We start from the raw sequence: 115,343 nt of genomic DNA on the forward strand, positions 1-115,343 counted from the left end.
GCTCGACTTGCATGTATTAGGCACGCCGCCAGCGTTCGTCCTGAGCCAGGATCAAACTCTCCAAAAAGATGTTTGATTGCTCATTTTGACAATTTACATTGTCTGTTTGTTACATTTAAACGTTGACGTTTATTTTGTTCAGTTTTCAAAGATCAATGTCAATAAATTAAATGGAGCGGGTGATGGGAATCGAACCCACGACATCAGCTTGGAAGGCTGAGGTTTTACCATTAAACTACACCCGCATATATTTTAGAAAGACTGGTCGGGAAGACAGGATTCGAACCTGCGACCCCTTGGTCCCAAACCAAGTGCTCTACCAAGCTGAGCTACTCCCCGAATCCAATATCTTAGCTAGATATGTATGGCGCGCCCGAGAGGAGTCGAACCCCTAACCTTTTGATCCGTAGTCAAACGCTCTATCCAATTGAGCTACGGGCGCAATATTAATATAAGTGATTAGCGATGCGGCCGAGAGGACTTGAACCTCCACGGGTTATTCACCCACTAGGCCCTCAACCTAGCGCGTCTGCCATTCCGCCACGACCGCATTATTACCAGCAGAATTATATTATAACTCTAACTTTGCGGTAAGTCAACACTATTTTGAAAAATAATTATGCGGGTGAAGGGAGTCGAACCCCCACGCCTTGCGGCGCCAGATCCTAAGTCTGGTGCGTCTGCCAATTCCGCCACACCCGCAAACAGTGAGCCATGAAGGACTCGAACCTTCGACCCTCTGATTAAAAGTCAGATGCTCTACCAACTGAGCTAATGGCTCTTACTTATGTTACAAAATAAAAATGGCTGGGCTAGAAGGATTCGAACCTTCGCATGACGGAATCAAAATCCGCTGCCTTACCGCTTGGCTATAGCCCATTATTAAGTGGCGGTCCGGACGGGACTCGAACCCGCGACCTCCTGCGTGACAGGCAGGCATTCTAACCAACTGAACTACCGGACCACTTTCAAACTCATTCACAACTAAAGCTATCTTCTTATAAAAATCCAAGGCCTGTTTGTTCAGCCGATCGTTTTTTAAAGATGACCCGTACGGGATTCGAACCCGTGTTACCGCCGTGAAAGGGCGGTGTCTTAACCGCTTGACCAACGGGCCAAAATAGAATATATTCTGGCGGAGAAGGAGGGATTTGAACCCTCGCGCCGGTTGCCCGACCTACACCCTTAGCAGGGGCGCCTCTTCAGCCACTTGAGTACTTCCCCGTAATGGCTCCGCAGGCAAGACTCGAACTTGCGACCGATCGGTTAACAGCCGATTGCTCTACCACTGAGCTACTGCGGAATAATAACGTCGTTTCATCGACAATTAATATTATATATCATTTCATTAATTTAAGTCAATAAAAATTTTTGTTTTTTTATTTTCTCTGCTTTCTTTCAAACCTGCTAGATTATACTACAAATATTCTTGAACAAAGTCAATATAATTAGGTAAGTGTTTTCTTAACTTCTTCTATAAATTTTAGTTTGCCTTTGCACTTTCCGCACACATACTTCTCTGTATTTACTTTTCTGCGGCGCGAATATACAGCTTCACAGTTTTTACAGCGGTAGATCAGCACTCGGATCTGTTTACTGCTTCGACTTTTTACCAGCGGAGTGCAATATCTTGGTGCATCTACTTTTTTCATCAGTTCTTTAAAATCCCGATCCCGATGTTTATATCCTTTGCCTTCAATATGTAAGTGGTAATGACATAATTCATGTTTAATAATACCCTTTAACTCTTCAAGACCATACTCATCATAGTATTTAATATTAATTTCTATATTATGCGACTCTAGCATATAGCGGCCGCCTGTAGTTTTAAGCCTGTTATTAAAAAAAGCTTGGTGAAGAAAGGGACGGCCGAACAAGTCGGCCGATAATTGTTCTGTCAGTTGCTGCAAACGCACATTATCCATTACAAACTTCCCCCTTTCTTCTCCTGCTTTATACTGGCGAGATCATTGTTAGAGATACCCGTCCTTTATTTTGATCTACCTGTTCTACCCAAACAGTCACTACATCCCCTACAGCTGTTACGTCTAAAGGGTGTTTGACAAATCCTTTTTTTAACTTAGAGATATGAACAAGCCCATCTTCCTTTACCCCGATATCCACGAATGCGCCAAAATCCACTACATTTCTTACGGTTCCCTGCAGTTCCATTCCAGCTTTAAGGTCTTCAATTTTTAATACATTGGTTTTAAGAAGAGGCTTTGTCATTTCATCCCGAGGATCTCTGCCCGGTTTTTGAAGCGCTTGGACGATATCTTTCATCGTTAACTCACCTAGGTCAAGCTCTCTAGAGTACTGCTCAATATCCAACTGCTTAAGAGCCTCGACCAGTTCTTTACTTCCCACTTGATTGGTGGAGAAACCTAGACTTTTCAGCAGTTTTTTCACCTCAGAATAATTTTCAGGGTGAATCGATGTACGGTCCAGCGGTTCTTTCCCTTCCATAATCCTTAAAAAGCCCACACACTGCTCAAATGTTTTCAAACCGAGCCTCGGCACTTTTTTAACTTCGGAACGCTGTGTGAATTTGCCATTCTCTTCTCGATATTTAATGACGTTATTGGCCACCGTTTTATTTAACCCAGCCACATATTGCAGCAGAGAAGAAGAAGCTGTATTTAAATTAACTCCCACTTGGTTAACAGCAGTCTCTACAACAAATGTCAGTGACTCATTCAATTTCTTTTGTGAAACGTCATGCTGGTATTGACCTACACCTACAGATTTTGGATCAATCTTCACCAGTTCAGCCAACGGATCCTGAAGCCTTCGCGCAATGGAAACAGCACTTCTTTCCTCTACTTGAAGGTCCGGAAACTCTTCTCTTGCGATGTCAGATGCAGAGTATACACTGGCTCCTGCTTCATTGACAATTAAATACGCAATCGGTTTATCCGTTGAACTGATCATGTCTGCTACAAATTGCTCGGTCTCTCTTGAAGCAGTACCGTTTCCTATCGCTACTAATTCGATATCGTATTTATTTAAAATATTGATAAACGTTTGCTCTGCCTCGGCTTTTTTTGATTTCGGCGGGTGGGGATAGATCACATCAATATGAAGAACCTTCCCTGTCTCATCAACGACCGAAAGTTTACAGCCTGTACGGTAGGCAGGGTCTACTCCTAATACTGTCTTACCTTTTAAAGGCGCTTGCAGAAGCAGCTTTCTTAAGTTTTCGGAGAATATATGTATAGCTCGATCCTCTGCTTTATCTGTCAATTCATTGCGGACTTCTCTTTCAATAGAAGGTTGAATCAATCGTTTATAGGCATCTTGAATAGCTTCCTTTACATGAGGAGCTGCTTCACTGTGCTCATTGGAAATATACTTCTTATTTAAATAGCGATAGATTTTTTCGGAGTCAGATTGAATAGCTACTCTTAATATCCCTTCTTTTTCCCCGCGGTTCATAGCTAACACTCGGTGAGGCACTACTTTAACTACAGGTTCTTCGTAATTATAGTACATTTCAAATACTTTCTTCTCATCCTTCTCTTCATCTTTCGCAGACGATTTCATCAGGCCTGAATGAAACGTTTCCTTTCTTATCCATTCCCTAATCGATGCCTCATCAGCTATTTTTTCTGCAATGATATCACATGCTCCCTGAATAGCTTCTTCTGCCGATGAAGCTCGATCTTCATCTTCACTAATATACTTCTCTACTTCTTGAGTCAGGGACTTCGGCATAGTCAGCATGTATTCTGCTAAAGGTTCCAATCCTTTTTCTTTCGCGACAGTCGCTTTGGTACGCCGCTTCTGTTTGTATGGACGGTACAGATCTTCTACCATCTGCAGTTTGTCCGCGCGGAGAATCTCTTTTTTCAATTCTGGTGTTAATTTCCCTTGCTCTTCAATCGCGTGAAGGACGTCACTTTTTCTTTGAGAAAGATTTTGCAGGTATGTCCAGCGAGTGATCACCGCTCGAATTTCTACTTCGTCTAACGCACCTGTCATTTCCTTACGATAACGGGCAATAAAAGGGACCGTATTGCCTTCTTCAATTAAAGAAATAACTGCCCGCACTTTTTTTAATTCCAATTTTTCAGATGCCGCTACTTTTTTCAAAAGGTTTTCTTGGTCATTCAATAGTTCAACTGCCACTTGATCCCCTCCAGTTCAGATATTCTCTATTTTATCACATAAAAAAAGCCTGCTTATATTTATAGCAAGCTTCCAATAATAAATGTCGCATCATCATTCGATTGGGTCGTTTGTTCTTCCAATTCATAAGCAATCGGTTTAATTGAACGATTCTTGAAAAGGGACTTCACGTTCATAATATTTAACCCATCGGAATGAAGAATAAATTTACAATCTAATTCATATACAAAGCGCTGGGTACGATATTTTTGAGGTCGGCCAGAGAGGTAGCCTGTTACAGGAAGGGGATACGTTAATTTACCTCCATCGGTATAAAGGTAAAATCGGATATTGCCCACACAGCTATACTCAAATTCCTGCTTGTCAAAAAAGACTTTAAAAATAGCTACGGCCGCTCCGCGTTTATGATGAAGCACTTCATTCGACAGCTGCATTAAAACATCGACGGATTCATGGTGATGTTCTTCTACCACTTTCGTGACAGCAGAAGATGAATTGTAGGCATATTCACCGCTTCCTAATCCATCTGCCAACACACAAATTAAATACTCGTCAGTGGCGTGAACATAATAACTATCACCGCAAAAAGGTTTTCCATCTTTAGATGCCTGGTTCGCATAGACCTCTAAGTGTTCTTTTTGCAAATAGGTCATTAAGTCAGTCTCTCCGTACTTAATGATTCCGATTCAATGGCTTCTTGCAGCTTCTTGATTGCTTTTCTCTGCAAACGAGAAACGTGCATTTGTGAAATACCTAGCTTGTCTCCTGCATCTTTTTGACTGAGGTTTTCAAGATACGTATATTGAATAATTTGACGTTCGCGTTCTGAAAGAACATGCCAAACTTTTTCAAGAACCATGCGCTGGTCTACTCTTTCATATCCCTCTTCATGATTCCCTACTATATCCAACAGAGTCACTGTGCTGCCATCGGAATCTGCTTCAATCGAATGGTCAACTGATAGCGCTTGATAACTCTTTCCCATCTCCATTGCTTCTAGTACTTCTTCTTCGGAAATCTCCAAATAACTGGCGATTTCATCAACTTTCGGCGATCGCTGCAGTTCTGTCGTTAATTCTTCCACGCTCGCCTTTATTTTTGGACCCAGCTCTTTAATTCTTCTCGGTACATGTACACTCCACGTTTTGTCGCGAAGAAATCTTTTAATTTCTCCCACGATGGTCGGAATCGCAAATGCTTCAAAGCTTTTCCCATATGAATCGTCATATCTTCTAATCGCTCCAAGAAGACCCATCATTCCCACTTGCACAATGTCTTCATGATACGATTTTCCTTTAGAATATTTACGGGCAATGGATTCCACTAGACCTTTATAATGCCTAACGAGATTCTCTTGGGCCTCGCTGTCATTATCATTTTGGAACGCTTTAATCCATTCTATGGCTTGTTGTTTCGCCGCTTGATTAGGTCGAGATGGTTTCTGCATCCCTCTCCACCTGCTCTCCCTTAAGGTACTTCGTCATAAACAAAGTGACCCCTTCGTTTTGGTGAACTTTCACCTCATCCATCAAGGTTTCGATAAGGTATAACCCCAAACCGCCTTCACGCAAAAATTCTAAAGAACTTTCACTATATGGACCTAATGCTTTTTTAGTTTCTGAAAAGTTAAAGCTTTTGCCGTTGTCGGATACCATAACTTCTAAGTGATTAGCATACAAAGCGAATCCAACGACTACTTCACCATCTTCATCCTCATGGTAAGCGTGTTGAACCGCATTGGTAATGGCTTCACTTGTCGCGATTTTTAAATCCTCGATTGCATCGTATGTAAAACCCATTCTGCTAGCAATTCCAGATAATGTAAGACGAATAACACCTACAAATTCAGGCTTCGCAGGAATTTTCATCTCGATGTAATCAAAAGCCTCCATAATCAAACGCCACCTTCTACTTCGGAATTAATATTCATAATGTCCGCAAGCCCAGTAATATCAAACAATCGTTTGAGGCGATCAGATAGGCCTACCAATTGAAGTGTGCTGTCATTCGCACTTAGATTCTTAAATAGACCAACAAATACACCTAATCCTGTACTATCCATATATGTTACATCTGATAAATCAATTACTAATTTCATGCCTTTTTGTTCTGTATAAGGGAATACGGATTCACGAAGCTTCGGTGCGGTAAACGCATCAATTTCCCCACTAAGCACCACTTTTGTATATTGTTCTAATTCTTGCACATCAACTGTAATATTCATAAGACCCACCTCTTCTTTGTTCTATACGATATCAATACTTATATACTTATAGTTAATACCCTTATTTTAAAATGTTAAACACGCTTAGCGTATTCGCTTTAAAATAATTAAAGTAAAGTCATCCCGAAGTTGAAAATCTTGAAGGAATTCCAGTTCTTTATATACTTTATTCGCAATTTCCTGAGCATCAAGGTGAATATACTTTTCGATATATTCGATCAGCGTTTCAACCTCAATAAACCCGTCTTTCGTTCGGCATTCAGTCACTCCGTCAGACATTAAAAGAATGATATCGCCTATCTCTACTTTTCGCTCGTATTGGCGGTACTTTGCTTTTTTATCAACACCCAGTAATAAACCTTTAGCATATAACTCTTCGAAACTTTTAGTCTCATGATTATAGAAAAAACCAGGCTCGTGGCCTGCAGAGGAATAATAAAAGGTATGATTGCGCGTATTATACATCCCATAGAACATTGTAATAAACATGGTTGGGTCAACGTTTTGTTCAACTACCCGGTTCAGGCTTTCCAGCACTTGGCTTGGCTCATGAGTATCCCCGGGAAGACTATCCATCGAATACTTAATCATGGACATGCATAGGGCAGCAGGAATCCCTTTTCCGATAATATCCGCTATTGCCACACTGACGGATTCGTTTTCATCTTTAACAAAGTGATAGTAATCTCCGCTCATTTGTTTAGCCGGCATGCTGATCGCACCTATATCCAATGACGGGATATCAGGGATCTGGGTTCCTAGCAGCGTCTGCTGCATATTAGCCGCAACTTCGATTTCACTCTTTAATTCCTGCTGGATTGTCCGTAAACTTTGGTGTTCACGATAAGCAAGTCCGTACCCCATCATGACTTCTAACAGGATATCTAAAGAAAGAATAAGGGATTCTGGCAGCTCAGGCTCAAGCTCTAGTAACGCAGTCTTATGGATACTGATGATTTCCTCTGGAGACACCTTGTACTCAATTGATTTCCTGCTAAACTTTTGACTGAGATACAGAGCCTGCTCATCTTGGTCTTTGATGTAGCTCTCCAAGATCTCTTTATATTTCTTACTCATTACTTCCCTAAAATCCATACTATTCCTCCTTAACGGAGCCACTTAATCGCTTTGATCGACGTTCCTTCGCCGGGAGTAGAATCAATTGAGAATTCATCCATTAAGCGTTTAACGCCGGGCAAGCCAGCTCCAAGTCCTCCCGAGGTGGAAAAACCATCTTCCATTACTTTTCTTATATCATTAATTCCAGGGCCTTGATCCTCTGAAGAAATGCATAATCCGGTTTTTCCGCCAGCCTCTGTTTTATCTATACATATTTGTCCTTGGCCAGCGTAAAGATAGATGTTACGCGCCAATTCGCTTATAGCGGTCGTTATTCGGGCTTGATCTACCGTACCGAAGCCAAGCTCTTTAGCAACATTTCTGCCAAGCTGCCTCGCCGCTACGATATCCCACTCATTAATAATCTTGACGCAAGAATCCATAGTGATTAGTCCCCCAGTTCCCGTTGAAGTTTCTCCAACCCTTTTTCTAAGTCTAATGCAGTCAAGACATCCTCAAGGCGGATACCTAATTCAATCAAGGTAATAGCAACGGCTGGCTGGATCCCTGTTATCACTACTTTTGCTCCCATTAATTTAGACATGCTGATCACATCTCCCAGCACCTTAGCTATGAAGGAGTCGATAAAATCAATGGAAGTAAAATCAATAACGACTCCACGGGCACTTGTTTCATGTATTTTATGAAGTAAATCTTCTTGAAATTGGAGTGCTGTCTGATCATCTAATTCCCATTGGATAGAAATCAGCAGACAGTCATGGAGTTTTAGAATAGGAATTCTCAATTTTCTCCCTCCGTTTCAACGATTTTTCTTTCTGTCATGGTTAATGCTTCTTCAATTCCTTTTTTAAGCGTGCTCGTAGTTAAGACTTGTTCTAAATTAATGCCAAGGCTGACAATTGTTTGAGCGATCTCTGGACGAATCCCAACAATCATGCATTTAGCTCCAACTAAACGAACCGCATCGGCCGCTTGAATAATATGATGGGCTACCATCGTATCCACTACCGGCACGCCTGTGATATCAATTAACACAACTTCTGAACGGTGATTAACCACTCCATCCAGCAGGTTCTCCATAATCAGCTTCGCTCTCTCTGTATCAATCGTGCCTACAAGCGGCATAACAGAAATTTTATCGAAAACTGGAATTAGAGGCGCAGACAGTTCTTGCAATGCGATTTTCTGCAAGGAAACTGTACGTTCCCAAGTAGTCGCATACGCATTGATAATTGTATTGTTAATCGGGAACATCCAGCGCTCGAACTCAGAAGTGAACTCAATGTGATCTTGCCGGCCGATTAACTTCTCATCCATCATGCCCTGAGAAACAATCTGGCTAAACAGCCTTACACCTAGTGTAACCACAGTCAGCGGCCACCCTAATCTGACAACTTTCTCTGCAAAATCTTGTACGCGTTCGTTAAATTCTTCTTCAGTTTCAACAAAGTTCGATATAAGCATCTCTACGAACTCATTGCTTGTTCTTGTAAACATTTGTGCAGACATCGTGTGAACAGCCCGCTCATCTGCTTCTTCTTTTATCTCTTTAACCCATTTTTCTAATATTTCGCCCTTATGGCTTTGGACATAATTAAAAATTCGTTTACGCATCAAGACAACTCCAATTTCGCATTTTTCAAGATCCTTACTTGTTATTTACACACCTTACTTGTTAGTGAGGCTGCTGCTTCATCATCATTTCTACGAGCTCAAAACAGAAATCTTGTCATAATCCATCGAACGCTAATAATATTCATATTAACCATTATAATGTTTATTAGTCTAATTAAAAAGCAAGACACATTGTTTCGCTCTGAAAATTTTTGGGTAATCCTCCAAAAAAAAATAAGACGCTCAGCTAGATAACTAGCAAGCGCCTGATTAAAATTGTATAAGACCTAAACTGATTTGCAAGGCTTCGTCCACTTTTTCCATCATTTCCTCATCAAGTTGAGTGATTTTATCCGTTAACCGCTGTTTGTCTATGGTGCGAACTTGCTCAAGTAAAATAACGGAATCACGTTCGAAGCCATAACGCTTGGCATCAATTTCAACATGTGTAGGCAATTTAGCTTTTTGAATTTGCGCTGTAATAGCGGCAACAATAATAGTGGGACTAAACCGGTTCCCAATGTCGTTTTGAACGACAAGCACAGGCCGCACGCCGCCTTGCTCTGAACCAACGACCGGGGATAGGTCTGCGAAATATACGTCGCCACGTTTAACTATCACACGGATTATCCTCCACTTACTAAACGTTCTACAGTATTTCCTGCCTCATATTCCGCTTGCATGGCTTCAGATGCGATAGCTAAATTGATCTTCGCCATTTCCATGTATCCGCGTCTCATTGATTCACGAATTTGGCGTTTCTTTCTTTCACGAAGATACATTTTAGTTGCTCTGTAGATAAATTCACTGCGGCTAATGTTTTCTTGTTCTGCAAAGCCGTCCAATTCCTTGATGAATTGTTGCGGCAAGCGAATTAACACCTCTGTTGTTGCGCTGGATTCAGACACGAACTACACCTCCACCAATCACTACACCCGTCTCTTTAACTGTCAGATCCATCATAACATTTTTTTACCTATGTGGAAAGGTCAAATCGATATTATAGGTGATATAGTTAGAAAATTTTTATAAATCTATAAAATAAGTTCATTTTTAGACAATTTTCCTCTTATATTATCGGATTATAAACAGAGACAACCCGACCATTTCTCTTATACACTCTTGGCACTCGCGCAGTAATGATACAAGGCACCTCATAATTAATCGTCTCTAGGGAATCAGCCACTTCATCCATCGTTATTTCTTCTTCACCTTGAACACCAATAAGCGTGACTTGTGTGCCCACCGGCATTTCTTTTGGAAGTCGAATCATACATTGATCCATACAGATGCGGCCTACGATCGGCGCACGCTTGCCATCTACGAGCACCTCTTGCTTTTGCAGCCGGCGAATCCAGCCATCAGCATATCCGATCGGCAAAGTGGCAATCCACTCCTCACCTTCTGCTTCATATGTGGCACCATAACTGATCTTTTCGCCTTTTTCCAGTTTTTTTACGTGTACTATTTTCGTTTGCAGAGAGAATGCCTGTCTTAAACCAAAGGGCAGCATAGGCTTCATTTCACTAGATGGAGACAAACCATACATTGAAATTCCCAGCCGCACAGCATTCAAGTGTGCTTCCTTAAAACGCAAGGCTGTCGCACTATTCGCGCAATGGATATAAGGAGGATGGCTCTCTAGCGAATCCACCAATTGATGAAAACGCTTTAATTGTTTTTCGAAATATAGGGTATTCACTTCATCTGCCGTCGCAAAATGAGTAAATAATCCTTCAAAGAATAACTTAGGGGACTGCTCGATAAAATCCGCCATACTTCTTAGTTCTTCTGGTGTTTTTATACCTAACCGCCCCATACCAGTATCGGCTTTGATATGAATATTTAATACCTGGTCCTGCCGTAAATTTTTCTCTGCTTCCATCAACCAGTCTAATCGGAAAGCCGTTAAGGAAATATTCTTGTCCGCTGCAGCACTCGCATCCTCTGGCCTGCTTGCCCCCAGCACTAATACGGGCACGTCCACTTTCAGCTTCCTCACTGAAATCGCTTCATCTAAAAAAGCTACAGCCAGTCCATGAGCTCCCGCTTGAACGGCAGCCTCAGCCACTTCCCGGTCGCCATGTCCATAAGCATTCGCCTTTACTACAGCAAACAGTTTTTCACCTGAAGGCAAAAGCTTTAATGTTTCCTGCACGTTAAACGTGATATGATCCAAGTTCACTTCAGCCCAGGTATCCCGGTAAAACTTCGTTTCAGCACTCACTAGATGTCCCTTCTTTCTTTCAATCAATTGCTCCCTTTCTAATTCTAAACTTTAATAAATGACTGTCAACATTGAAAAAAGGCTGGTTCAGATCACCAGCCTTATCTTTACACTCTTATTTCTCCATAGCCGCTGCGTTCATGGACTTCGCTACTTCCATCATTTCTGATTGACTTAAATCTTTAGAAGCGAGCATGTAATTAATCCCTTTGTAAGACCAAGATAAAGATTGCTTCGTCATCGTTCCAACAGCAAAGCCAAGATCAGCGATTTCTCCTTCAACTTCAGCTGTTTCCATTGCAGCGGCCGGAAGAACTTCCGCTTTTTCCTGAATAAGAGTAAATGATTTCGCGCCGCCATACGTTAATACTACGCGCTTGCCGCTTGCGGTAATCATCTCATTTTCTTCTAGCAGGCTTGTTCCTTTAATTTTCGCAGATGGATAAGAGACTGAAAGCTCTTTATCTTTTGTTTCTGTAGACACTGGAATTTCAAGCTGAGCGCCCGTCATATTCTTCTTCATATCAAACGAAGCTTTTTCAAAACTTGCATCGAAATTCATCTTAGTAAATTTCACATCAACCAATGACTTGCGATCCGCGTCCATTACCTTCACTGATACAGGTGAAAGATCTTTTTTATTGAACGTAATTTCTTGAAGAGGCAACATATGGCTGTTTGGATATCTTGTCTTTGTTTCAAATACATAATGTTTGTCCGTTTCTTTAAAGCTTGCTTCTTTATCTTCAGCGATGTCCTTCACTAGCGATTCATACAAGTAGGCCTGACTGCTGTTTTTCGGCCAGTCGCTTTGGAATTTGAAGCTTTTGTTCAGTGCCGGCGTCAGTACATAGACTCCTGAATCATTCTTTAAAATCATTTGGCTTTGGTCTTTTTTATCCGCCGTCAGTTCCACACGGTAAAATTGATGCTCCTTGTTCCAGATTTCCACATGATACTTTTGTTTCTCCTCACCTGCTTGCAAGGTCATTTCTGCCGTTGCTTTATACCCCTTTACCTCCTGAGCCTTTTCACTTAAATCAGCCGCTACGTCCTCCTTTGATTTTTCTCCACAAGCAGAAAGCATGAATAAAGCAAATAAACTAACAAGCCAGAGCGTCCATTTTTTCGTCATTACTTCACAACCCCTTTCGCATTAAAAATATATGAGACAACCTCTGAAAATATGATTGTCCATTCGGGGCAGTGAAAGTAATTATTCTTTTTCAATAACGACTTGAGCCGCGGCGTACTCCTTTGTATGAGTAATAGAAAGGTGAACATTTTCAGAAAAAGGTTTTTTTATAAATGGCTTTCCATTTTCATTCACATCAATTTCAATGTCTTGAAATGACAGCTTTCCTCCAATTCCTGTTCCCATCGCTTTAGCAAATGCTTCTTTCGCAGCAAATCGGCCAGCGGCATATTCATACCTTCTGACTTGGCCTCTGCTCTCATATATTTTCCGTTCGGCAGGCGTTAAAATCCGGTCGATGAATTTAGGCTTTTTATCAACGAGGGTTTTAATTCTTTGCAATTCCACAATATCCATTCCAATTCCTTTAATCATCTATATCTACCACCCGTTCTATCGTTTTACTTGTTTGGTACCAGTTATAAATATGCATGGCATCATCAGCTGCTGCGTCTATCACATGGACGTTCTTTCCGCCTGCACCGACTTTTATGACCGCTCCGATCGTCGCCAGGCTTTGCTGCTTTTGTCTCCATGTTTGCTTATGTTCAAAAGATTGAATCCGATGTTTCTTCATATAAACAGAGTAGCGTGAAAACGTTCGATAACGAATGCTCAGCTGATTGCCTTTTAACTCCCAGCCCGCTGACCGATAGCAGAACCAGCCAAGCCCCCACGCAGGGAGGATTAAAAGGATAGACCACATGCCTAAGGGCCAGAACAACCAGCTAACCACTGCGCAAGGCCCTACCAGCCACAACATCTTACGAAACATATACCTGTAAGAGGAACGTGCAGGAATCGGGTGGAAATCATTTGAGAAATGATGATCAGGAAACAATACACCTAACACCCGCAACGCTTCTCTTTTCTTAATCATCGGCATGATCTTCACACTGGAACTTCCTTGTTCATCTAACGATCCGCCAGCACTTTCAATTTGGACAGACGCATATCCAAATAGCTGCCGGATTGGATTTTCTGCGAGGGTTATCCCTTGAATTCGATGCATCGGGATCATCACTTGCCTCTTCTCTAATAAACCATGAGTAATGATTAGCTGTTCTTCACTTGTTTTTAATGTGAAATCCGAATACTTCAAAAGAGTCATTGCAATAGAAACAAGCCACGCTAGAAACAAGACCAAGAATGCAGCTGCCGCTAGAAATACTAAGCTGTCTTCTACAATATGTTCCGCTCTTTTAAATAGTTTTTCATATGGAATGATTTCTTGAAATTGTGATAAAAAGGCGATCACACCCGAAATGACTACTCCAGCGCCGCCTGATGTAATAGCAAGAAAGATCAAATCGAACAGCTTCGATTGATGGACAATTGTTGCTGACTGATCTGTACCGCTCTCCTCACCCTCCATGTCAACCGCATCCGCATCTCGGAGCTGATTTCTTTTCTCCTTGCGAATCAGGGCTTGCAGCTGTTCCGCTTCAAACTTCGAGATGGCAGTGAGGTCTGCTTCTGATTCTAAATGATCAGCGGAGCCGGCTGTTTCTATTTTTATTTTGACCAGACTAAATATCCTCTGCAGGACACCCTCTGATACATCTAAGCTTTGTATGCGTTCAAGCGGGATATACCGTTTCTTCTTCACAAACAAACCATGTTCAATCCGGAGTTCTCCGTCTTCCACCCTATATGTAAAGCGAATCCATTTGACGACTCCGCTGATGAGCACAAACATAATAACTGCCGCCATGCCGATATACGGCAAGTAATACCATATGTCTCCTTCTTTTTCTCCGTTATTAAGAAATAATAAGACTACTAAAGGAATAAAAAGTTCTTTGAGCTGTTTCAAAAAATTTAAGACTGCTGCTAAAGGATGGAGCCGTTTTGGTTTAGACATCTTCTTCCGCCACCCTTGCCAGCATTGAAATCTTTTGCCTCATTTCCTCCGCTTCCGCTAAATCAATAGCTGGGATTTCGTGAATGGTTGCAGCTGTTGAGATTTTAATAATAGCTAATGAATATTTCCTTAATATAGGACCTTGCTCTGTATCTACATGCTGAACACGAACCATAGGAATTAATGTCCGGCGTGTGATAAAAACCCCCTGCTGCAATTCAATCTCCTGCTCCCTTACTTCATAACGCCACCGCTTCCATCTAAGGCGAGGCATCCAAAAGACAAATATGATTAATTCACTCACTGCAGCAAATACTATGATTGCAATCCACCACGAAGGCCATTCCTTTATGTAAATGAGCACACCGGCTCCCGCTGCAAGCAGCCATACGACCAGGCTTGTGAGAAGCCCGTGAATCCTCCAAACCTTCAGTCCATTCGGAGAAATCCTGTTTTTCGGTTCTGTCATTTCCCCACTCCTTTTTCTATTATTTTGCTCCTTTATCTGGATTCCACTTATTTCATTAGTTTGAAAAGGTTGTTCTTATCATACCAGTTTTAATTATTCTTTCTCTACTCTTGAAGATGGACCGGAACACCGCTTCTATCTTAGCAGAACATTCAACAGCCTTGTTTAAACGCAAAAAAGCCCGGGAATCCGGGCTTTTACTTAGTTAGAAGAATATTTTCTTTTAGGGCTCTTGCTGCGATCTCTGTTGTATGAACGGTTTCCTTGGCGGCTTCCGTTCGACTTTCTTGAGTTAGAGTTTTTAGAGCGCTGATAATTTCCCTTTTTCTGAGGAAGAGAAGCTTCATTCGTAATACGAACCGGCGTGCGGTCAGGCTCTTTCGTAATTAATTTCAATGCTGCTGCAACTAACTGATCAGGAGTGTACTGATCAAGCAATTCTTTTGCTAAGTTATTGTATTCAGCTAAGTCGTTTTTAGCAATCGCTTCTTCGATTTCAGTCATTGCTGCTTTTTGCTGGCCGATTAAAGCGTCATCCCATGTAGGAGCAGTCATTGGCTTCATGTTCTTCTTCGTCGTTCTTTCTACTTCTTTTAAATAGCTCATTTCTCTTGGATCTACAAAAGTAACGGCCATACCCTCTTTACCTGCACGTCCCGTACGTCCGATACGGTGAACGTAGCTTTCAGGGTCTTGTGGAATGTCGTAGTTATATACATGCGTAACACCAGAAATATCTAGTCCACGAGCAGCAACGTCTGTCGCTACAAGTACATCGACTTTTCCTTCTTTAAAGCGTTTCAGCACAGTTAAACGTTTCGCTTGGCTAAGGTCTCCGTGAATGCCTTCTGCTTGATAGCCGCGAAGGCTTAAAGCGTTAGCCAATTCATCAACACGGCGTTTTGTTCTGCCGAAGATAATCGCTAATTCTGGAGAATGCACATCGATTAGACGAGATAATGTATCGAACTTATCACGCTGCTGTACTTTCACATAGTATTGATCGATGTTAGAAACGGTCATTTCTTTCGCTTTCACCTTGATTGCTTCCGGTTCAGTCATGAAGCGTTCCGCAATTGCACGAATTTGTTTCGGCATTGTCGCTGAGAACAGCAAAGTTTGACGTTCAGATGGCATGTGGGAAAGAATAGTTTCGATATCTTGAATGAATCCCATGTTCAGCATCTCATCTGCTTCGTCCAACACAAGCGTCTGCAGGTTATCAAGCTTAAGATTTTTTCTGTTAATGTGATCTAAAATCCGTCCAGGTGTACCAACAATGATGTGCGGGAACTTTTTCAATGCGCGAATTTGACGTTGAATATCTTGTCCGCCGTATACAGCCAAAATACGCACGCGTTTGCCGCCGCCAATTTTGTAAAGCTCTTCTGATACTTGAATCGCAAGTTCACGAGTAGGAGCAATAATTAATCCTTGAATTGCGTTGCTTTTCGTATCAATTTTCTCAACCATAGGAATACCAAACGCAGTCGTTTTACCAGTACCCGTTTGCGCTTGCCCAATAATATCTTTTCCTTCAAGTCCAACTGGAATCGTAGCGGCTTGAATTGGAGTTGCTTCTTCAAATCCCATTTTATCGATTGCTTTCAAAGTAGCTTCACTTAAATTTAAATCTTTAAATTTCGTCAATATTTTTCAATCTCCTTCTATTTCAACTGCCGTATCACATAAAAAATACTCTTCATGTGAAGAGCAAGAGTTATTGTTATCATAGCATCTCTGCCTGGTAATTTCAATGGATATTTAACTTACTCTACTACTAGCGGTTAAAAATGTAAAGACTTTTTCAAATAACCCTTTTTGATTTCCCGTATGGCAAATATGATGTTTGGCAGCTGGCGAATAATATATTTCTTTGTGCTCTGAACCAATTTGCTGATAGATATATTCTGCGCTTTTAGGCGGTACCATTCCATCGGAAAGCCCTTGGGCAATTAGCGTTGGCACGTTCACTTTTTTGAGGAGCGGCCGCGTAGAGATCACGACTTTTCTGAATTGCCAGGTCGCAGAAACTGGTGTTACGATTACTTTTTCCTTATAGCGCAGATATAATTCGTTATTTTGTAATTGTCCATTTTTGACATCCTTGAGACATTCCCAAATATCTGCAAGCATTTGAACGGGGTTAAGGTATTTGGCTGCCGCACTTAAGAGCACGAGCTTGTCTACCGGATACTTCTCCGACAAGTAGATGGCTATTAGTCCGCCCATCGAAAACCCGACCACATAGACCTGTTCACACTCCTCTAAGAGCAGCTTTAGTTCTTCTTCTGCATGGTCAAGCCATTGCTGGTGCCTAACACCCTTTAAGGCAAGCTTGTCCCCATGTCCAGGCAAAGTCGGAGCCACCACTTTCCAGTCCGTTTTATCCTTTAAATATGCGACAAGCGGTTCCACTTCATAAGGAGCGCCGGTAAACCCATGTATGCATAAACAACCGATCATTTTTCCCACCGAACCTTTTCCAAAAGTTAATGTTAGGATGCGACAAAACAACTAAAATTATTTATAAAAGTTATACGATTAGTATAAGAGAATGATCGCAACATCGAAAGCGATAACCCTTTAAACCACAAAAAAATCAGAACGCTACGACCGCGTTCTGATTTTTTCACTACTTAAGAGGTGCCGCCAATGCTTGAACGACTTCTTCAAGCTTCATTCCTCTTGAGGCTTTAACGACGACAAGCTCACCGCCCTGAATGACAGAGTCTAACTTATTAATCAGCTCATTTTTATCAGTAAAGGCAAATGTTCTGTCTTCACCTAGTGTGTTCTTGGCTCCTGCTGCAATAAATTGTCCGAGCCTTCCAAAGGTAAAGAGGTATTGAATCGATTCGCTGTCAATGGTTTGACCCACTTGATAATGAAACAGTTCCTCATCCATTCCGAGCTCGAGCATATCTCCTAAAACGAGAATTTTTCGGTCAAATCCAGGCATCTGAGAAGCTAACTCAATGGTAGCTTTTGTGGAAGTGGGGCTCGCATTGTAAGCATCATTAATGATCTTCACACCTTTAATACCGTCCACCCATTCCATTCTCATTTTCGTCAGTTCAACAGAAGTCAAAGCTGCTTTCATATCTGGATAAGCTATGCCTAGTTCATGAGCAGTCATCATTGCTGCCATGGCGTTCAGAACATTGTGGCGACCTAGCACTGACAAGAAATAATTCACTGACGGTGCCGTATTCACTGTAAAATGACTGCCCGTTTTTACCGGTTCTACCGATAAGGTATACAATTCATTGCTTTCGCTAAAGCCAAACGTCTTAACGTTTTGTCTTTCCATTTCAGCGACTCTTTCTTGCAATAACGGCTCTTCGCCATAATAGATAAATGTACCTTCTGGGTGCAGACCGCTAAGAATTTCAAGTTTCGCATCCGCAATCGCTTCTCTAGAACCGAGGTCCTGCAGATGGGACTCCCCGATATTTGTAATCACAGCAATGTCCGGTGAGGCAATGTTTGTAAGCAGTTCAATCTCACCTTTATTGCTCATGCCCATTTCTAATACCGCTACTTCAGTTTCTTCAGCAAGCGATAAAATAGTTAGCGGCAGACCAATATGATTATTGTAGTTTCCCTCTGTCTTTTGCACGCTGTATTTAATCGACAGAAGATTAGCCATTATATCCTTAGTGGTGGTCTTCCCATTGCTTCCTGTCACGCCAACCACCTTGATATTTAATTCATCACGGTAGGCTTTCGCCAGCTGCTGCAACGCAAGCAAGGTATCCTCAACAATGAGAACCGGGAGATCCTGTGGAGGGTTAGGCACATCCTTTTGCCAAAGGGCCGCTCCTGCTCCTTGTTCAATTGCCTGTCTGACGAATTGATGGCCATCTGTATTTTCACCTTTAAAAGGAACAAAAAGCTGCCCATCTGTCGCTTGACGCGAGTCGATGACTGCTCCTTGAATCACGCGATCCTTAAAAGCAGAAATATCGTTCTCAATTTTCATCATATCAGTTAGCTGTTCAATGGTCTTTCGAATCATGAATGTCCACCTTTAAAAAGTATATTTGATTTGCTGTTTTTCTTCATGGCGTTCTATAGCCAGTGAAATGAGCTTTTCAATGAGTTCAGAGTAGTCCACTCCAGTATGCTTCCATAAAAGCGGGAACATACTAAATGGTGTGAAGCCAGGCATGGTGTTCACTTCGTTAATAATCAATTGGCCATCTTCCGTCAAAAAGAAATCGGCACGGACTAAACCGGAACAATCAAGCGCCTGATATGCTTGAATCGCCATCTCACGCATCTGTTGCTGTGTTTCTTCTGCCATTTCAGCAGGAATAATTAAAGCTGTATTTCCATCTTCATATTTCGCTTTATAATCGTAGAAATCCTTTTTAGGAACGATTTCTCCAATGACAGAGCATTCGGGTTCATCATTGCCAAGAACGCCGACTTCGACTTCACGAGCCGTCACGCCTTCTTCAATAATAATTTTCCGGTCAAATTGGAAAGCTTCTGCAAATGCCGCCTCAAGCTCTGAGCGATTCGTACACTTGCTGATTCCAACGCTAGATCCTAGATTAGCCGGTTTAACGAAACAAGGATAGCCTAATGTTTTTTCTACTCGTTCATATGCTGCGCTTTCATCTGCTTGCCACTCCTTGCGAATGAGCCACACATAGCCTACTTGAGGAAGTCCAGCCTGAGCAAACACATTCTTCATGACCACTTTATCCATACCAGCAGAGGAAGCAAGCACGCCATTGCCCACGTACGGAAGGTTCATTACTTCAAGCATGCCTTGCACGGTGCCATCTTCTCCGTTTGGACCGTGAAGCAATGGGAAGATAACGTCGTATTTCCCGCCTGAAAGACTATTAAACACACTTTCTTCATTTTCAGAAGCAGTCAGCTGAAGTTCAGCCACATCTTCTACAGGAGAAGATAGTTGTTCGCCTTCTATCCATTGGCCTGCGATTGTTATGTAGACCGGATAGATCTCAAACTTGTTTAAGTCCAGAGCACCGATTACGGCCTTGGCTGTTTGTAAAGAGACTTGATGTTCTGCTGATTTCCCGCCATATAGTAAACATAATTTAGTTTTCATATTGACCCTCCCATACATAAAAGAAAGATTGCACTATCTTTTATTTTAACATGCTTTAGTTAAAGAAAAACAATATTTCCTTGCTACTATCCTACCTATTTCTACTGTATGCAAATTATCGCCTAATAAAACCAGGACAAATGAAGCTTATAAACAGACCCTTCAAACATTCACTCTTGGAGATTGCTTCTATATTATGTAAGCAACCCCCGGATCAGGTTGTTTATCCGGGGGATTTCATTCATTATTTATTGAAATAAACGCTCCACTCATGCGTTCTTTTATCAAACACTAAATGGCCATCCGGCATACTGCGGTAAGTCGTCATGTATTCTTCAAACATCTCATCCATGTTGCTAAAGTCACCAATTACCCATACCGGAATTTCTACGCTTGCTCTGTTTTGCGCCGCCTTCGAAAGGGAAAATACCATCCCCTCTTTCATTTTATCTGTAAAGGACGCCATAATCTCTTTAGGAATTGGCGGAAGCGGCAGGCCCTTCTTTAACCCAAAGAATGAGCGCTCACTTCTAAAATGACCAAGCTTTAACGAAATGGCACGGCCAAGCATATGATAGAAATCGGACGTATTCCGGTAATACGTTTTATTAAACCATTCATCATCTTGCGATAAATAAACAAAGCGATTATTTAACTTGCTGTAAAAAGGGCGCCGCAAATGATCTTTGGAATGACCAAGGTATAGCAATTCAGCAATTTCCTGCCCGTCAAGTTCATTAAGCCCGTCCGTGTCTTCAAAATCAATCCAGCAAAAACTGCCGTATTCAGCTATATCTTCTTTCAGAAGCTTGCTTATATCTTCCGAATCGACATACTCAAATCTTGTATGCATATTAAATTCACTCTCATTATAGCCGTGTTTTAGCAGCACAAGGTGATTTAATTCTCTGGGAAGACTCCTCACGAATTCATGAAATTCGACTCCATAAGAAACCGTATACTGATGGGCTGTATTTAAATGAACATAAATAAGCTCTTTCATATTTCCGTGACTTTTCAATGCTAAAACCTCCGAATCATCCCAACTTACATGGTCTTTTCCACGTCAATTTTTATATACTTCCTATTTTAGCAAAATAATTGAAAAACACGTATGTTAAAATACAAATAATTCATCAATCTTTTTCATTTTTTTTGTATTCGTTTTATAATAAATGAGAATTTATACTTCTAATGTAAGGGGGGAATGCAAATGATTAATAATTTAACAGAAGATCAAATGACACTGCTCGTCATCAAAGCGCTGAAAGAAGGGAAAAAAATTGAACTTCAAAAGCTGATTGATGAACTTCATCCGTATGATATGGCGGCCATTTATCAAAACTTGCCTGACAAGCATCAAACGAGATTCCTGCTTCACTTAAGCATTCCCATCCTGACAGACATGATTCAAGAGCTCGATAATGAGGATCAGCTGGCCGTCTTGAAGAAAGTCGGTAAAGAAAGAACTCGGAAAGTTCTCGATGATATGGATAACGATGATCTTGCCTCTCTATTAGATGATATGTCTCCTGAAAAGATTAAAGAATTCTTAGCAGGCATGAAGAAAGAAGAGTCTACCATTGTACAAAGCATGATGGCCTATCCGCCGGAGACAGCTGGACGGCTCATGACGAATCGGTTTGTCTGGATTAAGAGCACTTATACAGTTAGAGAAGCAGTCGAGAAGTTAAAGTCATTTGCCGAATTTGCGGAGACGATCAATTATCTCTATGTAATAGATGAACAAAAAAAACTTGTCGGCGTCGTTTCCTATCGCGATATGCTCATGGCAGATACCTATGAGAAAGTAGCGGATATCATGTATGGCCGCGTGATTTCAGTTTCTGTTTATACCGATCAAGAGGAAATCGCTCGTTTAATAGAACGATATGATTTCTTAGCTATTCCTGTTGTAGATGAAGATGAAATTCTTGTTGGAATTGTTACGTTCGATGACATTTTAGACGTTGTTATTCAAGAAGCCAACGAGGATATTGAGAAACTATCCGCTTCCGGTAAATCGATCGACTTCGACACGAAAGCATCTGTGGCAGCCTTTAGACGGCTCCCCTGGCTGATTTTATTATTGTTTATTGGACTCGTATCTGGAAGTATTATTTCCGGCTATGAAGACACGCTGCAAAAGGTGGTTGCCCTCACCTTCTTTATGCCGATGATCGCCGGGATGACTGGTAATACAGGTACACAGTCCCTTGCTGTTGTGGTACGGGGACTTGCTTCACGTGACATTGATATGAAAACGGTGATGTCTTTAGTAGCCCGTGAATTTGGGGTTGGCTTGATCATTGGAACGACTTGCGGATTGTTAATTTTCTTTATCGCTTTATTCTGGCAAGGCAGTTCAATCCTAGGAATTGTAGTAGGGGCTTCTCTCCTTCTCACCTTAATCATCGGTACACTTGCAGGTACAGTGATTCCGCTGATTTTGTACAAATTAAATATTGATCCTGCTGTTGCTTCAGGACCGCTTATTACCACGATTAACGATATTTTTTCTTTAATTACTTATTTCACTATCGCTTCTTGGTTCCTGCAGCAGCTCATGTAGGATCTGAAACTAGCCGGCATTCCTTTTAAATAAGCCTTGAGAAAATGTGCAGCAGGCTTGACAAAGGCAACCGGCTTTTTCACCGTAAACAGACTCTATTATTTCAACCAAATAAAAGCTGATTGCCAGAAAGAATTAATTGAATATTACACACGATCACCACATATTCTGATAGTAGCAATAATTTGACTGAATAATCTGTATTTAATATAATATCCTTAACATAGAAGTCTGCAAGGAGTGATGACATGGGGCAGTGAAGGTAACATATCCGTTCGCCGATACGCTTTACTTGTCGCATCATGACAAGGGGAAGCAAGAAGTAAATTCTGATTTACCAATCTGGTAAATTTCATTTTACAGGAGGTGACTCCTTTCCCGTTTGCTAACGGGTGGAGGAAACTATTTGGATATAATGAACCTGGTTCTTGTTGGCACTCTTATCGCTTTAACGGCTTTCTTTGTGGCATCAGAGTTTGCCATTGTTAAAGTCAGACGTTCACGTATTGATCAATTAATCGAAGAGGGCAATAAACGCGCCTTTTCTGCCAAACAAGTGATTACACAGCTTGATGAATACCTATCTGCTTGCCAGCTCGGTATTACAATTACCGCTTTAGCGTTGGGGTGGATTGGAGAACCCGCAGTTGCTAAGCTTTTCAGTCCGATATTTGCTTTATTAACTATCCCTGACTCACTATCTCAAGTGATTTCAATTGGCACAGCGTTCGGTGCCATCACTTTCTTGCATGTAGTGGTTGGAGAATTGGCTCCAAAGACACTGGCCATTCAAAAGGCTGAAACTTTGACACTTGTTCTAGCTAAGCCACTTATCCTCTTTTACCGCCTTATGTATCCATTTATTTGGACACTGAATGGGGCAGCGCGAATGGTCGTTGGTCTATTTGGATTAAAGCCTGCCTCTGAAAGCGAACTTGCTCATTCAGAGGAAGAGCTGCGAATTATTTTATCTGAGAGTTTAAAGAATGGGGAAATCAACCCCGCTGAATTTAAATATGTGAATAATATTTTTGAATTTGATGAACGGCTTGCTAAAGAAATCATGGTTCCACGGACTGAAATCTTTTCCTTACCAAAGGAAACAACGATCAGCCAATTTATTGATAAAGTAAGCGATGAGAAATTTACTCGCTATCCTATTATAGACGGGGATAAAGATCATATTATCGGTTTAGTCAACTACAAAGAAGTGCTGATTGATTACATTAAAAGCGGGCAAAAACCCGTTTCTCTTGAAACCTATGTACGTCCAATTATTCGGGTGATTGAATCGGTTCCCATTCATGAACTGCTTGTAAAAATGCAAAAAGAACGGATTCACATGGCGATCTTAATGGATGAGTATGGAGGAACTTCAGGTTTAGTAACTGTAGAAGATATCTTGGAAGAAATTGTGGGAGAAATACGGGATGAATTTGATTCAGATGAAGTTCCTGTCATTCAGGAATTAAACCCTTCTCACTATATTATCGATGGCAAAGTCCTAGTAGATGAAGTCAACAGCCTTCTTCAATTAGATTTAGAAGATGATGATATTGATACTATTGGCGGGTGGGTGCTCACTGAGAATTATGAAGCCGCCCAAGGGGATTCGATTGAACATAATGGCTATGTATTTACGGTAGTAGAAATGGAAGATCATCAGATTAAATATGTGGAAGCAAGGAAAAAGCCGCAAATCGAAGAAACGGTGATCAGCAAGCCTCCTCCTCTCCCTCTTGCAGAATCCAAAATCATACTATAAAATATTTTCTTGCATAACCTATGAAAAATGATCGAATCTTAAGATTCAGATCATTTTTTTATTTTTTCAACTTTTCCTCCGCTCAAGCGGCTCAGAAGGAATTAACTAACAGATAACGAATATAATGAATACAGCCTGAGCTGAACGTAAGATTGGAGCAGTGCTATGATCTGGATTTTGATCTTTATTTCTTTTATCCTTGGCTATATGATTTTACCTACCATTTTCATTCGCAAGTTAGCGATTGGGATTCATAAACGAGGACCTAAAACTCGCAAGATCGCCTTAACCTTTGATGATGGGCCCGATCCTGTTTATACACGATTACTATTAGATGTATTAAAGAAACACCAGGCAAAGGCCACCTTTTTTGTCGTAGGCGCAAAAGTTCAGGCACATCCTGACATTGTAAAGGAGATTCACAGCCAGGGGCATGTAATTGGTATTCATAACTATTATCATTATTCCAATTGGCTGCTTCCGCCCATCCTTTTAAGGAGACAGTTAAAACAAGCCGAATCGGTGATTGAAGAGGTGATTGGAGAGCGCCCCACATACTACCGTCCGCCTTGGGGTCATTTTAATTTATTTTCACTTCTTTCCTCGAGAGGTTACGAAACAATTATGTGGTCGGCGATACCGGGTGACTGGAAACAACACGTGAAGCCTGAAGAGCTCGCAACTCGTTTAAAAGACGCCCGAGAAGAAGGCGCCATTATCACTCTTCATGACAGCGGAGATACTTTGGGAGCCGATCTTCACGCTCCTCGAAATACGGTTCAAGCGTTGGATCTGTTCCTGTCAGATCCAGAGTCAAGGACTTATCAATTTGTTACAATACCAGCCTTGATCCATGCAAACCAAGAAAATGAGGGGTAATATGGAATCACAAATCCTAATTTATTTATCTCAATACGGGTACATTATTTTATTTTTAGTCGGTGTGTTTGGCATTGCAGGAATTCCTGTACCAGAAGAAAGTTTATTCGTTTATTTGGGCATACTAGCTAAAAACGATAAAATAGATTTTTCCACCGCTTGGCTTTCCCTTTCTCTTGGCGCTTTTACAGGCATGCTGATCAGCTATTTTCTAGGCAGGAAAATTGGCAAGCCGCTGCTTGAGCGTTATGGTAAATATGTCGGCATGAATAAAGGAAAGTGGAGCAAATTTGTCCTGCATTGGGATATGAAAAAATCTTTATTTGCAGGGTTCTTCATTCCAGGGATCCGGCAATTCAATCCATACTTCGCAGGAATGGCGAAATTCCCATTGATTGGTTTTATCATTATTTCTGTTTTGGGCTCATTATTATGGGTATGGGTTTATATATTTATTGGTTTTGTTATCAGTTCATATATTCGTATTGAACCGCTTTACTTAACCATAGGCGGAGCCTGTTTTTTCTTAATCTTCGTCATACACTTACTGATGAAATGGAAAAAGTCCCGGCGCTGAAAAGGAGAGTTGCCTATGAAGATCTTGCTATTGCCATTATTCCGAATGCCTTCTGGGCACCATAAAGCTGCTGAAGCCATCATTGGCCATTTACCTGTTGCTGAAGAGCAATTGGAAATAAAGACAATTGATGTTTTAAGTCATTTCCATGGAGGATTAGAGACCGCTATTTCTCGTGTTTATTTGCAATGGATCAATAGAAAACCTTCCTCTTACAGCAAATTTTATAAATCATTTATGTATACGGACCACCCTAACATTTGGTCTTCTCTATGCTTATGGAACAATTACTTTGAATGGAAAATGGAACAGCTGATTAACAAAGAACAGCCTGATTTAATCATATGTACTCACTGTTATCCATCGAAGCTTTTAAATAACTTAAAAAGAAAACACAAAGTGCACGCACCTGTGATTAATGTCTACACGGACTTTTTCATAAATTCAGTTTGGGGCAAGAGCGATATTGACTATCATTTTGTCCCCCACCGCGAAGCAAAAGAACAATTAATGAAACAGTTTGGTCTACAAGAAGACCGCGTCTATGTGACTGGCATCCCTGTCCACCCTTCCCTTTACCAAAAAGAAGAGATGCCGGCTGAAAAATATATTTTAATTGCGGGTGGAAACAGCGGACTCGGGAATTTGACGGCTATTCTTACTCACCTTTCTGAATCAGAGCTGTTTTATTCTTATAAGGTTCTTTGCGGAAACAACAAAAAATTGTATGAATGGGTATCCTCTCTCAATCATAAGAGCATAGAAGCCATTCCATATACAAGCTGCCGTCAGCAAATGAATCGGTATTATGAAGGGGCGGCTGCCATTATAACGAAACCAGGCGGCGTGACAATCAGTGAAGTGCTGAAGAAAGAACTTCCTATTTTTATTTTAGAATGTTTACCTGGTCAAGAAGAGCTGAACGTTGATTATTTAAATAAACATCATTTGATCTATCAATTGGATCTCAACCAGCCGATTGAAAAGCAATTAAAGAAGTATCTCCATAATGAAATGGAAAAGAATAAATGGCAGCGCAGATTGTCCACTTATCAGCTGGAGAAAGAAATGGATCTACAGAAAGTATTGCTTGCGGTTCTGCAAGAAGAAGAAAAAGAGCGCGAAAACTTCGCCCTTTATCCTGAATCAGCCCACTAACGATATGGCTGATTCTTTTTATTGTGTAATGCGAGGCTTTAAGTGGTTACTAACTTTTAATAATGTTATAATTTTGGTTGATCATTTAAATTAAAGGAGACTATTTTTATATGTCTGAATTGATTCATCAGTTTGAAGCATGGCTGTTGGAATATGGTGTATGGGGATTAGTGATTGTTGCTTTTACTGAGTCTTCATTCTTTCCAATTCCTCCTGATGTGATTTTATTGCCGCTGTCCCTCGCCGACCCAGATCGTGCATTAATGTTTGCCTTATACACTACACTGGCTTCTACATTCGGAGCACTTCTCGGCTGGTTAATCGGACATAAGCTCGGCAGACCTATTTTACTGAAATTTATTTCTGAGAAAAAGATTAATAAAGTGGAAGATTACTTTAGCAGATATGGGGCGCTGGCTATTCTGATTGCAGGTTTCACCCCGATTCCATATAAGATCTTTACTGTTTTTTCAGGAGTAGCAAAAATCCCAATAAAAGTTCTGTTGATTTGGTCATTTATCGGCCGGGGACTTCGCTTCTTTACAGAAGGCTTAATTATCTTCTGGCTTGGCGCACAAGCGAAGCCATTTATCGAGGAGAATTTCACGATGCTGACCATTGGCGGCGGAGTGATCATTTTAGCCGTCTACCTTGTCTATCTCTACTTCAAGAAAAGAAAGAAAATTATTTAATAACCAAAAAAAGAGGCTGATGCCCATAAAGAAGAACTTTCAGGATCCCATCATTCACTGGATCGGAAGCCATTCTTTATAGGCCAGGCTCTTTTACTTTTACAGGCGATTGTCCAGCCACTACTTGAATATGTTTAGGCAGTACCCGACACTGGCCAGGAGTCACCATATAGACTTCCCCATCCATGTCCATCTTCATTGGTGATGAGGTTTCAATCGTGAAGCTGCTCACTGAAAGATGCTCAAGTTCAATAAGGTGTTCACCTGTTTCTTTGACCTTTCGAAAATTTAAGTATTCTCTTATTAAGGCGAGTCCTCCCTCTTTTACAATGACCAATTCTAATTTCCCATCATCTAATTCCGCTTTAAAAGGCAACTCATTCGTCCCGATGAAATTCCCGTTCAATGCAACAATCATCACAGCCTCACCTGTATAGGTTTCATCACCTGATGTAATGGTATAGTGGAATGCGCGAGGTGCTCTAATTGTTTCTAACGCACTTAAATAATAACTGATTCTGCCGAGCATTTCTTTTTTGGTTCCGTCGATATTTTCAGATGTATCAACAATTAACCCAATGCCCCAAAAGTTTCCAAAGTAACGTTCATTTATAAAACCTACGTCTAATGATTGAATCGTGCCATGCCCAACAAAATGGCATGCTTCTTCAAACGGAATCGGTATATAAGCTGATCGTGCAAAGTCATTACAGGTTCCTCCCGGCAAGATCGCTACCGCAGGGCGAGTGTCTAAGCGGGCAATTCCATTGATGCATTCATGAACTGTTCCATCTCCGCCAAGAATAATGATGACATCATATTGGCTGCCTTCTTCATAACAAATGGTTTCCCCACCGCCTGCTTCTACAATCATCTTTTCAGATAAGTCCTCTATATAGTCTGATAAGATGGAAACGGCTATATTTACTTGTTCCGCCGTTCCTTTGCCACCTGCTTGCACATTATAGATTAACAGTCCTTTTTTAAATCGTTTCAACTGATTTTCCGCCTCTCAAATTGTCATTTCAATAAAAAAACATCTAACAAATAAGTCAGATGTCCTTTGGATGGACGCACGTGCAACGGGGTGCATAAATCATATATGTAAACAAAGCTGTCAAAATCCAATGGTTGTGGTTACGATTTAACATACTCCGTTATGCCTTGGTAGCCTTTTAAAGAGTTGAGCACTTCAATTCGAGATTTCGTTTTTGACACTTTGACTCCTAATTGAGCTATTCGATCAATAACTTTCATCACTCTTTCATGGTCTTTACCCACTTTAGACACCTCTTTAAAATTTATTCGATAACTTATATACGGTTTAGATGAGAATAAGTTTCAATAAATATTTATTTATTTTTATGTTTCCCTGCTTGTCCAGTATTTAATCCTCCATTTATAATTTTTTTCTTCCTACCATTCTATTCATTTATATAAAGTAATTATCCTGCTAATGAATAAAAATTTTTACCGATCAATTTTTAGGGAACTCTGATTATAACACCAAACAAATCCAATAGAAAGAAGACCGGCGAAGCCGGTCTTTCATTAAGCATTATAACTTAGTTCATCCTGCTCACCGTTATACATCTTGCCATCCATGTCTTTTGTCACACGGCTAGTGACCACTCCAGCAGTCATACTTCCACTTACATTTACCGCTGTACGTCCCATATCAATTAATGGCTCAACTGATATTAAAAGTCCGGCCAAAGCAACAGGCATGTCCATTGCTGACAATACTAAGATTGCTGCGAAAGTGGCTCCTCCGCCAACCCCTGCTACACCGAACGAACTGATGGCCACAACCGCTATTAATGTAAATATAAACGATGGTGACAACGGATCAATGCCTACAGTGGGAGCAATCATGACAGCAAGCATCGCCGGATAAACGCCTGCACACCCATTTTGCCCAATCGACAGACCGAACGATCCGGCAAAGTTCGCAATCCCTTCTGGCACTCCAAGCGCTTTCGTTTGAGCTTGAATGTTTAAAGGCAGCGTACCAGCACTCGAACGCGAAGTAAATGCGAATGTCATAACCGGCAGCACCTTCTTCACATAAGTAATCGGATTTAATCCCACTAATGTGATTAATAGTAAGTGAACAGCAAACATGATCGCTAATGCTACATAGGAAGCTAAAACAAATTCTCCAAGCTGCGCAATAGCCGTAAAGTTACTTGTTGCTACAGTCTTTGCCATAATCGCTAAAATTCCATATGGCGTTAACCGCAGAACGAGCGTCACAATTCTCATGACAATGCTATATAGTGTATCAATAATCTTTTTGAAGAATTCCGCGTGCTCCGGTTCCTTCCGTTTAATTCCTAGATAAGCAAATCCGATAAAAGCAGCAAAGATTACCACCCCAATCGTTGACGTGCTTCGCTGTCCAGTGAAATCAAGAAATGGATTTGCAGGCAAAAGCTCCACCATCTTTTGCGGAAAGCTTTGTCCTTCAATTTCCGAATATTTCTGTTCTAATTCTTGGCCGCGCGCCTGTTCGGATTCGCCGCCTTCTATTTGAACGGCTTCTAAATCAAAGCCAATCGTCGTTGCAATTCCCACAGCAGCGGCTACAGCCGTTGTGCCGACTAACAACCCAATAATCAAAGCGGCTACTTTGCCTAAATTATTTGTTAATGTCAGCTTTGTAAAAGCGGAAACAATCGATACGAATACAAGCGGCATCACGACCATTTGCAGTAATTTCACATATCCGCTGCCGATGATACTAAACCAATCCGCTGATTGTGACAATGTCTCAGATTCTAATCCATAAATAAGCTGAAGGATAAATCCAAACGCAACCCCTAAGCCCAAAGCCGTAAAGACTCTCTTAGAAAAAGAAATGTATTTCTTTTGCATAAAATATAGTACGCCCACTAAAATTAGCAGGACGGCTACGTTAAGTATAATTAAAAATATATCCATTAAATGTAACCTCCTTGTTGTATAAAAGATTTTAAACCTTTAATCCTTATAAGTCAAGTCGGTTTTATTTGTTTTTTTGATCATTTGCGCTCCTTTTCTCCTATGTAGCAAATAAAGATAAAAATTGGTACGATGAAACAAAGACATTTATATTAGTTAGGCATGGTGAAGAACGATGGATACTACAATTTGGGTTTACCTAGCATATGGCTTATTCTTTCTGAACCTCTCCTTTTCTGCTGTTGTTATTTTTTTAGAAAGAAGAGATGCAGCTGCTACATGGGCTTGGCTGATGGTATTATTCTTTATTCCGGTACTAGGATTTATCTTATATCTGATTTTTGGCCAGAATTTAAGCAGACGACGACTGTTCGACTGGGAAGAAAAAGTGAAAATCGGAATTGAATCGAGAATTTTAGAGCAAAAGCATGAGATAAAAAACGGCTTATATCCTTTTCAAAGCAAAGATACAGAACGTCATAAAGACACGGTTTACATGCTGCTCCGCCATAATGATGCGGTGCTCACGGAAGATAATGATCTGCAAATCTTTACCGACGGGGAAGAGAAATTCAAATCATTATTTCACGATATCAGCCAGGCGAAAGACCACATCCACCTGCAGACTTACATTTTCAGAGTAGACGATCTCGGTTCACGGCTTGTTCAATTGCTGGCGGAGAAAGCAAGGCAAGGCGTTGAAGTACGAGTTCTGTATGACGAAATGGGTTCAAGAGGCGTTACCAAAAAAGATTTTAAAGAGCTGATCCAGGCGGGAGGACTAGTGGAGATCTTTTTTCCATCAAAGATTCCTTTTATTAACTTACGGCTTAATTACCGCAACCATCGTAAGCTGGTCATTATTGACGGAGAAGCAGGTTATGTGGGCGGCTTCAATATTGGGGATGAGTATTTAGGGCTCAATGAAAGGTTCGGCTATTGGCGCGATACCCATTTACGCATTGAAGGAACTGCGGTCCATGCGATTCAGACCCGGTTTATATTAGATTGGAATCAGGCATCGCACCGCTATGACATCCATTACTCAGACAAGTATTTTCCCAACAAACCATCTGCTAACAATGCTGCCTTGCAAATTGTTACAAGCGGACCTGACTCCGAGTGGGAGCAGATCAAATACGGCTACATCAAAATGATTTCCTCTGCCACAGAGTCGGTTTACATTCAAACGCCTTACTTTATACCGGATGCCAGTCTTTTGGACACACTAAGAGTGGCCGCTTTAGCAGGGGTGGATGTACGGATTATGGTCCCAAATAAGCCTGACCATATGTTTGTTTATTGGGCTACTTATTCTTATGTGGGCGAATTGTTAAAAGCGGGCGCCCGAATCTATATTTATGACGCAGGCTTCATTCACGCCAAAACGATTGTCGTAGATAGAAAGATCAGCTCTGTTGGCACCGCTAATATTGATGTAAGAAGTTTTAAATTAAATTTTGAAGTGAATGCGTTCATCTATCATCTGGAAACTGGGAAGAACTTAGCTGATATCTTTGAGAAGGATATAGAGCTTTCCTATGAACTTACACCGGAGCTTTATATGAAACGCTCCAATGTTATTAAATTTAAAGAATCGATCTCTAGACTTCTTTCACCTATACTTTAAAGGCAAACGTCCAACAGCTTCTATTCGGCTGTTGGACTTTTTAATTGCAAAGAAAAATGTGACAATAAAGTGACAAATATTATTTGAATTTTCTGTGAACATATTGTATACTTACTTTACAAACTAATTAATGAGGTGATTGCTATGGATCAAGCTTTAATGAAAAAATTGAATAAACAAGGATTAATTTTCACAGCTGTTCACTCCATTTTCTTCTTAAACCTCGCTTTCGACTTTATCCAATTTTATTAATAAACAGCCAGGTCCCATCATCGGAACCTGGCTATTATTTTGTTTCATTTATTTTTTGTGAATGTCCGCCTTTTATCTTGCCCCGCTTTCAATGCGTTCTCCCATTCTTTTTCCAGCTTCTCGATAAGTTGAGCGACAGTCAGCCTGCGGCTTAAACGCGGACTTTGTCCCGACCACATAGATAGGAAATCACGATTATTTAACTCTCCTGCTTTTTTTCGAATCTCTGATGTGAATGAGTTTTGTATTGGGTAGGGCGGCAGCTCCTGTTCAGATTCAGCCATTTCATTCATGAACCGATTCACAATTCCTCTCGCACTCTTCCCTGAAAACACTTTTGTCACCCGAGTATCTTCTTCTGAAGCAGACAGTATCGCTTCTTTATGCAGCGGATGTGCTCCGCTTTCTTCTGCCGTTAAAAAAGCGGTGCCCATTTGTACCACATCTGCTCCGAGACATAGAGCAGCAGCTATCCCCTGGCCATTCATCAAACCTCCTGCGGCAATGACCGGAATCTGAACAGCTTGCACTACTTGCGGAAGCAATGAGATCAACCCAATTAAATGTTCTTCCTCTTGAAAGGTTCCCCGGTGTCCTCCCGCTTCACTTCCTTGCACCACCACTCCATCCATGCCGCATGCTTCTACTTCTTGCGCTTCCTTCACAGTCGTTGCTGTTCCAATCACCTTCGTGCCGTTTGCTTTCAGCTTCTGAATGACTTCCTGATCCGGCAGGCCAAATGTAAAAGAACACACAGCCACTTTCTCCTCAAGCACTACCTGCAGCTGTTCATGAAAAGTAGAAGAAACAGCCTCTTTAGCAAATAGCTTTTCATTTAATCCTAATTCTTTACGGTAAGGATTTAGTAATCTGCTAGCCGCTTCTAATTGCTCATTCGTCGGTACGGCCGGCTCTGGTACAAATAGATTAATGCCAAAAGGCTTTGAGGTGAGCGCTTTGACCTCTTGTATAAATGTTCGCGTTTGCTCTCCCGACAAGTAGCCTGCGCCAATATTTCCAAACACCCCTGCTTCAGAGGCTGCGGCTACTAACTCAGGAGTCGTCACACCTGCCATCGGTGATTGCCAAACGGGAATTCTTAAAGATATATTCAGCATCCAATCACTCCTTTTGCTTATCAATTTATCAACACCAGGAATATCCAATCACTTGCTAAATATCTTTCACTTCACATAAAATAAAGGTATTCATGCTTTGATGAAAGGAATGACCTATATGTCAAAATCAGAGATTCAGTCCAAAATTGCTGAACTGAAAATGGACTATGTCCGAATCCAGGGGGATATAGAAAAGCTGGAATCAACAGGGCACGGTGTAACGAAAGCGGAAGAACAACTGATTCGACTAGAACAAGAACTGCAGGAATTAAATGAGCTTTTGCTTCAGCACAATTAAGAAAAAAAGGCTGTCCAGTAAAATGGTTTCAATCATTTTATTACGGACAGCCTTCTTTCTATTAACCTCTGAACACCTGGTGAAGTAAAAACTCCGTCAGATCCTTGAGCGTAACAAATGCATACTCGGTATGAAGCCTCTCTGTCTGCTGATGAGCATCTCTTCCAACTGGCCCAAGATTCAATACAGGCACTTGAAGTCTTTTCATCGCTTCGATCGGCATATCATACGTCTTGCCCCAAACAGGTACATTGCTAATATATATATTTACTTTCTCGATATCTTCCTGCAACGACACATACGATAAATCACAAATCCCATTAAAATAAGGAGCTATTTGAAAATCGATCTGATGCTGGTCCCCTGCGTATTTCATTAAAAGCTCTGTCCATGTCTTCGCTTGTTCTCCTTGAGACTGAACCGCAGGATAAAACGGAGGCGCATAGAACAAAACAATCATTGGTGCCAGTTCTTTGCAAAGAAGCGCATACTGATCAACAAGCTCAATCGAAAGCTCCCGGTCATCCAAGTGATCCTGTCTCTTTAACACATCACTTTCCAAATTCTCTAGTATTTCCGGGGCAATATGTTCTTTCGCATAGGCTTTCAATTCGGCAAACGTCATGACCTTAATATCAAATGAATGGTCATTGTTTGTTTTTGCCAGCTGATCATACCGATTGTTTCTCGTTTGATAGAATTCATTTATGTTTACCGCTGCTCGATCTGCCGCTTCCCGCAGCATCTCTGTTGTTTTTTCTACTGACCGATCCATCGTCAATACGTTATACAAACTAGCTGCTCTGTTTGGAATTTGAGCGGAATAATCCTTTTTTAAATCCCGGTGAAACAATGCTGTAGGCGGCGGACTGATCTGAGTGCCTGACTGCTCACAGAAGTCTGTATTTAATTCGATCTCTTGTGTCACAAAGGAGTTCATTAAACTCGCATTTAAACCAAGGAACGGCTCACCCACATGCGTTTCTCTTCCATAACAATAAACTCCCGGCAGCAGCTTTCCGATGCTGCCTGTATAAATATAATGATTCGTATCGCCCGGATACAATGAAAACATCGGTTCTCCGTTTAATACCAATTCATACGTTAAATCATGTTCTTTTGCCAATTGCTCGAGTACTGGCACTGCTTCTCTCATCCCGACAGAACTCACTTCTTCATCAGGCACAGTTAGCAGCAGTAAATTACCCTCAAACTCTCCTGCACAGGCCTGTTCAATCATCGACATATGAAGAGCAAGGCCTGCCTTCATATCCATCGTGCCGCGTCCAAACAGCCATTCACCGCTTTGAAGATCTTCTTGCACATCTTCTGCATATTCTTCCATATTCTTTCGCATCAGTTCGGTTAACACCTTCGGCTGAAAGGCTTCTTCCTGCCAAGCTCCGTAATCCTCGACACTGACTACATCGAAATGACTGATTAAAACGATTGTTTTTTTGGCATTTTCTTTTTTAGCCAATGCCGTTATAATTCCGCGCCCATCATATGTAGCATGAAGGCGCAAATGATCTGGGTGTTCCTGATAATAAGGAATTCTAGCTATTTTTTCTTTTATCTTTCCTGCCATTTTATTTTCTTCTATGGTTCTTGAAATACTGGGCACTGCGACGAGTTCACAGAGTAATTCTGTTAACTGTTCCTTTGTCTGATATATGCCGTTCATTCTCAGCAGCTCTCTTTCCATGATGTTTTCCGTTTAAACTATCTAAACTTTATCTATTGTAAAATAATTCAATCTACTATTTCAATAGTTTAGGAAAATTATTCAAACATTCCCGGGAGCCATGTGGAGATTTCAGGAACAAATGTAATCACCATTAAAGAGAAAATCATCACAAATAAAAATGGGAAAATAGCAGAAATAATTTTTTCCAGCGGCACTTTACTCACGCTTGAAGCTACGAAAAGGTTTACACCAAGCGGCGGAGTGATAAAGCCAATCGCTAAGTTAGCGACGAGAATCACACCGAAATGCACTGGGTCAATGCCTACTCCTGTTGCAATTGGCAAAAGAATCGGGGCCAATACCACAAGAGCTGAGATTGTATCAATAAACATGCCGACAATTAATAGTAATATATTAATCAGTAAGAGGACGATGATCTGGTTATCTGAAAAGGTTAAAATAGAATCCGCAATGACCGCCGGCACTTGCTCAAGTGTCATAATAAAAGCAAAAGAAATAGATAATCCAATAATAATCATTGTCGTCGAATTAATCAGAATGGCTTCGACAAAACAGTTATATACATCTTTAGGTGATAATTCTTTATACACAAACATTCCGATGACTAATGCATACACCACGGCAACGACTGCTGATTCCGTCGGAGAAAATATCCCGCCGTATATCCCGCCTAAAATGATGACAGGGATTAACAATGCCCACTTTGCTTCATTCATCGTTTTTAATACAGCAGCAAATGTAAAAGTTTCTATCGACTTTTCCGTATAGTTCTTCTTTTTCGCCACAATATATGAAACTAGCATTAGCATGGTGCCGATCAATAGCCCCGGAAGAATTCCAGCAAGAAACATACTGCTTACGGATACTCCGCCAACCACCCCATAGATGACGAACGGGATACTAGGCGGAATGATCACACCGATTGATCCAGACGCGGCTGTGACAGCTCCGGCAAATCCAGCTCCGTAATTCTTATCACGCATGGCAGGCATCATGAATGAACCAATGGCCGCTACCGTCGCCGGCCCTGAACCTGAAATGGCCGCAAAGAACATACAGGATACGACTGTGACCATGGCAAGACCGCCTACCATCCATCCGACTAGAGCAGAAGCTAAATCCAACAGTCTTCGTGACACCCCGCCCTTCCCCATTAAAATACCAGCTAACATAAAAAATGGGATCGCAAGAAGCGGAAATGAATCTAAGGACGTAAATGCTTTCTGTGTAATAATATTTAAAGGCAGGTCAGAGACAAAGTACATCGTCACGAGTGCCGCTGCGCCGATTGAAAAGGCAATCGGCACCCCGATTAACAGGCACAAAAACATGGTGCCGAATAAAGAAATTGTAGCCATTTCTTACGCCCCCTTTTCTAGCTGGATAGATTCAGTACTGGCAGCTGTCCAAACATAGCGATATTGCTGGATTAAGCGGATGCACATGCCTGCTCCGCCAACCGGAATAGCCACAAAGACCATCCACATCGGCACTTGTATGGCCGGTGAAATTTGTCCATTAATATAGCTTAAATAAACAAGCTTTGTTCCGAATATTGCAAAAAATAATGCTAGTCCAAACCAAATAATGAGAGCAGCACTATCGAGGAGACGGCGCCCATGATGAGAGAATAAATTACGAAACGCTTGAATTCGAATGTGCTCCCCTTTCTTCACTGCGTAGCTCGCACCGACCCACACTTGCCAAATATGTATATAGCGGGCGAGCTCCTCTGTCCAGCTTGGCGCAGCCCCTAGTATATAGCGTCCCACTACCTGTGAAAAAATCAGCAGCACCAATGCCGCCATCGTTAAAACGAGAAATATTTCTTCTGCTTTTTCATCTATTTGTTTACCCACGAATGAAACCCCTCCTGTCTATCTAATGATTTGCTTTTTCAGCAAGCTTAACCAATTCTTCTCCAATAATCGGCACATACTTTTCATACACTGGCTGTGCAGCCTTCTTAAATTCTTCACGCTGTTCTTCCGTCAGTTCGTTTACAATCATACCTTCCGCTTGAATCTGCTTTAGACTTTCTTCATCTTGTTTCTCTGCCAGCAAGCGCTGGTTATCGCGATACTCAAGACTCGCCTCATCTAATACTTGCTGAAGATCAGCTGGAAGAGAATCGTAGAAGTCTTTATTTGCTAGAAGCAATGTAGCCGTGTAGACATGGCCGCTAAGTGTTAAATACTTTTGGACTTCATAAAATTTATTGGTCGAATAAAGGGAAACCGGGCATTCCATTGCGTCAAATGTGTTCTGTTGAAGGGCTGTATAAAGTTCACCAAAAGCAAAAGGTGCGGCGTTGGCGCCGAAACTTTTAAATGTATCCGTGTGGAGAGGGTTTTCTAATGTGCGGATTTTGATTCCATCCATATCTGACGGCTTAGTAATTGGCTGTTTATTATTGGACATGTGGCGGTAGCCGTTTTCAGCAAACGCTAATCCTTTTAATCCATTTTTCTCTAAATCTTTTAATAAGATATCACCAAGTTCCCCGTCCAAGGCCTTATAGGCATTTTCTTTCGAGTTAAATAAAAACGGCAAATCGAACACCATGAATTTTTTATTAAATCCTGCAATAGCAGGCATGGCCGGAATCACCATCTCTACATTTCCAAGCTGCACCGCTTCAATCCCTTCACGGTCTGAACCGAAAAGCACGCCGTTCGGGTATAACTGTACATCGATCCTGCCGTCAGATTCCCTTTCTACTTTTTCAGCGAAAGCTTCCGCTGCTACGTGTGAGGATTGTTCTTTGGGAGGTACATATGTGACTCTGAGAGTATAGATCTCTTCACCTTCTGAGTTTACCTTCGCTGAACTGCAGCCTGATAACATTAGGGCTGCAAAAGCAGCTGCAAGCAGCCATTTCTTCATTCCATCTCCTCCTTCATTTCATTAGAAATTAACCGTTTTGAGCTGCTTTGTATATGGTTGGCCATGACTTCGGCTGCTTGATCTGATTTTCCGTTGATCAAAAGCTGATACACTTGAACATGCTCTTCATAAGCATTAGCCGCGTATTTCTCAAATACACTTTCCACAATCGCAAAGCGCCGATTAAACGCTGTATTAATTTGCTCAATGATTTCCGCTAATTTTCTATTCTTCGCTTCTGAGCTAAACAGCAAATGAAATTGCATGTCCAAATCGACAAAACGTTGGTAGTCTTTGCTTTCGATAGCTGTTTGCTGTTCTGATAAATTCGTTTTCACATTGATAAGAAAATCCGAATGCAGACGATCTTCTGTCAGACTTTGAATGGCATACGGCTCAAGCAGCTGTCTCAATTCCACTAGTTCAGCGATATTATGATCAGTGACACCTGCTACTCGGGCTTTTTTTCCTTTCTCTAAGAGAATTAACCCTTCATAGGCCAAGCGATTGATAGCAGCCCTTAATGGCGTTCGGCTAATTCCCAGCATGGCGGCTATTTTCTCTTCAGGCAATGCATCTCCTGGCTGGATTCTCCCCTGGGTTATTTCCATTTTTAACGATTGATAGGCTTTTTCTGCGAGTGTCTCTCTTTGTATTTTATTTTCCATTTATATTCTCCCTTCTAGGGTTCAAAAACTGTATACAGAATTCTGTATACAGTGATTATAGGGTATGCTATGATATCTGTAAACATTATTTTCTAATTATTCTTAATTTAGGGAGAGAAATATATGGATCTATTTAAAAAATTGATTACTGTGCTTAGTTCTGATCAAGTCACGGTCAACCCTACTATTTTAGAGCACCACAGCAAAGACGAATCTCACTTCTCCGCGCATTTGCCTGATGTAGTCGTATTTCCGCAATCTGCAGCAGATGTCCAAAAAATAGTGACATTTGCCAGCGAACATCAAGTACCCGTCGTTCCTTTTGGTGCCGGGTCTGGATTAGAAGGACATGCCATTCCTGTACAGGGCGGGATTTCTATTGATTTTGAGAGAATGAATCAAATCATCGAGCTTCGTCCCGAAGACCTGATTGTTAAAGTCCAGCCGGGTATAACGAGAATGCAGCTGAATCAGGAACTAAAAAAACACGGATTATTTTTTCCGGTCGACCCAGGAGCAGATGCCTCTATTGGAGGAATGGCTTCTACGAATGCCAGCGGTACTCAAGCCGTTCGCTACGGTGTGATGAGAGATCAGATTCTTGATTTAGAAGTGGTGCTTGCAGATGGCCGCGTCATTCATACAGGAAGCCTTGCAAAGAAATCGTCATCTGGCTATCATCTGAACGGGTTATTTGTTGGATCAGAAGGCACACTTGGTGTATTTACGGAGATTACACTAAAGCTTCATGGGATTCCCGAATCCATTGTGGCCGCTAGAGCTTGCTTTCCTTCGGTAAAAGATTGTGTGGAAACCGCTGTTTCTATTTTAACGGCCGGTATTCCTATTGCCCGAATGGAACTGGTGGATGCGCGCTCTATCATGCAGGTCAATCAATATAGCGGCACAGATTTTTACGAAGTGCCTTCCCTATTCTTAGAGTTTCATGGAAATGAAGAGGGCAATACAGCGGATGCCCTGTTTGTAGAGGCCATTTGCTCGGAGCATAATTGTACGGAATTTATTTTTGAAAAAGACAGTTTAAAACGCGCCCAGCTCTGGAAAGCGCGGCATGATTTATCCTACTCCTTCCGCCATGCCGATCCGAAGAAGGAAATTATCGGCACCGATGTCTGCGTACCGATTTCTAAGCTTGCCGATATTGTGGAGTATGCACGTGAACGAATTCATTTTTATGGATTAGACGGGGCGGTGCTTGGCCATATAGGTGATGGAAACTTCCACACGTTAGTTGTATATGATCCAGAAAACGCTGAAGACGTTCAAAAAATTACTGACCTAAACGGAGAGATCGTGGATTTCGCCTTTACCTTGGGCGGCAGCTGCACAGGTGAACATGGTGTCGGTATGGGGAAAATGAAGTATCAGCGTCAAGAGCATGGAGAAGCATTAGATGTCATGATCAGCATGAAACAATTATTTGATCCAAAGAATATCTTAAACCCAGGAAAGCTGATTCCTATGAAGCAAGAATCAGCTTTGACAAGGGAATAGTTCAATGGCTACGTGACGACTCTTGGCTAGAGACTCTATCGCTGATAGAATTCGGGGAACCGCCGATAGAATCTCGAAAGCCGCCGTTAGAAATCACGTATCCGCCGTTAGATTCTTGAAAGCCGCCGTTAGATTTCAGGTATCCGCCGTAAGAATCTCAAAAGCCGCCGATAGAGCTCTGCACTCCCTCCTCCATCGAGGTCACAAAGTGTTTCATAACCGATTTGAAGAGAAACTTGATTTAATTTACACTAAAAAGGCTGCAGCCCGGTCTAAATGGGGATGCAGCCTTTCTTTCGTTAATAATACCTCCATGATTTCTCATAGACTTCAATTAAATTCGGCCGGATCAGCGTATTTGGCTGAATCTCTCTGACCTTTCCATCTTGACCCTCGATTCTAGCATCTTCATCTTTCCCAAATTGCGTGAGCGCAGGAATCATATCTTTCGTTAAATAGCGTGTATCTTTAATCAGCTTTAACTCGTCCAACCTGATTGGTTCTCTAGAAGCTAGTATAAATCCCCAGCCGCCGAAGCTTGGTATATCGACATGCAGGTTTTCAGTTTCGAGATTAGCCGCTCCAACTGTCGAATCAATGGTCCAATAGACTTCCGGGGCAAACACTGGACTGGTTGCCTGAATCATCATCGCCCCATCAGGTGACAGATGATTACGAAGCAGCGAGTAGAATTCCAATGTATACAGTTTATTGAGAGACTCATTATTTGGATCAGGCAAATCCACTAAAATCACATCATAAAACCCTTTGGCCGTTTCCATAAACCTAAATGCATCTTCATGCAAAATGTTCACTTTTTTATCTTCGAGAGAGTGTTCATTTAAATCTGTCAGTAAATGGTGTGTTTTAGCCGCCTCCACTACCGCCGGATCTAAGTCCACTAAAGTAATGTCACGAATTTCTTTATATTTAAGAAGTTCCCGAACAGCCAGTCCGTCGCCTCCGCCAAGCACCAGCACCCGCTCTTTTTTTCCTGAAGCTGCCACTGCTGGATGAACAAGTGTTTCATGGTAGCGGTGTTCATCAGCAGAACTAAATTGCAGCTGGCCATCCAAATAGAGCCTCGTATCTCCTTCTTCTCTCGTCAAGATGATTTGCTGATAATTGCTTTGTTCGGAATAGACAATCGGATCCTTATAAAGCTTCTGTTCAAAATGAAAAGCCGCTTCTTCCCCGAACAAAGCGCCTGCCACGATGACTAACAGAAAGAAGATGCCTGCTCCTGCATGAAGCGTAAACCTTGTTAATTCTTTTCGAAAGCGGAAAGTAATCCATAACGCCACCACGATATTGATGGCTGCTACTAAGAAGGCGGTCTTCACCAGACCAAAATAAGGCCTCAGCAAAAATATAAACAGCAACCCTCCAAATAAACCACCGGCATAATCAGAGAATAAAACCATCGCCGTACTTTTTTTCAGCTCTACACCAATATCATTAGCCTTGCGAATCAATACCGGCAGTTCCACGCCTGTCAGTGTACCGACAATGATGGTGACTCCATATAGAAACAATGCGTCTGTCCCATCTGGCAAATAGGCCGTGACTCCAAATAATAAAAAAGCCGAGAAGCCCCCAATTAAACCGATGCCGTATTCAATCCATATAAAGGAGACAATAAGCTGCCGGGTGATTTTCTCACTAATAAACGCACCGATCCCCATTCCAGTTAAAAACAGGGAGATGGTGAGCGTATATTGCTTCACACCATCTCCCAGTATGTAAGAACCTAAGGCCCCAAACAGGACTTCAAAAATAATGCCGCATATTGAGACAATTCCTGAAGCCCAATAGATGCTTTTACTCTGTCTTAGAAGCTGTTCATCATTCATGTCCTTCACCTTTCCAATCTAAAAGAGCAATCATCATGAAATCGAAGCGCCAATGACAAACGCAAGGCCAACTGATACACAGAAAGAAATAATTCCTACCGCGAGATTACGTTCTTTTAATTGTTCTTCAACCGAGAAATTACGGGTAAATAATTCAAACAAAAGGTAAGCAATCATTTGAAGAACGACACCATATCCTCCCCAGATCGCTGTTTCTGCAATCGTATCATTGTGGAAAATAGAGAAGGATAAAATAATGCAAATACCAATTATTTTTCCGCCGATAGATAAAGCGACAGCTGAATTCGCTTCATGGATTTCATGCCAATCTTTATATTTCTTCGTTAATAATTCAAAAATGACTACCCCTACCAGCACCACAGCGATGGCTATGACAAAATAGAGAAATGTTAGTAAAAACGGATTCATTCTTTTTCTCCTTTGCTTCTAATCTTTTATTTTCCAGTTCCCGGACCGCCGCCGCGGAATGTCGAGCCTCTTCCTGACGAACCGCCATAATAGCCGCCGGATGACCCATATCCATTATAGCAGTCATCATTGTTATACTGGCGGCAGCGGGCATTCTTATCCCAGCTGCTTCCAAAACTATTGCTTAGAAACTGCCCAAGCAGCATGCCGGTGAAGAACCCCGGACGATAGTTATCGCGAACGAACTCTTCATCTGATATTTCTATTAAACTATGATCAGGTGTTTCAGGGTCTTCTGACAAAATAATAAATTGATCATCATAAATAAGGACTTGTTTTCCTTCTGTATACTTGCCAGTCTGGTCCGGCTCTTCTACTTGAATGAGTTCGTCAGCCAGCTCCTCTACCTTGCGATTCTCTGCCTGGTAAATTAAGGAGCGGTCCTCTGAATTGACTTGGCTTTCTACCGCATCAATCAAAGGGTAATTCTCCACAATATGTTCCTCTGCACTTGTAAATCCGCACCCGGCCAATAGCCCGAGTGCAGAAACCAACAGGATGAATAAGAATAGTATTCGTTTCTCCATAGAAACACTCCATTAAAAACGGGAAAGAATTACTCTTTCCCTAATTTTTTCTTTAATGCTGCCAATTCGTCGTCCACAGCGCTAGTTGACTTTAACGCGTTTAATTCGTCATCTAAGCTGCGGGAGGATGAACGCAAGTCTTCCGAAGTTTCTGCCTCTGCTTCAAACTGCATAACCTTCTCTTCCATTCTTTCAAAGCCTTTGCGTGATTCATCGCCTCCGATAGAAGACATCGCACGGTTCATTTTCGTTCTCGTTTTAGCTGACTCAGCTCGAGCTTTCAAGGAATCTTTCTTCACTTTCATTTGCTGATATTCTTGTTTCATTTCATCTAACTTTTCTCTTAATGCCTTCGCGTCCTGAGCAGCCTGCTCGTATGCTGTTCTCATTGACTCAGCTTGGTCTGCGTGAATCTTTTTGTCTTCAAGTGCTCGGCGCGCCAAGTCTTCATTTCCTGCTTCAATCGCTTGCACAGCTTGCTGCTGGCGCTTCTCTGCCATTTCATTCGCATCATCAAATTTTTTCTTTAGCATTTTTTCGTTAGCAATTTGTTTTGCCACAGCTGTTTCTGCATCACGAATATCCGCTTCCATTTCCCTCATAAATTGATCAAGCAGCTTCACCGGATCTTCTGCTTTATCCAAAGCCGCATTTAATTCTGACCCTACATACGTTTTCACACGTTTAAAAAATTGAAACATCCTGACATTCCTCCTGTTAGCTTCCCGCTAATATTTTTATTTCATATTCTTCAATTTCATAGCCATAACTAACTTCTACCTCACTGCCCCAAACTTCTACAGACAGGAAATGCTCTTCAGTGTCGTCTTCAAAATCGTAATATTTCATTTCTTTCCCATGGACATTTTGACTTCTGCCCTCGCCTTTGACGTAAGCCGTTCCGTGCTCCTCCATGTGATAAGTCCTACCTTCATATGTTACCTTTTTGGGGATTGGTTCTTCTAGGGAAAATTTTACTGTTTTATACATGCCGAGCTCTAATTCATCATCTAGTTCGACTCCAAGCCATAAGGTTTCCCCTTCTCCCTGAAGCTGATAAGCATCCCATGAATAACCGCTGTCATTATAATGGAGCTTGCCGACAACTTGATAATCCTGAAGATCATACGTCACGATGTCACCTGTTTTTAAGTTCATCACTGTTCGTTCTTCCACTTTAGGCACTTCTTTATTCTTATTAAATAAGCGATCGAAAATTCCCATTTCTTCACCTCAATTATGTTATACGCACATAAATAACTAAAGTTTCAATTTTTTTATTTTTTTCCATATGATTACTAAGTATATCAAAACTTATTTCGCACACAATAATTTAGAATTCTTTTAGGAGGTGCGAGATGAAAGTACGTGAAGTAATGTCAACCAATGTAGCTTGTTGTACAGGGCAAGATTCTATGGAAACTGCTGCTGATAAAATGGAATCATTAAACGTAGGGGCTATACCGGTTGTAAATAAAGGTCAGGTCATTGGCATGGTGACGGATCGTGACCTTGCCATTCGTGGCGTAGCCCATAATGGAGCGGAGAATATTTCACAGGTCATGTCTCAAAACGTAGTCACGATCTCTCCGGATGCTTCTGTAGAAGAAGCGGCTGCTTTAATGGCTCAGCATCAAATTCGCCGTTTACCAGTAGTAGAAGATGGCCAATTAGTTGGCATGCTCTCTATTGGAGATTTATCCGTAAATGAACTATCAAATGAAACCGCTGGCGTCGCGCTTACAGATATTTCAAAGAACTTCTAATTCACTAAGGCTGCCCCATAATTGGTGGCAGCCTGTAGTTTGTAAAGACAGCTAGTGTTGACTAAACACTTCAATATGCCGTGACAGCACATGCAGCCGCAAAGGCAACTCTTCTCCTATATCTCCGTCAATATTTGCTTTTAGCGACGTCTTAGAATATAGTTCCACTTCATTTGCCCGCATATAAATGACATCTTTCTCTTCTCCTAGCTGGCCTCTTAGCAATGAAGTCATGAGCTTGATAAATTTCGGCAAAGCTACGTCTTTAATAATAAAGCAATGAAAGACCCCATCATTCGGCTCTGCTTTTGGAGCTAGCTTCTCAAACCCACCTACCGAATTAGTCAGCGCGGCCAAGAAGATCAAAGCTTCACCTTCCCAATTCTGTCCATCCGCTTGTACTTTTAAATCAAATGGTGTTTTTTCTTTCAGTGTTTTGATGCCTTCAATTAAGTACGCTAAAGCGCCCAGCGATGTCTTTTGATCGGCTGTTACCTCCGCAGTGGCTTCAGCAATCCCGCCAACTGCCAAGATGTTTAGGAAATAATGGTCACCTATTTTTCCAATATCCGCTTTTTGCGTACGGTCCTCATCAAGTAAAGTGATCGCTTCTTCGGCCTCTAAAGGTATATCTAAAGCGCGGGCAAAATCGTTTACGGTGCCAAGGGGAATGACGCCAAGCTTCGGACGAAATTCTTTTTCTGCCATGCCATTAATCGTTTCGTTTAACGTTCCGTCGCCGCCCATCGATACTAAAACGTCTATCTGATTTTCACAAGCTTCTTCCGCAAACAGCGTTGCGTCGCCTTCCTTCTCTGTTTGTCTTACATCTGTTGTGTATCCTCGTTCTCTTAATTTGGCATCGATTTGCTCTACATATTGTTTAGCTTGTTCCTTCCCAGAAGAAGGATTGACGATCACCATCGCTTTTTTCATATGTCTGCTTCCGCTCCTTCTTACATAAGATTTCCTGCTTCGATAAAACTCTTCTGTTCCAAGCTCCTTATTCAATAGTATCTCCATCTTTTCAAGATGATCTCTTGTGACAACCGGATCTTTCTCGGACCAATTGACGATGTAGACGAAATAATATTGGTTAATTAATCGAAAAATGACATTGGAGTGAGGGAATTGATCGTACACAGCTTTAATATTATAGCGGCGGGTATAGACCCACTGAATCATCTTCATCATGCTCACCTTTATTTTTAGTATGTATGATTGATGTACCCTTTTTCCTTGAGACAGAACCTTTTTTTAGCACATCTCTCAAAGCTTCCTCTATATCGACAAAACTACTGACTAATCAACAAAAACAGTGAAAGGAAAATACATGTATCTGTAGAAACAATGGATAAAGAGATTTAAATGCTAGGAGCCGCACACTCTCACATTCCACTAAGGAGGGGTATCTATGGAGCAGGCATTTTTCAGTTCAGAAGTAGCAAAGAGCCTTGGGGTCGGAGCAAGTACATTACGTAAATATTCATTAGCCTTGGAGTCCGCCGGTTATCATTTTGATAGAGGTATAAATAATTCCCGCGTCTTTTACCAGAAAGATGTCATCACCATGCAGCGCTTAATTAAAGCAGTCAACGAGCAGAACATGTCGCTTGATTCAGCTATTCAGCTTGCTGTCGAGCACCAGCCTAAACCGATTGATGAACCGGTACAAGCTGCTGCCGTCAAGCAAGAACCCGAGGAACTGCTAAATCGTATCGCCAGACTCGAGGAGCAGCAGGAAACATTAATTGAAGTAAATAAAGAACTAATTAAAGAACTCGCGCAGCATCAGCGCTGGATGAAAGAAAAGATGGAACTTCAAGAAACAGCTGTTAGAGACCGATTGCTGCTGACTGGGTTGCAGCCCCAAAAAGTTGAACGGCCTGCCCCCGTTTATAGTCTTCCATCGCTTTTCTCCATTTTCCGAAGAAAAAAGAAAGAAGCCTCCTTCTAGTGAAAGAGGCTTCTTTTAGTTAGATACACGCGTCAGCTTTTTTAGTAACGAGCGCAATGAGTTCTCTGTCTGCAATTCTGAGAAATCAATACCAAGCTGCACAGCCGTTTGAACTACATCAGGGCGCATGCCAGTTAAAATGGATTTGACTCCGATTAATTTTAGTGAAGCGATTAACTGGAAAAATTGCTGAGCGACCATTGTATCGATCATGACCACACCTGATAAATCAATTACAAGCGTGGATATCCTTGTCTCTAAGCTTTGCTCGAGAGTCGACTGCATCAGCTGTTTTGCTCTAGTTGTGTCAATGTCGCCAATAATCGGCAATAATCCTAAGTCATCTGACAGGGCGATAACTGGCGCACTTAATTCTTTAATCAGCTCCGCTTGAGAAGATAATCGGTTTAACAGAATCTTCATAAAGTATTCCGTGAATGTTTCAATCACGTAATCAAGAGTCGTATTGATCGTTCTCTCCCACTCGAATACGTCTTTCGCTGTAATCTCTAAATCCGTACTTTCTGCGAATTTGCGAATATATGTCCAGTAGACTTGTCTAAAAACACCTGAATTTCTAACCACTTCTTCTAAAGATGTTTGAGACTTTACTCGGTCGGCTGCCGTTTGGCTTGTCCATGCAGAAATGGTCTTCTGCATCTCTTCATCGGTTTGCAGCAGCGAGCGAGCCGTTAAGCGTACATAGTTAGCATTTTGTTCTTTTATCCTTTTAACCACAGCTTCGGGTGCATCTTTCGAATAATCTGACCCTGTCTTGATCTGCTGCAAGGAAAACCAGGTTTCGGTAAAATTCTCAGCATTCTCGACTAGAAAATCATGCAAAGCTCGCGTTTTATTCTCCATATTCTCCCCGTCATCCCCCAAATAAATAATTTCATTCTATATGTTTGCTTAAATCTATCCGCCTTTTATAAATCAGTCATGTTATTATAATAACATCGAATCAACTATTCTCATAATGGTCAATAAGTTTGTTCTCTTTATTGCCATTGTTTTTACATTCAGTTAAGGGGGAGTCTGATGATGAAAAAAGCCATTTTCTTTGATTTAGATGATACGTTGTTAAATGACAAAAAGAGCATTCAAACCGCTTTTGATGTAACTTGCGGTGAACTGGAGGAGCAATACGGAGTCGACCAGCAAACCATTGAAAAGAATGTAAGAGAAGCCGCGCGAAATCAGTATGAAACCTATGATTTCTTTCCTGTAACGGTACAAATTGGCATTAATCCTTTCGAAGGGTTATGGGGTGACTTCGGTGATGTTCATTATGAACAATTCCGTGAAATGGGCAAGTATATCGGCGATTACCAACTGCAATCGTGGACACGCGGATTATTAAAGTCAGGTATTGATGCGGCAGAAGCACCTAATTGGGCAAAAAACCGTTTTCGCGAAGTGAGACGCTGCTCCCCGTTTCTATATGAAGAAACAATGGAACTATTAGAGCAACTAAAAAACCAGACTGATTACCGATTATTGCTGTTAACCAACGGTGCACCTTCTCTGCAGCTAGAAAAGCTAAAGATGACACCGGAACTTGTTCCTTATTTCGAGCATATCCTCATTTCGGGAAATTTTGGTTTCGGGAAACCAAATCCGGCCATTTTTGAACATGCCCTTAAACTGATGGGTGTGTCTAAAGAAGAAGTGATTATGGTCGGAGATAATTTAAGCACGGATATCTTAGGTGCGACTCGCTGCGAAATCGACTCGATCTGGATTGACCACGGAGACGCTAAAGTCGTAGAAGGCGCTGTGCCTACTCGAACAGTTCAATCATTATCCGAACTTTCAGCGGCCATCGAAGAATTGAATAAAGTGTACCAATAAATATAAGGGGGCCTCGTGCCCTTTTTTTAATGTCTCGATTGCTTAACACCTTAGCCTCTTTCCTTTAATCGAACGATCATGGCTATTCTTTTTTCCTCATTAAGTTTCTTTCTGAGAAAAACGGGAATAACTAATATAATTCACCCTACATATAATCGCACGATCGATAAAAGGAGAGAGAAAGATGACAAACGAAACATCTAAATTAGATATAAAGATTTTTGATGAAAAAGATTCACAGCCTTTCAAGGAAGCCGATTTAACTTCCAAGCGCGTGTATGAAATACATGATGAGACACTTAGAACACCGATTGAAAAAGCGGAAGTATTTGAAAAGCTGTTAAATACACCTAATGAGTGTGAACTATGGATTGTACCTGTAACAGAAGAAACAGCTTCCATCATGAAATCCATTACAGAGGAAAAAACAAACGCTTTGTTCGGCATGCTTTCATCCATTAAAGATAAAATGCAGCGGGACCGCACATTTCTTGTTCTTGGACCGGACTGTTCAAGTGATATGACCGACCAAGTAAAAGAACTTGGGTATACCCTGTCTGAATGCACACCCGAGCAATTGGAAGAAGTAAAAGTAGAATATTAATTTCTCATGAAGCTATGCATCTGCATAGCTTTTTTATGGCAAAACGACCACACTTTTACATAATATGACATGTTTCACGTGGAACAACTTATTTACGACAAAATAGACAAAACCTGTTTTTGGATTAAACAGGTTTTGTCTATTCTCGCTTCTTCATTCCATAAGGCAACACTTGCAGCAGCCCGTTACGATTTGAAGATTCATTTCGGGCTTCGTTATGGCCTAATTGCTCACAAACCCGATTGGTTCCGAGAAATCCTTTCACTAATTGGTACGAAAATAGCGGTGTTTTCTCTTTACCCTGAAGAATTTCACAATAAATATTTAATGACAGCTGTTCCGTCAGCCAAGAAGAAATTTGGGGCGGTGACATGAACGGACGAAATTCTTCTCCCTTATATAAGGAAAACAATAACATCAGCTGATAATCCGTTTTTAGCAATTCAAGACACCATCTTTGTTGTGACTGTTTCGGGCCAGTTTTCAATTGGTGATAGATCTTGTTCGCATCTTCAAATAATCGGCGAATCCGATTTTCCATATACACATAGCTTTCTTCAAAATATAATTTATCTCCATAGCTATTATCACTCACTTCAAGCATGAAATACCCTTGATAATCCTTTTCGATTTCTCCCGCTTTAAACATTCGATGCAAATCAATCGTTTGAAATTGCCGACTCTGCTTCAATTCATGAATCGACAAACAAAAATATTGAAAGCCGCTGCCCATCTCTTCACCTGCTTTTCTACTTTCTCTTCTTAATGATGTACCATATTAATAAGAGAAAAGGCAAAAAAGGATACGCTAACACCCCATTTGAATAGCTGTGGAACTACTCCTTGGCAGCTTATTTGACTAATCTGTTTTGAAACGCATAGATCACAGCCTGGGTCCGATCCTGTACTTCTAACTTCGATAAGATATTGCTGACATGGGTCTTCACGGTTTTTAATGAAATAAATAATTCATCGGCTATCTCCTGATTGGCTTTTCCTTGTGCCACTAAAAGGAGCACTTCCATTTCTCTATCAGTTAATTCTTCGTGAAGCGGAATGTCCTGGCCTTGACGCATCCGTTTCATCATCTTCCCCGCCACTTCAGGTTCAAGAACGGTTTCACCAACAGCGGTTTTTCTAATCGCATCTGCAATGATACTTGCTTTCGAGGTTTTAAGAATGTAGCTAACCGCCCCTGCTTCAAGGGCAGGATACACTTTTTCATCATCTAAAAAGCTTGTGACAATAATAATCTTCGCTTCCGGCCATTGCTGAATGATGCGTTTCGTGGCTTCAATTCCATCGACTTTCGGCATGACCAGATCCATCAAAATAATGTCCGGTTTCAAAGCCAGCGCCTTCTCTATCGCTTCTTCTCCATTTTCCGCTTCCGCTGCAACTGTAATATCAGGCTGAGCCATTAAATAGGCTGAAACTCCGATTCGAACCATTTCATGATCATCCACAAGCAATACATTTACCATGCTATCACCTTTTCCCCTTATTTCTCCAAGCCACCCTCGTGATCCAATGTGAGCGGTACCTTCACTTCAAGCTTCGTGCCGTTAGCCGGCAAAGAAATGATTTTCATTGCGCCGCCAATTTCGATCGCACGTTCATGCATATTTTGCAGCCCATAAGAACCTAGCTTGTTTTTCTCCACATCAAACCCTATCCCATCATCACTGATTCTTAAAATGACAAAACCATCACGCCAAATAGTCAAAACATCGAGCCGGCTGGCTTTCGCATGCCGAAGTGTATTAGAAATCGACTCCTGCACAATTCGAAATAGATGATCCTCCATCCCTCGGTCCATCGGAATTTCCTCTGCTGTCCAGTGGATGGCTAAAGGTACCTTCTGAGAAAGCTCCCGCATCAACTCGTCAATTCCTTCTTTCAAGGATTTTCCTTTTAGCGCTACTGGGCGAAGGTGTAAAAGCAAAGCTCTCATTTCCAGCTGTGATTGCTGAATCATCTCTTCGACCATCGCCAGCTGCTTCGTTTCAACTGGATTATCCTGCGGCCTGCTTTCATTCACGGCAGACATAAGCATGGATGCGGCAAATAATTGCTGTGAAACGGAGTCATGAAGCTCCCTGGCCAGCCTCTGTCTTTCCTGTGACACCATTTCTTGAATCAGCTTCTCTTGATTTTCAATCTTTTCACTCGTCAGTCTGCGCGCAGCCTGCTTTTGTTCACCTATCGCTCGTTCTAGCTGAATACATTTCTTCTCAATTGCTGAATAATCAGGCGGCAGTTGATTTGTTGTTTCCGAAGCTTCTTTGCCAGCAATAAGCGAGTCTAACCGCCGCTCTACTTTCTTCATCGATGACCATTGCAGGCCGCCATATATAAGGCCGCAAATAAAAGCAAGGGAAACAACAGAGACCATCACAAACAAAGCGAATGGAAGGTCAAGTGGCCCTTCTTTCATAAAATCCTGCCACGAAGAAACGGAAAAAGCTTCAACGGACGCATAAATAATCAGCCCGGACACGATAAACAAGGCAATAAAGATTTGGACAATCTGCTTTGTAAATAGATTCATATTCGGTTTACCTCGATATCTCCAAGGCCAACCGAAATAAAGATAGCGACTGTTTTTTCTGCTAGTTCTTGATCGGCTTGACGGTTTTCCTCGTAATAAAAGCTTTCATTCCACACCGTCTCGGAACGCTGTCCAAATAATTGCATATTTCCTGCCAAAGCGGTAAAAGCAATCCGAACTGGAACTTCATATGGCACATCAATTTTCACTTTTCCAATCGTTTGCCGAACGGAAATGACAGCTGTGCCTTTAGGCAGCACCGTATTGCTTAGATCAATGTTAACGTCTCCTAGTATCCCTTGAATATGAATGTCTTTCCATTCATAAGGAGAATCCGGCGTCGATTGTACGGAAAACAACTTGCTTTTCATAAATGGGTGCTTCCATGCACTTCCAGACTGTACTTGTGAAGACAAGACGATCTGCTCATCCGCACTTAACAATGTCGGTTCTTTCTTTGATTGTATCGTTCGATAAAGCAGATAAATGACAAAAGCTATTAATAGGATGCGCAGACTAGTCATATTCAGAATCATGATTCCCGTGACAAGTATACCGATCCATAACAGTCCTTTTCCAAACCAGCCGCCGCTCCACTTTCTCCCGAAGTAGATCATTCCTATTCCGAAGAAGAGGGAAAAAACAAACCCGGCCTGAAAAAACGTTGCCTCTATTAAAATCATCAGTACAGCAGCCAATAGAAATACCGTCAGCCAATCTGTTCGCTGAAAACGGGCCATCTCTTTTCCTCCTTCTTCACAATATGAGTATGCATGCAGAAAGAACCCATTCGTCTTCAAACAGGTTCTTCCTGCAGCTAAGAACTGCTTTAACTATAGCATGTTTTATTCTTCCGGTGCGCTCTTTTCTTTAGGCGCCATCGTCCGTTCTAATTGTGCTAGACGCTCCTCCATTAATGAGCTTTCATAACGTTCCTGCAAACGGCCTTCTAAGCGGTCGATATATTCTTCTAACTCTTCAAAACGGCCAAACGGTTTTTCTGATTCAGCAGAATCTATTAACTTATTTAAACTATTATTAGCTCTCACCACATTTTCTCTGCCCATCAGCTGCAAACGGCGCACCTGCATATCCTTGAGCTTATGCTGCATGTCTTCTCCTTTTTTCTCCAGTGACACAAGCTGCTCCCTTGCGATATCAATCGAATGCTGCAATCGATCCGCCCGGTCACGATATACTTTCGCCTCATGTTCAGCAAACTCTTGAAGCTCTGCTTCTCCCGCTGCTGCAGCAAGGCTTGCTTGCCTGCTCCGCTTTCTAGCCTGCTCATCTGCTTGCACCCATTCACGCTGAAATTCCTTTTGCAGCAGCTGCTGGCGCTGAATCAGCTTCGTCACCTTGGCTGTTTCCTTTTCTGCCTCCCTGACGTACTGATTTAATAAAGCTAGCGGATTTTTCTTTTCCTTTACTTCTACAAACTCAAACAATTCGGCTTCCACTGCACTTCTAACTTTTGAAAAAATTCCTGACATGCTGATCTCTCCCTTATCCATTGATTTTTTTTAATTGATCCCACTGTTTTTCAAAATTAATAAATGGGTCATCACTTTCAGGTGCTTCTGCGGTTTCTTCATTCCATTTCTTATAGACGACATAGACAACGGCTAACGCAGCAATACTTAGAATGGCTGGTATATTGCCAACAGCCACCAGGAAAGAGATGACAGCGGCCGCTCCCCAGAAGAATTTCATTTTCTTGGTATACGACTTTTTATACTCCCTCCAAGCCAAATACATGATCACTAAACTTAAAGCTAAGCCAATCAGCGGTCCGGCATTCGCAACAGCTACAATAGCAGCCACTGCTCCGATACAAAACAACATCACTTTTTTCATTTGCCTTCCTCCTTCGTTTTCATACTCTTATCTTACCTGGAGGAAAGGCTTCTCATAACGAGCCTGAGCAGTAACTTTATCTAAGACCTAAGACCGAGCTGACATGCGGCGAACGGCCGAGCGAAGTTTTCTCAACGCAAAAAAGCAGCCAAGGTGGCTGCTTTCACTTATTTTCTATGCATTTTAAATTCAAGGAAGAGTTCGTTATAGTAAGCAAGCATATCAGGACCTAAGTTCTCGTATACTTCAAGTCTTTCCGTTTGTTCCGGGCTAGGATAAAACCGTTCATCATTGACGATCTCTTTCGGCATATATTCTAGCGCTTTTTTGTTTGGTGTCGAGTAGCCCACGTATTCCGTATTTTGTGCGGCTACTTTTGGATCGAGCATGAAGTTAATAAATTTGTGGGCGGCTTCCACATTTTTAGCCGTTTTCGGGATGACCATGTTATCAAACCATAGATTTGATCCCTCTTCTGGAACGACATATTCCAGGTTATCTTTTTTCCACATTAATTCAGCCGCCGTCCCCGACCACACAACCCCGAGTGCCGCTTCATCATTCTCAAGCAGCATTCGGATCTCATCACCAACAATGGCTTTAATGTTAGGTGTCAATGTATCGAGCTTCTTTTTCGCTTCGATTAAATGTTCTTGATTCGTGTCGTTTAATGAGTACCCAAGGCTGTTTAACCCCATCCCCATCACTTCTCTTGCACCATCAATTAGTAAAATCTCATTGCGGAGATCTTCATTCCATAAATCATTCCATCCGGTTACTTCCCCTTCAGAAATCTTGTCCGTGTTATATAAAATACCCACCGTTCCCCAAAAATACGGAATGGAATATTGATTTCCTTCATCAAAAGGTAAATCCATAAAGCGAGGATCGATGTATTTTAAATTCGGAAGCTTAGAATGATCGATCGGAAGCAAGAGCTTTTCTTTCTTCATTTTATCAATCGCATATTCAGACGGAACAGCAAGATCATAAGCCGTTCCTCCTTGCTCAATCTTCGTCATCATCGCTTCATTCGAATCAAACGTTTCATAGATGACCTTAATGCCTGTCTCTTTCTCGAACTGTGTAATTAATTCGGCATCAATATAGTCTCCCCAGTTGAAAACCGTTAATGTGTTTCCTTCTACTTTGCCTTCAGATGCATTGAGCCGGGAAACCGTATAAAGCAGAATAGCCGCGATCGTACAGACAACGAGGAGTGCACGCAATAATTGATTCATTTTCGTACCCCCATTCCAGCCGAGCGGCTATTGCGCTGCTGAATGAAATAGTAGCCAATCACAAGTATGACTGTAAATAAGAACAGAAGTGTTGATAGAGCATTAATATTTAAAGAGATTCCGCGCCGAGCTAAAGAATAGATCTCTACAGATAACGTCGTAAATCCGTTTCCAGTGACAAAGAACGTAACTGCGAAATCGTCCAGTGAGTACGTTAAAGCCATGAAAAACCCAGCAAACACTCCCGGTGAAATATAAGGCAAAATGACTTTCGTCAGCACATCCCAGCGGCTCGCACCTAAATCTCTGGCTGCATCAATTAATGTCGTACTCATCTCTTGAAGCTTCGGCAGTACCATAATCACCACAATTGGAATAGAGAAGGCGATATGAGACAGAAGCACTGAAGTAAATCCAAGCTTAATTCCAGCCATCGTAAAAAGAATCAAAAATGACGCACCAATAATAACATCAGGGCTGACAATCAGCACATTATTAAACGAAAGCAAGGTATTTTGCATCGTACGTTTCATATAAACAATTGCCAATGCCCCCATCACGCCAATGATCGTAGCGGCAACGGACGATAGCAGAGCAATAATAATCGTGTTTAACACAATGATTAAGAGTCTCGTATCTTGAAAAAGCTCTTTATACCAATCTAGCGTGAAGCTTTCAAAATGATTCATATCTCCGCCGCTGTTAAATGAATAAAACATTAAATAGAAGATAGGCGCATAAAGGATGACAAATACCAGGGCTAAGTAAGCTTTTGCCCAAGGTGAATTATGTTTCATTATTGTACGCCTCGCTTTCTAGTTCCTGTCACAACCATAATCAGGACCATCGTTAAAATCAGGAAGACAGCGATGGTCGATCCCATTCCCCAATCCTGAATAACGAGGAAGTGCTGTTCAATCGCCGTTCCAAGAGTAATGACCCGGTTGCCGGCAATTAAACGGGTAATCATGAACAGGGATAGCGCCGGTATAAAAACCGCCTGAATTCCCGATTTTACCCCTGAGAGTGTCAGAGGAAAAATGACTTTTTGGAAAGTCGTCCATGAGGAAGCACCAAGATCCCGTGCCGCATCTATTAAACCAGTATTCATTTTGTCCAGCGAATTGAAAATAGGCAGAATCATAAACGGAATAAAGATATAGACAGAGACAAAAACGAAACTAAAATCCGTAAACAAAAGCTGCTTAGATCCCACTCCAATGGCTTCTAAAAATTGATTCGCTGCACCATACGTGCTGAAAATACCTAAGAATGCGTAGGCTTTTAATAAAAGGTTAACCCAAGAGGGCAAGATAACTAATAAGAGCAAAAGCTTTTTATGCTTTGATTTCGTCAATAAATAGGCCGTCGGGTACGCGATAAGCAAACAAAAAGCCGTGATTAAAAACGCATACCAAAACGAAGCGAATGTCATTTTTAAATAAACAGGTGTGAAGAACTTCTTGTAGTTGTCAAAAGTAAACTGACCGTGCAAATCAAAGAATGAATAATAAACAACTAAGACAATCGGCATCACAACAAATAAACCAATCCATAATACATAAGGAATTAAATACAGGCTGCGAGACTTCTTATCCATTGGCTGCCCCGTCATACGCCTCTAAGCGTTTATCAAATTCTTCTTCCGTCTCATCAAGTCTCATGACATGAATCGCTTCCGGATCAAAATCTAGTCCAATTTCACTTCCAACTATCGCTTTTTTCGTTGAATGAACAAGCCATTCATTGCCGGCCTTGTCATAGCAGCAAATCTCGTAGTGTACGCCTCTAAACAGCTGTGAATCAACACGCGCTTCAATTTTCCCTTTTGCAGGAGAAGTGATTTCCAGATCCTCCGGACGAATGACGATCTCCACCGGTTCAGCTGGGTTCAACCCGCGATCGACACATTCAAATACTTTACCGGCAAACTCCACTTCAAAATCTCTGATCATTTTACCAGCGACAATATTTGACTCTCCAATGAAATCCGCTACAAACTTATTAATAGGCTCATCGTAAATATCCATTGGCGTTCCGCTTTGCTCAATACGGCCAGCATTTAATACGAAGATTTCATCTGACATCGCCAGCGCCTCTTCTTGGTCATGGGTAACGAAGATAAACGTGATGCCAAGACGCTGCTGCAGTTCACGCAGCTCATATTGCATTTCCGTTCGTAATTTCAAATCTAGGGCAGACAGGGGCTCATCCAATAGAATGACTTCCGGCTCATTCACTATTGCCCGGGCAATAGCGACCCGCTGACGCTGTCCGCCAGACATTTCTGTGATCTCTCTATTCTCATAGCCTTCTAGATTGACGAAACGAAGCGCCTCTTTTACTTTCTCTTCAATCGTTGATTTGCTCATTTTTTTAATACGCAAGCCGAATGCTACATTTTCAAACACATTTAAATGGGGAAACAGCGCATAGTCCTGAAATACTGTGTTTACTTGGCGCTTATTCGCGGGAACATCATTCACCCGCTCTCCATTGATCAAAATATTTCCTGATGAGGCTTCAGTAAAGCCGGCAATCAGGCGAAGCACCGTCGTTTTTCCGCAGCCGGAAGGACCCAGCAGCGTATAGAATTTTCCGCGCTCGATTTCAAAGCTAATGTTGTCTAAAACGACCGTATCCTGGTCATAACGCTTCGTTACATGCTCAAAGCGAATAATTGTGTTATCAGCCATAACAATCTCCTTTACAAAAAATATAGTCTATAGATATGATTCCGTTGCGACTAACAGCAGCTCAGTCACTCCATCCTCATCATTGACAATTTGATGTTCGTCAGAAGAATGAAAGTAGATGGATTCTCCTGCCTTGGCATAATAAGTCCGCCCGCCAAGAGTAATCTTGATCCTTCCTTTTAATACATACCCAAATGTTTCTGCTAAAGAAGGTTCAAACGTTTTAAATTCTCCATTTTTTTGAAACGTCAGCCGGACAGGCTCCATTTCTTTTTCATTTGATTCTGGAACCAGCCACTGAATGCGGTAGCCTCTTTCCTCATCCTCAAATTCTGTTTGATCCTCTTCGGTGTAGACGACTTTTTGTTCTCTTTCCAATTCATCAAAGAACTCTTTCGGAGAACAGCCGAGCACTTCTAAAATATGAAAAAACGTTTCAATAGACGGCGAGCTTAAGTCACGCTCCAACTGAGAAATATATCCTTTGCTTAAATCCGTTCGTTCTCCCAATTCTTCTTGAGTTAACCCTTTTTTCAAGCGCAGATTTTTAATTTTTTTGCCAATCTCCATTATTTTACCCTCTATCATGTTTATAATTAGTAAACTTCCAGTAAATAAAGTATTCTATTAGCAAACTTTAAGTTTACTAATAACAGTTTTTCATTATAAATGAACCGGGTAAAAATGCAATAGAATCGATGGTTTTTTAAGATACTTACGAAAAACCCTACTAAAGTCTGTCTTTACACAAAAAGAGACTGCCTCAGCAGCCTCTCCATTGTTAATTCGTTATTTGCACCGTTGGCAATACTTCTTTAAATGCCTGGATTACCGTATCTACTTCTTCATAGCTCATGGTTAATGGCGGCTCGATACGAATTGTCTTCGAGTTCACGAGCGTACCTGCTACAAGAATCCCTTTATCAAACATTCCTTTCGACACTTCATAGCCAATTTCATCTTGGTGGAACTCAATGCCGATCATTAAGCCTTGGCCGCGAATTTCAAACACTTTATCCTCATGGCCTGCGGCAGCTTCTTTTAATCCTTTTAAGAAGTATTCGCCCACTTCCGCTGCACGTTCAGGCAGTTTATCCTCTAGCAAAATATCAATCGTAGCAATCGCTGCTGCGCAAGCTAGTGGATTTCCTCCGAATGTCGTCGTGTGCATAAACGGGTTATCAAACCAGCTTTTGAATACTTTCTCACGGGCAACGATCGCTCCTGCCGGCATCACTCCGCCGCCGAATGCTTTCGCTAAGCATAAAATATCAGGGACAACATCGAATAATTCTGCGGCAAACATTTTTCCTGTTCTGCCCATTCCTGTTTGAACTTCATCAAAGATCAACAATGCATCATACTCATCACACAATGCTCTCACTTGCTTTAAGTAATCTTGTGGAGGGATGATGATACCGCCTTCCCCTTGAATCGGCTCTAAAATGACAGCTGCTACATCTTCACCGACCATCGCGCATGTTTCAAATGTTTTTCTCATCATGTCGATGTCTCCAAAAGGAACATGACGGAAGCCAGGAATCAATGGAAGGAATGGTTTACGGAACATGCCTTTTGCTGTGCCTGATAATGAACCTAAACTTTTTCCATGGAATGAACGAGTCGTAGAGATAAACGTCGTACGGTCACTGTACATTTTCGCCAGCTTTAATGACGCTTCCACACTCTCTGTTCCACTATTAGTGAAGAATGCGTACTTCAGGTCACCAGGTGTAATATCAGCCAAAATTTTCGCAAGCATAGCACGCAATGGATCTAATAAATCTTGACTGTGCAGCGCTTGGCGTTTCATTTGATCAGACACCGCTTTAACGACTTTCGGGTTACGGTGGCCAACATTATAAATACCAAAACCGCCTAAACAGTCAATGTATTTCTTTCCGTTCACATCTGTAAAACAAGATCCTTCATCTGACCACTCAACCGCCGCGAACTGTCCGCCTTCTGTTACTGTCTTCCGATAAGCGAGGAATCCTGGATTGACATGTTCTCTAAATCCGTCCACAGTCTCTTTCGTTACCCATTTCGCCTCTTCTTCAGTTACTTCTTCTTTCTCAATTAAAGCTAAAACCTTTTTAATATAATCGTTCACACTTGATACTTGTTCTTCTGTTTTTACTTCGGGTACATTAATACTCATTTATTTTTCACTCCTGTTATAAGTTTTAGTTTATTTTTCAAACCATCCGATTGGTTCTACTTCTAAATTAATGTTGATTTGCTTAACCTCTTGGAATTCCTCCAAGCCGAATGTTCCTAAGCTGCGTCCAATCCCGCTTTGTTTATATCCGCCCCATGGCGCTTCGTTATACGTTGGGTGATACGAGTTGATCCAAGTAATACCTGCCCGCAGCTTCTTAATGACACGCAAGCCTTTCGCACCATCGACCGTAAATACCGCACCTGCCAGACCGTAATCGGAATCATTAGCTAGACGGATCGCTTCTTCTTCATCTTTAAATGGCTGAATAGCAACGACTGGACCAAATATTTCTTCCTGAACAATTCTCATCTCCTGCGTCGTATCCGCAAAAGCAGTCGGTGCTACGAAATAACCCTTATCTAATCCGTCGCTTATCAAACGTTCGCCGCCGCATAGTAAACGCGCGCCTTCTTCCTTGCCAATTTCAATGTAGCTGAGCACTTTATCTAAATGCTCTTGGCTGACTAAAGGACCCATCTCTGTTTTTGAATCGCTTCCGTCACCTACTCTGATCTCTTTCGCCCGTTCAGCAAAACGCGCAAGGAACTTCTCGTAAATACTTTCTTCTACTAAGATTCGAGATCCAGCTGAACACACTTGACCCGCTCCGGCATAAATACCAAACAGGGCGTAATCAACTGCTGTTTCAAAGTCGCTGTCTGCAAAAATAATATTTGGTGATTTGCCGCCAAGCTCTAAAGATACTTTCTTCATTGTGTCAGCAGCCGTTTTCATAATATGTTTTCCTGTTTTCGTCCCGCCTGTAAATGACACCATATCCACATCTTTATGAGAGGCAATTTCATTTCCAACGACCGGTCCAGCTCCCATAACCATATTGGCTACTCCAGCCGGCAAACCTACTTCCTCAAAAATTTCAAGAAGCTTCGTTGGTGTAACTGGTGTCACTTCAGATGGTTTAAAGACGATTGTATTTCCGGCAGCAAGAGCTGGCGCTATCTTCCATACACTCATCAACAATGGATAATTCCACGGAACGATCAGTCCGCATACACCGACCGGTTCTCTGACAACCATTGCCTGCATAGGATCAGCAACATGATACGTATGGCCGTCCGGCTGTGTAATCATTCCCGCATAATAGCGAAAACAAGCAGCAGCATCTCCTACGTCATACCCCGCTTCTCGCAGCGTTTTTCCGTTATCCATCGTTTCGAGCTTCGTCAGTTCTTCTGCTTTTTCATCGATTTTATCGGCAATCTTTAAAAGGTAAGCTGCTCGTTCAGTTGCTGGCAGATCCGACCAGACTCCGCTTTCGAATGTGGCTTTCGCAGCCGCTATAGCTGCCTGGGCATCCTCTGCTGTTCCTTCTGGCGCTTCTGCAATCACTGCTCCAGTAGCCGGATTGATCACGTCACGAGTTTTCTGATCGCTGGCCTCTTTCCATTCGCCGTTTATATACATTTTTAATTGAAGTGCCTCAGCGTCTTTTTTCACTTTTTCCTTTTCAGTTTCTAACATCATCCCATCCTCCTTTTTGATCTCCTGCCCTTTATAATGCAACTACCGTGCCAAACGTCAGAATTTAATAAATATTTATGTAAATCGAGTAGAATAGGGAATTAGGATGACCCGCATTAACATTTACGCTTCATTTTTTATGCAAATTTGCATAACCTATGTGTTTCAGCATAAGAACTCATGCGAAATTGCATAAAAAAACCTATTCGCGAAGAATAGGTTTTCAACTTAATAGACGGGTGATTCTGGTTCACCGTTCTTTTCATTCATAATCTTTTGGTATTTGCGGCTAACCGACGACTGGCTGACACCGAGTGCTTTCGCTGCCTTTGTCGTTGTTTTGTATTGCTTCATGGCGAGCAGAATTAACTGATTCTCCACATCTTCCAACGCTTCTTGCAGCGGAATGACTCGAGTAATCATCGGTTTGGATTTTTTAAAATCATATCCGAGTGATAAGAAGCGGCTGACAAATTCGGCATCGATCGCTGAATCATCAGCAGATACCACTAAACGCTCAATGATGTTCTGAAGCTCACGGACATTGCCGGGCCAAGAATAAAATTCGAGTACATTGACAGCATCTGGCGTGAGGTGAAAACTCTTATCGTACTTATCATTCAATTGCTGAAGAAAGTGAAAGGCAAGCACAGAGATGTCTTCGATTCTTTCTCTAAGCGGAGGAATGCGCAGCGGAATCACGTTTAACCGGTAAAATAAATCTTCTCTAAACGTCCCTTCCTCCACCATTTTCTCAAGCTTCTTATTTGTAGCAGCAATGATCTGAACGTCCACAGGAATGGCTTGTGTGCTTCCGACCGGAACCACTTCTTGTTCCTGCAGCACCCGCAGTAGTTTCACCTGCAAATGGGAAGGCATCTCGCCAATCTCATCGAGAAACAGCACTCCATGATCCGCCATCTTAAAATAGCCGTCCTTGCCTTCTTTATCCGCTCCGGTAAAGGCGCCTTTGCTATAGCCGAACAATTCACTTTCAAGCAGATTCTCCGGAATGGCTCCGCAATTTAATTTGAGAAATGGCTTTTCAGAACGCCTGCCCATTTGGTGAATCGCTTGAGCAATGACTTCTTTCCCCGACCCCGATTCGCCTGTAATTAAAACAGTGGAAGAAAATTGCGCGATCTTCTTGATTTGCTGAACAATCTTTTCCATTTTCGGACTGCGGTACATGAGCTTTTTCAATGTTCGGTCTTGGTTTTTAAAGCTGTCCAGTTCTTTCTTGTACTGCTCAGAAATTTTCTTCATTTCTTTCAATTCATTTTTCAGTTTGGACGTTTCGGTAATATCCCTTGACGCAATTATGATGCGGTCAATGTCTCCTTTTTCATTAAATACAGGATTCCCCACAGCTAAAATTTTTCGCCCTTTACTTGTTTCCTGCACAACCGATACCTTCTTTTTCTTTTCAATCACCAGCCTTGTGACAGACGGCGTAAAAAGGCCCTGCTTTTCAAATTCTAAAATATTCTTGCCTATGTAATCGTGGAGGTCGACATTCCAAAAATCAGAAATCAGTGTATCACTAAAACGAATCAGTTCTGCTTTATGGTTAACCACTAGAATCTCATCGTAAATGGTAGACAAAATGGCGTTCAAGTCCGTATTCAAATTTTTAATATCTTCAATTTCCATGGCCATCTCTTCGATTTTAGGCAAGTCCTGCACCACAATCAGCATGCCTTCTAACTCATTATCAAAATTCATAATGGGACAGTAATCCACCAAGACGCCCATTTCATCCGTAATTTGAATCTGATTCAAGATTGTTTTTCCGGTAGCAAACACACTTTTAATGTGGTTCGAGTGAAAAATAGAGCGCGCAGGTTTATTCATGATTTTATCTGATGTCGATTTAATCATTTTCAGACCGGCGTCATTACAATTGACGATGTTTTCTTCCCGATCCACAACAAACATCCCCATAGGAATAGAAGTGAGCAGAGTTTTTAACAGGTCGACGCTTTGGTTCTCCTGCTTAAATAGCTCTGTCAGCAACTCTTCCCTCTTTAAATATCCCGCCGGTTCTCCTTGATCATTGACAACGATCGCAAGGGGTTCGCCAATGACTTGAAAAGCAATAGGCAATGAAATTTCTTTGTGTAATTTATAAACGTTTTCAATACATACAGCTTGGGATAAAAGTGTCTTAAACTTAATTCGCCCTTTATGTGCTAAATGATTGCTTTTTAAATGTATATAGGAAACAAGTGTATTCTCTTTGCTTAAAAATATGTATGGTTCTTTTATATGGCTCACATCGATCAAATCTTGATCCCGATGCTCCTCTATTGCAATCGAAATAAACGGTTTCACTTTCTCTTCTGTAATTAGAAACATAACCTAACCTCCTCTTGCTGTCTATTTATATACTATCACTTCCAATTAAATATTTTAATAAGTTAGATAATTGTTGAAGTTTGAAAGAGAAGATGGATGCTTCACCTTCTCTTTTCACAAACTTTTTATTATTCTTTCATACCGAGACTGATCTCTTCCCTTACATACGCAAGGACCATGCCTGGAATGACGGAGTCTCCCCTTTGTACTTCTAGAGACTGCACCTCTCCAGTAATTTGTGCCTTTACAGAATAAAGCTGGTCTTTCTCTCCTTTAATTAAAAACAGAGGTTCCCACTCATAAATTCTTCCGTTTTTATTTACCAATATATCTTGTACCACTCCTTCATAGGGACTGGTCACCATTTCATCATACAAGTTTCATCAGCCTCCATTCTGCCTATTTGTTTTCTTTTATATGCCCCTCCCAATGTAATCAGCAGGTATAGAAGCGCAGTGGCCGGTTTTCATTTATACTCAGCCATGATACAAATGAATCTCCTGTCCTTCTTTCCAATTAGATAAGTAGTTTTGTTTTAGCCGCTGCCCATCCTGCCGATTCCACTTCCTCGTCCCTTTTTCAAACTAAAAACATATTACTCTCAATACAGCAATTATCGTGCCAATCCACGAAGTAACCTTTGATTGTTTGTATCGCCCTATACGCATTGGCATAACAAGTATTCTCCGCATAATAATTATGAATTTTCACATAAACTATTCACTTGTGCATAATTTGCTTTTTTAAAAAAAGATTTGACCCTGACGTTTCGTCATAGTTTAAGCTGAACTTAGAGGTGAAGCGAATGTATAAAGTAAAAGAAGTGAGCCATATGACCGGAGTCAGCATACGCACCCTGCACCACTATGATCATATCGGTCTGCTTATACCCGACGGACAGTCCGACGCAGGCTACCGGCTTTATTCAGATGAAAATATCGAACAGCTGCAGCAAATTCTTTTCTTTAAAGAAATGGGGTTTCATTTGGCAGAAATAAAAGATATGATTCACCACCCAGACTTCGACCGTACCACTGCTCTTAAAGCCCATAAGCAAATTCTTTTAAAGAAAAAGGAGCGCCTGGAACAAATGATTCAAACAGTGAATACAACTCTTACTCACTTAACTGGAGGGATACAAATGGAGAAGAAAGATATGTTTAACGGATTTGATCAAACAGAGATTGAAGCGTATCAGAAGCAATATGCTGAAGAAGCCAAAGAGAAGTATGGAACAAAGATCGTTGAAGAAACAGAGAAACGGACCAAAAGCTACTCTAATCAAGACTGGTCCAATATTCAGGGAGAGATGGATCACCTTTTTCAACAGATATCGGTACGAATGGATTTGGGACCTGATAGTGAAGAAGTACAGAATCTAATCGGAAAGTATCGGCAATACATCACAAAGAATTTCTATGATTGCACGCTAGATATATTTCGAGGGCTTGGAGATCTTTATGTAACCGATGAACGGTTCACTGCCAATATTGACCGCCACCAAGCTGGTTTATCTGAATTTTTACGCCAAGCCATGCATATTTACTGTGATCGAGAAATGCAGAAGTAGAGTGCAGCGGCGAGGCAGATAGTGAATCCGCTGGTAGAAAGGGAGTTTCCGCTGTTGGATTGTGGTAATCCGCTGATAGGCGTTTTGCTGGGCAAAGAGAAGTTGCTGATAAACCACTGAAAGTCGCTGATATATTTTAAAACTTGCTGATATATCCCAAAACTTGACGATAAACTATTAAAACTTGCTGATATAAGCAGAACTCCCCTGTCCAAGCAGGAAAAAAGCCTTCCACAGGCCGTGGAGGGCTTTATTTCTGCGTATTGCGCATCATTTCTAACTTGTTTCTTTACGAATCGTTCATTATTTTAACGACTGCATGAAGGCTTTTGCAAGTTCGGCACCGCTCATGATGTTTTTTCCTCCGCCTTGAATAAAGTCTGGCTTGCCGCCGCCTTTTCCTTCGATTAGAGAGAAAATTAGCTGTGTCGCTTTTTTCAAATCTTCCTCTCGATCCTTGCCGCGGGCTGTGACAAACTGAAGCTGCTCGCCATTTTCAGCGGTAAGAAACACAAGTGACTCAGGATCTTTAGCCGTAATCATTCGAGCCAGCTGCTGAAGGGTTTGAATGCTTCTATCTGTATAAGATTGATGGATCAGCTCATTACCTTCTGCGGCTGCATCAATCATCGATTCTGCTTCAACTTCCAGCAGTTCTTCTTCTGCCGCATCCAGTTTGGCTTGAAGCGCTTTTTTCTCTTCAAGAAGCTGTTTTGCCTCCGCTACAAGTTGATCAGCAGGACGGTTCATGACTTGGGTCAACTCCTGAATCACGGAATGCTTTTCTCCCAGTTGTTTAAGGACTCTGTTGCCACAAACAAATTCCAGCCGCACCTGCTTGCGCTGACGTTCCCATTTCAACAATTTAATAGAGGCAATTTCTCCTGTCGAACGGGGATGAGTGCCTCCGCACCCGCTATAATCACAGCCATGAATAATGACAAGACGAATATTCTCTGTTGCTTCAAGCTGCTTTCTAAGCGGGTAAGACGATGCTTCTTCTGCCGTTACCCACTTCGTTTCAATGGGGTGGTTCTGTAATATAATTCTATTCGCTGCTTTTTCCGCTCGATCCATCATATCAGTGGTCAAGCTGTCCGCATCCAGATCAATCGTGACGGTTTCCTTACCTAAGTGAAAGCTGGTAGTTTTCATATCCAATAGTTCTTCCATCACTGCTGATAAAAGATGCTGGCCAGCGTGTTGCTGCATATGATCATACCGGCGACCCCAGTCGATTTCACATTCGGCCGCTCCGTCTGGCGCATGAACTTCTTTCTCCGTGTAATGACGAATTTCTCCATCTACTTCTTCCACTCCATACACCTTCACACCATTTAAACGGCCTGTATCATGAGGCTGGCCTCCGCCCGTCGGATAAAAAATCGTTTGATCGAGCACGGCGTAGTGGCGTCCCTCTTCATCTTTCTGCTGATGGTGGATTTCCGCTGTCAAACTTTGAATATAGGCATCTTGATAATAGATCTTATTAGTCATCTTTACTTCCCCCGCTTCTGTCAAAACAAGAAATGTGAAGCCCCTGCGGCTCGACCCATTCTTTCGTTTTTATAAATCCCATGCTTGTATACAGCTCGATGGCCGGCCGATTGTTTGATGCCGTGCACACCGTTAATTTCGCATCTTTCGCTTTCTGAATAACATACATCAATAGCTTTTTGCCGATTCCTTTTCGAAAGTGAGTCGGGTGAATGGCCAGACGGCAGATATGCCAAGAATGCTCCGTTTCTTCCATAGAGATTATTCCTGACAGCTCATCTCCTGCATAATAGCCATAGAAAGATTCTTTACTTTGCTGCAGACAAGCCGCATCCTCTTTTAACGGCGGCAAATCAAAAAACTGTAATAACTCCGCTTCTTTTTGGTAAGCTGCCAGTTGAATAGCAAGAATCCCTTTTGCTGTTTCATCCTGCTGATGATCAAGAGGCATAATCATTTTAGTCACCCCTTTTGAGAAAAAAACTTTAGACTCGTTTGCCTAAAGCATCAATATAGGCATACAAAGAGATCCGATTCGGAATGCCGGTTAAGTAATCCCTATGCGCCAAGTTCGACATCTCACCAAGCTCTGTTTTCGTATGCGTGATCGTCACGACCATTTCCTGCAGCGATTTAAGAAGTGCAAAAACTAAAGCAACATACGTTCTTAAACCAAGGGACATGAAGTCACCCCTTCTCTTTCACTCTCTTTTTAAAACATATTATATCAATCTAAATCTTTTAAAAACAAATAGTCCTTTCAATAAAGACCAAAAAAACGCCCCTCATTATACAGAGGAGCGTCATACATGATCTTCTATTTAATTAACACCCTTCATCATTCGATGAATTCGCGGTGAAAGAAGGAATAATAGCAATCCAAGACCAATTGCCACTAAACCGATGACACCAAAATAAATAATTTCAGTTTCGGGTTTATAGAAACGAACGATTTGCGCATTAATCGCTTGTGCAGAAGCATTCGTTAAGAACCATAAGCTCATCGTTTGAGCTGAGAACGCAGATGGTGCAAGCTTCGTCGTGGCTGATAATCCAACTGGCGACAATAGTAATTCACCAATAACGACTAAGAAGAAGCTAAGTACAAGCCACATCGGATTGACTAATGTTTCTGTACCGTTCACGTACGCAGGAATAATCATTACTAGGAAAGATAGTCCGGCGAACACTAATCCAACAGAAAACTTCTTCGGTGTAGATGGCTGTTTATGGCCCATTTTCACCCACAGCCAAGCAAAGACTGGAGCTAAGAACACCACAAACAACGGATTTAATGACTGGAACCAAGAGGAATGAATCTTATAGTCACCAATCATTAATTGCGTACGCTGATCGGCATAAGTGGCTAAGATGATCGACCCTTGCTCTTGGATCGCCCAGAACATCATAGCGGCAATAAATAAAGGAATGTAAGCCAATAAGCGAGAACGTTCTGTTTCTGTTGTTTTGCCGCTTCGGTACATCACCCAGAAGTAAGCAGCTGGGATGAAAATACCAAGCAAGCTGACAATCAGTGTAAATAAATCAATGGTTAATACGCCTGTCGTCAAGCCAATCGCCACTAAAGCACCGACAATAACTACCCCAATACCGATTTGAATAAATACTTTCTTCTTTTCTTCTGCTGTTAACGGGTTCGGCACATACGTACCTGCTAAACCAAGATTCTTTTTCTTAGTCATAACATAAACAATCAATCCAAGTAGCATGCCGACAGCAGCAATACTGAATCCAAGGTGGAAATTATAGTTTTGGCCGATTGTACCAACCACTAAAGGCGCGATTAAGGCACCCATGTTAATTCCCATATAGAAGATACTGAATCCTGAATCACGGCGTGTATCAGTTTCGCTGTACATATCTCCAACGATGCTAGATACGTTCGGCTTAAGTAAGCCAGTTCCCACGACGATTAGCGCCATGGAGAAGAATAAAGCTGATACACCAAAAGGCAAGGCCAGAACAACATGCCCAAGCATTATTAAAACGCCGCCATAAAATACAGTTCTTGACGTACCGAGCAGCCTGTCCGCTATCCATCCCCCGATAATACCTGACATGTAAACGAGTGACCCGTAAATCGCCATGATTGAGGCAGCTGTTCCTTGATCAAGGCCTAATCCGCCTTTAGAAATTTCGTAATACATATAGTAAAGCAAGATCGCTCTCATACCATAGTAAGAAAAACGTTCCCAGAACTCAGTGAAGAATAATGTGAATAAACCTTTAGGATGACCGAAAAAACCTGATTGAGGAACACTTTGTACTATTTGATCTTTTGTCTTTGGATCCACATGAAAACTCCTTTCTTTTTTAAAAGATAGATTCAAAACTTTGTGACAATTTACGACAAATATCTACTCATTTCGAGAAACTATTTTATAATAATTTTTTGCGAAACGTTTGTCAACGGTCTGATGAAAGTCCTAAAATTGTAATAATTCATAATAAATAATCTTATAAAAAGTATAACGCTTCCATTTTCTATAAATATTCTCGTCTAATTAGTTAAAAAATATCATAATAGACCGACATATTTGTTTCTCTCTATTTCGACAAATTTCGCATGAGCCGCACTAAAAAAGACTTGGCAGCCACCAAGCCTCCTATAACTAACTTTCAATTACCCGGATATTATATTCCTCAAACCACATATGCATTTGAGCTAAATGGGCGATCAGCTGCGGACCAGTCATCAGCTGCCCAAACCATGGAACTTGAAAAGAGGATCCATCGGTTTGAATTAATTCCTCGATCTTTTGTTTAGACATGAAGGTTAGCAGCGGGGAATCTCCTTTCTTTATCATTTGGCTCAGCATACCTTTTACAGCCGCTGTATAGCCAGGGTGATGCGTTTTAGGGTAAGGGCTTTTTTTGCGGTAAAGAATCTCATGCGGAAGCGTTCCTTCTAAAGCTTTACGCAAGATCCCTTTTTCTAACCCGTTGACTCTCTTCATTTCCCAAGGAATATTCCATGCATATTCCACAATGCGATGATCAGCAAAAGGCACCCTCACTTCAAGACTAGCCCCCATACTCATTCGGTCTTTTCGGTCAAGCAGTGTCGTCATAAAGGAAAGCATATTAATATAGAACATTTCTCTGCGCCTTGCTTCTAAAGGACCTTCTCCATCTAGCTGTGGAGTTTCTGCCACCATCCCGTTATATTTATCTTTCACATAACTTTTTAATGATAACTTGTTTCTCCACTTCGGAAGCAGCAGCTGCTCTCGTTCATTTAATGATCGAATCCACGGAAAGTTTCCGCTGTTTAATAAATCCTCTTGATGAAACCAAGGATAGCCGCCAAAGATCTCGTCTGCACACTCTCCCGATAACCCTACCGTGAACTCTCTTTTAATCTGCTCGCAAAACCATAGCAGCGAAGAATCCACATCTGCCATGCCAGGAAGATCACGTGCTAACACCGCATCCTTTAACCGGTTGGCCAGTTCTTCATTATCTATGACTGCCGAGTGATGAATAGACCCTATATGTTCCTGCATTTTTCGAATCCATGGTCCATCTTGATCGGGCTGGAAGTGACTGGACTGGAAGTGCTCACTATTTTCTTCATATTCAATGGAATAGGTGTGAAGCGCCCCCCGTCCTTGCTCTTTAAAATAGGAGGCTGCCAACGCACTGATTGCACTCGAATCCACTCCGCCCGACAAAAATGTACATACCGGAACATCCGCTACCAGCTGCCTCTCTACTGCGTCCTTCACAAGAAATCTCACACGATCTACGGTTTCATCCAGTGAATCCTCATGCGGCTTGCTGACCACATTCCAATATCGCCACACCTTTAGGCCATTTCTATTGAACGTGAACGCATGAGCCGGCCGCAGTTCAGATATCCCTTTAAATACTCCATTTCCAGGTGTCCGCGAAGGTCCTAACCCGAATAATTCTTGCAGTCCTTCCCGATCAACCTCTGCTTTCACCTCATTATGTGCCAGAATTGCTTTAATCTCTGAAGCAAAAAGCAGCATGCCGTCTTTATGATAGAAAAAGAATGGCTTCACTCCCAGTCGGTCTCTAGCGGCAAACACCCGCTGCTCTTCTTGATCCCATATCACAAAAGCATAGATGCCATTTAAGTGATCGACACACGCCTCTTTCCATTCAATATAGGCTGTCAATAATACCTCTGTGTCTGAGTGCGATTGAAATGTATAGCCTTTCTTTACTAATTCTCTGCGAATATCTTCTGTGTTATAAAGTTCCCCATTATAAACCATTGTATAGGAACGGTCATTTACCGACTTCGTCATCGGCTGGACGCCGCCTTTCGGATCTACAACGACCAGTCTGGTATGCCCAAATGAGGCATGCGGAATACTCCAAATATTTGAATCATCGGGTCCCCTGTAGGCCAATGTTCGCGTCATCTTTTTTACGATTTCTGTTTCCTTTCTAAGATCTCTATTCCAGTCTATCCAACCCGTAATTCCACACATATTGATCATCCTTTCCTTTATTCCCTTGCTTCCTAGAATTCAATATATTCAACTATATCGATTTGGATTACTCATGTAAGGAAATATAACATGAATATTTCTACGTAATTTCTTATTGGAATCAAATGTAAATGATGAACTTTTCTAATATAATAGAATAAAAGAGGAAAACGGAGGGGTTACATGACTGGTTTCATTTGGACAGTTGTATTGGTCATCGCTTTTTACTTAGCTGTCAAACTTGTCCATTCACTGATAAAGCCTAAAAAGTTAAAATTACATTCGATGACTCCACCTAGAGACTTAGGCTACCGGCATCCAGAGGTATTGCCGCTTGTCAAAAAACTAAAACGATCACTTCGGCCTGAATTCATTTCAAAAGTCAAAGCGCGTGTATTAGCCAACCACCCACATTGGACCGACCATGATTTTGACTGGCGATTATTTGAGTTAAAAAGATATTTTATTTTAAATAAAATACTAAATTCTGTTCCAATGTTCAGTGAAGAAGTGGATGAGATTTGGCATGAAATGCTGATGTTTACAAAAGATTATGAGGCGTTTTCTAAAGAGTTTTACGGGAGCTTTCTTCACCATAATCCCACGATGGAAGTTGTGCCTATTCCGCATGATCGAGCTTTTTTTGACTGGATGTACTTGCAGCTATTCGAACCCACACCCAACAGCCGGATATTATGGGGGAGATTTTTGCAGCACCCTTTGGAAACGTCCCTGCTTGATGATTTCCGCGTGGAATCTGAAGACATACTGCTAGAAAAGTACTTTCATTCTGGAGACCGAGACGAGAAATTAAAACGATCCTTAGTACAATTATTTCAAAAAGATCTTTCTGAAGCAGACACCATTCAAAGAAGCAACAGCTTGGCACCTTTTAAACCTTTATCTTCTGATGCTAATTATTCATATTTATTAACAGCTATGGTATTTTACTCGGTCTACCATCCCGACAACTATTTAGAAGAAATAGGCGCACTTATGCCCAAAGAAGCTGCTTCGGGTTATTCAAGCACTAGCGGCTGTTCAAGTTTTGCCTGTTCCTCATACAACGACCACCATGATGGAGGAGGCGGTTCTGATTCATCCTGTTCCGGTTCAAGTTCAAGCTGCGGCAGCGGTTGCGGCGGGGGATGCAGTTCATAAAATAAGAATGGGTGTGCCAAGTTCGGCACACCCTCTTATCTTTATTTCTTCTTAAAGATATCCGTTAACACAGGAACAATTTGCTTTTTACGAGACACAACACCTTCAAGTGTCGCTGTTTGATCCTTTAAAGTCACATTGAATGCTTCTTCCACTGCAGCTGTTTCACGGCCAGCAGCGACAGCAATAGAATCACTGTTTAAAATGTCAGTGATCACGAACAAGAATAAATCTAACTCTTTTTCTTCAATCGCTGATTTCATCGCGTCTTCGATTTCCGCTTTGCGCTCAAGCACTTCGTTCGTATCTACCGCATTGATTTGCGCAATTTCTACTTTGCAATTACCCATCGGGAACACTTTTGCATCAAGAGAAATTAAGTCCGCTGCAGACTTGTCGCTTAGATCTGCGCCAGCTTTCAGCATCTCCAAACCATATTGTTCTGCATCCACACCTGCAATTTCAGCCAGCTCTTTCGCTGCTTGTACATCTTCTTCTGTGCAAGTTGGCGATTTAAACAGCAAGGAGTCTGAAATGATCGCAGAAAGCATTAATCCAGCTACATCTTTCTCAATAGCTACATTATTTTCTTTATACATTTTATTCAAAATAGTCGCTGTGCATCCAACAGGCTCCGCACGGTAATAAAGAGGATCACTTGTTTCAAAATTAGCGATTCGGTGATGGTCAATAACCTCTAAGACGCGAACATCAGCAATATCGTCCACGCTTTGCTGGCGCTCATTGTGATCCACTAGAATGACTTGTTCTGCTTCAGGTGCTGCTTTTTCAATTAATCGAGGTGCTTCAGCTTTAAAATAGTTCAGGGCATATTCAGTTTCACCGCTGATAGAGCCTAAACGAACTGGTTCAGTATCCATGCCGATTTGATTTTTTAACGCTGAATACGCAATCGCCGAACAGATCGAATCAGTATCCGGGTTTTTATGTCCAAGAATTAATACTTTTTTCAATGTATTCCCCTCTTTTCTACAGATTGGTAGTATGTAGTACGCCTAATAATAGCCGCACAAATCATATTCTATTTTAACGCAAGATCTCCTTGTTTTCCTATCCTTTTTCCTTAGAAAAAAGGAAAATCCGCAGAGGTCTTTTCTTCTGCGGATCTCCCTGCTTCTTCATACAGAATCTGCTGGGTGTTTCTCTCCGTACATAGGATTCTTCTCTTTCCTCGCAAAACACATAATACCGGCAATTAAGAACAGTAAAGCAGGGAGCCAGCCGATAAACAGTGTCGCCAATCCAACAATCAATGCACTAATAATCAATAATCCGCCAGCGAGCTTTGGTTTTTTATTACGGCGCATAGAGAAAAGTGCAATGACACTTAATATGGTACTAATCGCTACAATTGCTACGAACCCCCAGCCTACACTTTCAATCATGTTCATAGCAGCTGTCGGATCAAGTCCCGCACTTGCCAAGTTAGGATCATTCGCCAGCTCTTTCTCCAACTCCGTCCGAATCGATTCATCTTTTGACACCACACTGATCAAAGCGCCACCAGCTATTAGAATCAGATTAATAATGACTCCAACTATCACTAAGATTCCTTCTGCTGTTCTCTTCATCTTCTCCCTCCTCACCTTTAAATAATTATATGAATATATACCCTTTATGATTTAGGATACTCAATATATTTCAGCACATCCTTCCTTTAAACATTATTCGTTGTCTGCAATAACCGAACGAATAATATGCCTTGAATCCCATTCGCCGCCCGATATCACTGCTAATGGATATTCGCGGGGAAAAAGCTGCTGATTGATTTCTTCTGAAGAAAGACCTTGACTATGAAGCTCCATTATTTCTTCTTGAGTGCTGACAATCTGGTCTAACTTCTTTTTTAATAATTGCTTGCCGTTTGGAATATACCCTGCGTGAGAACAATAGATCTCTTCAAAATCATAAGTAAGAACCTTCTTTAAAGAATCAATATGCTTGGCAATCGATTCTTGTTCCATCACAATTCTTAATTTCGGCGCAACAAATAAATCCCCTGAAAACAGCGTGCCGCTCTCTTGATTTAAAAAGACCAAATGATCTTCCGCATGACCTGGTGTATGTATCGCCTGCCACTTCGACGTTCTAGAATGAAAAGTCATCGGTAAAGGTTCTGCTTTAAAGGCTTTTCTTTCACCCCACAATTCTTTGCGATAGTCCGGATACACCCCGTCCGCTCGGCATTCATCAATAGCCATTGGATGAATATAGAGCGGAACCTGCCTATTCTCTTGAATCCAGCGGGCGCCTCCTGTGTGATCTTCATGAGAATGCGTAAGGATGACTTGATCATAGTCCCCAGCCTGAAAGAATGGGATATATTCAGATAACAATGATTCTGACCCTGTGTCTATTAACACACCATCCGTCAAATACATATATACATTCATATTTACACCGTGTACCCCTACACTGCCTTTTATACTCGTGACCCCATTGTTATCAAACCGTTCCATAAGTCTCCCCCTTGATTGCGAAATCTTTCCACACCTTTTCTTAAAGTGTATGGCCTAAATTTTCAGACATCAAGAAAAAAGTTCTTATTTAGATAACTGATGTACGATTTCTTTTAGCCGGTCGAAATCCTCATGGATCAATTCAAGCAAGCTGCGGTTATAGAAAATGGATGCGGGGTGAAAGGTTGGGAAGATTTGATAGTTTTTTTCTGTCCATTCATAAAATGTGCTCGTTTCATCCTTCAAACGCTGTACAGGCTGATTTAACAGTTGTCCGTGCATATCAGTGATTTTGGCTTTCGGTCCTGCCAGCCGCTTTAAACCGATATTCCCCAACGTAACTATGAGCGGCGCTTCCACATGTTCGATTTCATAATCAAGAATCGGGGCATGAGCGAGCACTTCTTTCGCTGTCGGCGTCCGGTTATATTTTCTTTTAACTACTTCTCCCTGTCTCGTCCGCTTGTTTTTCCATTGATACGGCCTGCTTCGGACAGCACTGGTGATATATACCTCTTCCCGCGTCAAACCTGCTCTTTCTAAAAACCCCATCAGCTGCTCCCCTGCTCTTCCGCTAAAAGGAATGCCATTATGAATTTCTGTTTCACCAGGCGCTTCGCCGACTAACATGAGTTTTGGGCGCTTAGGACCGCCGCCGTAAACAAACCCCTCAGCAGGGAAAGGAGCGATCCTCTTTCTGCCAAGCTCCGCCAGTGATTCAGGAATTTGCATACTGTCTCCTCCCTTACATTTCCTTTTTTTCTCCTACTACCCTTTACACATAACGTTAGTCAAACCAGATAAAATTAAACCTCTTTGTTTTCATTTATTACCAACAGCCTACAAGAAAGATTTGTGCCTTTAGTGGAATAGTAAAGAGAGTTGAAAAGAAAGCGAGGATTACACATGGAAGTATTTGAATCACACCAGGAATCATTTCACGCGGGCGATATTGTCTATGTTCTTTATCGCAACCCGCATACGTACAATGTGGCAAATATTCAAGAAGCAGCGATTGTTAATCATCCAGACAGACCAGGCGAACTGGCCTTATTTCTTTATGAAACCTTTTACCCTCTAGATGCAGATATTGCGATCTATTCTTCTGCTGATCAAGCGGAAGCAGCCTATGCTTATTATTATGGAACGATGGAATAGGAGGAAAGCTGATGGTCAAACCGTTTGTTCCTCAATTAGTTTACATTGAACCAAGAGCCTTAGATTATCCGCTAGGACGTGAGCTGAAGGATAAGTTTGAGAAAATGGGAGTAGAGATTCGCCAGACAACTTCCCACAACCAGGTGCGGAATCTGCCAGGAGATAACCACTTCCAGCAGTACCGAGTAGCGAAATCAACGCTTGTCATCGGTGTTCGCAAAACATTGAAGTTTGATACCTCTAAACCTTCAGCAGAATACGCCATTCCTTTTGCGACGGGCTGTATGGGGCATTGTCATTATTGCTACTTACAGACAACGATGGGAAGCAAGCCGTATATCCGAACGTACGTCAATGTGGATGAAATTTTCGAAGCCGCTGATCAATATATGGCAGAACGGGCGCCGGAATTTACTCGGTTTGAGGCCTCCTGTACATCTGATATTGTCGGTGTCGATCACCTCACTCATACATTAAAAAAAGCCATTGAACATTTTGGCGTATCGGAATTTGGAAAGCTTCGTTTTGTAACTAAGTTTGCGCATGTAGACCACTTGCTGGATGCTAAGCATAACGAGAAAACACGATTCCGCTTCAGCATGAATGCCGATTACGTGATTAAATACCTCGAACCAGGCACATCAAGACTGGATGAACGAATTGAAGCAGCCGCAAAAGTGGCAAAAGCCGGTTACCCTCTAGGCTTTATCATTGCCCCCATCTACTTATATGATGATTGGAAAGCGGGCTATCAAACATTATTTGAAAAGCTCGAGGCGAAACTGCCTGCTTATGCCACTAAGAATCTAACATTTGAATTGATCCAGCACCGTTTCACTAAGCCTGCCAAGCGCGTGATCGAAAAGAATTACCCAATGACCAAGCTCGAAATGGACGAAGAAAAGCGCCAATACAAATGGGGCCGTTACGGAATTGGAAAATACGTCTACAAAAAAGACGAACAAACCGATATTAAAGAAACACTCGGCGGCTATATTGAAAAGTTTTTCCCTAAAGCCGAGCTGGAGTATTTTACTTGATCTCAAAGAAGCTGCTTGTATACAGGAGCGTCTAAATGACCTCCCACATTGCAGGCAGCCTTTTTTAGTTGCGCGTTTTAATATATATAGCCGCCCCGAGATTGGAAAGTGCTGATAGAATCACGGAAGCCGCTGATAGACCTTTAATAAGCCTTATGAAAATGATCAAGCAGAGCAAAATTTGGTCTGATATTGTTACCTTTCCGTTGTCACATCTTCACACCCTCATTAATGAACTCTTTTTTTTAAAAATGGTCGATTATTATCTGCTCTCACCACTTTTTTCAGTCGTCTCACTCCCTTTCAATAAGAATTTTCACCTAACCGAAAATCGATTTAATCGATTATAATCGATTTTTAATTAATATTCATATATAATCAATATAAGAATAAATTAGAAGCGTGGTGGATATCAATGTTGAAAGAAGGACCCTTACTTGAATTAAAAAGAGAAATTACAGAAGGTCTTAAAAAGGAAGTAATCGCCTTCCTGAATACAGATGAAGCAATAAGACAAATGATTATTGATTCAGATGGCACCAAATTTGAAGATATGCGTTCATTTAATCAAGACCTGACATTTAATGAGCTATCCCATGTATTTAAAGAAACAAATATTCCTTTTGAAGAAGCACAACAAAGGACTCTCGGCTTAATAAATAAAGAGAATTATTACACCAATTTAGGGCTGCTTCTCTCTGATCAGTGTGAACACTCGATAAAGTGCGCGAGGTATAAAGGAAATAACAAGATTAACTTTCAGGATCGCAAAGAATTTACGGGATCTCTAATTAAACAAGTCAATCATGCCTACGAATATTTAATGATGCACAATGCTGCTTTTTCCTCTTTTGAAGGCCTTCGAAGAATTGAAGAAAGAGAATATCCCCTTTTCGCTATCAGAGAAGCTCTTATCAACGCAGTCGTTCACCGAGATTACAGCTTTAGCGGCAGCATTCTTATTCATATATTTGATGACCGCTTAGAAATAGTATCTACAGGCGGATTAGTTCAGGGACTAACACTACAAGATATAGAGTTAGGTGTGTCTCAAACAAGAAACCCTAAATTAGCTAACTGCTTTTATAGAATTAAATGGATTGAGAGTTACGGAACAGGGCTGCAGCGAATAAAAGAAAGCTACGAAACGAGTGATATTCACCCCTTCTGGAACGTCGGTCCAAACTCCTTTGTAGTCACACTGCCGAAGAAGATCTTTCAAAATTCAAAAATGAACGAAGTACAAAGCTTTTTACAATGGGCATCAGATCAATCTGACTTTACAAGCAAACAGGTAGAGAAGCATTTAGTGAAAAGCAAATCAGCTGTACGCTCCTTTCTGGAAGAATTAATTCAAAAGAACGAAATCGAACGGATCGGAAAAGGTCCTGCTACTAAGTATCGGAGGAAATGAAAAAACGCGCTTACTCAGCTTGCCAAACTGAATAAGCGAGGTTTTATAGAGAATAAATAAATTTAAGTTGCTAATGGATAATAATTCCTTAAAAACTATTACTGCATTATAATTAATTTAGTCACTTTCCTCGTCCTACCCGTGTCATAGTTCTATTAAAGTCATTGCTGCATTATGATACGAATGATGGACTTTGAAGCATTAACCGCGTCATAGTTCCAAAAAAGCAATTGTTGTATTATTATATAAAAAAAATAACTGGTAATGCAGACACAGTCATAGTTCCATCAAAGCCATTGCTGTATTATGATGGATATAAAATTTTAAATGTGTCAGGTTCAGTCATAGTTCCATCAAAGCCATTGCTGTATTATGATATGCCATTCAAAAGACCTGACATGATGTTTGTCATAGTTCCATCAAAGCCATTGCTGTATTATGATGACTGCTATGTCCTAGTAATTCCTGCACAGGTCATAGTTCCATCAAAGCCATTGCTGTATTATGATTGCCAATATGCAACTACCCACTTTTCATCAGTCATAGTTCCATCAAAGCCATTGCTGTATTATGATCAATTTAATTTAAAGGGAGCTAACAAATAAGTCATAGTTCCATCAAAGCCATTGCTGTATTATGATTCACCTTGAACAATTCCACTCCCATTGTGAGTCATAGTTCCATCAAAGCCATTGCTGTATTATGATTGTGAAGGTGATCATGAAATGTCCACTGTAGTCATAGTTCCATCAAAGCCATTGCTGTATTATGATGATCATGTCGTATTGCCCTGTCCGTAAGAGGTCATAGTTCCATCAAAGCCATTGCTGTATTATGATGCACCCTCGCCAGTGCCTACACCTTCCCCGGTCATAGTTCCATCAAAGCCATTGCTGTATTATGATTTAATACCACTCGCCATTCTTGGTAAAGTGGTCATAGTTCCATCAAAGCCATTGCTGTATTATGATAATTATCGCGAACTGGAAGTCTTGAGACAAGTCATAGTTCCATCAAAGCCATTGCTGTATTATGATCAAAAAATGAGTACGAAGATGATGTTCCTTGTCATAGTTCCATCAAAGCCATTGCTGTATTATGATCCGTAAACTGGCCTTTCCCTCATACACTAGGTCATAGTTCCATCAAAGCCATTGCTGTATTATGATGATTTCCAGTAGCTACACCGACATTACCGGGTCATAGTTCCATCAAAGCCATTGCTGTATTATGATTTCGATCAAGTTTTCTCGTATGACCACTCAGTCATAGTTCCATCAAAGCCATTGCTGTATTATGATGTCAATTCGGCTAAATATCCGCTGCCGCTGGTCATAGTTCCATCAAAGCCATTGCTGTATTATGATTCTACTGGTGGAGGAACAGGCTCAGGAGTCGTCATAGTTCCATCAAAGCCATTGCTGTATTATGATATACGTGCAAGAGTATCGATATATTTAGAAGTCATAGTTCCATCAAAGCCATTGCTGTATTATGATATACAATAGAAAGCATAGAGGAAATTTTGAGTCATAGTTCCATCAAAGCCATTGCTGTATTATGATCGTACTGGCGTTTAATGTCTTTCGACTGCAGTCATAGTTCCATCAAAGCCATTGCTGTATTATGATATATCGAAAAACACGCAGTAGAGCAGTTAAGTCATAGTTCCATCAAAGCCATTGCTGTATTATGATACTCCAATAGAATCATTTTCTAAAGTCCAAGTCATAGTTCCATCAAAGCCATTGCTGTATTATGATTCACCATTTAAAGTAATCATTACTTTCTCGGTCATAGTTCCATCAAAGCCATTGCTGTATTATGATTCCCTGCCACACGTCAAACACGAATGTTTTGTCATAGTTCCATCAAAGCCATTGCTGTATTATGATTGGGATTGCGGCTCTTGATGCAAAAGCGGAGTCATAGTTCCATCAAAGCCATTGCTGTATTATGATCAAGGATTTAACGAGTGCATGAGAGTGCTGGTCATAGTTCCATCAAAGCCATTGCTGTATTATGATCCGCCTGTGTTTGAAGTCGGCGGTGGAGGCGTCATAGTTCCATCAAAGCCATTGCTGTATTATGATTTACGTATTTATTAGCCGTCTGCCTACTGAGTCATAGTTCCATCAAAGCCATTGCTGTATTATGATTTAACAGAATTGACTTCCTTCCAATAATCTGTCATAGTTCCATCAAAGCCATTGCTGTATTATGATAAATCCAATTTCAATCCGTACATGGTCACGTCATAGTTCCATCAAAGCCATTGCTGTATTATGATATGCAACACTGGAACAGCTTAATCGGTCGGGTCATAGTTCCATCAAAGCCATTGCTGTATTATGATTAGTCAATGGATAATCGAACAAGCAAGAGAGTCATAGTTCCATCAAAGCCATTGCTGTATTATGATGTGCGTTTCCTTGTTGTAACCCTCTCCCCAGTCATAGTTCCATCAAAGCCATTGCTGTATTATGATGCAAACTTAACGGACTACACCCGACACTTGGTCATAGTTCCATCAAAGCCATTGCTGTATTATGATATCATCTTCATTGTAATTAGGATAATCTAAGTCATAGTTCCATCAAAGCCATTGCTGTATTATGATACGTTCTATGGAATCTGTTTCAAGTATGGGTCATAGTTCCATCAAAGCCATTGCTGTATTATGATAATTATATAAAACATTGGAAGGTGAAATAGGTCATAGTTCCATCAAAGCCATTGCTGTATTATGATATACACAAAATGGTGCTTTTGCATATAAGAGTCATAGTTCCATCAAAGCCATTGCTGTATTATGATTTTACATTGCGGTAAGGCTTACCTGACTGTGTCATAGTTCCATCAAAGCCATTGCTGTATTATGATTTAGTTGATCTTGATAAAGTGAGAGATTCTGTCATAGTTCCATCAAAGCCATTGCTGTATTATGATCAAGAGCCAGCAACAATGAGACCAGCACCGGTCATAGTTCCATCAAAGCCATTGCTGTATTATGATGTGATTTGCCCGGATTGCAGGCGGTCGATGGTCATAGTTCCATCAAAGCCATTGCTGTATTATGATTTACTATCTGTTCAGCAAGCGTTGTCTATAGTCATAGTTCCATCAAAGCCATTGCTGTATTATGATGGTGCTCCGGAAATACTTCCATTATACCCTGTCATAGTTCCATCAAAGCCATTGCTGTATTATGATGAAATAATATATACTTATTTCTGCGTTTGTGTCATAGTTCCATCAAAGCCATTGCTGTATTATGATAAATAAATAAAATTTCACAATTTGATCCAGGTCATAGTTCCATCAAAGCCATTGCTGTATTATGATACGTAACCCAAAAAGCCTGTTATATCAATAGATACAGGCTTTTTGGGTTTGATTTTTCCAAAGAAAATATCTGTCTTTAATTAATTTAGAGTCCTTTTTTTAAAAATTCCATATTTGCCTGTTACCATTATTATGCTCAATTTCATCCCTTTTTATTCAATGCAAACTTATTACTGTTGACTTTTTTAGCTATTATTATACATTTACTTAAAACAAACTAAGTTGATTAATGGTCACTTTCTCTTCGTTCGCCATACGCTCTCCTAATAACAACCTCATCCGCTCGTATTGTTTCTCCGTTACTGGCAGTGCACGCACCTGGCCTCTCGGAGGAAGATGTCGTTTTACTTTCTCAAGCTGTCTTTCCATCGATTCATGTCCATTGCATAATCGGCAATAGACTGAGAACTGCATCATATCAAACCCTTCATTAAGCAAATATACTCTAAACCTTGTGTAATCCCGCCGTTGTTTTTTGGTCTTCACCGGCAAATCAAAAAATAATAAGATTCTCATATAATTACTCATACTGATGCACCCTTAATGGGAGCAAATCCGGCAATTTAAAATAGGCAGGGTCTTGCTGGCGGCAGCAAGCGACATAGCTTTTCACCATATTTTCAACAGCAGTGGTTACAGCGTACTTCTCACCTTGTATAGAGACATCCATGTTCAACAAATTCACCAATTCTGCGCGTGTACTAACACTCCACTCTTCATCTTGACGAAGTGCTACATTGAAATCAACAATCGGTCTTAACACTTCCATAAAATCATCAGCTAAATTAAACGAATTTAATTGATTGTCGTGATATACACCAAGGCAAGGATGAAAACCGTAATTTGTTAAAGAGCGAGCAACCGCTCCACGCATGATTGCATATCCATAATTTAAAAGTCGATTAATTGGGTCATCCGAACGCCGCGTAAAAGACTGTTTAAATAAATAACCAAAATATTGCTTCGCTGCATACGCTTCTCTATTAGAGTTGTCGCCTGATTCTACGGTCTTGGCAATATGCCTTAGTTCTTCAGCTCCCTCACGATCTAAGTACTCAAGACAAGCGGATTGATTTAAAATTTTCTTTTGTACAATTTGTTGCCAAATTCTCTTTTTAAATGGTTTGGATAAAGATAATTGCATATTTAAAACCGACAGCTGTCTTGAATGCTGATGAAAGCTTGTCCAAATTCCGTTAGGTACTAATTTCTGATCGCAAGTAAATAACGCAATTCTATCTTCTGCCAACCTACTTAAAAGTGCAGCTGTAATGCTCACTCCTTTCGCTTCTATTAAAATCGATGCAATGTCTTGCAGTGGTATAGTAATCGTTTCATCCTGATGAATAACTAACTGTGAATTTTTCATGGATAACTTTGCATTGTTGGTAATCATAATATGACGCCAAGCCATTATTATCGCCTCCCTTAATAACTACTTGTCTATCATTCTTTCCACTTCAAGCCAAAAAAATACAGCGAGCGAAATTAATTTCACTCGCTGTATTTCTATAATTTTATAGTTTCATTTTTAGAAATTTGAAAAGAACGTCTTTTTTCGTTTTTAACTAAAGTTACATTGCCAAGAATCCCAACTTCATATTTTTCAATGCAGTCAATAGTTTTCAAACTAAACCTATGATCTTTAGATTTTGACGGTCTATTAATATGTCTAAATTCAAGGATATCTCCACTTATATCAATCGTAGATAAGTATAAAAACTCATCATGTTCTCCTTTTACCACACGAACCAAATCATACGGATATAAGCTAAACTGAAAACAATACGTATTATCTAACTCTCTCCATTTATCATACCCTTTGCCTGAAGTCACTAATTTATTAGGCAATTCCGGTAAGCTTGTATCTAAAACATAAATAGGGATCATATGATATTTTTCCTCTTTCTTAAAAATATCGATCCGAACAAGATCTCCATTTTGTGCAACACCGCCATTAACTTCCCGCACAAAAGATTTTTTATCTGAATAGACTTTTACCCTTTTTATTTGATTCCCGTTGCCTGAATAGCTTGGTTTATAAAGTGGCTCAGTGAATGCTGCATTCACATTTTTATCATTAGCCAAATACCTATTTTTAATTGCTTCATACGTAGCTAAGTCACTTTCTTTACCGACCATATCAAAATCGCCGTTTTTATCGAATTTAATATCCTTTAACGCCACTCGTTTAACAATAAGTGTTTTACCCGACTTCTCATCAACTCCACCTCTGGCCATAATTGTTTCCTTATGCGCAGCCCCTGAAACAGATCGTTTAGGCATACGTGAAACCATTGTATAGTCAGGTAAAGGAAGCTTATACTCAATGGCTTCCTTTATAACCTTTGGAATTGGTTCAACTGAAAGCTTCGTCAGTAAGTCCTCTCTAAATCCTTCCCAAGGCATTGGAAAATATAATTTATTTTGAGTAGGCCGCTCTTTTTGCTGGTAATATTCCGTCACTCTAGTCACCATATACTGATCCGTACATGCAACAACTACAGCATCTAAAGCATGGTGCAAATAACTATCTTTCCTTACTTTTTCAAGTCCCCAGCGGCTGCGCAAATGTGCAGTAATTCTACCATTAACGGTTTGCACTATTTTTTTCATCGGAATTTTCGTTTCTTTAAAGATTAAAGTTCTTTCCACAAAGTTTTTAAAAAACTTCGTTGCATAACGGGTATCATTTAAATGACGTTCTTTAACAATATCACTTTCCCTTGAATGATACTCCTTTTTAACTAAGTATTCCTTTTTATTCTTCGGAAACTGCTTGTTCATCAATACATATTCTTCAAATTGGTTCCATCGATCCATGCCCTCTTCATTTAAATAATCAAAAGGAATCCGATTGCCTTTCTTTCGGTTCTCGTCACTATAAACCAACACCTTATTCATATAACTATCCATAAAGCTTTGACTGTACGGTAAAATATGATCAACATCTAACACAGGAGCACTGTTACGTTCTCGGCGCAGCTCTGCGAAAAACACACTTGCAGGTATATGACGTAACGAATAAGCACACCTCTCATTTTGCTCTTTCCAAAGCTTGTAGCGAACGATGTCATAACCTGTAGGGTGCAATATATTGTTTTCCAGTAAAACAGCTATAGCACCTTTGTTCTTCTGCAGATTCGCCTCTTGTTCTTTTATTACTTTTTTTCTTTCTTCATGGTTTTTCGACAATTCTCGAGCAAGCTCAATATGAACAGAAACAGGTGATCCATACTTTTTAATAATTGCATTTACCACTTTACGCGTTTGCGATAGTGCTCGTTTTACAATTGGATTAGTCAGTTCATCCGGAATCACCGGAAGCAAAATGTGACGTTCAGTTTTTGTTAAACCAGTAGTATCATACTGAAGGTCATCTGCTGAGTCTTTAAATGTACGTCCACTTGCCATGACAGGAAATAAATTTTTCATAGCCTTAAAGGATAGATGTCCAAACTTTGAATAGGAATAGCCTAATAATTCTTCTATTAATTCCTCACTATAAACCCTCTTCGCTATATTAGTAGGTTTGCTTAAGTAGGCTCGAATGTCTTTATCATTTTTATACACTGTTAAAGCATAACCAAATGTATCGAAATCAATATCCTCATACAATTCCCCGCTAGTTAATGTATGAAGAAAGGCAACTTTTTTTAATTCATAGTACGCCTGTAAATTAACAAAGTCTTTATCCTCCACTTTTGATAGAGGCGTTTCAGGATCATAGTTTAAACCTTTGAATTTTGTCATCTCATCTAAAGTAAGCCACTTGCGAAGATCTTTATACTTAATTGGCTTAGGTATTGTTTTTTTATTTACAAAGTCCGTTCTATCAAACATTTTTTCTAATAAAATCGTTCGTTCTTCCTCTGATAATGGCCGGTAATCTGAGCCTAGTCGAATATTATTCAACTTATCTAAAACAATAAAGTATTGGAATGTATAGGTTGCTTTAGGAGCCCTACGCTCAGAGGGTTCTAAAGAACAATAACCTACTTTCTCAAGAATATCTGTTCCCGATGCGAAAGGCAGCTGAAAGTTCCAAACAGCTAAATAATCTTCTTCCAATTGTGCAGGTGCTAGTGCTGAACCGAATTGTCTCTGATTCTCAAAAATAATACGAATTTCTTTTTCAAGATCCGCTCGACTGACATTATAAATATATTCATTCGGCGAATTTCTTCTCTTATCAAGACTCGCAAACTTTTCATCCTTCATCCACATCTCTCCAACTGTTCGATAGGAACTAAGACGTGTTTGATTTTCTTCAATGACTGATAATAATTGTCCAACTTCTTTATCTTTTCGTTCAGACTTTCGATTCGATTTAAAGCCCCGACGCTGAGCTAAATGAATTAATAATCTGGTCCACTCCACCCTGCTTAACTTGCGATCTAGCGCCTCAACTCGAATATCCCAAATATCTACTGACCCTTGTTTAAGTGGATACAACGACTTTAACTCCGCTTCTTCAATTATCTGATTTCTAACTAGCAGATCTCGAATACCTCTCTTGCGTTGACTCTTCCTCCGCAGCCTTCTTCTGCTAGAACGCGCTAAACGACGAGGTTCTGCTAACGACGCTCCTGTTTTAGGTATTTCCGCTTTGTCAAACATACGTATACCTAAATCGATAATACCTTGCTTCTCATATCGTTTGTTTTGTTCATTAATCCCTAATTGAATGACACTCCAGCCAACAGAATTTGTACCTATGTCTAAACCAATCCGATAATCCAAATCCATTATAATCCCACCTTTGTATAATATTTGAAGCGATATATTAAAAAAAGGTCCTAGCTTCTGCAGATAGCTAAGACCTCTAATGTATGTATAGGTGGGGAGAAGCCCATCGTAATGGGCAGGCGATCCCCAACGCCACAGGCAACTAGTGCCTTTATCATAGAAACATCAACGCCATTGCTGTACTATGATAGTGCTAATATACCAATTATTGTTATTAGTTGTCAATATCATTTTAGATATTTTCTATTTAATTTAATTCTACATCATATTTTTATTAAACTACTATGCTAGAATCTCCCTTTTATCATACAATTGTGTTAGTAAGGAGTGAGCCAATGAACTTTATAGCCTGGATGATTGTTGCATGTGAAATTGCCTTTTGGGTCGTGATTGTGCTGGGGTTAACAGCAAGATATATTCTTCATTTACCGAAAACCGGACTCGTTCTTTTAGCTTTAACGCCAGTCATTGATTTGATTTTATTAACCATTACAGGAATAGATCTGTACAACGGGGCCACTGCCACAATAGCTCACGGGGTTGCCGCTGTCTACATCGGCATTTCGATTGCCTTTGGCAAAAGCATGATCGAGTGGGCGGATGAGCGGTTTCGCTACTATATCAAAAAAGATGGCCCGAAACCCGTTAAGCGCTATGGACTTGAGGATGCGCGCCATTATTTTAAGGGCTGGGTTCGGCATTGCATCGCTTTTTTAATCGGCGCTTCTCTTTTAGGCGGCATGGTTTACTTCATTAACGATGCTTCCCGCACAGAAGCACTAAGCGGCGTACTGAAGATTTGGTCGATCATCCTTGTGCTTGATTTCTTTATTTCCATCAGCCAATTTATCTGGCCTCGGCAAGGAAAGGCAAGTGAAGAAGAAAAGCTGGACTCCCGCTAATCGAAGAGTCCAGCTTTTCATTTTTAAATCTTCATTCTGTTTTAGCTCATGCCCTATTACAGCAGCGCATCAGCAAGCAAATTCTCATATTCAAATCTTTACTTCACTGCCTTCAAATAGCTGAACAGACAGCGGTGCTGCGAGAAAGGTGGGAGCTTTCGCTGCAAAAGCTTTAAAATGAGCACTGGCGTTATGACGGCCTACAGCGTCCATGTCTTCCCATATTTCAATCATCGTGTAATGATGATCTTTGTCTATATCTTTTTTTAGTGTATAGGAGTGATTCCCTTGTTCGTTTTGAGAAGCCTCTATGAGCGACCGAATCTCCTCTAAAAACGCTAGTTCTTGCGTCGGTTGAATATCTAAATGGGCAAGGGTAATAATCATGCTTTCATCCTCTTTTCATTAAGTTGATCTTACTTCCATGTCGTGATGTCATCAATTGGGAATCGGACAGACTCATATCCTTCTTCCGCTGCTTTTCCAATCGAAATCAGCATAACAGGAATCAATCGTTCTTTGTCTAATCCATAGGCCTCTGCTATTTTTTCTTTCTCGAATCCACCAATAGGGTTGGTCGCATATCCGCGCGCTTGAGCAGAAAGCATAATTTGCATGGAAACAAGTCCCGCATCAATGAAATTTAAAGCCTTCATTTCTTCTGCTGGAATTCCACTCAGCAGCCCTTTAATTGCAGGAACTTGACGGTCTTTCACCTCAGCAGGCATCTTCCCTTGTTCCACCGCCATCCCATAAATTTCTTCTATTGTATCCAAGCTCTTCATATCTACAAATACAGCAATTACTGCGGAAGAGGTCTCCACTTGCACACCGTTAAACTTAGCTAGCTCTTTTAACGTCTCCTTGCCCTCTTCACTGTCAATCACTAAAAAGCGCCAAGGCTGAAGGTTCACTGAAGAAGGGGCTAACGTCGCTTCTTGTAAAATCTCCTTCATTTCTTCTTCTGAAATCTTTACGTTTGGATCATATTGACGGATGGAACGGCGACTTTTAACAACCTCTTGGTAGCTCGGTAAACCTGATGTGTTTTTCATGATGTATCTCTCCTTTTTATTCCTGAATAGATTTTACATTTTTTTGCACTCTTCTCAGCTGTTCAGAAAACTGGATTAATTCGTGATCGGAAAAACCATTAAATACTTTTTGTATAAATTGTTCTTTTTCTAATCGAAAAGCGTTGAGCCTGTCTCTTCCTTGTTTGGTGAGTCGAACAAAAGTAAATCGCTGATCGTCTGGATTCTTCCGGCGTGCGACCATTTCCTTTTCTTCGAGCTGCTTTAAGTGCCTAGTTACGGCCGCTCCATCAATCTTCATTTTTTTCTGCAGTTCTGTTTGACTGATTTCGTCCACTTCATAGAGAAAATGAAGAAGTTCTAACCGAGTTTGGCTAATTCCTGTGCAGCGCTCAAACTTTGGACTCATCCATTTATAAATTTCATTTAGCTGATTGATAATTTCCCCTTGTTTTGAACAATCTATTTCTTTCACCTCTTTCATTAATTGACCCCTCAATTATAAAGTAGGAATTTATCTCTAATTTGCCCATCAACATGAACTCACTTCTTATTTACGAAGTAGATGTACAGTCTATCTTTTTTTAGTTGATAGGTCAAACAATATGAAAAGCAAACGAAAAAAAACAGACCTAAGTTCTCTTAAGCCTGTTTCCTGATATATAAATACGATCTAATAAGATGACAAAACAAAGTTTGCAGACAATAAAAATAATAGTAAATAGCAGCCCCGCCTTCGCTTGCTATCAATGATAGCCACTCTCGCTATCCTTCCTTCTGTTTTATTGCTGCAATCATTTAATACCCGGCAGAATGAAACCAAAACAAAAAACAGGCCACTTTTAACAAATCATTGGATTGCGTTCATTCCCTTTTACGCTTGATCGAACACCTAATAGAAATAATCCGCCGTTAAAAATAGATACGGCCGGAAGAGAATGCAAGTCGCATCCTTTTCCGGCCATATTGGGTGTTTTATCCATAGCTAGAATCCGAGTACACATCTGCCTTTTTAGATAACGCTCTTTAGACAGGCCGATGCTCCGGTCAGGCTTGCCGTGAACTAGGCATCGGTTGTTCATTCTTTGATCGTGTCAAAACCTGCTGGCCAAGAATAAGCGCCAAGATGCCTAAGCCAATCACGTCTGTCCAAACTCCAGGAACGATAAGAGTAACCGATCCTGCCAGACAAAGAGCAGCGAGCGGCGTCGGAAGACTCGTAATAAAATATCTTTCAAGCGCCACACTCAAGCCGAAAATACCGATGACTGCAGTAATTGTCACCCAGACAACTTCTAAAGGATTTGAAATGTCCTGCATCAGCAGAACCGGCGAGAAGACAAAAATGTAAGGAATGATAAACCCTGACAAAGCAAGCCGCAACGCTTCAAATCCGGTTTTGTTCGGATCAGCCCCTGCTATACCTGCTCCTGCAAAGGCCGCTAGAGCAACCGGCGGAGTGACATTCGCTAAAATACCAAAGTAGAAAACAAACATATGAGTAACAAATGGTGCTACGCCTAATTCAAGCAAGGCTGGAGCGGCCATCGTAGCCGTAATGATATAAGTCGGAATCGATGGAAGCCCCATCCCCATTACGATACAAGCCACCATCGTGAAGAACAGAGTTAAAAGCATTTCGCCCTGACCTAATACGAGAATGGACTGAGTCAGTTTTGGCCCAAGACCTGTCAGCGTGCTGACCCCTACAATCAAGCCGACCATCGCACATGACATAGCTACCCCAAGTGCTGAACGAACACCATCTTCCATCGCCTGCAGGATGTCTTTCACACCCATTCGCGTTTCTTTATTGAACCAGCTCACCACTACCGAGAGAACAATCGCATAAAACGCTGCATATAATGGTGTTTTTCCAGCCATTAACAAGCCAATGAGCACGACAATCGGAATTAAAAGATGACCGCCTTTTTTAAACACTTCCCATAGATTTGGCAATTCTTCTCTCGACATTCCGCTTAAGCCAAGTTTCTTCGCTCGGAAATGAATGATTAAAATAATGCCTAAATAGTATAAAAACGCAGGAAGGATCGCCGCTAGCGCAATCTGGCTGTATTGCATTCCTAGAGTCTCTGCCATAATGAATGCCGTTGCCCCCATCACAGGAGGAATAATCTGGCCTCCGACAGATGCCGTCGCTTCGACCGCGCCTGCGAATGCTGGTTTATAACCAACGCGCTTCATTAATGGAATGGTGAAAGCCCCAGTGGTTACGACATTCGCAAGTGCACTTCCGTTAATTGACCCAAGCAATCCACTCGACACAACCGCTACTTTAGCAGGTCCTCCTGATGTATGACCGGCTACACTTAATGAAATATCCGTAAAGAATTTTCCCATTCCTGACTTGTTTAAAAATGCCCCGAATAAAATAAATAGGATAATATAAGAAGCAGAAACGGAAATAGCGATTCCATAAATTCCTTCCGTTGATAAATACATATAGGTAACAATGTCTTCCACATCTTTTCCTGAGTGCTTTAATAGATCTGGAAAAGAGTGTCCGAAGAACGCATAGACAAGGAATAGCACCGTCAGAATCGTAAGCGCATTTCCTACAATCCGCCGTCCCCCTTCAATCACAACCAAAATAGTGAGCAAACCAAAGGCAATGTCTACTTTATTCGGCATATAAATCGACATTCTCTCGGCGATCCCTTGATAATCAAAGATCATATAGCCGCCTGTCGAAAGGGCCGCAAGCATCCACAGCATATCCATGATCGACACATTATTTGATTTCTTTTTATAAAAAGCAGGGTAAAGAATAAACACTAGCGCAGCGATCACAGCGACATGCAGCGACCGGTGCCGGAGCGCATCCAGCGGACCAAAATAGGCCGTGTACAAATGATAACCGGCAAGGCCAATACTTAATACGAAGATGGCCCAGCGCCAAAAACCTTGATCGATCTTGCGGAATCTAGATTCACTGTCATACTTTTGCAGAACTTCTTCTTGTTCAACTGTTGCTTCTGGATTTTCTTTTAGCCTCTTTGTCATGTAGATACCCCCTCTTTATTTATTCTGGTCTAGTACGCCCTTTTCTTTATAGTATTTCTCTGCACCTGGATGGAGTGGAAGAGGCAGTTTTTTCGCCGCTTCTTCTAGCTTAATTTTCTTAGCAGAACTATGAGCATTCTCTAAGTCCTTCTGGTTTTCAAATAGTGTTTTCGTAAGAATGTAAATGTCCTCTTCCGGCAAATCTTTATTTGTAATTAATAGGTTATTAACCATAACTGTTTCTCTGTCTGTCTTCACGCCTTTATATGTGTCAGCAGGAATGCTTCCAACTTCGAAGGCAGGATATTTTTTTTGAAGTTTCTCAGTCAGTTCTTGTGGTACCGGAATAATTTCTACTTCATCCGAAGCTGCTAATTCCATGATTCCTGAGTTCGGATATCCAGAAGAAAGAAACGCTACATCTGTCGTGCCGTTTTTAATTCCCTCGATCCCTTCAGAGAAAGAGAGGAAATCAGCATCTACGTCGTCATACGTCAAGCCGGCTTCTTCTAATATGCGTCTGGCCATTATTTCTGTTCCGCTGCCAAGTGCCCCGACGGCTAAATCTTTTCCTTTTAAATCTTCTAATGTACGTACACCCGCTGATTTCGGAGCGACAATTTGCATGTAGTTAGGGTAAAGAGACGCTACTGCTCTTAAATTCGACAAGGCTCCTGATTTAACAAAATTCCCTTCTCCGCTGTAAGCATCCGCTACCGTATCAGCCATCGCAAAGCCAATTTCCGCTTTTCCTCGCGAAATTTTTGCAGAGTTTTCCGCAGAAGCACCAGTTGTTTGTGCGCTTGTTTGTGCGCCGAGCTTTTCACCATATACTTTCGCCATAGCATTGCCCAGCTGAAAGTAGATCCCAGATGTTCCTCCGGTTAAAATCGTTACTGGCTTATCGGCCATGGGCCCCTTTTCCGAAGCCTTGGCACCGCTTTCATTTCCACTTTCAGAAGCTGAGTTTCCACATGCTGCAAGCAGTAAACACAGGCTTAAAAGAATAGTCCAATTGATGAATTTCCTCATTTCCTCTCACCTCAACCTTTCCAAATCTTTTCTATACTTTATCAATGCAATTTTCATACCATTTTTAAAATTCAGTTAAATAAACCGTTTTAAAAAGTAAAACGGCAAAAAATGCCGGTTTGCTGCGGCAAAATATTCCGCACCGGCATTTTTTTCTCTTCATTCTTCCTCACGATACAGCTGCAGTTTATTTCTAAGATTTCGTTCGCTTATTCCTAGAATCTCTACAGTCTGCTTGCGGTTTCCTCCACAATGGTCGAGCACCGCTTCGATCATCAGCCTTTCTGCTTCTTTCATAGTGGATTGTATCGGGACTTGCACGACATCCTTTCCTTTCATCATTGGGTTTATATTGATATTGGATGAATGATCGTCTCTTAACGCCACCGGTAAATCTTCCACAGATATGATACGGTTTTTAGCCATAGCGACCGCATACTCAAGTGTGTTGCCTAGCTGCCGTATATTGCCCGGGTAATCATAGGCAATTAACTTTTCATAGGCCTCTTGTGAGAGCGTGGGCAATGGACGCTGCATTTCTTCTGCATATTTCTTTAAGAAGTATTGAATAAGTAAAGGAATATCTTCTGTCCGTTCTCGCAATAAAGGCAGATCGATCGGAAGGACATTTAAGCGAAAATATAAGTCTTCACGAAACGTCCCTTCTTCCACCATCTGCTGCAGCTGCTTATTTGTTGCGCTGATGATTCGCACATCTACTTTTTTGGTTTCTGTTGAACCAAGGGGAGTAATTTCTCTTTCTTGAAGAACACGGAGCATTTTAGCCTGAAGGGACAACGGCATTTCTCCAATCTCATCTAAGAAAAGTGTTCCACCATCTGCAGCTGTCAATTTTCCCGCTTGATTCCCCAACGCTCCAGTAAACGCTCCTTTTACATAGCCAAACAATTCACTTTCCAAAAGGGGTTCTGGAATCGCCGCACAATTCACTGAAATGAAAGGTCCATTTTTCCTTTTTCCTTGCCGATGAATCGCACGTGCAACCAGCTCTTTCCCGGTGCCGCTTTCTCCAAAAATGAGCACGCTTGAATCGATATCCTTCACTCGTTCAATGATTGAAAATACCTGCTTCATCGCCGGGCTTTCACCAATCATTTGATCGTAGCCTTTAATTTTTTCAATCGTTTCACTTAACTCCCGAACTTTATCCTGAAGCCCTTTATGTTCAAGGGCTTTTTCAATTAATAAATACAGCTCATCAATATCAAGCGGCTTCGTAATATAATGATAGGCTCCTCGTTTGATCGCTTCTACGGATGATTCGATTGTGCCGTAAGCCGTCATCATGATCACGGCTGCTGCGGGTTGAATTTCTTTAATCTCTGTCAGAACTTCCAGCCCGTCATATTCACCTAGCCGCCAGTCCAAGAGCACAGCATCTACCGGCCTGGTTCTCAGCACATCATACGACTTTTGAACATCGGTCATAGCGGTTACCTCATACTCATTTTCAAGTGCAAACCGCAGGGCAGAACCGATGGCTAATTCATCATCAAGAATGAGAATAGATGGTTTCACTCGACTCTTCTCCTCCCTCGTCTGATATTGGAAGCATCACTGTAAATACCGTTCCTGCTTCCTGTTTTGATTCAACATTCATTTCTCCATTATTTTCTTTAATCCACTGATAGCAAAGTGTTAATCCAAGCCCGACTCCATGCGGTTTGGTTGTGTAAAAAGGCTCGGCTAAATGGGACATTTCTTCTTGATTCATCCCGCAGCCTGTATCTTTCACCTCTATCCATCCTAGATGATTAGAAGTAAATGCTTGAATCGTAAGAACCTTTTCTTTGCTCACTTCCATCGCATCTTGTGCATTCAGCATTAAGTTTAATAACACTTGTTTCATCTGATCAGGATCGCAATACAACTGCATATCCGGCTCTATCTCCATTTCCAGACGGATGCCTTGTTTCTTCAGTGTAGGCTGAATTATCGCAGCAATGGACTGGAGAAACGGGTCGGCTGAAAAAACTTTCTTCCTCGGATATTTCGGACGGGCATAATCCAGTAAATTCTCTACAATCCGATTCATTCGATTCAATGCTTCCGGGACATGCTTCATCAGTTCTCCACGAAACGCGGGATCTTCATATTTCTTCGGCAAAAGATCAATAAATGTTTTCATAAATGTCAGTGGGTTGCGTATTTCATGAGCTACACCGGCAACCAGCTGCCCTAGTGCCCGCATTTTCTCTTGTGTCGCAAGCTTCTTCTCTAGCTTTCTTTCCTCTGAACGGTCAGCCAAAGTCAGTAAATATCCATTCATTTGACGACTTTCTTCATATAAAGGGATCAAGCGATACAGAATAAATCGCCGCTCGCCGTTTATTTCATCTTCTACTTCGTCAGAAACTAGCATAGGCACAGGCTTTTCTTGAAACATCTCTGCATGCGTATGAAACAATTGTTGGATTAACGGCTGCTTATGTATATCGTTTGTATGTATGGATAAGAGATTTTGAAGGCCGAGCATCTCCTTGGCTCGCTGATTAATACTTGTTAATTGACAGGTGCGGTCAAATGTCAGGATGCCATAATACATATGATTGATAATTTGGGTTTTAAACGCGTTAGCTTCAGAAATGGCTTGCTGCTGAACTTCAAGCTGGCGGTTCGCATCGGCAAGGGCATGCGTCCGTTTTTTCACTTCCTTTTTCAGACGCTGATTCCATACATAAGCGAGCCAAAGGACAAGTAACGCTAGACTGATCAGAACGATCAGAACAATGATCCAATTTCTTAATTCCTTTAGCTGTTCATCAGGTGACGGAGCAAACCATTCGGCATATAGCTTTTGATACTCCCCATTGGCCTGCATGTGAGAAAGAGATCGATTAATTAATGATAGAAGCTCTGTTTCCCGAGGTTGAACAGCTGCCGCGAATTCTGTAGGAACACCTAAATTATTGATAATCGTATATTGTTCTTGTCTGCCTGACTGTTTCAGGTAATATTCAGCGGTCCATTTATTGGAGAAAAGCGCATCCGCTCTGCCCATCATCAGAAAGTTCAAGGCGTCTTCTTGATTAAGTGCCAGCTGAAATTCCACACGTCTAATATTCAATAGCAGTTCAAAGGAATTAGGTTCGTATTGCATAGCAATCGTATTCCCGCGAAGATCCGTTAAGGAATCAACAGATGCAGCATCAATTTTCGGGACTACTACCGCATCTGCCATCGTGAAATAGGGCTCCGAAAACTGAAATCGTTCGCTCTGTTCAGCTGAATATTTCATCCCTATCACCGCATCGACTTTTCCTTCTTGTAAAGCTTGTACAGCTTGATGCAAATCCATTGGTATATACTGAAATTCTACTTCTTCCTTCTCCGCTATTTCTTTAAAGATATCTATGCTGAACCCTGTAAATTTACCAGCATCGTCTATATATGAGAAAGGAGCCAAATGCTTTTCCCCGGCGATCCGGTACACCTTCTTTTCCGAAGGGGAATCCACTTTTATGGCGCGGTCAATTAAACTAGCTTGTACGGAAGGTGTGTACAGATTAAAGAGCATACCGAAGCATATGTATAATGCCATTTTCCGCATAGAGACCCGCTCTCCTTTTTAGAATTTTTTCACTATTGTAACACAATCCTTATTCCTAATATTCCAAGCAAACGATTTATGCACTAAAGACCTATGTCATTAAAATTATTTTTGTCCTAAATTTGCCTTTTTAATATTTCTCATCCCTTCTAAAATAAGGTATGATGACAATATAAACCTTAAATCTTAAAATATTCCACATTTATTAATTTAGTATTTAAATATATAGAGATGGGACTGACGGCTAATGTTATTGCGCAACTTGAAAATAGGGAACAAATTACTCGTATTAATTCTTATTTCTATTGTCTTTCTTAGTGCTGTTGGCGTGACCGGCTATATTTACATGAAGCAAATGGCTGACAATACACAAAATATGTATGAGAACAACTTAAACCCCATTGTTCAGCTTGATCAAATCCGAATAAACAACCGAGCGATTGATTCGTACACTCTTCAATATATGCTTACAGATGACCCTGCTGTTTATAAAGATTTAGACGAGCAAACGGAAGCAAAGATCGCAGAAACACAATCTTTAATTGGTGACTACGAGAAGACCAAACTGTCTTCGTTTGAAGCCGAACGCCTTGATCAATTTAAACAAGAGTACCAGTCTTATATCGATGATGTAACAAAAGTTCAAGAGTTAGGGCGAGTGAATAAAAACGAAGAAGCCTATGTCCTATATTCTACTAGTATGGTAGAATCTCGCCGCTTAGTAAATGAACTGTCAGATGAACTCGGTCAATTCAATACAAAGGCAGCCGATGAAGCAAATCAAAATAATACAAACAAAGTATCGCAAGCCACAACCATTATAATGGCTGTCGTCTTATTGTCATTATTGCTATTTGGCGCAACAGGCTATTTCATCACTCGCATTATTACCCACCCGATTAAAGATATTCAAAAGCTGATGGAACAAGCGGAAAAAGGAGATTTAACTGTGGAAGGTTCGAATCCGTCGAAAGATGAAATCGGTCTTTTAACTGTTTCGTTTAATCAAATGATGAACGGACTTCGCGGGGTCGTACGAACGGTTACAGAAACGTCTGAACAAGTGGCTGCCGCTTCTGAAGAACTAATGGCCAACTCAGAGGAAACGAGTAAAGCTACCGAACAAATTGCCTTTACAATGCAGGAAATGGCGACTAGTTCAGGCAAACAAACGCACAGTATTGAAGAAACATCTCAGACCATTCGAGAACTCTCCATAGGCGTTCAGCAAATCGCCTCCAACGCTCAGCAAGTATCGACTACTGCCATTGACACAACAGATAAAGCGTTAGAAGGAAATGAGTCGATTACGAAAGCTGTTACACAAATGACGGAGATTAACGAAACGGTTAACGGACTGGCAGAAGTAGTGAAAGGACTTGGAAATCGCTCAAAAGAAATCGGTCAAATTGTGAATGCTATTACGGATATCGCCGCTCAAACCAATTTGTTAGCTCTGAATGCTGCAATCGAAGCAGCGAGAGCCGGCGAACATGGAAAAGGATTTGCGGTAGTAGCCGATGAAGTTCGAAAGCTTGCTGAAGAATCTGCTCAATCCGCGCAGCAGATTTCTAATTTAATCACTGATACTCAAACAGAAACGACTCGTGCAGTCCATTCAATGAATGTGGCAACTGAGAAAGTAGAGGAAGGCATTGAAGTGGTCAATATGGCAGGTATGTCATTTGAGCGCATTCAGTCCTCTATCAACGAAGTGACAAATCAAATTCAAGAAGTCTCTGCTGCTGTAGAACAAATGTCAGCAGGCACCGAACAAGTTGTTCAGAACATTAAAGTCCTGACAGATACTTCTGAAACGACGGCTGCAGGCACTCAAAATGTATCAGCCGCCACAGAAGAACAGTTAGCTTCAATGGAAGAGATTGCTTCCTCCTCTTCTGCTTTAGCGCATATGGCAGAAGAATTGCAGGCTATGGTTCGCAAATTTAAAGTATAAATATGACAAGAAAAACGCAGGTTTCTCATCCGTGAGACCTGCGTTTTTTATACAATAAATACGATCCCGAAACCCAAAGAGGGTGGCTCCATACGACAGTCACGCATGAAGCCCCCCTCTTAATTGATCTAATTATACATACGTCCTGTTTGTCCTGTTTGTGAATTTCCAGCCGTGTCGTCCGCTGTCACTTCTGCTCCAGCTTCCTTGACTTTGCTGCCAATCCCTTTTAAATCTTCTGTGGCTTCTTGAGCAGTGGATAAAATATTATTCGAGTCTTCTGTTACTTGACTCACCGGCTCAATCACATCTTTATTTACTTTTTCATATAGATCCTGCGCTTCGCTGATGGCTTCTTTCAAAACGGCAGATGCATTTTTAAATCGCTCTTGAAAGTCATTCTTTACTTCCCCTGGATTCTCTTTTACTTTAGTGACCATATTCACCGTGGAATCTTTCACACCTCTTGTGGAAGAAGTTACTTTATTTCTGGTGTTCGTATCGAGCAGAGCAACCGCTCCTCCTACTACCGCTCCAATCATCATCCCAGTTAACAATTTGCTGTTCGAACCTGTTTTCGATTGCGAAATAGTCGTTTGCACCATAATACAGTTCCTCCTAGAAAGGTTATTTTATATAATCGTATATTCCCCTTTTCCAACGAACTAAACTATCACCTCAAGCTCTGCCTATTCATTGAATCTTTAATTTATTCGTTATTTTCCCAGTCATCCCCTTTTACACCTACCTTATTATCTAGTTTCTTCTAATCATTTTTAAACATTCGTTAACCGTTTACATTATTTAAGTAATCGTTTACATAATTGGTGTGAGTACTTCATTAGGTAATATGGCGGCCTTTGCCATCTTGTCTATACAAGTATTGACCATACTGGAAAGCTTAGCTAAAGTCAGAGAGTAAAATAAAATATGAATGGAGTGTTACACAAATGGTTCAAGCGAAACAACCATTTAAAGTATTTGTCATTATGACGATCGCCATGATGATGATACTTTCTACAGGACTCACATCAGCTTTGGCAGTTACGCAGCCAGAAGCCGATACTCCTCTTAATAAAGAGAATATGCAGAAGTTATCTGCTAAAAGCGTAAAAAAGCTAGATAACGGCGTCCAATTTGATCTAGGTGAATATGATGCATTTATTCGAATTTTTTCTAAAGACCTAGTGAAAGTATCTGTTCTGAAAGATGGACAGAAAGAAGAATATTCTCAAGCTATTAAAAAGAAAGACTGGGAAACACCTAAATTCTCTACAAAAGACAGCAAAAACGAATACACACTTTTAACTGACGAACTAACCATTAAAGTCAGCAAGTCTCCATTCGGAGTTAAATTTTTAGATAAAAAAGGCAATGTGATCAATGAAGATTACATGGAAAATAAGTCTGCATCCGGTTATGAAGATGGAAAACCTTATGTCTTCAAGAAAACAGCTAAAGGTGAAAACTTCTACGGATTTGGTGAACAAGCCGGTTTAAACTTAAACCAGCGCGGAGAGAGTATCGGCATGTGGAATACAGATGCCTATGCTTATAACAAAGACACGAAATACTTATATACTTCTATTCCTTTCTTCATGGGACTGAAAGACAAGAAAGCTTATGGAATCCTCTTCGATAATACCTACCGCTCTTACTACGAGATGGCTAGTGAATCAGACGATTATTACTACTTTTACGCGAATGGCGGCCCATTAACATACTACTTCATGAATGGTCCTGAAATTTCAGACGTACTAGATATTTATACAGAGCTTACGGGCAAGATGGATCTTCCAGCTGAATGGACATTAGGTCTTCACCAAAGTAAATGGGGATACACAGCTGATGAAATCGTTGATGTAGCAAAAACTTATCGCGAAAAGAATATTCCACTAGATACGATGCATTTCGATATTGATTATATGGATGGCTACCGCGTATTCACTTGGGCAGATAAATACAAACAAGCCCTTCACAAGCTGAAATCAATGGAAGGCTTCCACGCCATTGCCATTAATGATCCGGCTGTGAAACAAGATGAGAATTACAGCATTTATAATGAAGGCGTAGAAAAAGATTTCTATGGTAAAAATCCAGATGGTTCTAACTTTATCGGACCTGTATGGCCTGGTGATTCCGCCTTCCCTGACTTCTCTAAAGAAGAAGTGCGTGACTGGTGGGCAAAACACCACGACGTGCTATTCAATGAAGGAATTGATGGAATCTGGAATGACATGAACGAGCCGGCTGTATTTTTAGATGGCGGTAAGTATAACCACACGATGCCTTTAGATACGTATTTCGGTTATGAAGACGACAAAATTATGCACACAGAGTATCACAATTTATACGGCCATGACGAAGCCGAAGCAACATACAATGCATTTGGCATGCACAAGCCGAATGAACGTCCATTCGTGTTAACACGCGACATGTTTGCCGGCACTCAGCGTTATGCTGCTCTATGGACTGGCGATAACGTAAGTAACTGGGAGCACCTGCAAATGTCACTTCCGATGAACATGAACATTGGTTTATCTGGTGTATCTTTTGTCGGTAACGATATTGGCGGATTCGCTTCACGTCCTGACAGTGAGCTTTACACTCGCTGGATTCAAGTAGGAGCTTTCCTTCCATTCTCTCGTATCCATTATGATTCAGATGCGAAAGCAGAAGTGAAACAAGGTCAAGAGCCTTGGGCGTTTGGTCCAGAAACAGAAGAAATTGCTAAGAAATACATCAACATGCGCTATCAATTAATGCCTTACCTATACAATGCATTCCAAGATTCTTCTGAAACAGGAAAACCGGTTCAGCAGCCGCTTGTTTATCACTATCAAGAAGATCCAAACACATACGATATCAGCAATCAATTTATGTTCGGTGATTCTATGATGCTTTCACCTGTCGTAAAAGCTGGACAAACTTCTCGTGATGTTTATTTGCCTAAAGGCGAAACGTGGGTTGATTACTGGACGAAGAAAGAATATAAAGGCGGCCAAACGATTCAAGTGGACGCTCCTGTTGAACATCTGCCAATCTTCGTGAAGAAGGATTCTATGATCCCAACTCGTGAAGTACAGCAATATACAGGTGAAAACGAACTGACTAATCTTGTGCTTGATGCCTATGTGGATCATGAAGCACAATACAGCTTCTATGAGGATGACGGAAAATCTCTTGCCCACCAAAATGGTGAGTTTGATGAAACGGTCTTCAATCTTGAGCAAAAAGGCAACAAAATCGAGTTCTCTAAATCAACGAAAACAGATCGTTTCGATTCTGCTCTAGAACAAGTCACATTGAAATTGAATAATGAAAAAGCACCGAAAAAAGTTCAAGCTGCTAACAAGAAATATAAACAAGTGGCTTCAATGGACGAAATGACGAACACAACACGTTCTTTCTTCTATGACGCAAAAACAAAAACGATTTACATCAACATTCCAGTTGAAGAGAACAAAAAAGTTCAAGTTAAGTTTTAATTTTATTTAATAGAAGGGACTACTCACTTTTTGTGAATAGTCCCTTTCATCTTTTTATAAGCAGGTGATCTATAATGAACCAAAAACTTTTATGGGGCTTACTATTAGGAATTGTCGCCTTTATTATTCTGATGGCAGTCTATACATACACCCGACCTTCTGCGCCACTAAAAGAAGAATCATCCGATATTCTGTTTTCTAACCTTCATACCGACCAAGCTCGGTACGACCCTAAACACCAAGTGACATTCAGTATAAAAAATCATATTAAACCAGACCATGTCACCATCACTTATTATCATCTAAACGATCTAATTAAAAAGCAACATCTCACAGTTGATGAGCCTGGCGAACATATTTGGTCATGGAAGCCGCCTGAGGATGATTACCGGGGATATTTAATTGAAGTCACTATGAAAAAGGACGATCGCATTCAGTCAGAAACCATTGCCGTAGATGTATCTAGTGATTGGAGAAAGTTCCCGAGATACGGATTTCTCTCCCGCTTTGACGATTCTGCCGCGGTAAATGGGCAATCAGTTATTGATGACCTCAACCGCTATCATATAAACGGGCTGCAATTTTACGATTGGCATTACGAACATCAAGAACCGCTGAAGATGGACAATTCCTCACCTGCCTCTCATTGGGAAGATGTAGCCACCCGTCATATTTCCTTTGATGCGGTTCAACAGTACATTGAATGGGCCCATGAAACAAACATGAAAGCCATGAGCTATAACCTCCTTTACGGTTCATTTGAAAACCGGGATCTTCCTCGCGAATGGCAGCTGTTTAAAGACCCTGATCAACAGCAAGCCGATCAGCACCCTTTACCAGACGACTGGAAAAGCAACGTCAATGTCATGAACCCTACAAACCCGTGGTGGCAGGAACACTTAATCAATCAGCAGAAACAAGTGTATGCCCACTTGCCCTTTGACGGCTGGCATATTGACCAATTGGGAGACCGTGGAGAAGTGTACAACGAGTGGGGAGACAGAATCAATGTAGCTGAAAGCTTCCAGCCGTTTCTTCAGGAAATAAAAGAACAGATGCCTGATAAGGAGATGGTACTGAATGCTGTAAATCAGTATGGTCAGTCCTCCATTGCCGAAGCCTCCCCTTCCTTTCTGTACACAGAAGTGTGGGACGAATACAAAACTTATAATGACCTCAAGCGAATATTAGACGAAAACGCCGCTCTATCAAAAACAGATCAAAGTTCCGTCCTCGCCGCATACATGAATTATGACCGTTCCGATCAACCAGGTAATCTGAACGAAGCTGGCATCTTACTGACGGATGCCGTGATTTTTGCGAGTGGCGGTGCTCACCTGGAACTAGGAGAGCATATGTTGTCGAAGGAATATTTCCCTCATAACAACTTGCAAATGTCAGCGGGTCTGAAGAAGAAAATGATGGCCTATTACGATTTTTTGACCGCTTATGAAAATGTTTTAAGAGATAACATAAGTGAATCATCTCTATCGATCGACGCCAATCAGCCGATTCCACTCTCTGTTGGAGAAGCTAAAAAAGATCACATTTGGGTGTTGCCAAAAGAAAAAGGCAACAGACAAATGATTCACTTCATTAACCTCCTTGATGCAGAAACAATAGAGTGGCGTGATACGAATGCAACTCAGCCAGTACCAGAGCTGCGGACGAATCTAACATTTACTATAGAAGAAGATCGCCGCGTAAAAGAGATTTGGATGGCTTCACCTGACTATCACTCAGGAAAACCTGTCGCTGTTCCTTTTGAACAATCCGAGAGCCAGACGACCTTTACCCTGCCTTCTCTCACCTACTGGGACATGCTAGTAGTGGAATACGAAGAATGAGACGGCACTCTTTTATCTGTTTGGCAGGATTATTGAAAGAACTGGCTTAAAAATAGGGAATTTAGAAAGAATGTAGCCCATTTTAGAAAGAATAACCCCTTAATCGGCAGGAATATATGCGATTTTGGAAAGATTAATCTCCTGACCCACAGGAATTCACACGATTTAAGCAAGAGTCATGATACTCTGAACTCAAAACAAAACAGGACCGCTGAAGAATCCAGTGTAAACTGACTCATTCAGCGGTCCTGTTCTATTTAAAACCATACATGTGAATCTCCTTGCTGTTCTTCAGCATGTTGATACACATTCCTACTATCAATTTCAGATTGAAAGTATTCTTTAATGATTTTCTCATCTGAATGCGGGATAGACTTGCCTTTCACAATCTGCGCCCCGTTAATGCACCCGCTCGTTAACAAGACGATATCCCCTTCCCCACTTTTCTCCAAAGCCCTACGCACACCTTCCGACCGACTCGTTGTTTGGTAAATAGGCTGGTTATGCGGAACGGCGAATCCTGTCATGACCTGATTGACGATTTCTTCTGGATCATGATATCCCGGATGATCCACCGTTACGATTAAAACATCCGCTTCCCCATCAGCTGCTTTCGCCATTTTTGGCATTTTACCAAAATCACGTATGCCAATTCCCGCGATCATGGCAATCAGTCGGCTATGTGGAATTTTCTTCACTTCATCAAGCACAGACTTTAAAGCAACCGGCGTATGAGCATAATCTAAGATCACTTTACGCCCGGCCGTTTGAATAGTTTGGAACCGGCCTTCTACTTGAGGCATTTGCGGAAGAACAGCGAGAATATCTTCCATCTCTACTCCGATGAGCAAGGCCGCTCCAATGGCCGCTGTTAAGTTTCCAATATTGTATTCTCCGTAAAGCGGAACCTCGATTCTTTCTGTCACGTCCTGCCACGTTAAGTCAAACGCCATGCCTTCTTCGTGATGCTCGCAGTTTCCCCACACTAGATCCGCTCCTGATTCCACTCTTCGGCTGTACGTAATCACTGGATGATCAGCTATAGCTAGAATCCGTGAGGCCATTTCTTGATCATCCACGTTTACCACGCTTGTCTTCGCCTGTTTGAAAAGCTGCAGCTTAGACTGTGTATAATGATCCATCGTACGGTGATATTCCATATGTTCCTCTGACACATTGGTGTGAATCGCGACATCAAACCTGATCCCCTCGACTCGTTTCTGGTCCAGAGAAATAGAAGACACCTCCATAGCGGCAGCCTTGTGATTTGATGCGACTAACTTATGAAAAATCTGATGGATATTTGGCGCCATCGGAGTAGTCGGCGTGCTTTTCTCAAATTCCAGCTTCCCCTCTTTCGTCCAAATGCCCGTTGTCCCAAGCAGCCCGCAATCTATATCGAGTAAATTAAATAAGCTGCTTACAAACGTTGCCACCGTTGTTTTTCCGTTCGTGCCTGTGACACCTACTTTCACTAGATGATCTTTGGCATTCTCATAAAAGTAGATGGAAAAATAGGCGAGAGCTTCTTTCGTATTTTTGACATGAAGAAATGTACGCGCCGGGTGCTTCTGGCTAAACGATTGCAAAATATCAGCTTGACTGCCAACAATGGTCATGGCACCTTGCTGTATAGCTTGTTCTATATATAAATGCCCGTCCGTATTTTCCCCTTCGATACAAAAAAAGACCGAACCGTTTTGTACTTGATGAGAATTATAAGCAATGCTTGTCACTTCTTGACGAGCAGGGCCAAACAGGTGGACAACTGAAAACTGGGGAATGAGGGAAAATGATATCCGCATAGAAAGCTCCTTTTTCTAACATGTGTTTTTTTATATAGTTACCCCAATTTAAAACAGTTATCCGATTTTCTAGCGCACTCAGCACATCCAGTAGTTAGAACGATTAGTTTATTTTGGAATCGGTCCGGGAATGATGTGAAAGAGATTTCATTTTTACAAGGAGGACTACAATGAAGAAATGGGGATATTCAGCGTTAACTGTATTAATGATGGTGACTGCTGCAGGCTGCAGTGGAAATGAAGAAGAACCAGAAGATAAAACAAAAGAAGAACAAACGGAACCAGCTGAAACAAATGAAACAACAGAAGGCACGATGACAGAAGAAACAAACGAAGAGTCGACTGATTTGACGAGCGGCGTAGAAGGAGTTCACAACTCCCTGCAAACACTGAAAAATGCGGTTGAAACACCTGACAATCAGGACGAAATGAAGAAGTCCGGTGAAGAATTAGAAGAGAAATGGGATCAGATTGAGAAAGACGTAGAAGAACAATATCCCGAAGACTATGCAAACATCGAAGAGAGTCTTTATCCATTAATGGATGAGGCTAAAAAGGATGAGCCTGATACAGAAAAAATGAAACCACTAATAGAAGATACCGATAAAAAGCTGACAGAGTTTAAAGACAAAATTCTTCCAGCCAGCTAACACTAAGGGAGCCTGCATATACAGGCTCCCTATTGAATGTTCGTTAAACGAATCAATTCCACTTCATCTTGTATGCCTAATAAAGAAGCTCGAAAGACTTCCATTTCACAGGCATAAAATGTCGAGACGGATTGTTCATATTCTTCCGTCCACTCTTTATAGCTTACAACTACATCATGACCCTGGCTTTGCTGCTGAATGCGTGCTGCCATATTCACCGTATGACCAAAGTAATCCAGCAAATCATTGGCATTGACGACAATAGCAGGTCCGGTATAAAGTCCGATTTTGATAGCCATCTCCTTAACCTGTGATTCTTTCAAGTTTCCTTGAATTTCAAGCGCCGCTTTTACAGCATCTTTGGGTCGGTAAAAAGCAGCCATGACCGAATCGCCTATTGTTTTCACCACTGCTCCGTTATTAGCCGAGATCCATTTTCTTAAATAATCAAAATGCCTGTATACTTGCTGATACGCCTTGGCATCTCCTATGTTTTCATATAATGAAGTCGACCCTTTTAAATCCGTGAACAAGATCGTCAGCGACTCTACGCCAATTTGCTGATCTGAAGACAGCACTTCTTTAGAAAATAAATCACGAAACAACTGGGAAGAAGCGATATTAGCAGCCGTTACCGCTTGGGGATCCCACTCGACTTTTTCTAAAACGGCCACTAGTTCAGACTGTGTCTGATTCCAGATACGGAACTTTCCGCCTTCTGAATTTAAAGAAACGGAGGACTTTTCAAATCCCGTTTCACCAACAATTAATTCTGGTTCGTTTGGTGACTCTGCTGAATAAACGGCCGCTTGGTCATTTCTTTGCAGCAAGCGGATTCTCATCTCTCCGGGTAAAGCCGGATAATGAACAATTTCCATCTCTTGCGGTTTTAGTCGATATTGCCCTAAGACATGAGGAGACGTCATCGGCCCTCCTATGCAGTATGTTTGATCTGTCGCCTGCCTTATAGATGGGTGTACGGAAAAGCGCATTTCGATGTAGCGGTCAAAGTTCATCTCATAATCTACTCCGCAAACGTCACAGTGCACTTCATTCTTGACGTCCTTCATAGAAGCAGCGGATGCTTTCGGCACGCGGCAGTTCGGACACATTAAAGTAAAGCTTTGTTTTAAGAGTCCAATCTTCGTCGCCTGCAAGAACATCGCCAGCACCTGCTGCCGATCTTCTTTCCATTGATCAGCTAGCTGATAGGGCTTCATTTGAAGCACTTCATCGTCTCCATGCTCAGTGAGGTGAATAATGAGTCTTTCCACTTGGCCTGTATGTCGGTGAACGACATGAAGTTGCTCCGAAAGCTTTGCCAAGCGTTCTTTATCCACTGCCCATCCTCTCTTCTCTTGAGGAAGCCTGTCAAATTCCCGCGTCCGATTCTCTGCTATGTACAGATCAACATATTCCATAATTTTCTTTATGGATTTCACACCGACCAAAGGAATAGCTGCCAGACCTAAAGGGTTCGCTGGCAGAAAACGTGCAGTGCCGATAATTTCGGTCGCCGACTGATCGCCTATTTGTTCATCACTACCCTTAAACTCCAAACTCCACAGGAGCCGTTTAATCGGCCCGCTTTCATAGACTCTTTCGACGCTATACCGCTCTTCCTTCACCCATTCAAAAGGGTACTCTCTCCACTTCATTGGAACAACTCCGAACACTTTCGCTTCCGCATAGCGAAAGAACGTGCGATCAATAAACTGAGCAGGTGAAAAATGTACAGAAAACAGACCAGAGACCCGATTTAGATGATCTGTGTGGGATAACAGTTCCCATACCTTAGTTCTCGGCAGATGGACTAGTCTCTTAAACTGATACACTTTTTCATTCAAATAGAGTCCTCCTTCACCACGTCTGTGTACCTTTCTTTAATCTCCACAAACTGATCGATATGAGCAAGAAAAATATCTGCCAAAAGCGGATCAAATTGCTTCCCTTTCTCTTCTTGAATCAGCTGAATAATCTTAGGAAGCGGCCATGCTTTTTTATAGATCCGGTCGCTAGCTAGTGCATCAAACACATCCGCCAGCCCCGTAATACGGGCATACAGATGAATCTCTTCTGCTTTCAGGCCATTCGGATATCCCTTTCCGTCCCAGCGCTCATGGTGCTGATGAGCAATAATGGCAGCGATCTTTAGAATGCGCCGCTTTGAGCCTTTAAAGATATGGTAGCCAGTCGTCGTATGCGTTTTAATCACATCAAACTCTTCACTTGTCAGCTTCCCTGGCTTCTCCAAGATGCTGTCAGGAATGGCTACCTTTCCAATATCGTGCATAGGTGATGCCAGCTCGATCAAGCTTGCTTCATTCTCACTCAATCCGTACAGCCTAGCGAGTAAATAGGAATACTTAGCGACTCGTTTCACATGCTGGCCTGTTTCCTGCGAGCGGCTTTCTCCTACCTCACCTAGTCTGAAGATAATTTCCTTTTGTGTTTCTACTAATTCCTCGTGCAGCAGAGCGGCTTGAATCGATTTCCCCATATAAGAAGCAGCAAATTGTAAATGCTTAACATCTAGATCGGAGAATGCTCCCGTGCCTGTCATTTTATTAATCGCCTGATATGCGCCAATAATCGTTCCGTCAAAGTTTCGAATCGGTATACACAGCACGGACTTCGTTTGATAGCCAGTCTGCTGGTCAATAGCATCATTAAAGCGAGTATCCTTGTATGCATCCTTAACCAGTACGGTTTCTCCTGATAGAATCGTATGCCCGGCAAGTCCAGCTGGGTGAGGAATTTCTACTCGCTCTAACCCGTCGGCTACTTTTGTCCAAATCACCTTCCGTTCTTCATCGAGCAGCCATAACGTACACCTGTCTGCCTGAATCCACTTCCGCCCCATTTCTGCCATTAATACGAGCAGCCGGTCTAGGTCATTTTCACCTGAGATCTTTGCTGCGTAAGTAAACATAATTTCAAGCATCTCTTCCGGCAACAGTTCTGCTTGTTTCACACTACCTTGTTGATTGACTAACACATAGCCACTTCCTTTTATCCCATTCTGCTTAAATCGTTATATAGTAAAAATTCATTTTATTTCTTTTTTATCTATGCTAATTTAAATATAACAAAATTAGTTATTTTTACCTAATTATAAACTGCATGAGGTATTTATGGGAGAATTTAATCTATTATTTCTAGCACATTTGATTGGCGATTTTTTATTTCAAACAAGCTGGATGTCTAAGTATAAATCCACGCGCTGGGTGCCACTGCTTGTCCATTGCTTCGTTTACACCTTTACAGTCAGCATTTTCGCCTGGCTTACATTCGGAGGACTATCGTTCCCAGCCATTGGTTTTATCTTTATTACCCACGTGATCTTAGACCGGCGCCGGTTTGTCCAATGGTGGGTCAGCACCATTATGCAGGCGAAGGGACCTGAGTCCGCTTGGCTTGGGATTGTTGTGGATCAGACCTTCCACTTACTAGTGCTCGCTGCTGCTCTTAGCCTTTAAAAGAGGACGCCAGAAGTTTTTGTTTTCTGGCGTTTATTCATCTTTATTATTCTTTCCATTTGAATTATGTTTGGTAAAGAAGAAGGCGACGCTGCCTGAAAACCCGCCAATTAATGCCCCCACGATAATATTGACAATGTCGCTGTTTTCTTTGAATAAAAATACACAAGCTGTTAAAACCGCTAATAGAGAAAAAGAAAACAGGTGTTCAAACTTAATTCGCTTCATATCAAGCCCCCCATTACTGTTCACTTTCACTTCATTGATTCCTTCCTTCTAGTGTATTCACTTGATTGGGACGTGCCTTTGATGACAGCCCATTCATGACAAATTCTAGTTCCACACGAAAAAGACAGCCTAATTAAATTAGACTGCCAAGCTATATTCCTGTTTCTCGGTTGATAAGTAGAACGCCATTTCTAACATAGAAAAAAACGCCCGACTAGTAATAGTAAGACGTTTTAACAGTTATTTACTCCGCGACCTCCGCGTCTGTTAAATCAATATGTCCTTCTCCCCATGCACACATCGCATCTAAAATCGGACGCAGCGACCAGCCGTACTCGGTCAATGAGTAAACCACTTTCGGAGGCACCTGATCAAAAACTATTCGATTGACGACTCCATCTGCTTCAAGTTCGCGCAGCTGCTGGGTAAGCATTTTCTGCGTAATGCCAGGCATTAACCGCTTTAATTCACTTGTCCGCTTCTCGCCTTTAATTAAGTGGCACATAATCACCACTTTCCACTTGCCGCCAATGACATCCAATGTCGCTTCTACAGGAATATTATAAGCCATCTTCTTCCTCCTCTATTTCATAGGTACTTTTAAGTTCCTACATCACTTTAAAGTGCGTACTTCTCATAAGTTCTTCTTCCTCCCATAATAGCATGTGTTAGATCTTTTCAAAAGATATTTTTAGACCATAGGCACTTTTAAGTTCCTACATTACTTTAAAGTGCGTACTTCTCTTTATGAATTGTATCTAGCATAATGACAACAGCAAGAAAAAAGGCATGGGCCCGCCTTTACATTTACTAGGAGGTAATTAACTTATGACTCAGCAAGCATCAGTCAAAAATGGAACAATTGCCTTATGGGCATTAGCCATTAGCGCATTTGGAATTGGTACGACAGAATTTATTCCCGTCGGACTTCTCGCTTCTATCGCAGAAGATTTTAATATTGGTGTCACACTCGCAGGATTATTGATTTCAGGATATGCCATTGGCGTCGCAGTTGGAGCACCTATTCTCACCGCTTTAACGAATCGCGTCAGCAGAAAAACACTTTTAATGGCCTTGATGGTTATTTTTATCGGCGGTAATTCATTAGCGGCTTTATCACCGACATTTGAGATATTAGTAGCCGCTCGTTTCATTACCGCTTTTGCTCATGGATTATTCTTTTCAATCGGTTCAACGATTGCGGTTCAATTAGTTCCGCCACATAAAAAAGCAAGTGCGATTGCCTTAATGTTTACTGGCTTAACAGTTGCTATTGTAACCGGTGTTCCACTTGGTACATTTATCGGCCAGGCATTTGGATGGAGAGCAACGTTTTGGGGAGTTGCTTTACTTGGGGTGATTGCGATTATCGCCAGTGCTCTGTTAATTCCGAGCAACTTAAAGCAGTCTCCTCCGGCTAAGTTCTCTGACATGTTTAAACTCGTCACCAACAGCCGCTTGCTGCTTGGTTTTGCCATCACGATCTTAGGTTATGGCGGAACGTTTGTGGCATTCACTTATTTAACTCCGCTTCTGCAGGACGTTACAGGCATTCAGCCAAAAACAATTAGCATCGTGCTGATCGTCTATGGATTGGCGGTTGCTATCGGAAATTCACTCGGCGGCAAATTCGCCAATCAGCATCCGGCAAAAGCCTTGTTCTGGATGTTTATTGTTCAAGCATCGATCTTAATTGTCATGAGTTTCATGATTCCATTTAAAGTCGCTGGACTAATTGCCGTTGTACTAATGGGACTGCTTGCCTTTATGAATGTAGCTGGTCTGCAGTTATATATTGTGCAGCTCGCTGAAAAATATGTTCCAACAGCAGTCGATGTCGCATCCGCTTTAAACATCGCCGCCTTTAATATCGGAATTGCCATTGGGGCAACTGTCGGCGGATTGGTCGTCGATTCAATCGGACTTGTTCACACGCCATGGGTAGGCGGCGTTATGGTTATTATCGCTGTATTCTTAACCGGAGTTTCTTTAAGACTTGAGAAAAAATAATGAAGAGGCTGGCCGAGGCCAGCCCTTTTTAAATGGAGGAATAGACATGTTTGACACTCACAAAAGTTTTCAAAATATGTACCATGAAAACGAGTTAACTCTCGGATTGCATATCCCTTTAGAAAATTATCAAATGTCTGCACCAACAATGGAAGGACAAATTGAACTGGCGAAGAAAGCTGAACACTATGGGTTTACCGCTCTTTGGCTTCGTGATGTACTGCTGAAAGATCCCAACTTTCTAGATCCTGCTGTTGGCCAAATTTATGACATATTAATTTACGCGACTCATTTGTTAAGCCAAACCAAAGAAATCGCCATCGGCACCTCTGCACTTGTTTTGCCCTTGCGCCACCCTTTGCGTTTAGCAAAAGAAGTCGCAACCATCGAGGCTTTATTTCCTGAACGCCTCATTATGGGTGTCTCATCCGGTGACCGCCGAGCTGATTTTCATGGTCTTGGCGTCGAGCATGCGACTCGCGGCCGTCAATTCAAAGAAGCATTAGATGTCTTCGAACGTGCACTTTATGAGAAGTATCCAGTGATTGATTCCTGCTATGGACGCATTGATCAAGCGACCGTTGTGCCTTATACGAATCAGCGTATCCCTACAATGATTACAGGGTTTTCCCAGCAGGATATGAGCTGGATTGGCGAACATGGTGATGGCTGGATGTATTATCCGCAAGGACCTGTGCAGCAGCAACAAGCGATCGCTCATTGGCGGGAAGCTTCAGAACCATTTCTTCATTCAACTTTCCGTCCCTTCTCAATGCCAATGCACCTCGACTTAGCAGAAGACCCCAATGAAGAAGCAACCGGCATACGCTTAGGCTTTCGCGTCGGACGAAATAAATTAATTGAACTGCTCGAAGCCTACCGGTCAATTGGTGTCAACCATCTATTCTTCGCCCTATTTGACGGTCAACGTCCAGCCGAAGACGTCATGGATGAATTAGGAGAATACGTGGTACCCCATTTTTCTCCTTTAAGTAAGAGATAATAATAGTTGAAACAATTAATAAAACTGTCCCGCAGTGAAGAAACGCGCCTTAACATTTCTTCCGGGACAGTTTTTATTTTGCTTTTTTGCTTAAGTTCTCCCTCGAATTTCGGTTGTTTTTGTCGCGACCGTTTCAATATCAAGGTAGAAATAAAGTGCGAAAAACCACGCATTGGTTATTCCCACTATAAACTTAATCCATCACACGCTGTGTCTGCTTCAATGGAAATTGAAGAATGACAGTTGTTCCTTCCCCCACTTGACTAAAGTACTTAATCGTACCATGATGCTCTTTAATAATCCGTGTACTAACCATCAAGCCAAGGCCAGTACCTTTTTCTTTGTTGGTGAAAAAAGGCTCCCCTAACTTTTCGATACGTTCTGGCGAAATACCACATCCAACGTCAATCACTTCTACAACTGCATCGTTGTTTAGAGATTTGGCTCGAATGATGATTGATGCCCCTTTCGGTGATGCTTCGATCCCATTTTTGATCACATTAATAAAGACTTGTTTCATTTGATTCAGACTGGCTTCTATAAACAATTTCTCTTCTATCTCTTCTAACTGAATAGAGATTCCATGCATAACGGCATACGTTGTCAGAAGTTCTGTCACATCTACAAGCAGTTCATTTAACGAAACAGTCGCCACTTTCGATGTTTCTGGCTTAGCTACCATCATTAACTCTCCTGCTACATAGTCAATACGGTCTAACTCGCTAAGCATCACATTTAAATACGCTGGCTGGATGGGTCGTTCTTGGTTAATCAGTTGAATGAAGCCCTTTAACGAAGTAAGCGGATTCCGAATTTCATGTGCTACTCCTGCTGCTAGTTGCCCTACAATATTTAGCTTCTCTGTTCTTCTAAGATATTCCTCATTCTCTTTAATCGCAGTCACATCGTTCACTACACAAAGTAATTCTACTTGATTTTTAGAAGAATAGATGAGCTTCTTAATCACTTGAACAGCCGACTCTTCCCCATATTTGTTTACTATAGTCGTTTCATATGACGGTTTCTCTTTCAGTTGTTGAATGAGGGATAGATCCTCTGCCATCCATTCGCCAGCTGCTGATCGGTTTAAAAAAGCGCGTTCATTCTTTCCAATAGCCTCTTCTTGATCGATCCCATAAAATTGAGCAAAGGCCTCATTCACCATTGCGAAATTTCCACGGCTATCTCTTATATAAATTAAATTCGGATTTATATCTATGACTTTCTTTAAGAAGGCTCTCTGTAAATGTAACCGTTCGCTAGAATCTTTGATGATGTTCTGGTGCATATTCACATACCCTAAAACGATGGCAATCACTAAAATAAATAAGGTGAAAATGGATTGAACCAAAGAGCTATTAGGAGATAAATTCACCACACCAAATAAATAAGCAGGGAGTAAGGCCCATAAAAACGTAGCAAGAAACCTTTTCATATTTTGATCTTTTATCTTTTTCACGAGATATAACGCCATCAAGTTAATGACTAGCATAGATAAGATATGAACTTTGAACGTCCATCCCCATTCACCTGATAGAGGATAATAAAAAGACTCGTTTAAGGTATCGTTGTAATGTAAGGTAAGACCTGATATTCCGAGATTGGTCCAGCCAACTACATAAACAAATACCGTCCAAGCTAGAAATAGTCCTACCGATTTCTTGTTGAATATATTTCGAAAAAACTTCATCTGCCTAGCAGATAATTTCATGCCCTCAAAGTAAAGCATCGTATACACTAAATAGAACAAGACAAATACAAAACTTACTGAACCAATTCGAAAAAAACGAAACAAGAGTTCAATAGTGTGCTCGGTTAATATATTGACACCAAATAGAATAGCGATACTTAACTGCCAAGCAGTAATTGACATAAAAAATAAAAATACTGTCGTGATCGGTTTTCCATTTTTCAAATGACTGATGAGAAACAAAGACATTAAAGGAAAACCAGAGAATAATATAAGTAGTAGAAAAGCCATTACAGCTCGTACTCCCTAGTTAATAGAAGCCCAGTGTTGCTTCCTCCAAACCCATGGGAAGTAATAGCAACTGATTGCACCAGTTTTTTCCAGTTCTCTAAAACAACGGGTACATGCTCAAATCCATTCATGTCTGTACCGACTGTCGCAGGAATAAATTCTTCCTGCATACTAATGATAGCGGCAATCGCTTGAATCACTCCAGACGCAGCAAATGTATGACCAATTAATCCCTTGATCGTCGTAATAGGTGTATCTGCCGAAAAGCAATGTTTGTGAGCAATAGCTTCAATAATATCATTTTCCATTAGACCAAGTGCTTGACTGCTTATATAATCTGGTTTATATTCACGACAGATGTTTTCAAGCACTATGCTCATCTTTTCTCCTGTCTTATCTGATTCAAGTATAGATAAGTTATCAT

Annotated in this window: 106 protein-coding genes, 11 tRNA genes, 1 rRNA gene, 2 pseudogenes and 1 CRISPR repeat array (1 of these 121 running past the window's edge); of the genes and pseudogenes, 27 read left to right on the forward strand and 93 right to left on the reverse strand. The window is 41.3% G+C overall.

The genetic code is table 11. The features are described 5' to 3' along the window. The 34 genes from JOC78_RS11410 to JOC78_RS11575 all read right to left on the reverse strand — a co-directional run. Nucleotides 1-67: ribosomal RNA gene (locus JOC78_RS11410) — 16S ribosomal RNA — on the reverse strand; the annotation flags it as partial. A gap of 104 nt (nt 68-171) precedes the next feature. Next, a tRNA-Gly gene (locus JOC78_RS11415) sits at nt 172-245 on the reverse strand. A 17-nt stretch (nt 246-262) separates the two neighbouring features. Continuing rightward, nucleotides 263-339, reverse strand: a tRNA-Pro gene (locus JOC78_RS11420). A gap of 26 nt (nt 340-365) precedes the next feature. Continuing rightward, nucleotides 366-442 (reverse strand) — tRNA-Arg (locus JOC78_RS11425). 24 nt (nt 443-466) lie between these two features. Then, nucleotides 467-550: transfer RNA gene (locus JOC78_RS11430), tRNA-Leu, on the reverse strand. A gap of 70 nt (nt 551-620) precedes the next feature. Beyond that, nucleotides 621-702 (reverse strand) — tRNA-Leu (locus tag JOC78_RS11435). 6 nt (nt 703-708) lie between these two features. Beyond that, nucleotides 709-781: transfer RNA gene (locus tag JOC78_RS11440), tRNA-Lys, on the reverse strand. Nucleotides 782-804: 23 nt separating this feature from the next. After that, a tRNA-Gln gene (locus JOC78_RS11445) sits at nt 805-879 on the reverse strand. An 8-nt stretch (nt 880-887) separates the two neighbouring features. Further along, nucleotides 888-964: transfer RNA gene (locus JOC78_RS11450), tRNA-Asp, on the reverse strand. 81 nt (nt 965-1,045) lie between these two features. Then, nucleotides 1,046-1,117: transfer RNA gene (locus tag JOC78_RS11455), tRNA-Glu, on the reverse strand. A 16-nt stretch (nt 1,118-1,133) separates the two neighbouring features. Beyond that, nucleotides 1,134-1,224, reverse strand: a tRNA-Ser gene (locus JOC78_RS11460). 4 nt (nt 1,225-1,228) lie between these two features. Beyond that, a tRNA-Asn gene (locus JOC78_RS11465) sits at nt 1,229-1,303 on the reverse strand. Nucleotides 1,304-1,448: 145 nt separating this feature from the next. Continuing rightward, a complete protein-coding gene (locus JOC78_RS11470; RefSeq protein ID WP_204555945.1) occupies nt 1,449-1,925 on the reverse strand; it encodes a SprT family protein in 477 nt (158 codons plus the stop codon). 28 nt (nt 1,926-1,953) lie between these two features. Next, nucleotides 1,954-4,128: a helix-hairpin-helix domain-containing protein gene (locus JOC78_RS11475; protein ID WP_204555947.1), complete on the reverse strand. Its 2,175-nt coding sequence runs from the start codon at nt 4,126-4,128 to the stop codon at nt 1,954-1,956. Nucleotides 4,129-4,187: 59 nt separating this feature from the next. Continuing rightward, nucleotides 4,188-4,781, reverse strand: coding sequence for a PP2C family serine/threonine-protein phosphatase (locus tag JOC78_RS11480; protein ID WP_204555956.1), 594 nt, complete (start codon nt 4,779-4,781; stop codon nt 4,188-4,190). Then, the gene (sigB, locus tag JOC78_RS11485; protein ID WP_204555958.1) at nt 4,781-5,575 is read right to left on the reverse strand and encodes an RNA polymerase sigma factor SigB; all 795 of its coding nucleotides are present in this window, start codon (nt 5,573-5,575) and stop codon (nt 4,781-4,783) included. The genes JOC78_RS11480 and sigB overlap by 1 nt, the downstream gene beginning before the upstream one ends. Then, entirely contained in the window at nt 5,553-6,020 is a 468-nt protein-coding gene (gene rsbW / locus JOC78_RS11490; protein WP_204555960.1) for an anti-sigma B factor RsbW, read from the reverse strand. The genes sigB and rsbW overlap by 23 nt, the downstream gene beginning before the upstream one ends. Nucleotides 6,021-6,022: 2 nt before the next feature. Then, nucleotides 6,023-6,352, reverse strand: coding sequence for an anti-sigma factor antagonist (locus tag JOC78_RS11495; RefSeq protein WP_204555962.1), 330 nt, complete (start codon nt 6,350-6,352; stop codon nt 6,023-6,025). 84 nt (nt 6,353-6,436) lie between these two features. Continuing rightward, on the reverse strand, nt 6,437-7,447 hold the full coding sequence (locus tag JOC78_RS11500) for a SpoIIE family protein phosphatase (protein ID WP_204555964.1): 1,011 nt from the start codon (nt 7,445-7,447) through the stop codon (nt 6,437-6,439). Between the two features lie 11 nt (nt 7,448-7,458). Continuing rightward, nucleotides 7,459-7,860 carry an ATP-binding protein gene (locus tag JOC78_RS11505; protein ID WP_204556248.1) on the reverse strand — a complete coding sequence of 134 codons (402 nt, stop codon included), beginning with the start codon at nt 7,858-7,860 and terminating at the stop codon, nt 7,459-7,461. After that, nucleotides 7,860-8,216 (reverse strand): STAS domain-containing protein, encoded by a 357-nt coding sequence (locus tag JOC78_RS11510; protein WP_204555966.1) that lies wholly within the window; start codon nt 8,214-8,216, stop codon nt 7,860-7,862. Before JOC78_RS11510 ends, JOC78_RS11505 begins: the two co-directional genes overlap by 1 nt. Beyond that, nucleotides 8,213-9,046: an RsbT co-antagonist protein RsbRA gene (locus tag JOC78_RS11515; protein ID WP_204555978.1), complete on the reverse strand. Its 834-nt coding sequence runs from the start codon at nt 9,044-9,046 to the stop codon at nt 8,213-8,215. The genes JOC78_RS11510 and JOC78_RS11515 overlap by 4 nt, the downstream gene beginning before the upstream one ends. Nucleotides 9,047-9,316: 270 nt before the next feature. Further along, nucleotides 9,317-9,667, reverse strand: coding sequence for a type II toxin-antitoxin system PemK/MazF family toxin (locus tag JOC78_RS11520; RefSeq protein WP_204555980.1), 351 nt, complete (start codon nt 9,665-9,667; stop codon nt 9,317-9,319). Between the two features lie 5 nt (nt 9,668-9,672). Next, complete coding sequence (locus tag JOC78_RS11525) at nt 9,673-9,954, reverse strand: antitoxin endoai (protein ID WP_204555982.1); 282 nt, start codon at nt 9,952-9,954, stop codon at nt 9,673-9,675. Nucleotides 9,955-10,115: 161 nt separating this feature from the next. Further along, nucleotides 10,116-11,273 carry an alanine racemase gene (gene alr, locus JOC78_RS11530; RefSeq protein WP_204555984.1) on the reverse strand — a complete coding sequence of 386 codons (1,158 nt, stop codon included), beginning with the start codon at nt 11,271-11,273 and terminating at the stop codon, nt 10,116-10,118. Nucleotides 11,274-11,388: 115 nt separating this feature from the next. Continuing rightward, on the reverse strand, nt 11,389-12,408 hold the full coding sequence (locus JOC78_RS11535) for a LolA family protein (RefSeq protein WP_204555987.1): 1,020 nt from the start codon (nt 12,406-12,408) through the stop codon (nt 11,389-11,391). Nucleotides 12,409-12,489: 81 nt separating this feature from the next. After that, nucleotides 12,490-12,843 carry a holo-ACP synthase gene (acpS, locus tag JOC78_RS11540; RefSeq protein WP_204555990.1) on the reverse strand — a complete coding sequence of 118 codons (354 nt, stop codon included), beginning with the start codon at nt 12,841-12,843 and terminating at the stop codon, nt 12,490-12,492. Next, a complete protein-coding gene (locus tag JOC78_RS11545; protein ID WP_204556004.1) occupies nt 12,836-14,332 on the reverse strand; it encodes a PH domain-containing protein in 1,497 nt (498 codons plus the stop codon). Before JOC78_RS11545 ends, acpS begins: the two co-directional genes overlap by 8 nt. Continuing rightward, nucleotides 14,325-14,801, reverse strand: a complete 477-nt coding sequence (locus JOC78_RS11550; protein ID WP_204556006.1) for a PH domain-containing protein — start codon at nt 14,799-14,801, stop codon at nt 14,325-14,327. The genes JOC78_RS11545 and JOC78_RS11550 overlap by 8 nt, the downstream gene beginning before the upstream one ends. Before the next feature lie 201 nt (nt 14,802-15,002). Beyond that, nucleotides 15,003-16,451, reverse strand: a complete 1,449-nt coding sequence (gene cshA / locus JOC78_RS11555; RefSeq protein ID WP_239587133.1) for a degradosome RNA helicase CshA — start codon at nt 16,449-16,451, stop codon at nt 15,003-15,005. A gap of 114 nt (nt 16,452-16,565) precedes the next feature. Beyond that, entirely contained in the window at nt 16,566-17,267 is a 702-nt protein-coding gene (locus tag JOC78_RS11560) for an alpha/beta hydrolase (RefSeq protein WP_204556009.1), read from the reverse strand. 169 nt (nt 17,268-17,436) lie between these two features. Further along, nucleotides 17,437-18,822 (reverse strand): UDP-N-acetylmuramoyl-tripeptide--D-alanyl-D-alanine ligase, encoded by a 1,386-nt coding sequence (locus tag JOC78_RS11565; RefSeq protein ID WP_204556012.1) that lies wholly within the window; start codon nt 18,820-18,822, stop codon nt 17,437-17,439. Nucleotides 18,823-18,834: 12 nt separating this feature from the next. Next, entirely contained in the window at nt 18,835-19,890 is a 1,056-nt protein-coding gene (locus JOC78_RS11570) for a D-alanine--D-alanine ligase (protein WP_204556015.1), read from the reverse strand. Nucleotides 19,891-20,134: 244 nt separating this feature from the next. Continuing rightward, entirely contained in the window at nt 20,135-20,911 is a 777-nt protein-coding gene (locus tag JOC78_RS11575) for a hypothetical protein (protein ID WP_204556018.1), read from the reverse strand. 192 nt (nt 20,912-21,103) lie between these two features. On the opposite strand from JOC78_RS11575, the gene mgtE reads away from it, so the two are divergent. The 6 genes from mgtE to JOC78_RS11605 all read left to right on the forward strand — a co-directional run bounded on the left by mgtE (nt 21,104) and on the right by JOC78_RS11605 (nt 27,533). Next, entirely contained in the window at nt 21,104-22,462 is a 1,359-nt protein-coding gene (gene mgtE, locus JOC78_RS11580) for a magnesium transporter (RefSeq protein WP_204556030.1), read from the forward strand. Between the two features lie 406 nt (nt 22,463-22,868). Continuing rightward, nucleotides 22,869-24,227 (forward strand): hemolysin family protein, encoded by a 1,359-nt coding sequence (locus tag JOC78_RS11585; RefSeq protein WP_204556033.1) that lies wholly within the window; start codon nt 22,869-22,871, stop codon nt 24,225-24,227. Nucleotides 24,228-24,392: 165 nt separating this feature from the next. After that, nucleotides 24,393-25,106: a polysaccharide deacetylase family protein gene (locus tag JOC78_RS11590; RefSeq protein WP_239587134.1), complete on the forward strand. Its 714-nt coding sequence runs from the start codon at nt 24,393-24,395 to the stop codon at nt 25,104-25,106. Nucleotide 25,107: 1 nt separating this feature from the next. Beyond that, nucleotides 25,108-25,683, forward strand: coding sequence for a DedA family protein (locus JOC78_RS11595; RefSeq protein WP_204556036.1), 576 nt, complete (start codon nt 25,108-25,110; stop codon nt 25,681-25,683). 15 nt (nt 25,684-25,698) lie between these two features. Further along, nucleotides 25,699-26,841 carry an MGDG synthase family glycosyltransferase gene (locus JOC78_RS11600; RefSeq protein WP_204556039.1) on the forward strand — a complete coding sequence of 381 codons (1,143 nt, stop codon included), beginning with the start codon at nt 25,699-25,701 and terminating at the stop codon, nt 26,839-26,841. Between the two features lie 110 nt (nt 26,842-26,951). Further along, nucleotides 26,952-27,533: a YqaA family protein gene (locus JOC78_RS11605; RefSeq protein ID WP_204556042.1), complete on the forward strand. Its 582-nt coding sequence runs from the start codon at nt 26,952-26,954 to the stop codon at nt 27,531-27,533. A 76-nt stretch (nt 27,534-27,609) separates the two neighbouring features. Here JOC78_RS11605 and JOC78_RS11610 read toward each other — a convergent pair whose 3' ends face one another. The 3 genes from JOC78_RS11610 to JOC78_RS11620 all read right to left on the reverse strand — a co-directional run bounded on the left by JOC78_RS11610 (nt 27,610) and on the right by JOC78_RS11620 (nt 30,476). Next, nucleotides 27,610-28,530 (reverse strand): diacylglycerol/lipid kinase family protein, encoded by a 921-nt coding sequence (locus JOC78_RS11610; RefSeq protein ID WP_204556045.1) that lies wholly within the window; start codon nt 28,528-28,530, stop codon nt 27,610-27,612. A gap of 140 nt (nt 28,531-28,670) precedes the next feature. Next, complete coding sequence (locus JOC78_RS11615; RefSeq protein WP_204556047.1) at nt 28,671-28,814, reverse strand: Lmo0850 family protein; 144 nt, start codon at nt 28,812-28,814, stop codon at nt 28,671-28,673. A gap of 270 nt (nt 28,815-29,084) precedes the next feature. After that, the gene (locus JOC78_RS11620) at nt 29,085-30,476 is read right to left on the reverse strand and encodes an L-cystine transporter (RefSeq protein ID WP_204556049.1); all 1,392 of its coding nucleotides are present in this window, start codon (nt 30,474-30,476) and stop codon (nt 29,085-29,087) included. Nucleotides 30,477-30,651: 175 nt separating this feature from the next. On the opposite strand from JOC78_RS11620, the gene cls reads away from it, so the two are divergent. Next, on the forward strand, nt 30,652-32,106 hold the full coding sequence (cls, locus tag JOC78_RS11625) for a cardiolipin synthase (RefSeq protein WP_204556051.1): 1,455 nt from the start codon (nt 30,652-30,654) through the stop codon (nt 32,104-32,106). A gap of 296 nt (nt 32,107-32,402) precedes the next feature. Here cls and JOC78_RS11630 read toward each other — a convergent pair whose 3' ends face one another. Next, a complete protein-coding gene (locus tag JOC78_RS11630) occupies nt 32,403-33,476 on the reverse strand; it encodes an NAD(P)H-dependent flavin oxidoreductase (protein ID WP_204556053.1) in 1,074 nt (357 codons plus the stop codon). Nucleotides 33,477-33,594: 118 nt separating this feature from the next. On the opposite strand from JOC78_RS11630, the gene JOC78_RS11635 reads away from it, so the two are divergent. Next, on the forward strand, nt 33,595-33,774 hold the full coding sequence (locus JOC78_RS11635; RefSeq protein WP_204556055.1) for an SE1832 family protein: 180 nt from the start codon (nt 33,595-33,597) through the stop codon (nt 33,772-33,774). Between the two features lie 61 nt (nt 33,775-33,835). Here JOC78_RS11635 and JOC78_RS11640 read toward each other — a convergent pair whose 3' ends face one another. The 5 genes from JOC78_RS11640 to JOC78_RS11660 all read right to left on the reverse strand — a co-directional run bounded on the left by JOC78_RS11640 (nt 33,836) and on the right by JOC78_RS11660 (nt 39,036). After that, nucleotides 33,836-35,458: a M20/M25/M40 family metallo-hydrolase gene (locus JOC78_RS11640; RefSeq protein WP_204556057.1), complete on the reverse strand. Its 1,623-nt coding sequence runs from the start codon at nt 35,456-35,458 to the stop codon at nt 33,836-33,838. Between the two features lie 98 nt (nt 35,459-35,556). Further along, complete coding sequence (locus JOC78_RS11645; protein ID WP_204556059.1) at nt 35,557-36,840, reverse strand: TRAP transporter large permease; 1,284 nt, start codon at nt 36,838-36,840, stop codon at nt 35,557-35,559. A gap of 3 nt (nt 36,841-36,843) precedes the next feature. After that, nucleotides 36,844-37,341: a TRAP transporter small permease gene (locus tag JOC78_RS11650; RefSeq protein WP_338023198.1), complete on the reverse strand. Its 498-nt coding sequence runs from the start codon at nt 37,339-37,341 to the stop codon at nt 36,844-36,846. 22 nt (nt 37,342-37,363) lie between these two features. Next, nucleotides 37,364-38,368 (reverse strand): TRAP transporter substrate-binding protein, encoded by a 1,005-nt coding sequence (locus tag JOC78_RS11655; protein ID WP_204556062.1) that lies wholly within the window; start codon nt 38,366-38,368, stop codon nt 37,364-37,366. Next, nucleotides 38,365-39,036 carry a GntR family transcriptional regulator gene (locus JOC78_RS11660; protein ID WP_204556065.1) on the reverse strand — a complete coding sequence of 224 codons (672 nt, stop codon included), beginning with the start codon at nt 39,034-39,036 and terminating at the stop codon, nt 38,365-38,367. The genes JOC78_RS11655 and JOC78_RS11660 overlap by 4 nt, the downstream gene beginning before the upstream one ends. 123 nt (nt 39,037-39,159) lie before the next feature. On the opposite strand from JOC78_RS11660, the gene JOC78_RS11665 reads away from it, so the two are divergent. Next, entirely contained in the window at nt 39,160-40,551 is a 1,392-nt protein-coding gene (locus JOC78_RS11665) for an FAD-binding oxidoreductase (protein ID WP_204556068.1), read from the forward strand. A 299-nt stretch (nt 40,552-40,850) separates the two neighbouring features. On the opposite strand, the gene JOC78_RS11670 is transcribed toward JOC78_RS11665, so the two are convergent. The 5 genes from JOC78_RS11670 to JOC78_RS11690 are packed head-to-tail and all read right to left on the reverse strand — an operon-like array spanning nt 40,851 to nt 44,644. Further along, nucleotides 40,851-42,404 carry a polyamine aminopropyltransferase gene (locus JOC78_RS11670; RefSeq protein WP_204556071.1) on the reverse strand — a complete coding sequence of 518 codons (1,554 nt, stop codon included), beginning with the start codon at nt 42,402-42,404 and terminating at the stop codon, nt 40,851-40,853. A gap of 33 nt (nt 42,405-42,437) precedes the next feature. Then, complete coding sequence (locus tag JOC78_RS11675; protein WP_204556074.1) at nt 42,438-42,833, reverse strand: DUF350 domain-containing protein; 396 nt, start codon at nt 42,831-42,833, stop codon at nt 42,438-42,440. A gap of 26 nt (nt 42,834-42,859) precedes the next feature. Then, nucleotides 42,860-43,420 (reverse strand): DUF4247 domain-containing protein, encoded by a 561-nt coding sequence (locus tag JOC78_RS11680; protein WP_204556078.1) that lies wholly within the window; start codon nt 43,418-43,420, stop codon nt 42,860-42,862. A gap of 29 nt (nt 43,421-43,449) precedes the next feature. Then, nucleotides 43,450-44,121: a PspA/IM30 family protein gene (locus JOC78_RS11685; RefSeq protein WP_204556081.1), complete on the reverse strand. Its 672-nt coding sequence runs from the start codon at nt 44,119-44,121 to the stop codon at nt 43,450-43,452. Nucleotides 44,122-44,137: 16 nt separating this feature from the next. After that, a complete protein-coding gene (locus JOC78_RS11690) occupies nt 44,138-44,644 on the reverse strand; it encodes a DUF4178 domain-containing protein (RefSeq protein ID WP_204556084.1) in 507 nt (168 codons plus the stop codon). 134 nt (nt 44,645-44,778) lie between these two features. Here JOC78_RS11690 and JOC78_RS11695 point away from each other — a divergent pair, with 134 nt between their 5' ends. Then, a complete protein-coding gene (locus JOC78_RS11695; protein ID WP_204556087.1) occupies nt 44,779-45,186 on the forward strand; it encodes a CBS domain-containing protein in 408 nt (135 codons plus the stop codon). A gap of 51 nt (nt 45,187-45,237) precedes the next feature. Here JOC78_RS11695 and JOC78_RS11700 read toward each other — a convergent pair whose 3' ends face one another. Next, nucleotides 45,238-46,377 (reverse strand): YegS/Rv2252/BmrU family lipid kinase, encoded by a 1,140-nt coding sequence (locus JOC78_RS11700; RefSeq protein WP_338023199.1) that lies wholly within the window; start codon nt 46,375-46,377, stop codon nt 45,238-45,240. A gap of 223 nt (nt 46,378-46,600) precedes the next feature. On the opposite strand from JOC78_RS11700, the gene JOC78_RS11705 reads away from it, so the two are divergent. After that, nucleotides 46,601-47,143 carry a MerR family transcriptional regulator gene (locus JOC78_RS11705; RefSeq protein ID WP_204556090.1) on the forward strand — a complete coding sequence of 181 codons (543 nt, stop codon included), beginning with the start codon at nt 46,601-46,603 and terminating at the stop codon, nt 47,141-47,143. A 15-nt stretch (nt 47,144-47,158) separates the two neighbouring features. Here the strand turns inward: JOC78_RS11705 and JOC78_RS11710 are convergent, their stop codons facing one another. After that, nucleotides 47,159-48,007, reverse strand: a complete 849-nt coding sequence (locus JOC78_RS11710; protein WP_204556100.1) for an STAS domain-containing protein — start codon at nt 48,005-48,007, stop codon at nt 47,159-47,161. 180 nt (nt 48,008-48,187) lie between these two features. Between JOC78_RS11710 and JOC78_RS11715 the strand changes: the two genes are divergently transcribed. After that, complete coding sequence (locus JOC78_RS11715) at nt 48,188-48,997, forward strand: HAD family hydrolase (protein ID WP_204556103.1); 810 nt, start codon at nt 48,188-48,190, stop codon at nt 48,995-48,997. A 184-nt stretch (nt 48,998-49,181) separates the two neighbouring features. Next, nucleotides 49,182-49,601 (forward strand): hypothetical protein, encoded by a 420-nt coding sequence (locus JOC78_RS11720; protein WP_204556106.1) that lies wholly within the window; start codon nt 49,182-49,184, stop codon nt 49,599-49,601. Nucleotides 49,602-49,740: 139 nt separating this feature from the next. On the opposite strand, the gene JOC78_RS11725 is transcribed toward JOC78_RS11720, so the two are convergent. From JOC78_RS11725 to JOC78_RS11795, 15 genes are all read right to left on the reverse strand, one after another. Further along, entirely contained in the window at nt 49,741-50,334 is a 594-nt protein-coding gene (locus JOC78_RS11725; RefSeq protein WP_204556108.1) for a hypothetical protein, read from the reverse strand. 118 nt (nt 50,335-50,452) lie between these two features. Next, nucleotides 50,453-51,085 carry a response regulator transcription factor gene (locus JOC78_RS11730; protein ID WP_204556112.1) on the reverse strand — a complete coding sequence of 211 codons (633 nt, stop codon included), beginning with the start codon at nt 51,083-51,085 and terminating at the stop codon, nt 50,453-50,455. A gap of 17 nt (nt 51,086-51,102) precedes the next feature. Next, nucleotides 51,103-52,152: a sensor histidine kinase gene (locus JOC78_RS11735; protein ID WP_204556114.1), complete on the reverse strand. Its 1,050-nt coding sequence runs from the start codon at nt 52,150-52,152 to the stop codon at nt 51,103-51,105. After that, nucleotides 52,149-52,892: a cell wall-active antibiotics response protein LiaF gene (gene liaF, locus JOC78_RS11740; protein WP_204556117.1), complete on the reverse strand. Its 744-nt coding sequence runs from the start codon at nt 52,890-52,892 to the stop codon at nt 52,149-52,151. The genes JOC78_RS11735 and liaF overlap by 4 nt, the downstream gene beginning before the upstream one ends. Before the next feature lie 105 nt (nt 52,893-52,997). After that, nucleotides 52,998-53,645 (reverse strand): PspA/IM30 family protein, encoded by a 648-nt coding sequence (locus JOC78_RS11745; RefSeq protein ID WP_204556120.1) that lies wholly within the window; start codon nt 53,643-53,645, stop codon nt 52,998-53,000. Nucleotides 53,646-53,658: 13 nt separating this feature from the next. Beyond that, nucleotides 53,659-54,009, reverse strand: coding sequence for a lmo0954 family membrane protein (locus tag JOC78_RS11750; protein WP_204556123.1), 351 nt, complete (start codon nt 54,007-54,009; stop codon nt 53,659-53,661). 167 nt (nt 54,010-54,176) lie between these two features. Beyond that, a complete protein-coding gene (locus JOC78_RS11755; protein WP_204556126.1) occupies nt 54,177-55,250 on the reverse strand; it encodes an ABC transporter substrate-binding protein in 1,074 nt (357 codons plus the stop codon). After that, the gene (locus JOC78_RS11760; protein ID WP_204556129.1) at nt 55,247-56,047 is read right to left on the reverse strand and encodes an ABC transporter permease; all 801 of its coding nucleotides are present in this window, start codon (nt 56,045-56,047) and stop codon (nt 55,247-55,249) included. The genes JOC78_RS11755 and JOC78_RS11760 overlap by 4 nt, the downstream gene beginning before the upstream one ends. Further along, nucleotides 56,047-56,850, reverse strand: coding sequence for an ABC transporter permease (locus JOC78_RS11765; protein WP_204556131.1), 804 nt, complete (start codon nt 56,848-56,850; stop codon nt 56,047-56,049). The genes JOC78_RS11760 and JOC78_RS11765 overlap by 1 nt, the downstream gene beginning before the upstream one ends. Beyond that, on the reverse strand, nt 56,843-57,946 hold the full coding sequence (locus tag JOC78_RS11770; protein ID WP_204556134.1) for an ABC transporter ATP-binding protein: 1,104 nt from the start codon (nt 57,944-57,946) through the stop codon (nt 56,843-56,845). The genes JOC78_RS11765 and JOC78_RS11770 overlap by 8 nt, the downstream gene beginning before the upstream one ends. A 27-nt stretch (nt 57,947-57,973) precedes the next feature. Beyond that, the gene (locus JOC78_RS11775; RefSeq protein ID WP_204556137.1) at nt 57,974-58,516 is read right to left on the reverse strand and encodes a helix-turn-helix domain-containing protein; all 543 of its coding nucleotides are present in this window, start codon (nt 58,514-58,516) and stop codon (nt 57,974-57,976) included. Between the two features lie 211 nt (nt 58,517-58,727). Further along, nucleotides 58,728-60,107: a putrescine aminotransferase gene (locus JOC78_RS11780; RefSeq protein ID WP_204556138.1), complete on the reverse strand. Its 1,380-nt coding sequence runs from the start codon at nt 60,105-60,107 to the stop codon at nt 58,728-58,730. A 30-nt stretch (nt 60,108-60,137) separates the two neighbouring features. Beyond that, nucleotides 60,138-61,652: an aldehyde dehydrogenase family protein gene (locus tag JOC78_RS11785; protein ID WP_239587135.1), complete on the reverse strand. Its 1,515-nt coding sequence runs from the start codon at nt 61,650-61,652 to the stop codon at nt 60,138-60,140. Nucleotides 61,653-61,880: 228 nt separating this feature from the next. Beyond that, nucleotides 61,881-64,010, reverse strand: coding sequence for a sigma 54-interacting transcriptional regulator (locus tag JOC78_RS11790; protein ID WP_204556140.1), 2,130 nt, complete (start codon nt 64,008-64,010; stop codon nt 61,881-61,883). A gap of 128 nt (nt 64,011-64,138) precedes the next feature. Then, complete coding sequence (locus JOC78_RS11795) at nt 64,139-64,387, reverse strand: biotin/lipoyl attachment domain-containing protein (protein ID WP_204556141.1); 249 nt, start codon at nt 64,385-64,387, stop codon at nt 64,139-64,141. A gap of 428 nt (nt 64,388-64,815) precedes the next feature. Between JOC78_RS11795 and JOC78_RS11800 the strand changes: the two genes are divergently transcribed. Continuing rightward, on the forward strand, nt 64,816-65,580 hold the full coding sequence (locus JOC78_RS11800; protein WP_204556142.1) for a MerR family transcriptional regulator: 765 nt from the start codon (nt 64,816-64,818) through the stop codon (nt 65,578-65,580). A gap of 303 nt (nt 65,581-65,883) precedes the next feature. On the opposite strand, the gene JOC78_RS11805 is transcribed toward JOC78_RS11800, so the two are convergent. The 5 genes from JOC78_RS11805 to asnB form a co-directional block, all read right to left on the reverse strand. After that, the gene (locus JOC78_RS11805) at nt 65,884-67,077 is read right to left on the reverse strand and encodes an alanyl-tRNA editing protein (protein WP_204556143.1); all 1,194 of its coding nucleotides are present in this window, start codon (nt 67,075-67,077) and stop codon (nt 65,884-65,886) included. Next, a complete protein-coding gene (locus JOC78_RS11810) occupies nt 67,070-67,534 on the reverse strand; it encodes a GNAT family N-acetyltransferase (RefSeq protein ID WP_204556146.1) in 465 nt (154 codons plus the stop codon). The genes JOC78_RS11805 and JOC78_RS11810 overlap by 8 nt, the downstream gene beginning before the upstream one ends. Nucleotides 67,535-67,562: 28 nt before the next feature. Beyond that, on the reverse strand, nt 67,563-67,760 hold the full coding sequence (locus tag JOC78_RS11815) for a hypothetical protein (protein WP_204556147.1): 198 nt from the start codon (nt 67,758-67,760) through the stop codon (nt 67,563-67,565). 138 nt (nt 67,761-67,898) lie between these two features. Further along, complete coding sequence (locus JOC78_RS11820) at nt 67,899-69,392, reverse strand: oligopeptide:H+ symporter (protein ID WP_204556148.1); 1,494 nt, start codon at nt 69,390-69,392, stop codon at nt 67,899-67,901. 318 nt (nt 69,393-69,710) lie between these two features. Then, nucleotides 69,711-71,561, reverse strand: a complete 1,851-nt coding sequence (gene asnB, locus JOC78_RS11825) for an asparagine synthase (glutamine-hydrolyzing) (protein ID WP_204556149.1) — start codon at nt 71,559-71,561, stop codon at nt 69,711-69,713. A gap of 183 nt (nt 71,562-71,744) precedes the next feature. On the opposite strand from asnB, the gene JOC78_RS11830 reads away from it, so the two are divergent. After that, the gene (locus JOC78_RS11830; RefSeq protein ID WP_204556150.1) at nt 71,745-72,722 is read left to right on the forward strand and encodes a glycine-rich domain-containing protein; all 978 of its coding nucleotides are present in this window, start codon (nt 71,745-71,747) and stop codon (nt 72,720-72,722) included. A 41-nt stretch (nt 72,723-72,763) separates the two neighbouring features. Here the strand turns inward: JOC78_RS11830 and JOC78_RS11835 are convergent, their stop codons facing one another. From JOC78_RS11835 to JOC78_RS11850, 4 genes are all read right to left on the reverse strand, one after another. Then, nucleotides 72,764-73,696 (reverse strand): manganese-dependent inorganic pyrophosphatase, encoded by a 933-nt coding sequence (locus JOC78_RS11835; protein ID WP_204556151.1) that lies wholly within the window; start codon nt 73,694-73,696, stop codon nt 72,764-72,766. A 165-nt stretch (nt 73,697-73,861) separates the two neighbouring features. Continuing rightward, nucleotides 73,862-74,314, reverse strand: coding sequence for a DUF4064 domain-containing protein (locus JOC78_RS11840; RefSeq protein ID WP_204556152.1), 453 nt, complete (start codon nt 74,312-74,314; stop codon nt 73,862-73,864). A gap of 93 nt (nt 74,315-74,407) precedes the next feature. Then, entirely contained in the window at nt 74,408-75,202 is a 795-nt protein-coding gene (locus JOC78_RS11845; protein WP_204556153.1) for an MBL fold metallo-hydrolase, read from the reverse strand. An 84-nt stretch (nt 75,203-75,286) separates the two neighbouring features. Continuing rightward, nucleotides 75,287-75,934 carry a uracil-DNA glycosylase gene (locus JOC78_RS11850; protein WP_204556155.1) on the reverse strand — a complete coding sequence of 216 codons (648 nt, stop codon included), beginning with the start codon at nt 75,932-75,934 and terminating at the stop codon, nt 75,287-75,289. Between the two features lie 174 nt (nt 75,935-76,108). On the opposite strand from JOC78_RS11850, the gene JOC78_RS11855 reads away from it, so the two are divergent. The 3 genes from JOC78_RS11855 (at nt 76,109) to JOC78_RS11865 (ending at nt 78,814) form a co-directional block, all read left to right on the forward strand. Next, entirely contained in the window at nt 76,109-76,360 is a 252-nt protein-coding gene (locus tag JOC78_RS11855) for a transcriptional regulator SplA domain-containing protein (protein ID WP_204556156.1), read from the forward strand. Nucleotides 76,361-76,371: 11 nt separating this feature from the next. Continuing rightward, nucleotides 76,372-77,400 carry a spore photoproduct lyase gene (gene splB / locus JOC78_RS11860; protein ID WP_204556157.1) on the forward strand — a complete coding sequence of 343 codons (1,029 nt, stop codon included), beginning with the start codon at nt 76,372-76,374 and terminating at the stop codon, nt 77,398-77,400. A gap of 415 nt (nt 77,401-77,815) precedes the next feature. Then, nucleotides 77,816-78,814 carry an ATP-binding protein gene (locus tag JOC78_RS11865; RefSeq protein ID WP_204556161.1) on the forward strand — a complete coding sequence of 333 codons (999 nt, stop codon included), beginning with the start codon at nt 77,816-77,818 and terminating at the stop codon, nt 78,812-78,814. A 143-nt stretch (nt 78,815-78,957) separates the two neighbouring features. Further along, nucleotides 78,958-82,159: direct repeats of the CRISPR family, unit length 36 nt; unit sequence GTCATAGTTCCATCAAAGCCATTGCTGTATTATGAT. A 207-nt stretch (nt 82,160-82,366) separates the two neighbouring features. Here the strand turns inward: JOC78_RS11865 and cas2 are convergent. From cas2 to cas9, 3 genes are all read right to left on the reverse strand, one after another. Further along, a complete protein-coding gene (cas2, locus tag JOC78_RS11870; RefSeq protein ID WP_239587136.1) occupies nt 82,367-82,687 on the reverse strand; it encodes a CRISPR-associated endonuclease Cas2 in 321 nt (106 codons plus the stop codon). Further along, nucleotides 82,680-83,573 (reverse strand): type II CRISPR-associated endonuclease Cas1, encoded by an 894-nt coding sequence (gene cas1 / locus JOC78_RS11875; protein WP_204556162.1) that lies wholly within the window; start codon nt 83,571-83,573, stop codon nt 82,680-82,682. Before cas1 ends, cas2 begins: the two co-directional genes overlap by 8 nt. 95 nt (nt 83,574-83,668) lie before the next feature. Then, a complete protein-coding gene (cas9, locus tag JOC78_RS11880) occupies nt 83,669-86,908 on the reverse strand; it encodes a type II CRISPR RNA-guided endonuclease Cas9 (RefSeq protein ID WP_204556166.1) in 3,240 nt (1,079 codons plus the stop codon). A gap of 335 nt (nt 86,909-87,243) precedes the next feature. Here cas9 and JOC78_RS11885 point away from each other — a divergent pair, with 335 nt between their 5' ends. Further along, a complete protein-coding gene (locus JOC78_RS11885) occupies nt 87,244-87,810 on the forward strand; it encodes a hypothetical protein (RefSeq protein WP_204556167.1) in 567 nt (188 codons plus the stop codon). Between the two features lie 90 nt (nt 87,811-87,900). Here JOC78_RS11885 and JOC78_RS11890 read toward each other — a convergent pair whose 3' ends face one another. The 8 genes from JOC78_RS11890 to JOC78_RS11925 form a co-directional block, all read right to left on the reverse strand. Beyond that, nucleotides 87,901-88,197 carry a putative quinol monooxygenase gene (locus JOC78_RS11890; RefSeq protein WP_204556168.1) on the reverse strand — a complete coding sequence of 99 codons (297 nt, stop codon included), beginning with the start codon at nt 88,195-88,197 and terminating at the stop codon, nt 87,901-87,903. A gap of 29 nt (nt 88,198-88,226) precedes the next feature. Continuing rightward, the gene (locus tag JOC78_RS11895; protein WP_204556169.1) at nt 88,227-88,865 is read right to left on the reverse strand and encodes a nitroreductase family protein; all 639 of its coding nucleotides are present in this window, start codon (nt 88,863-88,865) and stop codon (nt 88,227-88,229) included. A gap of 16 nt (nt 88,866-88,881) precedes the next feature. After that, nucleotides 88,882-89,328 (reverse strand): MarR family winged helix-turn-helix transcriptional regulator, encoded by a 447-nt coding sequence (locus JOC78_RS11900; RefSeq protein ID WP_204556170.1) that lies wholly within the window; start codon nt 89,326-89,328, stop codon nt 88,882-88,884. 358 nt (nt 89,329-89,686) lie between these two features. Then, on the reverse strand, nt 89,687-89,926 hold the full coding sequence (locus tag JOC78_RS11905) for a hypothetical protein (RefSeq protein ID WP_204556265.1): 240 nt from the start codon (nt 89,924-89,926) through the stop codon (nt 89,687-89,689). Next, a complete protein-coding gene (locus JOC78_RS11910) occupies nt 89,892-91,868 on the reverse strand; it encodes a TRAP transporter permease (protein WP_204556171.1) in 1,977 nt (658 codons plus the stop codon). Before JOC78_RS11910 ends, JOC78_RS11905 begins: the two co-directional genes overlap by 35 nt. Nucleotides 91,869-91,883: 15 nt before the next feature. Further along, on the reverse strand, nt 91,884-92,900 hold the full coding sequence (locus JOC78_RS11915) for a TAXI family TRAP transporter solute-binding subunit (RefSeq protein ID WP_204556172.1): 1,017 nt from the start codon (nt 92,898-92,900) through the stop codon (nt 91,884-91,886). Nucleotides 92,901-93,059: 159 nt separating this feature from the next. Continuing rightward, nucleotides 93,060-94,439, reverse strand: coding sequence for a sigma 54-interacting transcriptional regulator (locus JOC78_RS11920; protein ID WP_204556173.1), 1,380 nt, complete (start codon nt 94,437-94,439; stop codon nt 93,060-93,062). Further along, entirely contained in the window at nt 94,414-96,471 is a 2,058-nt protein-coding gene (locus tag JOC78_RS11925; protein WP_204556175.1) for a transporter substrate-binding domain-containing protein, read from the reverse strand. Before JOC78_RS11925 ends, JOC78_RS11920 begins: the two co-directional genes overlap by 26 nt. Before the next feature lie 247 nt (nt 96,472-96,718). Here JOC78_RS11925 and JOC78_RS17870 point away from each other — a divergent pair. Beyond that, nucleotides 96,719-97,486, forward strand: a pseudogene (locus tag JOC78_RS17870) (MCP four helix bundle domain-containing protein); the annotation flags it as partial. A 306-nt stretch (nt 97,487-97,792) separates the two neighbouring features. Further along, nucleotides 97,793-98,428, forward strand: a pseudogene (locus tag JOC78_RS17875) (methyl-accepting chemotaxis protein); the annotation flags it as partial. Nucleotides 98,429-98,556: 128 nt separating this feature from the next. Here JOC78_RS17875 and JOC78_RS11935 read toward each other — a convergent pair. Continuing rightward, entirely contained in the window at nt 98,557-99,033 is a 477-nt protein-coding gene (locus tag JOC78_RS11935) for a YtxH domain-containing protein (protein ID WP_204556179.1), read from the reverse strand. Between the two features lie 345 nt (nt 99,034-99,378). On the opposite strand from JOC78_RS11935, the gene JOC78_RS11940 reads away from it, so the two are divergent. Further along, a complete protein-coding gene (locus tag JOC78_RS11940) occupies nt 99,379-101,916 on the forward strand; it encodes a glycoside hydrolase family 31 protein (RefSeq protein WP_204556181.1) in 2,538 nt (845 codons plus the stop codon). A gap of 74 nt (nt 101,917-101,990) precedes the next feature. Then, nucleotides 101,991-103,763 carry a glycoside hydrolase family 66 protein gene (locus JOC78_RS11945; RefSeq protein WP_204556183.1) on the forward strand — a complete coding sequence of 591 codons (1,773 nt, stop codon included), beginning with the start codon at nt 101,991-101,993 and terminating at the stop codon, nt 103,761-103,763. 257 nt (nt 103,764-104,020) lie between these two features. On the opposite strand, the gene JOC78_RS11950 is transcribed toward JOC78_RS11945, so the two are convergent. Then, nucleotides 104,021-105,568 (reverse strand): UDP-N-acetylmuramoyl-L-alanyl-D-glutamate--2,6-diaminopimelate ligase, encoded by a 1,548-nt coding sequence (locus JOC78_RS11950; RefSeq protein ID WP_204556185.1) that lies wholly within the window; start codon nt 105,566-105,568, stop codon nt 104,021-104,023. A gap of 170 nt (nt 105,569-105,738) precedes the next feature. Between JOC78_RS11950 and JOC78_RS11955 the strand changes: the two genes are divergently transcribed. After that, the gene (locus JOC78_RS11955) at nt 105,739-106,218 is read left to right on the forward strand and encodes a hypothetical protein (protein ID WP_204556187.1); all 480 of its coding nucleotides are present in this window, start codon (nt 105,739-105,741) and stop codon (nt 106,216-106,218) included. A 29-nt stretch (nt 106,219-106,247) separates the two neighbouring features. Here JOC78_RS11955 and JOC78_RS11960 read toward each other — a convergent pair whose 3' ends face one another. Continuing rightward, nucleotides 106,248-108,065: an adenylate/guanylate cyclase domain-containing protein gene (locus JOC78_RS11960; protein WP_204556189.1), complete on the reverse strand. Its 1,818-nt coding sequence runs from the start codon at nt 108,063-108,065 to the stop codon at nt 106,248-106,250. Further along, nucleotides 108,062-109,216 (reverse strand): HD domain-containing phosphohydrolase, encoded by a 1,155-nt coding sequence (locus JOC78_RS11965; RefSeq protein WP_338023200.1) that lies wholly within the window; start codon nt 109,214-109,216, stop codon nt 108,062-108,064. The genes JOC78_RS11960 and JOC78_RS11965 overlap by 4 nt, the downstream gene beginning before the upstream one ends. Nucleotides 109,217-109,352: 136 nt before the next feature. Between JOC78_RS11965 and JOC78_RS11970 the strand changes: the two genes are divergently transcribed. After that, a complete protein-coding gene (locus JOC78_RS11970) occupies nt 109,353-109,697 on the forward strand; it encodes a DUF3307 domain-containing protein (RefSeq protein ID WP_204556190.1) in 345 nt (114 codons plus the stop codon). A gap of 33 nt (nt 109,698-109,730) precedes the next feature. Here JOC78_RS11970 and JOC78_RS11975 read toward each other — a convergent pair whose 3' ends face one another. Beyond that, nucleotides 109,731-109,925 carry a hypothetical protein gene (locus JOC78_RS11975; protein ID WP_204556192.1) on the reverse strand — a complete coding sequence of 65 codons (195 nt, stop codon included), beginning with the start codon at nt 109,923-109,925 and terminating at the stop codon, nt 109,731-109,733. Nucleotides 109,926-110,169: 244 nt separating this feature from the next. Beyond that, nucleotides 110,170-110,496: a winged helix-turn-helix transcriptional regulator gene (locus JOC78_RS11980; protein ID WP_204556194.1), complete on the reverse strand. Its 327-nt coding sequence runs from the start codon at nt 110,494-110,496 to the stop codon at nt 110,170-110,172. 257 nt (nt 110,497-110,753) lie between these two features. Here JOC78_RS11980 and JOC78_RS11985 point away from each other — a divergent pair, with 257 nt between their 5' ends. Both JOC78_RS11985 and JOC78_RS11990 read left to right on the forward strand, forming a co-directional pair. Further along, entirely contained in the window at nt 110,754-111,935 is a 1,182-nt protein-coding gene (locus JOC78_RS11985) for an MFS transporter (RefSeq protein ID WP_204556195.1), read from the forward strand. A gap of 40 nt (nt 111,936-111,975) precedes the next feature. Next, nucleotides 111,976-112,938: an LLM class oxidoreductase gene (locus tag JOC78_RS11990; RefSeq protein ID WP_420829937.1), complete on the forward strand. Its 963-nt coding sequence runs from the start codon at nt 111,976-111,978 to the stop codon at nt 112,936-112,938. Between the two features lie 193 nt (nt 112,939-113,131). Here the strand turns inward: JOC78_RS11990 and JOC78_RS11995 are convergent, their stop codons facing one another. After that, complete coding sequence (locus JOC78_RS11995; protein ID WP_204556197.1) at nt 113,132-114,919, reverse strand: ATP-binding protein; 1,788 nt, start codon at nt 114,917-114,919, stop codon at nt 113,132-113,134. Beyond that, nucleotides 114,919-115,343, reverse strand: partial view of a beta-ketoacyl synthase N-terminal-like domain-containing protein gene (locus JOC78_RS12000; protein WP_204556198.1) — the 3' portion only. It continues 766 nt past the right edge of the window; 425 of the gene's 1,191 nt are visible here — the last part of the coding sequence; the start codon falls outside the window, past its right edge; it ends in the stop codon at nt 114,919-114,921. Before JOC78_RS12000 ends, JOC78_RS11995 begins: the two co-directional genes overlap by 1 nt.

The organism is Bacillus ectoiniformans, from assembly GCF_016908875.1.
Lineage (GTDB): Bacteria > Bacillota > Bacilli > Bacillales > Domibacillaceae > Bacillus_BX > Bacillus_BX ectoiniformans.

Bases quoted from the DNA above. Each gene is read 5' to 3' on its own strand.
- JOC78_RS11480 (WP_204555956.1), bottom strand. From the start codon at position 4,781: ATGACCTATTTGCAAAAAGAACACTTAGAGGTCTATGCGAACCAGGCA.
- JOC78_RS11730 (WP_204556112.1), bottom strand. From the start codon at position 51,085: ATGGTAAATGTATTGCTTGTGGATGATCATGAAATGGTTCGAATCGGA.
- JOC78_RS11735 (WP_204556114.1), bottom strand. From the start codon at position 52,152: ATGAATCTATTTACAAAGCAGATTGTCCAAATCTTTATTGCCTTGTTT.
- JOC78_RS11955 (WP_204556187.1), top strand. From the start codon at position 105,739: ATGAAGAAATGGGGATATTCAGCGTTAACTGTATTAATGATGGTGACT.
- JOC78_RS11500 (WP_204555964.1), bottom strand. From the start codon at position 7,447: ATGGATTTTAGGGAAGTAATGAGTAAGAAATATAAAGAGATCTTGGAG.
- JOC78_RS11775 (WP_204556137.1), bottom strand. From the start codon at position 58,516: ATGGAGATTGGCAAAAAAATTAAAAATCTGCGCTTGAAAAAAGGGTTA.
- JOC78_RS11605 (WP_204556042.1), top strand. From the start codon at position 26,952: ATGTCTGAATTGATTCATCAGTTTGAAGCATGGCTGTTGGAATATGGT.
- JOC78_RS11895 (WP_204556169.1), bottom strand. From the start codon at position 88,865: ATGAAAAACACATCAGGTTTACCGAGCTACCAAGAGGTTGTTAAAAGT.
- JOC78_RS11810 (WP_204556146.1), bottom strand. From the start codon at position 67,534: ATGATTATGCCTCTTGATCATCAGCAGGATGAAACAGCAAAAGGGATT.
- sigB (WP_204555958.1), bottom strand. From the start codon at position 5,575: ATGCAGAAACCATCTCGACCTAATCAAGCGGCGAAACAACAAGCCATA.
- JOC78_RS11790 (WP_204556140.1), bottom strand. From the start codon at position 64,010: ATGTTTCTAATTACAGAAGAGAAAGTGAAACCGTTTATTTCGATTGCA.
- JOC78_RS11660 (WP_204556065.1), bottom strand. From the start codon at position 39,036: ATGGAAAATAAAATACAAAGAGAGACACTCGCAGAAAAAGCCTATCAA.
- JOC78_RS11705 (WP_204556090.1), top strand. From the start codon at position 46,601: ATGGAGCAGGCATTTTTCAGTTCAGAAGTAGCAAAGAGCCTTGGGGTC.
- JOC78_RS11785 (WP_239587135.1), bottom strand. From the start codon at position 61,652: ATGTTAGAAACTGAAAAGGAAAAAGTGAAAAAAGACGCTGAGGCACTT.
- JOC78_RS11925 (WP_204556175.1), bottom strand. From the start codon at position 96,471: ATGCGGAAAATGGCATTATACATATGCTTCGGTATGCTCTTTAATCTG.
- JOC78_RS11830 (WP_204556150.1), top strand. From the start codon at position 71,745: ATGACTGGTTTCATTTGGACAGTTGTATTGGTCATCGCTTTTTACTTA.
- JOC78_RS11900 (WP_204556170.1), bottom strand. From the start codon at position 89,328: ATGAAAGAGGTGAAAGAAATAGATTGTTCAAAACAAGGGGAAATTATC.
- mgtE (WP_204556030.1), top strand. From the start codon at position 21,104: ATGATTAATAATTTAACAGAAGATCAAATGACACTGCTCGTCATCAAA.
- JOC78_RS11495 (WP_204555962.1), bottom strand. From the start codon at position 6,352: ATGAATATTACAGTTGATGTGCAAGAATTAGAACAATATACAAAAGTG.
- JOC78_RS11950 (WP_204556185.1), bottom strand. From the start codon at position 105,568: ATGCGGATATCATTTTCCCTCATTCCCCAGTTTTCAGTTGTCCACCTG.
- JOC78_RS11780 (WP_204556138.1), bottom strand. From the start codon at position 60,107: ATGAGTATTAATGTACCCGAAGTAAAAACAGAAGAACAAGTATCAAGT.
- JOC78_RS11890 (WP_204556168.1), bottom strand. From the start codon at position 88,197: ATGATTATTACCCTTGCCCATTTAGATATTCAACCGACGCAAGAACTA.
- JOC78_RS11630 (WP_204556053.1), bottom strand. From the start codon at position 33,476: ATGCTGAATATATCTTTAAGAATTCCCGTTTGGCAATCACCGATGGCA.
- JOC78_RS11685 (WP_204556081.1), bottom strand. From the start codon at position 44,121: ATGTTTCAATTTTTTAAACGTGTGAAAACGTATGTAGGGTCAGAATTA.
- JOC78_RS11640 (WP_204556057.1), bottom strand. From the start codon at position 35,458: ATGAACGGCATATATCAGACAAAGGAACAGTTAACAGAATTACTCTGT.
- JOC78_RS11910 (WP_204556171.1), bottom strand. From the start codon at position 91,868: ATGACAAAGAGGCTAAAAGAAAATCCAGAAGCAACAGTTGAACAAGAA.
- JOC78_RS11865 (WP_204556161.1), top strand. From the start codon at position 77,816: ATGTTGAAAGAAGGACCCTTACTTGAATTAAAAAGAGAAATTACAGAA.
- JOC78_RS11915 (WP_204556172.1), bottom strand. From the start codon at position 92,900: ATGAGGAAATTCATCAATTGGACTATTCTTTTAAGCCTGTGTTTACTG.
- JOC78_RS11710 (WP_204556100.1), bottom strand. From the start codon at position 48,007: ATGGAGAATAAAACGCGAGCTTTGCATGATTTTCTAGTCGAGAATGCT.
- JOC78_RS11755 (WP_204556126.1), bottom strand. From the start codon at position 55,250: ATGAATCAATTATTGCGTGCACTCCTCGTTGTCTGTACGATCGCGGCT.
- JOC78_RS11535 (WP_204555987.1), bottom strand. From the start codon at position 12,408: ATGACGAAAAAATGGACGCTCTGGCTTGTTAGTTTATTTGCTTTATTC.
- JOC78_RS11515 (WP_204555978.1), bottom strand. From the start codon at position 9,046: ATGCGTAAACGAATTTTTAATTATGTCCAAAGCCATAAGGGCGAAATA.
- JOC78_RS11975 (WP_204556192.1), bottom strand. From the start codon at position 109,925: ATGAAGCGAATTAAGTTTGAACACCTGTTTTCTTTTTCTCTATTAGCG.
- JOC78_RS11600 (WP_204556039.1), top strand. From the start codon at position 25,699: ATGAAGATCTTGCTATTGCCATTATTCCGAATGCCTTCTGGGCACCAT.
- JOC78_RS11620 (WP_204556049.1), bottom strand. From the start codon at position 30,476: ATGGATATATTTTTAATTATACTTAACGTAGCCGTCCTGCTAATTTTA.
- JOC78_RS11750 (WP_204556123.1), bottom strand. From the start codon at position 54,009: ATGAAAAAAGTGATGTTGTTTTGTATCGGAGCAGTGGCTGCTATTGTA.
- JOC78_RS11545 (WP_204556004.1), bottom strand. From the start codon at position 14,332: ATGTCTAAACCAAAACGGCTCCATCCTTTAGCAGCAGTCTTAAATTTT.
- JOC78_RS11560 (WP_204556009.1), bottom strand. From the start codon at position 17,267: ATGATCGGTTGTTTATGCATACATGGGTTTACCGGCGCTCCTTATGAA.
- JOC78_RS11815 (WP_204556147.1), bottom strand. From the start codon at position 67,760: ATGTCCCTTGGTTTAAGAACGTATGTTGCTTTAGTTTTTGCACTTCTT.
- JOC78_RS11470 (WP_204555945.1), bottom strand. From the start codon at position 1,925: ATGGATAATGTGCGTTTGCAGCAACTGACAGAACAATTATCGGCCGAC.
- cas1 (WP_204556162.1), bottom strand. From the start codon at position 83,573: ATGGCTTGGCGTCATATTATGATTACCAACAATGCAAAGTTATCCATG.
- JOC78_RS11940 (WP_204556181.1), top strand. From the start codon at position 99,379: ATGGTTCAAGCGAAACAACCATTTAAAGTATTTGTCATTATGACGATC.
- asnB (WP_204556149.1), bottom strand. From the start codon at position 71,561: ATGTGTGGAATTACGGGTTGGATAGACTGGAATAGAGATCTTAGAAAG.
- cas9 (WP_204556166.1), bottom strand. From the start codon at position 86,908: ATGGATTTGGATTATCGGATTGGTTTAGACATAGGTACAAATTCTGTT.
- JOC78_RS11725 (WP_204556108.1), bottom strand. From the start codon at position 50,334: ATGGGCAGCGGCTTTCAATATTTTTGTTTGTCGATTCATGAATTGAAG.
- JOC78_RS11800 (WP_204556142.1), top strand. From the start codon at position 64,816: ATGTATAAAGTAAAAGAAGTGAGCCATATGACCGGAGTCAGCATACGC.
- cas2 (WP_239587136.1), bottom strand. From the start codon at position 82,687: ATGAGTAATTATATGAGAATCTTATTATTTTTTGATTTGCCGGTGAAG.
- JOC78_RS11840 (WP_204556152.1), bottom strand. From the start codon at position 74,314: ATGAAGAGAACAGCAGAAGGAATCTTAGTGATAGTTGGAGTCATTATT.
- JOC78_RS11980 (WP_204556194.1), bottom strand. From the start codon at position 110,496: ATGGCTTATAATATTCCTGTAGAAGCGACATTGGATGTCATTGGCGGC.
- JOC78_RS11845 (WP_204556153.1), bottom strand. From the start codon at position 75,202: ATGGAACGGTTTGATAACAATGGGGTCACGAGTATAAAAGGCAGTGTA.
- JOC78_RS11885 (WP_204556167.1), top strand. From the start codon at position 87,244: ATGAACTTTATAGCCTGGATGATTGTTGCATGTGAAATTGCCTTTTGG.
- JOC78_RS11745 (WP_204556120.1), bottom strand. From the start codon at position 53,645: ATGTCAGGAATTTTTTCAAAAGTTAGAAGTGCAGTGGAAGCCGAATTG.
- cls (WP_204556051.1), top strand. From the start codon at position 30,652: ATGGATACTACAATTTGGGTTTACCTAGCATATGGCTTATTCTTTCTG.
- JOC78_RS11850 (WP_204556155.1), bottom strand. From the start codon at position 75,934: ATGCAAATTCCTGAATCACTGGCGGAGCTTGGCAGAAAGAGGATCGCT.
- JOC78_RS11645 (WP_204556059.1), bottom strand. From the start codon at position 36,840: ATGGCTACAATTTCTTTATTCGGCACCATGTTTTTGTGCCTGTTAATC.
- JOC78_RS11675 (WP_204556074.1), bottom strand. From the start codon at position 42,833: ATGAATCCGTTTTTACTAACATTTCTCTATTTTGTCATAGCCATCGCT.
- JOC78_RS11905 (WP_204556265.1), bottom strand. From the start codon at position 89,926: ATGAACAACCGATGCCTAGTTCACGGCAAGCCTGACCGGAGCATCGGC.
- JOC78_RS11680 (WP_204556078.1), bottom strand. From the start codon at position 43,420: ATGGAGAAACGAATACTATTCTTATTCATCCTGTTGGTTTCTGCACTC.
- JOC78_RS11855 (WP_204556156.1), top strand. From the start codon at position 76,109: ATGGAAGTATTTGAATCACACCAGGAATCATTTCACGCGGGCGATATT.
- JOC78_RS11595 (WP_204556036.1), top strand. From the start codon at position 25,108: ATGGAATCACAAATCCTAATTTATTTATCTCAATACGGGTACATTATT.
- JOC78_RS11670 (WP_204556071.1), bottom strand. From the start codon at position 42,404: ATGAATGATGAACAGCTTCTAAGACAGAGTAAAAGCATCTATTGGGCT.
- JOC78_RS11655 (WP_204556062.1), bottom strand. From the start codon at position 38,368: ATGAAGAAATGGCTGCTTGCAGCTGCTTTTGCAGCCCTAATGTTATCA.
- acpS (WP_204555990.1), bottom strand. From the start codon at position 12,843: ATGATTAAAGGAATTGGAATGGATATTGTGGAATTGCAAAGAATTAAA.
- JOC78_RS11695 (WP_204556087.1), top strand. From the start codon at position 44,779: ATGAAAGTACGTGAAGTAATGTCAACCAATGTAGCTTGTTGTACAGGG.
- JOC78_RS11970 (WP_204556190.1), top strand. From the start codon at position 109,353: ATGGGAGAATTTAATCTATTATTTCTAGCACATTTGATTGGCGATTTT.
- JOC78_RS11720 (WP_204556106.1), top strand. From the start codon at position 49,182: ATGACAAACGAAACATCTAAATTAGATATAAAGATTTTTGATGAAAAA.
- JOC78_RS11770 (WP_204556134.1), bottom strand. From the start codon at position 57,946: ATGGCTGATAACACAATTATTCGCTTTGAGCATGTAACGAAGCGTTAT.
- JOC78_RS11565 (WP_204556012.1), bottom strand. From the start codon at position 18,822: ATGATTCGAAAGACCATTGAACAGCTAACTGATATGATGAAAATTGAG.
- JOC78_RS11765 (WP_204556131.1), bottom strand. From the start codon at position 56,850: ATGGATAAGAAGTCTCGCAGCCTGTATTTAATTCCTTATGTATTATGG.
- splB (WP_204556157.1), top strand. From the start codon at position 76,372: ATGGTCAAACCGTTTGTTCCTCAATTAGTTTACATTGAACCAAGAGCC.
- JOC78_RS11570 (WP_204556015.1), bottom strand. From the start codon at position 19,890: ATGAAAACTAAATTATGTTTACTATATGGCGGGAAATCAGCAGAACAT.
- JOC78_RS11690 (WP_204556084.1), bottom strand. From the start codon at position 44,644: ATGGGAATTTTCGATCGCTTATTTAATAAGAATAAAGAAGTGCCTAAA.
- JOC78_RS11985 (WP_204556195.1), top strand. From the start codon at position 110,754: ATGACTCAGCAAGCATCAGTCAAAAATGGAACAATTGCCTTATGGGCA.
- JOC78_RS11945 (WP_204556183.1), top strand. From the start codon at position 101,991: ATGAACCAAAAACTTTTATGGGGCTTACTATTAGGAATTGTCGCCTTT.
- JOC78_RS11995 (WP_204556197.1), bottom strand. From the start codon at position 114,919: ATGGCTTTTCTACTACTTATATTATTCTCTGGTTTTCCTTTAATGTCT.
- JOC78_RS11805 (WP_204556143.1), bottom strand. From the start codon at position 67,077: ATGACTAATAAGATCTATTATCAAGATGCCTATATTCAAAGTTTGACA.
- JOC78_RS11550 (WP_204556006.1), bottom strand. From the start codon at position 14,801: ATGACAGAACCGAAAAACAGGATTTCTCCGAATGGACTGAAGGTTTGG.
- JOC78_RS11715 (WP_204556103.1), top strand. From the start codon at position 48,188: ATGAAAAAAGCCATTTTCTTTGATTTAGATGATACGTTGTTAAATGAC.
- JOC78_RS11635 (WP_204556055.1), top strand. From the start codon at position 33,595: ATGTCAAAATCAGAGATTCAGTCCAAAATTGCTGAACTGAAAATGGAC.
- JOC78_RS11760 (WP_204556129.1), bottom strand. From the start codon at position 56,047: ATGAAACATAATTCACCTTGGGCAAAAGCTTACTTAGCCCTGGTATTT.
- liaF (WP_204556117.1), bottom strand. From the start codon at position 52,892: ATGGCCCGTTTTCAGCGAACAGATTGGCTGACGGTATTTCTATTGGCT.
- rsbW (WP_204555960.1), bottom strand. From the start codon at position 6,020: ATGGAGGCTTTTGATTACATCGAGATGAAAATTCCTGCGAAGCCTGAA.
- JOC78_RS11700 (WP_338023199.1), bottom strand. From the start codon at position 46,377: ATGAAGATGATTCAGTGGGTCTATACCCGCCGCTATAATATTAAAGCT.
- JOC78_RS11935 (WP_204556179.1), bottom strand. From the start codon at position 99,033: ATGGTGCAAACGACTATTTCGCAATCGAAAACAGGTTCGAACAGCAAA.
- JOC78_RS11665 (WP_204556068.1), top strand. From the start codon at position 39,160: ATGGATCTATTTAAAAAATTGATTACTGTGCTTAGTTCTGATCAAGTC.
- JOC78_RS11590 (WP_239587134.1), top strand. From the start codon at position 24,393: ATGATCTGGATTTTGATCTTTATTTCTTTTATCCTTGGCTATATGATT.